At 63.4% G+C, this 115,343-nt stretch carries 96 protein-coding genes, 2 tRNA genes and 1 pseudogene (1 of these 99 running past the window's edge); 65 read left to right on the forward strand and 34 right to left on the reverse strand.

The genetic code is table 11. The features are described 5' to 3' along the window. Positions 1–175 (reverse strand): annotated as a pseudogene (locus tag IB274_RS16890) (urocanate hydratase); the annotation flags it as partial. 457 nt (positions 176–632) lie between these two features. Next, complete coding sequence (locus IB274_RS16895; RefSeq protein WP_192433062.1) at positions 633–1,649, reverse strand: ABC transporter substrate-binding protein; 1,017 nt, start codon at positions 1,647–1,649, stop codon at positions 633–635. Between the two features lie 234 nt (positions 1,650–1,883). On the opposite strand from IB274_RS16895, the gene hutH reads away from it, so the two are divergent. Then, entirely contained in the window at positions 1,884–3,413 is a 1,530-nt protein-coding gene (hutH, locus tag IB274_RS16900) for a histidine ammonia-lyase (protein WP_192433063.1), read from the forward strand. Between the two features lie 237 nt (positions 3,414–3,650). On the opposite strand, the gene IB274_RS16905 is transcribed toward hutH, so the two are convergent. Both IB274_RS16905 and hutC read right to left on the reverse strand, forming a co-directional pair. Continuing rightward, on the reverse strand, positions 3,651–4,241 hold the full coding sequence (locus tag IB274_RS16905; RefSeq protein WP_192433064.1) for a HutD family protein: 591 nt from the start codon (positions 4,239–4,241) through the stop codon (positions 3,651–3,653). Continuing rightward, positions 4,238–4,948, reverse strand: coding sequence for a histidine utilization repressor (gene hutC / locus IB274_RS16910; protein WP_192433448.1), 711 nt, complete (start codon positions 4,946–4,948; stop codon positions 4,238–4,240). Before hutC ends, IB274_RS16905 begins: the two co-directional genes overlap by 4 nt. 235 nt (positions 4,949–5,183) lie before the next feature. On the opposite strand from hutC, the gene IB274_RS16915 reads away from it, so the two are divergent. Further along, complete coding sequence (locus IB274_RS16915; protein WP_192433065.1) at positions 5,184–6,548, forward strand: formimidoylglutamate deiminase; 1,365 nt, start codon at positions 5,184–5,186, stop codon at positions 6,546–6,548. Between the two features lie 133 nt (positions 6,549–6,681). Here IB274_RS16915 and IB274_RS16920 read toward each other — a convergent pair whose 3' ends face one another. The 9 genes from IB274_RS16920 to thiI form a co-directional block, all read right to left on the reverse strand. Next, positions 6,682–7,233: a lipocalin family protein gene (locus IB274_RS16920; RefSeq protein ID WP_192433066.1), complete on the reverse strand. Its 552-nt coding sequence runs from the start codon at positions 7,231–7,233 to the stop codon at positions 6,682–6,684. Positions 7,234–7,270: 37 nt separating this feature from the next. Next, the gene (gene bamE / locus IB274_RS16925; RefSeq protein ID WP_192433067.1) at positions 7,271–7,525 is read right to left on the reverse strand and encodes an outer membrane protein assembly factor BamE; all 255 of its coding nucleotides are present in this window, start codon (positions 7,523–7,525) and stop codon (positions 7,271–7,273) included. 73 nt (positions 7,526–7,598) lie between these two features. Then, positions 7,599–8,204 carry a DUF924 family protein gene (locus tag IB274_RS16930; protein ID WP_192433068.1) on the reverse strand — a complete coding sequence of 202 codons (606 nt, stop codon included), beginning with the start codon at positions 8,202–8,204 and terminating at the stop codon, positions 7,599–7,601. Next, complete coding sequence (locus IB274_RS16935) at positions 8,204–9,217, reverse strand: class 1 fructose-bisphosphatase (RefSeq protein WP_017517185.1); 1,014 nt, start codon at positions 9,215–9,217, stop codon at positions 8,204–8,206. Before IB274_RS16935 ends, IB274_RS16930 begins: the two co-directional genes overlap by 1 nt. 237 nt (positions 9,218–9,454) lie before the next feature. Then, positions 9,455–11,362, reverse strand: coding sequence for an esterase EstP (gene estP / locus IB274_RS16940; RefSeq protein WP_192433069.1), 1,908 nt, complete (start codon positions 11,360–11,362; stop codon positions 9,455–9,457). 101 nt (positions 11,363–11,463) lie between these two features. Then, positions 11,464–12,828, reverse strand: coding sequence for a DUF3999 domain-containing protein (locus tag IB274_RS16945; RefSeq protein ID WP_192433070.1), 1,365 nt, complete (start codon positions 12,826–12,828; stop codon positions 11,464–11,466). Further along, positions 12,825–16,532 (reverse strand): DUF2339 domain-containing protein, encoded by a 3,708-nt coding sequence (locus tag IB274_RS16950; protein WP_192433071.1) that lies wholly within the window; start codon positions 16,530–16,532, stop codon positions 12,825–12,827. Before IB274_RS16950 ends, IB274_RS16945 begins: the two co-directional genes overlap by 4 nt. Positions 16,533–16,853: 321 nt before the next feature. Next, positions 16,854–18,674, reverse strand: a complete 1,821-nt coding sequence (gene typA, locus IB274_RS16955; RefSeq protein ID WP_138523659.1) for a translational GTPase TypA — start codon at positions 18,672–18,674, stop codon at positions 16,854–16,856. 170 nt (positions 18,675–18,844) lie between these two features. Continuing rightward, the gene (gene thiI / locus IB274_RS16960; protein ID WP_081515353.1) at positions 18,845–20,299 is read right to left on the reverse strand and encodes a tRNA uracil 4-sulfurtransferase ThiI; all 1,455 of its coding nucleotides are present in this window, start codon (positions 20,297–20,299) and stop codon (positions 18,845–18,847) included. A gap of 331 nt (positions 20,300–20,630) precedes the next feature. Here thiI and glnA point away from each other — a divergent pair, with 331 nt between their 5' ends. After that, the gene (gene glnA, locus IB274_RS16965) at positions 20,631–22,040 is read left to right on the forward strand and encodes a glutamate--ammonia ligase (RefSeq protein WP_045215805.1); all 1,410 of its coding nucleotides are present in this window, start codon (positions 20,631–20,633) and stop codon (positions 22,038–22,040) included. A 204-nt stretch (positions 22,041–22,244) separates the two neighbouring features. Here glnA and IB274_RS16970 read toward each other — a convergent pair whose 3' ends face one another. Continuing rightward, complete coding sequence (locus tag IB274_RS16970; protein WP_192433072.1) at positions 22,245–24,452, reverse strand: mechanosensitive ion channel family protein; 2,208 nt, start codon at positions 24,450–24,452, stop codon at positions 22,245–22,247. Positions 24,453–24,645: 193 nt separating this feature from the next. Between IB274_RS16970 and IB274_RS16975 the strand changes: the two genes are divergently transcribed. From IB274_RS16975 to ntrC, 4 genes are all read left to right on the forward strand, one after another. Then, positions 24,646–25,194 carry a DUF4124 domain-containing protein gene (locus tag IB274_RS16975; RefSeq protein WP_192433073.1) on the forward strand — a complete coding sequence of 183 codons (549 nt, stop codon included), beginning with the start codon at positions 24,646–24,648 and terminating at the stop codon, positions 25,192–25,194. A gap of 2 nt (positions 25,195–25,196) precedes the next feature. Beyond that, on the forward strand, positions 25,197–25,787 hold the full coding sequence (locus IB274_RS16980; RefSeq protein ID WP_192433074.1) for a DUF4124 domain-containing protein: 591 nt from the start codon (positions 25,197–25,199) through the stop codon (positions 25,785–25,787). Between the two features lie 206 nt (positions 25,788–25,993). Next, positions 25,994–27,070 (forward strand): nitrogen regulation protein NR(II), encoded by a 1,077-nt coding sequence (glnL, locus tag IB274_RS16985; protein ID WP_192433075.1) that lies wholly within the window; start codon positions 25,994–25,996, stop codon positions 27,068–27,070. Between the two features lie 2 nt (positions 27,071–27,072). Beyond that, positions 27,073–28,503 carry a two-component system response regulator NtrC gene (ntrC, locus tag IB274_RS16990; protein WP_192433076.1) on the forward strand — a complete coding sequence of 477 codons (1,431 nt, stop codon included), beginning with the start codon at positions 27,073–27,075 and terminating at the stop codon, positions 28,501–28,503. 324 nt (positions 28,504–28,827) lie between these two features. Here the strand turns inward: ntrC and trmL are convergent, their stop codons facing one another. Next, on the reverse strand, positions 28,828–29,289 hold the full coding sequence (gene trmL, locus IB274_RS16995; protein ID WP_081515348.1) for a tRNA (uridine(34)/cytosine(34)/5-carboxymethylaminomethyluridine(34)-2'-O)-methyltransferase TrmL: 462 nt from the start codon (positions 29,287–29,289) through the stop codon (positions 28,828–28,830). Between trmL and IB274_RS17000 the strand changes: the two genes are divergently transcribed. Then, positions 29,288–29,740, forward strand: a complete 453-nt coding sequence (locus IB274_RS17000; RefSeq protein WP_081515347.1) for a hypothetical protein — start codon at positions 29,288–29,290, stop codon at positions 29,738–29,740. The genes trmL and IB274_RS17000 overlap by 2 nt on opposite strands. A 687-nt stretch (positions 29,741–30,427) precedes the next feature. Here the strand turns inward: IB274_RS17000 and secB are convergent. The 3 genes from secB to IB274_RS17015 are packed head-to-tail and all read right to left on the reverse strand — an operon-like array spanning position 30,428 to position 31,626. Further along, the gene (gene secB, locus IB274_RS17005; RefSeq protein ID WP_024762250.1) at positions 30,428–30,910 is read right to left on the reverse strand and encodes a protein-export chaperone SecB; all 483 of its coding nucleotides are present in this window, start codon (positions 30,908–30,910) and stop codon (positions 30,428–30,430) included. A gap of 37 nt (positions 30,911–30,947) precedes the next feature. Then, complete coding sequence (gene grxC / locus IB274_RS17010) at positions 30,948–31,202, reverse strand: glutaredoxin 3 (protein WP_192433077.1); 255 nt, start codon at positions 31,200–31,202, stop codon at positions 30,948–30,950. A 1-nt stretch (position 31,203) separates the two neighbouring features. Further along, complete coding sequence (locus IB274_RS17015) at positions 31,204–31,626, reverse strand: rhodanese-like domain-containing protein (RefSeq protein WP_045215789.1); 423 nt, start codon at positions 31,624–31,626, stop codon at positions 31,204–31,206. 145 nt (positions 31,627–31,771) lie between these two features. On the opposite strand from IB274_RS17015, the gene gpmI reads away from it, so the two are divergent. The 4 genes from gpmI to IB274_RS17035 all read left to right on the forward strand — a co-directional run bounded on the left by gpmI (position 31,772) and on the right by IB274_RS17035 (position 36,859). Further along, positions 31,772–33,307, forward strand: coding sequence for a 2,3-bisphosphoglycerate-independent phosphoglycerate mutase (gpmI, locus tag IB274_RS17020; RefSeq protein ID WP_192433078.1), 1,536 nt, complete (start codon positions 31,772–31,774; stop codon positions 33,305–33,307). Positions 33,308–33,445: 138 nt separating this feature from the next. Continuing rightward, entirely contained in the window at positions 33,446–34,735 is a 1,290-nt protein-coding gene (locus tag IB274_RS17025) for a murein hydrolase activator EnvC family protein (RefSeq protein WP_192433079.1), read from the forward strand. A 27-nt stretch (positions 34,736–34,762) separates the two neighbouring features. After that, complete coding sequence (locus IB274_RS17030; RefSeq protein ID WP_081515343.1) at positions 34,763–36,073, forward strand: S41 family peptidase; 1,311 nt, start codon at positions 34,763–34,765, stop codon at positions 36,071–36,073. A gap of 3 nt (positions 36,074–36,076) precedes the next feature. Continuing rightward, entirely contained in the window at positions 36,077–36,859 is a 783-nt protein-coding gene (locus IB274_RS17035) for a divergent polysaccharide deacetylase family protein (protein ID WP_192433080.1), read from the forward strand. A gap of 118 nt (positions 36,860–36,977) precedes the next feature. Here IB274_RS17035 and IB274_RS17040 read toward each other — a convergent pair whose 3' ends face one another. The 7 genes from IB274_RS17040 to hisB form a co-directional block, all read right to left on the reverse strand. Further along, positions 36,978–37,733 carry a substrate-binding periplasmic protein gene (locus IB274_RS17040; protein WP_192433081.1) on the reverse strand — a complete coding sequence of 252 codons (756 nt, stop codon included), beginning with the start codon at positions 37,731–37,733 and terminating at the stop codon, positions 36,978–36,980. 152 nt (positions 37,734–37,885) lie between these two features. Beyond that, a complete protein-coding gene (locus IB274_RS17045) occupies positions 37,886–38,641 on the reverse strand; it encodes a substrate-binding periplasmic protein (RefSeq protein WP_401090030.1) in 756 nt (251 codons plus the stop codon). A 298-nt stretch (positions 38,642–38,939) separates the two neighbouring features. Then, positions 38,940–39,710 carry an imidazole glycerol phosphate synthase subunit HisF gene (gene hisF / locus IB274_RS17050; protein ID WP_138213856.1) on the reverse strand — a complete coding sequence of 257 codons (771 nt, stop codon included), beginning with the start codon at positions 39,708–39,710 and terminating at the stop codon, positions 38,940–38,942. A gap of 22 nt (positions 39,711–39,732) precedes the next feature. Then, positions 39,733–40,470 carry a 1-(5-phosphoribosyl)-5-[(5-phosphoribosylamino)methylideneamino]imidazole-4-carboxamide isomerase gene (gene hisA, locus IB274_RS17055; protein ID WP_192433083.1) on the reverse strand — a complete coding sequence of 246 codons (738 nt, stop codon included), beginning with the start codon at positions 40,468–40,470 and terminating at the stop codon, positions 39,733–39,735. 40 nt (positions 40,471–40,510) lie between these two features. Continuing rightward, complete coding sequence (locus IB274_RS17060; RefSeq protein ID WP_045215778.1) at positions 40,511–40,771, reverse strand: DUF2164 domain-containing protein; 261 nt, start codon at positions 40,769–40,771, stop codon at positions 40,511–40,513. 3 nt (positions 40,772–40,774) lie between these two features. Beyond that, positions 40,775–41,413, reverse strand: coding sequence for an imidazole glycerol phosphate synthase subunit HisH (hisH, locus tag IB274_RS17065; protein WP_192433084.1), 639 nt, complete (start codon positions 41,411–41,413; stop codon positions 40,775–40,777). After that, positions 41,413–42,006 carry an imidazoleglycerol-phosphate dehydratase HisB gene (gene hisB / locus IB274_RS17070; protein ID WP_015479330.1) on the reverse strand — a complete coding sequence of 198 codons (594 nt, stop codon included), beginning with the start codon at positions 42,004–42,006 and terminating at the stop codon, positions 41,413–41,415. Before hisB ends, hisH begins: the two co-directional genes overlap by 1 nt. Positions 42,007–42,146: 140 nt before the next feature. On the opposite strand from hisB, the gene IB274_RS17075 reads away from it, so the two are divergent. From IB274_RS17075 to IB274_RS17295, 45 genes are all read left to right on the forward strand, one after another. After that, positions 42,147–42,545: an acetyl-CoA sensor PanZ family protein gene (locus IB274_RS17075; RefSeq protein ID WP_192433085.1), complete on the forward strand. Its 399-nt coding sequence runs from the start codon at positions 42,147–42,149 to the stop codon at positions 42,543–42,545. A 26-nt stretch (positions 42,546–42,571) separates the two neighbouring features. Continuing rightward, positions 42,572–42,805, forward strand: a complete 234-nt coding sequence (locus IB274_RS17080; RefSeq protein WP_192433086.1) for a helix-hairpin-helix domain-containing protein — start codon at positions 42,572–42,574, stop codon at positions 42,803–42,805. Between the two features lie 136 nt (positions 42,806–42,941). Further along, positions 42,942–45,167, forward strand: a complete 2,226-nt coding sequence (locus tag IB274_RS17085) for an AsmA family protein (protein WP_192433087.1) — start codon at positions 42,942–42,944, stop codon at positions 45,165–45,167. Continuing rightward, complete coding sequence (gene mutY, locus IB274_RS17090; RefSeq protein WP_192433088.1) at positions 45,164–46,231, forward strand: A/G-specific adenine glycosylase; 1,068 nt, start codon at positions 45,164–45,166, stop codon at positions 46,229–46,231. Before IB274_RS17085 ends, mutY begins: the two co-directional genes overlap by 4 nt. Continuing rightward, a complete protein-coding gene (locus tag IB274_RS17095; RefSeq protein ID WP_015479334.1) occupies positions 46,228–46,500 on the forward strand; it encodes an oxidative damage protection protein in 273 nt (90 codons plus the stop codon). The genes mutY and IB274_RS17095 overlap by 4 nt, the downstream gene beginning before the upstream one ends. A 78-nt stretch (positions 46,501–46,578) precedes the next feature. After that, positions 46,579–46,654: transfer RNA gene (locus tag IB274_RS17100), tRNA-Phe, on the forward strand. A 231-nt stretch (positions 46,655–46,885) separates the two neighbouring features. After that, complete coding sequence (locus IB274_RS17105; RefSeq protein ID WP_192433089.1) at positions 46,886–49,219, forward strand: LTA synthase family protein; 2,334 nt, start codon at positions 46,886–46,888, stop codon at positions 49,217–49,219. A gap of 281 nt (positions 49,220–49,500) precedes the next feature. Beyond that, positions 49,501–50,274, forward strand: coding sequence for an ABC transporter ATP-binding protein (locus tag IB274_RS17110; RefSeq protein ID WP_192433090.1), 774 nt, complete (start codon positions 49,501–49,503; stop codon positions 50,272–50,274). A gap of 14 nt (positions 50,275–50,288) precedes the next feature. Then, positions 50,289–51,041: an ABC transporter substrate-binding protein gene (locus IB274_RS17115; protein WP_192433091.1), complete on the forward strand. Its 753-nt coding sequence runs from the start codon at positions 50,289–50,291 to the stop codon at positions 51,039–51,041. A gap of 56 nt (positions 51,042–51,097) precedes the next feature. After that, a complete protein-coding gene (locus tag IB274_RS17120; RefSeq protein ID WP_192433092.1) occupies positions 51,098–51,793 on the forward strand; it encodes an ABC transporter permease in 696 nt (231 codons plus the stop codon). Further along, complete coding sequence (locus IB274_RS17125; protein WP_192433093.1) at positions 51,790–52,482, forward strand: ABC transporter permease; 693 nt, start codon at positions 51,790–51,792, stop codon at positions 52,480–52,482. The genes IB274_RS17120 and IB274_RS17125 overlap by 4 nt, the downstream gene beginning before the upstream one ends. A gap of 66 nt (positions 52,483–52,548) precedes the next feature. Then, the gene (locus tag IB274_RS17130) at positions 52,549–53,769 is read left to right on the forward strand and encodes a methyltransferase (protein WP_192433094.1); all 1,221 of its coding nucleotides are present in this window, start codon (positions 52,549–52,551) and stop codon (positions 53,767–53,769) included. A 388-nt stretch (positions 53,770–54,157) separates the two neighbouring features. Further along, positions 54,158–54,631, forward strand: a complete 474-nt coding sequence (locus tag IB274_RS17135) for a MarR family winged helix-turn-helix transcriptional regulator (protein ID WP_192433095.1) — start codon at positions 54,158–54,160, stop codon at positions 54,629–54,631. Next, on the forward strand, positions 54,628–56,115 hold the full coding sequence (locus tag IB274_RS17140; protein ID WP_192433096.1) for an efflux transporter outer membrane subunit: 1,488 nt from the start codon (positions 54,628–54,630) through the stop codon (positions 56,113–56,115). The genes IB274_RS17135 and IB274_RS17140 overlap by 4 nt, the downstream gene beginning before the upstream one ends. Before the next feature lie 14 nt (positions 56,116–56,129). Further along, complete coding sequence (locus IB274_RS17145) at positions 56,130–57,314, forward strand: efflux RND transporter periplasmic adaptor subunit (protein ID WP_192433097.1); 1,185 nt, start codon at positions 56,130–56,132, stop codon at positions 57,312–57,314. A 13-nt stretch (positions 57,315–57,327) separates the two neighbouring features. Beyond that, the gene (locus IB274_RS17150) at positions 57,328–58,866 is read left to right on the forward strand and encodes a DHA2 family efflux MFS transporter permease subunit (RefSeq protein ID WP_192433098.1); all 1,539 of its coding nucleotides are present in this window, start codon (positions 57,328–57,330) and stop codon (positions 58,864–58,866) included. 74 nt (positions 58,867–58,940) lie between these two features. Continuing rightward, positions 58,941–59,016 (forward strand) — tRNA-Thr (locus tag IB274_RS17155). 308 nt (positions 59,017–59,324) lie between these two features. Beyond that, the gene (locus tag IB274_RS17160) at positions 59,325–60,761 is read left to right on the forward strand and encodes a mannose-1-phosphate guanylyltransferase/mannose-6-phosphate isomerase (protein WP_192433099.1); all 1,437 of its coding nucleotides are present in this window, start codon (positions 59,325–59,327) and stop codon (positions 60,759–60,761) included. Further along, positions 60,754–61,692, forward strand: coding sequence for a glycosyltransferase family 2 protein (locus tag IB274_RS17165; RefSeq protein ID WP_192433100.1), 939 nt, complete (start codon positions 60,754–60,756; stop codon positions 61,690–61,692). Before IB274_RS17160 ends, IB274_RS17165 begins: the two co-directional genes overlap by 8 nt. Positions 61,693–61,694: 2 nt before the next feature. After that, on the forward strand, positions 61,695–64,133 hold the full coding sequence (locus IB274_RS29980; RefSeq protein WP_192433101.1) for a glycosyltransferase: 2,439 nt from the start codon (positions 61,695–61,697) through the stop codon (positions 64,131–64,133). After that, entirely contained in the window at positions 64,130–65,023 is an 894-nt protein-coding gene (locus IB274_RS17175) for an NAD-dependent epimerase/dehydratase family protein (RefSeq protein ID WP_192433102.1), read from the forward strand. Before IB274_RS29980 ends, IB274_RS17175 begins: the two co-directional genes overlap by 4 nt. Positions 65,024–65,048: 25 nt before the next feature. Continuing rightward, on the forward strand, positions 65,049–66,194 hold the full coding sequence (locus tag IB274_RS17180) for a glycosyltransferase family 4 protein (protein ID WP_192433103.1): 1,146 nt from the start codon (positions 65,049–65,051) through the stop codon (positions 66,192–66,194). Positions 66,195–66,267: 73 nt separating this feature from the next. Next, entirely contained in the window at positions 66,268–67,020 is a 753-nt protein-coding gene (locus IB274_RS17185) for an ABC transporter permease (RefSeq protein ID WP_225614907.1), read from the forward strand. Then, complete coding sequence (locus IB274_RS17190; RefSeq protein ID WP_192433106.1) at positions 67,010–68,389, forward strand: ABC transporter ATP-binding protein; 1,380 nt, start codon at positions 67,010–67,012, stop codon at positions 68,387–68,389. Before IB274_RS17185 ends, IB274_RS17190 begins: the two co-directional genes overlap by 11 nt. A 6-nt stretch (positions 68,390–68,395) precedes the next feature. Next, positions 68,396–69,316 carry a glycosyltransferase family 2 protein gene (locus IB274_RS17195; protein ID WP_192433108.1) on the forward strand — a complete coding sequence of 307 codons (921 nt, stop codon included), beginning with the start codon at positions 68,396–68,398 and terminating at the stop codon, positions 69,314–69,316. Between the two features lie 9 nt (positions 69,317–69,325). Continuing rightward, positions 69,326–70,411 carry a GDP-mannose 4,6-dehydratase gene (gene gmd, locus IB274_RS17200; RefSeq protein WP_318652893.1) on the forward strand — a complete coding sequence of 362 codons (1,086 nt, stop codon included), beginning with the start codon at positions 69,326–69,328 and terminating at the stop codon, positions 70,409–70,411. A 2-nt stretch (positions 70,412–70,413) separates the two neighbouring features. Beyond that, positions 70,414–71,379 (forward strand): GDP-L-fucose synthase, encoded by a 966-nt coding sequence (gene fcl / locus IB274_RS17205; protein ID WP_318652890.1) that lies wholly within the window; start codon positions 70,414–70,416, stop codon positions 71,377–71,379. Position 71,380: 1 nt separating this feature from the next. Beyond that, positions 71,381–72,142, forward strand: a complete 762-nt coding sequence (locus IB274_RS17210; protein WP_192433112.1) for a glycosyltransferase — start codon at positions 71,381–71,383, stop codon at positions 72,140–72,142. After that, positions 72,139–73,257, forward strand: a complete 1,119-nt coding sequence (locus tag IB274_RS17215) for a glycosyltransferase family 4 protein (protein ID WP_192433114.1) — start codon at positions 72,139–72,141, stop codon at positions 73,255–73,257. The genes IB274_RS17210 and IB274_RS17215 overlap by 4 nt, the downstream gene beginning before the upstream one ends. After that, positions 73,250–74,806, forward strand: a complete 1,557-nt coding sequence (locus IB274_RS17220; RefSeq protein ID WP_192433116.1) for a hypothetical protein — start codon at positions 73,250–73,252, stop codon at positions 74,804–74,806. The genes IB274_RS17215 and IB274_RS17220 overlap by 8 nt, the downstream gene beginning before the upstream one ends. Further along, positions 74,755–76,008 (forward strand): glycosyltransferase, encoded by a 1,254-nt coding sequence (locus tag IB274_RS17225; protein WP_192433118.1) that lies wholly within the window; start codon positions 74,755–74,757, stop codon positions 76,006–76,008. Before IB274_RS17220 ends, IB274_RS17225 begins: the two co-directional genes overlap by 52 nt. 163 nt (positions 76,009–76,171) lie before the next feature. Then, the gene (locus IB274_RS17230) at positions 76,172–77,143 is read left to right on the forward strand and encodes a glycosyltransferase family 2 protein (protein WP_225614908.1); all 972 of its coding nucleotides are present in this window, start codon (positions 76,172–76,174) and stop codon (positions 77,141–77,143) included. A 4-nt stretch (positions 77,144–77,147) separates the two neighbouring features. Continuing rightward, entirely contained in the window at positions 77,148–78,206 is a 1,059-nt protein-coding gene (gene rfbB, locus IB274_RS17235; protein WP_192433120.1) for a dTDP-glucose 4,6-dehydratase, read from the forward strand. Further along, on the forward strand, positions 78,203–79,108 hold the full coding sequence (gene rfbD, locus IB274_RS17240; protein WP_192433122.1) for a dTDP-4-dehydrorhamnose reductase: 906 nt from the start codon (positions 78,203–78,205) through the stop codon (positions 79,106–79,108). The genes rfbB and rfbD overlap by 4 nt, the downstream gene beginning before the upstream one ends. After that, positions 79,105–79,986 carry a glucose-1-phosphate thymidylyltransferase RfbA gene (gene rfbA / locus IB274_RS17245; RefSeq protein WP_192433124.1) on the forward strand — a complete coding sequence of 294 codons (882 nt, stop codon included), beginning with the start codon at positions 79,105–79,107 and terminating at the stop codon, positions 79,984–79,986. Before rfbD ends, rfbA begins: the two co-directional genes overlap by 4 nt. Next, positions 79,986–80,531 (forward strand): dTDP-4-dehydrorhamnose 3,5-epimerase, encoded by a 546-nt coding sequence (gene rfbC, locus IB274_RS17250; protein WP_192433126.1) that lies wholly within the window; start codon positions 79,986–79,988, stop codon positions 80,529–80,531. The genes rfbA and rfbC overlap by 1 nt, the downstream gene beginning before the upstream one ends. A 55-nt stretch (positions 80,532–80,586) precedes the next feature. After that, on the forward strand, positions 80,587–84,564 hold the full coding sequence (locus IB274_RS17255) for a rhamnan synthesis F family protein (RefSeq protein WP_192433128.1): 3,978 nt from the start codon (positions 80,587–80,589) through the stop codon (positions 84,562–84,564). A 28-nt stretch (positions 84,565–84,592) separates the two neighbouring features. After that, positions 84,593–85,195: an adenylyl-sulfate kinase gene (gene cysC, locus IB274_RS17260; RefSeq protein ID WP_192433130.1), complete on the forward strand. Its 603-nt coding sequence runs from the start codon at positions 84,593–84,595 to the stop codon at positions 85,193–85,195. Positions 85,196–85,231: 36 nt separating this feature from the next. Beyond that, a complete protein-coding gene (locus IB274_RS17265) occupies positions 85,232–87,043 on the forward strand; it encodes a sensor histidine kinase (protein ID WP_192433131.1) in 1,812 nt (603 codons plus the stop codon). Continuing rightward, positions 87,040–88,434 (forward strand): two-component system response regulator DctD, encoded by a 1,395-nt coding sequence (gene dctD / locus IB274_RS17270; protein WP_192433134.1) that lies wholly within the window; start codon positions 87,040–87,042, stop codon positions 88,432–88,434. Before IB274_RS17265 ends, dctD begins: the two co-directional genes overlap by 4 nt. A gap of 586 nt (positions 88,435–89,020) precedes the next feature. Further along, on the forward strand, positions 89,021–90,469 hold the full coding sequence (gene arcD, locus IB274_RS17275) for an arginine-ornithine antiporter (RefSeq protein WP_192433136.1): 1,449 nt from the start codon (positions 89,021–89,023) through the stop codon (positions 90,467–90,469). Positions 90,470–90,485: 16 nt separating this feature from the next. After that, entirely contained in the window at positions 90,486–91,742 is a 1,257-nt protein-coding gene (gene arcA / locus IB274_RS17280) for an arginine deiminase (protein WP_088420165.1), read from the forward strand. Between the two features lie 139 nt (positions 91,743–91,881). Further along, positions 91,882–92,892, forward strand: a complete 1,011-nt coding sequence (locus IB274_RS17285; RefSeq protein ID WP_192433138.1) for an ornithine carbamoyltransferase — start codon at positions 91,882–91,884, stop codon at positions 92,890–92,892. A gap of 69 nt (positions 92,893–92,961) precedes the next feature. Beyond that, positions 92,962–93,894 (forward strand): carbamate kinase, encoded by a 933-nt coding sequence (gene arcC / locus IB274_RS17290; RefSeq protein WP_138524292.1) that lies wholly within the window; start codon positions 92,962–92,964, stop codon positions 93,892–93,894. A gap of 255 nt (positions 93,895–94,149) precedes the next feature. Continuing rightward, on the forward strand, positions 94,150–96,048 hold the full coding sequence (locus IB274_RS17295) for a beta-ketoacyl synthase (protein ID WP_192433140.1): 1,899 nt from the start codon (positions 94,150–94,152) through the stop codon (positions 96,046–96,048). 87 nt (positions 96,049–96,135) lie between these two features. Here IB274_RS17295 and IB274_RS17300 read toward each other — a convergent pair whose 3' ends face one another. Further along, complete coding sequence (locus tag IB274_RS17300) at positions 96,136–96,960, reverse strand: HDOD domain-containing protein (RefSeq protein WP_138214273.1); 825 nt, start codon at positions 96,958–96,960, stop codon at positions 96,136–96,138. 264 nt (positions 96,961–97,224) lie between these two features. Between IB274_RS17300 and IB274_RS17305 the strand changes: the two genes are divergently transcribed. Beyond that, positions 97,225–98,421, forward strand: coding sequence for a class I SAM-dependent rRNA methyltransferase (locus IB274_RS17305; RefSeq protein WP_192433142.1), 1,197 nt, complete (start codon positions 97,225–97,227; stop codon positions 98,419–98,421). Positions 98,422–98,575: 154 nt separating this feature from the next. Here the strand turns inward: IB274_RS17305 and IB274_RS17310 are convergent, their stop codons facing one another. Next, the gene (locus tag IB274_RS17310; RefSeq protein WP_192433144.1) at positions 98,576–98,890 is read right to left on the reverse strand and encodes a hypothetical protein; all 315 of its coding nucleotides are present in this window, start codon (positions 98,888–98,890) and stop codon (positions 98,576–98,578) included. 376 nt (positions 98,891–99,266) lie between these two features. Between IB274_RS17310 and ilvD the strand changes: the two genes are divergently transcribed. Further along, positions 99,267–101,105: a dihydroxy-acid dehydratase gene (ilvD, locus tag IB274_RS17315; protein WP_192433146.1), complete on the forward strand. Its 1,839-nt coding sequence runs from the start codon at positions 99,267–99,269 to the stop codon at positions 101,103–101,105. Positions 101,106–101,162: 57 nt separating this feature from the next. Here the strand turns inward: ilvD and IB274_RS17320 are convergent, their stop codons facing one another. Further along, positions 101,163–101,615: a pilin gene (locus tag IB274_RS17320; RefSeq protein WP_192433148.1), complete on the reverse strand. Its 453-nt coding sequence runs from the start codon at positions 101,613–101,615 to the stop codon at positions 101,163–101,165. 270 nt (positions 101,616–101,885) lie between these two features. Between IB274_RS17320 and IB274_RS17325 the strand changes: the two genes are divergently transcribed. Together IB274_RS17325 and IB274_RS17330 are read left to right on the forward strand one after the other, a co-directional pair. Beyond that, complete coding sequence (locus IB274_RS17325) at positions 101,886–103,277, forward strand: uracil-xanthine permease family protein (RefSeq protein WP_192433150.1); 1,392 nt, start codon at positions 101,886–101,888, stop codon at positions 103,275–103,277. 48 nt (positions 103,278–103,325) lie between these two features. Beyond that, on the forward strand, positions 103,326–103,793 hold the full coding sequence (locus tag IB274_RS17330; RefSeq protein WP_192433152.1) for a metallophosphoesterase family protein: 468 nt from the start codon (positions 103,326–103,328) through the stop codon (positions 103,791–103,793). 168 nt (positions 103,794–103,961) lie between these two features. Here IB274_RS17330 and IB274_RS17335 read toward each other — a convergent pair whose 3' ends face one another. Together IB274_RS17335 and IB274_RS17340 are read right to left on the reverse strand one after the other, a co-directional pair. Beyond that, positions 103,962–105,335 carry a GTPase/DUF3482 domain-containing protein gene (locus IB274_RS17335; RefSeq protein ID WP_192433154.1) on the reverse strand — a complete coding sequence of 458 codons (1,374 nt, stop codon included), beginning with the start codon at positions 105,333–105,335 and terminating at the stop codon, positions 103,962–103,964. After that, the gene (locus IB274_RS17340) at positions 105,328–106,713 is read right to left on the reverse strand and encodes a DUF2868 domain-containing protein (protein WP_192433156.1); all 1,386 of its coding nucleotides are present in this window, start codon (positions 106,711–106,713) and stop codon (positions 105,328–105,330) included. The genes IB274_RS17335 and IB274_RS17340 overlap by 8 nt, the downstream gene beginning before the upstream one ends. A gap of 179 nt (positions 106,714–106,892) precedes the next feature. Between IB274_RS17340 and IB274_RS17345 the strand changes: the two genes are divergently transcribed. Genes IB274_RS17345 through IB274_RS17355 form a run of 3 tightly spaced genes read left to right on the forward strand, consistent with a single transcriptional unit; the run spans position 106,893 to position 109,512 of the window. Beyond that, positions 106,893–107,915: a hypothetical protein gene (locus IB274_RS17345; protein WP_192433158.1), complete on the forward strand. Its 1,023-nt coding sequence runs from the start codon at positions 106,893–106,895 to the stop codon at positions 107,913–107,915. After that, positions 107,912–108,979, forward strand: a complete 1,068-nt coding sequence (locus IB274_RS17350) for a hypothetical protein (protein WP_192433160.1) — start codon at positions 107,912–107,914, stop codon at positions 108,977–108,979. The genes IB274_RS17345 and IB274_RS17350 overlap by 4 nt, the downstream gene beginning before the upstream one ends. 20 nt (positions 108,980–108,999) lie before the next feature. After that, positions 109,000–109,512, forward strand: coding sequence for a dihydrofolate reductase (locus IB274_RS17355; RefSeq protein WP_192433454.1), 513 nt, complete (start codon positions 109,000–109,002; stop codon positions 109,510–109,512). A gap of 67 nt (positions 109,513–109,579) precedes the next feature. Here the strand turns inward: IB274_RS17355 and IB274_RS17360 are convergent, their stop codons facing one another. Both IB274_RS17360 and IB274_RS17365 read right to left on the reverse strand, forming a co-directional pair. Beyond that, positions 109,580–111,370: an acyl-CoA dehydrogenase C-terminal domain-containing protein gene (locus tag IB274_RS17360; RefSeq protein WP_192433162.1), complete on the reverse strand. Its 1,791-nt coding sequence runs from the start codon at positions 111,368–111,370 to the stop codon at positions 109,580–109,582. Positions 111,371–111,372: 2 nt separating this feature from the next. After that, positions 111,373–112,608: a 3-hydroxyacyl-CoA dehydrogenase gene (locus IB274_RS17365; RefSeq protein WP_192433164.1), complete on the reverse strand. Its 1,236-nt coding sequence runs from the start codon at positions 112,606–112,608 to the stop codon at positions 111,373–111,375. A 104-nt stretch (positions 112,609–112,712) separates the two neighbouring features. On the opposite strand from IB274_RS17365, the gene IB274_RS17370 reads away from it, so the two are divergent. Continuing rightward, the gene (locus tag IB274_RS17370) at positions 112,713–113,612 is read left to right on the forward strand and encodes a LysR family transcriptional regulator (protein ID WP_192433166.1); all 900 of its coding nucleotides are present in this window, start codon (positions 112,713–112,715) and stop codon (positions 113,610–113,612) included. A 206-nt stretch (positions 113,613–113,818) separates the two neighbouring features. Here the strand turns inward: IB274_RS17370 and IB274_RS17375 are convergent, their stop codons facing one another. Together IB274_RS17375 and IB274_RS17380 are read right to left on the reverse strand one after the other, a co-directional pair. Further along, the gene (locus IB274_RS17375) at positions 113,819–114,421 is read right to left on the reverse strand and encodes a nitroreductase family protein (RefSeq protein ID WP_192433168.1); all 603 of its coding nucleotides are present in this window, start codon (positions 114,419–114,421) and stop codon (positions 113,819–113,821) included. 140 nt (positions 114,422–114,561) lie between these two features. Further along, on the reverse strand, positions 114,562–115,343 hold the 3' portion of the coding sequence (locus tag IB274_RS17380) for a flavin-containing monooxygenase (RefSeq protein WP_192433170.1). Its footprint extends 718 nt past the window's final position; 782 of the gene's 1,500 nt are visible here — the last part of the coding sequence; the start codon falls outside the window, past its right edge — the gene reads right to left on this strand; it ends in the stop codon at positions 114,562–114,564.

Below are 115,343 nucleotides of genomic sequence, written 5' to 3' on the forward strand. Positions count from 1 at the left end.
AGTTGCGCGCGGCGCGACCGATGCCGCCGTACACCACCAGCTCCTTGGGGTTCTCGGCAACTTCCGGGTCGAGGTTGTTCATCAGCATGCGCAGCGGCGCTTCGGTCAGCCAGCTCTTGGCGTTCAGTTGGGTGCCACGCGGGGCACGGATTTCGACGTCGCGGAATTTGGTCACGGAAGGCTCCTTCGCTTGCTCGGATCGTTTAAGCCGGTGAGGGCTTGGCAGTTCGTTCGACAGCTTCGAAGGTTCGAAACCATCATGTCTATGCTTGTATGTACAAGTATAAGCAAAGCAAGGGCCAATCTTGGCTGGGGAGGGCCTCAGTCAGTCTCGAAATAAATTCATCTTATTGATTTAAAAGGAATAAAAATTAGAAGAAGGGATTCTAGAGTAGCTGTCAGCCATGGCCGTGCTTCAGACAATCGCACCAGAAGAAGGCTTCGCTGCACCGTTTCGTTGCGTTCGGTAACACCGCTCGCTACCAAGGGACACAAGTTGTATAGACAAGTTCTTTCCGAGCGGAAATGGAAGACAGCAGCGGCTGATGTTCGCGAGCAAGCTTGCTCCTACAACAAGCGCGCCGATGCACACCTGTAGGAGCGAGCTTGCTCGCGAACCGCATACTGCCGCCCTACTTCAAGGCCGCATCGATCCGCGCCGCCGCCTCTGCCGTCACCCACTTCGACCACAGCTCCCGGTGCTCGCGGAAGAACTTCGCCCGCACGTCCGCCACGTCCCGGTGGTGCTCGGCCATGTCCGCCAGCAGCGCGTTGAACAGCGGCAATGGCAGCTCGACCTTCTCGAACACCTGCACCAGTACCGGCGCCTTGTCGTGAAAATCGCGGGACACGCCGATACTGATCTTCGCCGGCAGCGAGCGCGAGCCCTTGGGGTTGGGATCGTTGGCATCGGTCAGGGTCTTCCACGCAGCCTCGTCGAACGGTGGCTCCTCCAGCTGTACCAGCTTGAAGCGCCCCAGCAGCGGCGTCGGCGCCCAGTAATAGAAGAGCACCGGCTTGCCCTGGGCGATCGCCGAGCTGATCGCCGCATCCAGCGCAGGGCCGGCGCCGGTGCGGAAGTTTACGTAGCTGCTTTGCAGCCCATAGGCCTTGAGCTTCTGCGTGTTGACGATCTCGCAGGTCCAGCCGGTGGGGCAGTTGTAGAAGCGGCCCTTGTCCGGCTCCTCATCATCCTTGAACAGCGCCTTGTACCTGGGCAGGTCACTGACGGATTTCAGGTCCGGCGCGACTGCCTTGATGCCCCGCTTCGCGTCGCCGTGCACCACGTAGTCCGGCACCCACCAGCCTTCGCTGGCGCCCTTCACCGTCTCGCCTACGGAGAATACCTGGCCGGCCTTCTCCGCCTGCTGCCAGACGGTGCTGCGCCCGGCCCACTGCTCGCCGGTGACCTGGATGTCGTTCTGCTTCAGCGCGTTCTCCATGGTCACGGTGTTACCCGGCACGGCGTCGGTCTGACAGCCGTAGCCCTTCTCCAGGATGAAGCGCAGCACCTCGGTAGTGAACATGCCGCTCTCCCAGTTCAGCCCGGCGAACACCACGGGTTTCGGGTAGGGACAGCCAGCGGCAAGGGTCTGCGTGCAGAGACCGAAGGCCAGCAGCAGGGCAAACAGGCAACGGGGGGCGGACATGGGCGTCTCCGGGCGCGTTGGTGTCCCTTTGGGTTTAGCCGCCGATCCACGATTTGCCCACGACCATCGGACTGGAAATGCCACCGGCGGTGACATTCACTGCCAGCAGATTCGCCGTACAGAAGGACAAAACGTACGAAGTCACAGGCTCTGGCGCGCCATGGCATAGCGATTGCTATACCTGTATATACAAGACTCGACACGGTAACACCTCACCGAATCCAGGATGCTGACATGTCCGAAACCCTGCTCCTGACGCCCGGCCAGTTCGACCTCGACCAGCTGCGCGCCATCTACCAGCAACAACCCGAATTGCGCCTTGCGGATGAATGCCGCGAAGCCATCCTGCGCAGCGCGCAGACGGTCAGCCAGATCATCGCCGACCAGCGCACCGTGTACGGCATCAACACCGGCTTCGGCCTGCTGGCGCGCACCTCCATCGCCGAGGACCAGCTAGCCACCCTGCAACGCAACCTGATCCTCTCCCACTGCACCGGCACCGGCCCACTGCTGGACGACGCCTGCGTGGCCCTGATCATGGCGCTGAAGATCGGCTCCCTGGCGCGCGGCTTCTCCGGCGTCGGCCTGCCGGTCATCGAAACGCTGCTCAAGCTGTACAAGGCGCGGGTCTACCCGTGCATCCCGTCGCAGGGTTCGGTGGGCGCCTCCGGCGACCTCGCACCGCTGGCGCACATGTCCGCAACCTTGCTGGGCGTCGGCCAGGTCCGCCATGAAGGGCGCATCCTCGAAGCCACCGAGGGCCTCGCCATTGCCGGCGCCGAAGCACTGGTACTGGGGCCGAAGGAAGGCCTGGCGCTGATCAACGGCACTCAGGTGTCCACCGCGCTGGCCCTGCGCGGGCTGTTCGCGGCGGAGCGGCTGTTCATCTCGGCGGTAGTCGCCGGCAGCCTGACGGTCGAAGCGCTGAAAGGCTCGTTCGTGCCCTTCGACGCACGCATCCAGGAGGTGCGTGGCCAGCCGGGGCAGATTGCGGTCGCCGCGCTGTACCGCGAGCTGCTGCACGACAGCCCGATCAACCACTCGCACATCGACTGCAAGCGCGTGCAGGACCCGTACTCCCTGCGCTGCCAGCCACAGGTGATGGGCGCATGCCTGGATCACCTGCGCTTCGCTGCAGGCGTCTTCCTGCGCGAGGCCAACGCAGTTTCCGACAACCCGCTGGTGTTCAGCGCTGACGGCGACGTTCTGTCAGGCGGTAACTTCCACGCCGAGCCGGTGGCCATGGCCTCCGACGTGCTGGCGCTGGCGATCTCCGAGATCGGTGCGCTGTCCGAGCGGCGAATCGCCCAGCTGGTGGACCCGGCGATGTCCGGGCTGCCGGCCTTCCTGGTCAAGGAAGGCGGGCTGAACTCCGGCTTCATGATCGCTCAGGTCACCTCGGCGGCCCTGGCCTCGGAGAACAAGACCTGGGCCCACCCGGCCTCGGTGGACAGCCTGCCGACCTCGGCGAACCAGGAAGACCACGTCTCCATGGCCACCTTCGCCGCCCGCCGCCTGCAGGACATGGCCGGCAACAGCGCCGGCGTGGTCGCCATCGAGCTGCTCGCCGCAGCGCAGGGCGTCGACTTCCACGCGCCGCTGCAAAGCTCTCCGCAGCTGCAGGAAGTGCGCACGCTGATCCGCAGCCAGGTGCCGCACTACGAGCAGGACCGCTACTTCGCCCCGGACATCGCCGCCGCGCGGGCGTGGGTGGAGGACGGGGTGATGAGCCGGTGGATCGGCTACGCACGGTTGTATTCGTAACTCGGCGTAGGGCGCATAACGCCTCTGGCGTTATCCGCCGCCCGGTCGTGACGGCGGATAAAGCGTTCCGCTTTATGCGCCCCACGGGTGCCTCCGAGCGAACAGGACAGCACGGGGCCCGTAGGATGCGTGGAGCACAGCGATACTCATGCGGATCACCGCACAGTGATTGATGGGTATCACTTCGCTCCACGCCATCCTACAAAAGCAAAGGGCGCCTTCCGGCGCCCTTTCTGCTCAGCGTGCTTCGAGTTCGATCACGCAGATGTCCGCACGGCCCGCCACTTTCAGCCGCCACTCGCGCAGCGCGCCGTCACCTTCGGCGATCAGGGTGTCATGCAGCCCCAGCACACCGCTGGCCGCACCCTTCAGGCTAGCGTGAACCCCCTCGCCCACGCTGAACAGCAGGACGGTCGATGCGCTGCTGAAGAAGTGCGCCGCACCCTCCAGCTTCAGCCACTGCAGCCGCGCCCGGTAGCGGGCGGGCGAATAGATCAGGTTGAAGTCGCGGATCGCGCCGCCCAGCAAGGTGCAATCCACCACGCTGGCGCCATCGAAGGCGAAGGCATCGAGCGCGCGCAAGTCGCGGGAATCGACGCCATCCACCTTCAGTCGCATGCCTTCGCCTTCCAGGACGCTGATGACACGCTGGTAACCGGTGAACGCTGAGAACGGACCGGGTGCCCCGACGTCGGCGATGGACACCCGCCAGCCGAAACCTTCCAGGCCGTCGCCGGCGTCGCGGACAATCTCGCGGGTCGTGCCCGCACCGTTTTTCCAGGGCATCGCCGGGTAGTCGGCGGCGCGCAGCAACTTGATATCGCTCATGAACTGAAACGTCCCTCCAGGCGGTAGCGCGAGCCCGGATACAGCAGGCGCGCGCTGGTGACGGTATTGCGTCCGGACCAGGTGCGCCGGCGGATCAGCAGGCACGGCTCGTGGCGGTCGACGGACAGCAGCTTGCATTCCTCGGGGCTGGGCAGCACCGCCTCGACCACGTGCTCGCCCTCGCTCAAGGGCGCCACCTGCGTGAGATAGGCGAACGGCGTCTGCCCGGTGAAGTCCTGCTTGAGGTAATCCGGGGCCACCGCCGCATTGACGTAGCGGTCCTCGATCTGCACCGGGATGTCGTTCTCGTAGTGCACGATGATCGAGTGGAAGATGCGCTGACCTTCGCGCACGTCCAGCGCCAGGGCGCGTTCGGCGCTGGCCAGCTCTTCCACCAGGCTGATCACCACCAGATGATGCTTGTGCCCGCGGGCGGTGATTTCCTCGGCGATGTTCTGCACCTGGAACAGCGCCGACTGGCCCTTGGGCTCGGCGACGAAGGTGCCCACGCCCTGCATACGCACCAGTAGGCCGTCAGCGGTCAGCTCGCGCAGCGCGCGGTTGATGGTCATGCGGCTGACACTCAACTCTTCGACCAGCTCCGCCTCGGACGGCACGCGGTGGTGCGGCGGCCAGGTGCCGGACTGGATCTGCTGGATGATCAGCTGCTTGACGCGGGCATACAACGGCGCGGGAATTTCCCCCATCTGCGCGGCGAGCGACGAACCCTCGGCGGGCGGGGTAGGCGTGGGCGATGCGGGCACGGGAAACTCCTTGTCTGGGCGACGATGGGCGAAAGCCTGGGTCTGTCTCCGGCATGTACCGGATTCGACCGGTGCATACAAGTCCTATGGCGACCGTCGGGTGCCTGGCAGTTTACGGCCTCGGCAAACGTCTGTATATGTATATACAAATTCCAAGAACCTCGCGAGGCCTCCGCGCATGTCCGTACTGTTCGCCGAATCCGCCCTGCTGCCCACCGGCTGGGCGCGCAATGTCCGCTTCGAGATCGATGCCGACGGCCTATTCACCGCGATCACCCCGGATGGCAGCGCAGAGGGCGCCGAACGGGTTTCCGGGCCAATGCTGGCGGGCATGCCGAACCTGCATTCGCACGCCTTCCAGCGCGCCATGGCGGGCCTGGCGGAAGTCGCCGGCAATCCCAACGACAGCTTCTGGACCTGGCGCGACCTGATGTATCGCCTGGTCGGCCGCCTGTCGCCCGAGCAGGTCGGCGTCATCGCTCGCCAGCTGTACATCGAGATGCTCAAGGCCGGTTACACCGGCGTCGCCGAATTTCACTACGTGCACCACGACGTCGACGGCAAGCCCTACGCCAACCCGGCGGAACTGGCCCTGCGCGTCAGTCAGGCCGCGACGGACGCCGGCATCGGCCTGACCTTGTTGCCGGTGCTCTACTCCCACGCAGGCTTCGGCGGCCAGGCACCCAGTGAAAGCCAGCGCCGCTTCATCAACAGCACCGAAAACTACCTGAAGCTGATCGACGGCCTGCGCGCGCACCTGGCGACCCGGCCGCAGCAGGGCGTGGGACTGTGCTTCCACTCCCTGCGCGCAGTAACCCCGCAGCAGATCACCGAGGTGCTGGGCGCTGACTCCAGCGGTTGCCCGGTGCACATCCACATCGCCGAGCAGCAGAAGGAAGTCGACGACTGCCTGGCCTGGAGCGGCCGTCGCCCGCTGCAGTGGCTGTACGAGAACGTCGAGGTGGACGAGCGCTGGTGCCTGGTCCACGCGACCCATGCCGAACCCGACGAAGTGACGGCCATGGCCCGCAGCGGCGCGGTGGCCGGCCTTTGCCTGACCACCGAGGCGAACCTGGGCGACGGCATCTTCCCGGCGGTGGATTACCTCGCCCAGCACGGCCGCTTCGGCATCGGCTCGGACAGCCATGTATCGCTCAGCGTGGTCGAGGAACTGCGTTGGCTGGAATACGGCCAGCGCCTGCGCGACCAGCGCCGCAACCGCCTCTATGGCCAGGACCAGCCGATGGTCGGCCGTACTCTGTTCGACGCGGCGTTGGCCGGCGGCGCCCAGGCCCTTGGCCAACCCAGCGGCGAATTGACAGTGGGCAAGCGTGCCGACCTACTGGTACTCGATGGCGGCGATCCTTACCTGCAGACCGCCCGTGGCGACGCCATTCTCAACCGCTGGCTGTTCGCCGGCGGTGATCGACAGGTGCGCGACGTGATGGTCGCTGGGCAATGGCGCGTGCGCGATGGCCGGCATGCGCTGGAAGAACAGAGCGCCCGCGACTTCGCCCACGTGCTGCGCGAGCTACTGGACTGACAGAACCTTGTAGGAGCGAGCTTGCTCGCGAACCTGCACGGCACGGAGCTATGCCGTTCGCGAGCAAGCTCGCTCCTACGAAAAGCGGCCCGGACCCCTTCCATGAAAAAACGCCCCTCGGGGCGTTTTTTCGTCAGGGCGCGGTGGAGGGTTCCCCCGCCCGCCAGATCAGGTCGTCAGTCTGGTAGCCGCGCTCGTGGGCCAGTTCCAGCAGCTTCATGCGGGTGGCATCCGGCACCACCGGCTGGCGCGAGAGCAGCCAGAGGTATTCGCGGTTGGGGTTGCCGACCAGCGCGGTCTGGTAGTCGTCGTCGACATAGAGCACCCAGTAGTCGCCCTTGGCGAGGCCGGGGAAGATCCGCGAGAAAGTGTTGTCGAAGCGCACCCAGAGCTTGTCGGTGCGGCCCGGCACCTGCGCCTCGGCGCGGCCGGTGGCCTGGTCCCATTCGCCATCCTTCGTCAGGCAGCGATTGGTCACCGCAATACTGGCATCGTCCTGCAGACGGTAGTGCGCTTCGGACTGCGCGCAGTGGCGCTGGAAGAACATCGGCTTGCGCGCCAACTCGTACCAGGTGCCCTCGTAGCGCTTGAGGTCGACCTGCGCGGTCTGCGGCGGTTGCTGGGTAGAACCGGCGCAACCGCTCAGCGCGACGAGGCAGGCCAGCCAGGTGATGGATCGACGCATTCGCTTCTCCTTGGCTGCCTGCCCTGCCAGGGCAGAATTACTTCAGGCCCTGGGCGGAGAACAGCAGCACTTTGTCGCCGGCGTACTGGATGCTGATGAAGGCTTTCTCATCACCCCAGGTGCAGCTGGAAACACCCAGTGCGCCGGAGCATTCGGTGGGCTTGCCGAGCAGGTCCTCGACTTCGGCCTTGCTCATGCCGGTTTTGATCTTGGAATAGTTCTCCTGGTTCACTTTGCTGCAAGCGGCCAGGACGACACAGAACGCGACGAGCGCGAGGCGGCGGAAGGACATCGACAACTCCATTGTTTGGGGGGCAGGCCAACAAGCTTGGCACAAGGCGACCAGTTCGGCCGCCGGGTTGGAGTCAGAATCGTGAGCCAGGTTCCGTGAGGAAGCGAGCTTCTTCGGCCGTGGACTCGCGGCCGAGGATGGCATTGCGGTGAGGGAAGCGACCGAAGCGCTCGATCACCACCTGATGCTTGCGCGCGTAGGCAAGGTAGCCGGCGAACAGGACCTTCTCGCTGTCGCTGGATTCCGCCTGCAGGGCTTCGAACAGGCGCACCGCCTCGTTCTGGCTGGCCAGGTCTTCGGCGTGCTCAAGGACGATATAGACGAATACTCGCTCGATGCGCGGCAGCTGGCGGTCGAAACCCGCCTCCAGCCCCTGGCGCACCAGTTGCTGGGCGCGGGCGTCGCCGGCATAGGCACGCGGCGTATCGCGCAAGACCATGCGCGGCAACTGGTCCAGCAGCAGGATCAGCGCCAGCCAGCTCTGCGGCTCGCGCTCCCACTCCCGCAGTCCGCCTTCCAGGGCCTGGCGCACCAGGCCGCCGAAACGGTTTTCCGAGTCCACGTCCTGGCAGGCGCTCTTGCCGAACCACAGCGCATTACGCTGGGCGGCGACTTCGTTGGCATCCAGCGCGCTGCCGAACCACCAGTCCAGCAGCGCTTGCCAGGGCGCGGCAGCCATCAGCCTTCCTTGTGGTAGGCGGTGGCGCGCTCGACTTCTTCCTTGGAGCCCAGGAACACCGCAACGCGCTGGTGCAGGTTCTCCGGCTGGATGTCGAGGATGCGCTGGTGGCCGTTGGTGGCTGCACCGCCGGCCTGTTCGATGATGAAGGACATCGGGTTGGCTTCGTACATCAGGCGAAGCTTGCCGGGCTTCTCCGGCTCACGGGAGTCGCGCGGGTACATGAAGACGCCGCCGCGGGTCAGGATGCGGTGCACGTCGGCCACCATGGAGGCAATCCAGCGCATGTTGTAGTTCTTGCCCAGCGGGCCTTCCTTGCCGGCCAGCAGTTCGTTGACGTAACGCTTCACCGGGGCTTCCCAGTGGCGCTCGTTGGACATGTTGATGGCGAATTCGGCGGTGCTGGTAGGAACGGTGATGTTCTCGTGGGTGAGCACGAAGCTGCCCAACTCGCGGTCCAGGGTGAAACCCTTCACGCCGTTGCCCAGAGTCAGGATCAGCATGGTCTGCGGACCGTAGATGGCATAACCGGCGGCGACCTGGGTGGTGCCCGGCTGGAGGAAGGCTTCCTCGCGCAGGCTGTCGTTCTGGCTCAGGTACTCATGCGGGCAGCGCAGCACGGAGAAGATGGTGCCGACCGAGACGTTGACGTCGATGTTGGAGGAGCCGTCCAGCGGATCGAAGACCAGCAGGTAGGCGCCCTTGGGGTACTTGCCCGGAATCTGGTAGGGATGGTCCATTTCCTCGGAAGCCATGCCGGCCAGATTGCCGGCCCATTCGTTGGCTTCCAGGAGGATCTCGTTGGAGATCACGTCCAGCTTCTTCTGCACTTCACCCTGCACGTTCTCGGTGCCCATGCTGCCTAGAACGCCACCCAGGGCGCCCTTGGATACGGCATGGCTGATTTCCTTGCAGGCGCGCGCTACTACCTCGACGAGGAAGCGCAGGTCGGCCGGGGTGTTGTGACTGCGGGTCTGCTCGATCAGATAGCGGCTCAGGGTAACGCGGGACATGGAAGGCTCCGGGGGAGAAGAAGGTGGAAAAAATCAGGGCGCATTCTAGCGTGGAAACGTCCGCGACGCCTCCTGCACGGCGACCTCGCAGAATGCTTGGAGCCCGCCGGGAACGGGCAGTTCCCCGACGCTCATCGGCGCCGCGACCTTCAGCCGCGCAGCGCAATGCGCGCGCGGGAAAGAAAGCGGGGCGACAGTCGGACCCGACCGTCGCCCCACATCACTTGCGTGATCCGGTCAGAAGTCCAGGCTCAAGGCCAGGTTCACCCCCTGCGCCAGGTCGTCGCTGCTGCGGTGCGCGCTGTAGCCGCCACGCAACGACAGCTCCGGGGTCAGCTTCTGGGCGAAGCCGATGGTGGCACGCTGCAGGTGGCTCTGCGGGGTGTAGCCTTGCAGGCTGAAGCCGACGTCCGGCAGGCTGGTGAAGTTCATGCCGACGTTCTGGGTGTCGTCGGCATATTCGCGCTCCACGGCGACCTCGCCGAACAGCTGGGTTTCCTGGGACAGGTCCAGCTTGCCCTGCAGGCCGACGCCGAGTCGGCGGGAGTAGCGGTTCTGCTCATCAAAGGCCAGCGCGGTGGAACGGCCGCTGTCCTCTTCGTAGCTGTCCACCTTCACCCGTGCCCAGTCGGCGCTGACGAAGGGCGACAGGTGCCAGTTCTCGCCACCCTGGGCGATGTCGTAGCCCAGTCGGCCGCTGAAGGCCAGGAGGCTGCCGTCGGTATCGGCCTTCTCCTCTACCTCGTGGTTGATGATGGAGAACTTGCGGTTGGCATCGTCGAAGTCGAGCTTGCCGCCGGTCACGGAGGCATCAGCCCACCAGCGGTTCTGCTGGAACTGCACGAACAGGCTGCCCAGGTAGCTGTTGAGCTTGTAGTCGGAATCGTCCGAGCCCAGCTCCAGCTTCTGCCGGTAGAAGCCCAGTGAGCCGCCGACACGCCAGGCGTCATCGAGGCGGTAGCTGGTGCCCAGGGTCAGGTTGGCGCCGTAGCCGGAGCCGTCGGCTGCGCTGTCCTGGTCGTCGTAGTCCAAGTGTTGCGCGCCGCCGGTGACGAAGCCGCGCCACTGGCCGGTGCCCTGCCAGTTTTCCCAGTCCGCCAGCCACTGGCTGCGCAACTGGTCCTGGTAGGCGTTGTACGTGCCCAGGGCCATTTCCGGCAGCATGGTCGCTTCCCACGGGGCGGAGAGCACCGAGTAGGCGTAATCGGCGATCAGGCTCTGGCCGGCGATGGTCGGGTGCACGCCGTCGTTGAAGATCAGCTTGGTCGGGTCGGGGTTGCTGCCGTGGCGGCCGTAGACCGCGTTCTCGGGGCAGCTGTTGCCGCTGAAGCAGGTACCGACCAGGTTCTGGCCGGTGGCCAGGCCGTAGGCGCCAGGGTTGGCCAGCACTTCCTTGAACATCGCCGGAATGTTCAGCGGGATGACGTTGGCATTCGACGCAGCCAGTTGGCTGACCAGCTCCTGGTTGAAGATACCCGACAGCTGGGTGCCGAAGGATTGCAGCGCAGTGCCGTTGGTAGCGGGTGTCTGGCCAAGGTCAGGCAGCAGCCAGACCATGATGTAGCGCGCACCCGCGTTGTGCAGCGCATCCACGCTGTCCACCAGACGACCGGCCGCCGCGCGGGCCGTGGGGTCGTTGGTGATGCGCAGCTGAAGGAAGTCGTTGCCGCCGCCGGTGAGGTAGTAGAGCGCGTTCGGGTCGGCACGGTTGTTCACCAGGTAGCCGTCGCGGGTACGGCTGTTGGAGCCGGAGGTGACCACCGAGCCACCGGCAGCGGTGATCGAATCGTAGATCTGGTCGGTACGGTAGCCGCCTACGGCCCAGTTGTTGCCGTCCACGGTGTCGGGGACCAGCGAGGTCGAGGGGTTGAGGTCGGTGCCACTGATACCCAGTTTCCCGCCCAGGATCATCGGCGCGGTGGGGCCGAATATCTCGCCGCTGCCGTCCAGGTAGGTTGGGCCGACACGGTTGGTGAAACGGGTGCTGGCGCCGGCAGGGCCGCCGGCGTCGGCGAACTGTCCGGAATCGCTCAGGCTGTCGCCGAAGACGACCAGGGTGGAATACGGCGAAGGGGCTGCAGAGGCCTGTGTGGCAATGGCCAATGCGCACGCAGCCGCCAGCGGGGTGAGCGCCTTTCTGATCATTCTGCTACTCCATGCTTTGTTGTTATTTGGCAATCAGAACAACCAAGACAGTATCAGAATTTCTACAGGCGACACCCCTATCTTGCGGCGATCCGCGTCGATCAGCGCGCCTGACGATTGCTTCGCAACAGGCTCAGCGCCATCAGCGCGAGCAGGCCGACGCCTGCCAGCAGCAACGCCCAAAGGCCGTAGCGTTTCCAGTGGGTATCAACCTTGGCTGTATTCGCCGGCAATTGTGTCGCCGGCGCTTGAAGAGTGCCCTTGAGCCGTGCTTCGCCCATGCTCGCCAGGCGCTTGGGCTCGTAGCCCGGCACCAGGGTGGTCAGCGGCAGGCTGCCATCGCTGATGGAGCTGCCGCCCACCACCAGTTCGTAAGGCGCGCCGCCGCGGGCGAGGAATACCAGCTCGCTGGCACGAACCCCCACGCTCAGATGCGCCGTCGAACCGCCCAGGCCGCCGCCGCGCGAATCCACCTGCAAGCGCAGCTCGCCCAGGGTGGTGCCGGGCAGTTCCAGCTCTTCCTGGGTGATTTCTCCGCCCTGCCCCGGCAGGCGATACAGCACGCCGCGCGTCAGGGGAGTCCACTGCACATTGCCGTCATGGCGGCCGGAGATCACCACCGGCGCCAGGGTGTTGTCCTGCTGCAGGGGAATCCGCACGCGCTCCACTGGCAGCGCCAGCGGCAGGCTCCAGCTGAAGTCGCCGTTGTTGTCGGCCTTGGCCGCCAGCGGCTCGGACCAGAGCATCGGTACCGGGCCGCTACTGCTGCGGCTGCCGCTGAGCGTGGCGCCGACCAGTTGCGCGGCCTGCTCCGGCGACTCCCACCAAAGGCGCAGATAGCGCGCCGCCTGGCCGGGCAGCGCGATGTCGTTCTGTTCGATGCGTTGGCCGTTGAAATCCAGCCGCGCCAGCTGCCCTTCCCCCAGGGAACGCCAGTGCTCCAGGTCGTCGCTGGCCTCGATGCGCAGGCGCTGGAAGCCGTCGCTGTCCGCCGTCCAGTCCAGCTGCAAGCGATCCAGTGGCAAATCGCCGGAACCGGTTTCCAGCAGCCAGCCGCGCAGTTCCTGGGTCTTGCCCTGGGCAGGCGCGTTCGGAGTGATTTCGAGGATGGTGCCGGTGGTGCTGCGGACGATCTTCAGGTTGTCGCCGGCCGCGCTGCCGGAAGCACCGCGCAGCGGGAAGATGCGCGCCTGCACTTCGCTGCGCACCTCCTTCTCGCTGGCCGCACTGGAGCGCAGGCTGTAGGGCAGCGCCTCGCCTTCGGCGTTGAAGATGCGTACGTCGCGCAAGTCGCCATGGCGGGCCGCGAACAGCACCTCGATGGGCAATTGCACGCGGTACCACGGACCGTCGCCGGACACTTCCAGCGGAACGCGGTTGGCGAAGTCCGCCGGCGTGGGCGCGGCACTCGCCTGGTTGCCCAACAGGCAGGCACCTGCGAGCAGAACGAAGGTATTGAGCTTCATGCGGAGGGTTGCTCCTGTTGCGGTTGCTCTTCAGGCACCGGCCGGCGCGGCGGCAGCGGCGCGAAGTAGCCAACGATCAGCATCAGCACGCCGACGCCGATGAAGGAAATGATGCGTTCCAGGCTGCCGCCGCTGGCGCGGTCGACGAGGAACAGCTTGATCACCACCACGACCAGCAGCACCGCACCAACCAGCCAGAAGTCGCGGCGACCACGCAGATGCCCGGCGATCATCAGGCCCAGGGCGATCAGCGCCCAGACGATGGACAACCCGGCCTGCACCAGCATCGACTGGCTCAAGGAGTCGAACTCGAACGACACGCCGCCCCAGTGGTGCGCGGTACGGCACACGGCCATGGTCAGCAGGGCGAACAGCGAAGCGCCGAGCACCGCCTGCACCGGCAGGCGCAGGGTCGACTCGGCCACGCCCAGTTGCGGCAGGCCCAGGCGCGTCCACTGGAAGATCGCCGCCAGCACGATGAGCATGCCCAGCTCCAGCGGGTTCACCAGCGGCAGGTAGGGCAGCGGGTCAGCCGCTCCGTTGCTGAACAGGTTGACCAGCCAGAACCAGCCCAGCAGCGCCAGGGCTACCGGGGCGGCGGCGATGGCGCGGTACTCACGCTCGAAGGCCGCCACCGGCCACGGCAGGCGTGCGACCCCACCCATGAGGATGAGGAACAGGCTCGGCACCAGCGCCCAGCCCAGCCAGCGCCAGGCGTTGTAATGCTCGGCCAGGGCGAAGAACAGGTAGCGCAGTTCCAGCGCCAGCACGCCGAGGATCAGCCAGCAGCCCAGCACATGGGCCGCCTGCGCAGCACGGTGCGGCAGCAGTGCAGCCAGTCGGCGCAGGGTGAAGAAGTGCACCGCGAACACCAGCAGCCAGCCGAGCCAGCCCAGTTCGGCCAGCGGGTGGTACTGCGGGTTCCAGGCGCTGGCCAGCGCCACCAGCGACACCGGCACCAGCGCCAGGCACAGCAGCGCCAGCGCGCGCCATTGCTCGCGACGCGCCAGCAGCGACCAGAGGCCGACGCTGATTGCCGCCACCAGCAGTGCCACGTGCTCTCGCATCTCGCCGGGCACGAAGCGGGCGATCTCCCACAACGCGGTCAGCGCCCACCAACCGGCGCCCCACACCAGCAGCAGCTGCGACAACTGCTCCAGGCCAAGGCCACCCAGCGCCAGGTTGCGCTCGCGTTCGCTGGCCCGGTGCAGGCGCCAGGCGCCAACCAGCGCGGCCAGCGCCAGCACCGTAGGTGTCCAGAAGCCCATGTGCGCCAGCGGTTTCAGACCCTCGCTGGGCAAGTCGCCAAACAGTGCCGAGCCGCCGAGCAGGAAGGCCCCGGCACCGATCACCTGCAGCACCAGGCCGAAGACGAAGGCCGCGCGCTGCTGCAATTGCAGGCTCAGCCAGAGGATCAGCAGGCCGCTGCCGGCCCAGACGGCGGCGGCGGTCTGCCACGACAGCACGAAGAGTACGGCGAGGTTGATAAAGGCCAGGCCCAGCAGCAGAACCACACTCAGGCCGAGCATCAACCGGCGGTCGTCACGCACCAGGGAATCGCGCGCGGCGATCAGCATGGCAGCGATCAGCGCCAGGCCGATCAGCGAGGCAGTCACCAGCCCGCGCCAACCCGAGCCGAGCACACCACTGCCCTCCTGCGCGCCATGCAGATGCAGGAGGAACACCGCACCGCCCAGCAATTGCACCGCAAAGGCGCAGGCCAGGAAGGTGCGCGAGCGCAGGCGCAGCGCGGCGAACAGGGTCGCCAGACCGGCCACGGCCCAGCTCATGGCCGTGCCGTCCGCGCCCATCAGCAGCGGCGCGATCAGGTAGAGGAAGGCGAGGCCGAAGGCCGCCAGCACCGGGCAGGCATTCGGCTCCCAACTGCGCAGGGTTTGCGCATCGGCATTGCGCAGATTCCAGAAGCTGAACAGCAGCGCCACGCCGAGCATCAATGCGCCCAGCGGTGCGCCGTCGAGCAGCGTCAGCGACTGCGGGTCGGCGCGCAGTTCGCCGAGGAAGGCCAGTGCCGCACCGATTTGCAGCAGCAAGGCGAAAATCCGCGCCAGCGGCCGCTGTTGGCGCAAGCCGAGCCAGAAGATGCCGGCGCCTTCCACAGCCCAGGCGGCGGAGGTCCAGCGTGCATCCAGGCCCAGCGGGATCGCCAGCGTGCCGAACACTACGCCCAGCGCCAGACAGGCTTCCACCAGCAGCAGCGCACGGCCGGCGGTGCGCCCGGCCAGGAGGCGAGCGAGCACCATGTAGAACAGGCCCAGCGCCAAGGCGCTGAACGCCGCGCCGAACTCCAGATGCTGGATGATCCCGTATTGCAGACCGAAGCCCACCAGCGGCGTGCCGAACAGCACGGTGCCGTCGACGTAGTCGGTCTGCCGCGCCGACCAGCGCAGCAGCGCCTCGCGGGAATCATCCTCCGGCTCGCCAGTCGCCTCGCGCAGGCGACGGCGGGCGAACAGCAGACCGATGGCGACGTAGGTGAGGAAGAACAGGATCAGGAACGGCTCGGTCGTGCCGAGCAGCTCCGGCTTGTATGACCGCAGTCCCCAGGCCAGACCGATACCGAAGGTGCCGAAGAAACCGATCAGGTTAAGCATTCGCCAGGCCTTGAACCAAGCGATGGCGAAGATGCCGGTATTGAGCAGGGCGAAGTAGCTGAACAACGCGACGTGGCTGCCACCGCCGGTGGACGCCAGGATCGGCGCGGCGAAACCGCCCAGCGCCGCGGCGGCGGCAAGGCCCACGGCGTCCTGCAGGATGGCGAGAATCGCCGAGAACAGGGTGACCGCCACCAGCAGCACGAAGCCGGCCTTCGGATCGATCAGCACTTCGCCATGGTTCATCGCCGGGTACAGCTTGATGCTGGCGAACACCGTCAGGTAGAGCACGGCGACGCCGGTGCCCTGGAGGATCAATGCATAGGCCGGGCGCCGGTGACGCAGCCACCAACCGAGCCCGAGCAGCGCCAACGCGGCGGCGGCGGTGCCGATGTAGGGGCCTTGCGGCGGCATGGTCATGCCTTCGGTGGCGTAGCGCAGCAGGAAGGCCAGGCCGAGGAACAGCAGCACAACGCCGACGCGCAGCACGGTGTTGCCGCCCAGCAGCCAGTCGCGGGCGGCGCCGAAGGCGCGGTCGAACAGGGAAGGCACGGGCGGAGATGGCGGCAGCGGTGGTGCGGAAGGCGCCGGCTGCGGCTGGGCCTCGGACTCCTCGGCGCGAGCCTGGGAGGCAGGCCTTTGCATCGGTTCGAGCACCAGGTCGGACCACTCGATGGGCGCCTCTACCCGCGCGGCAGCCGCCGGAGTCGGCGCCAGCTCGTCGGTGGGCAGTTCGATGTTCCACTCCAGCTCGGCAGCAGCAGGTTCGCTGACAGGTGTCTCGGGCTCGGGCACGTCCTGTGCGGCCGGCATTTGCGGCGCAACGTGCTCGACGCTGGCCGGCGGCGTCTGCCCGCTCGTGCCACGTTCCACCTGCAGCAGGCGCTCATATAGTGCCTTGGTGCCCTGGTCAAAGCGCTCGCCGAAGGCCTTCAGCTCACCGCGAAGGCTCGCGTTCTCCCGCTGCAGGCTATGCAGCGCGAAGGTCTGCCCCAGTGCGAGGCCAACCACCGCGCCCAATACCGCCCCGGTGATCGACTCGCCCGCAGCGGCGCCGATGACCAGGCCGACCAGCATGAAAATCCATTGCATGCTTTCGAATCCTTGAGGTTCTGTGCGAGTCCATCCCGACCCGGACGGCAAGGTCCGGGAGGCTGAGTATATCGGCCCAAGTCCCTGGCCTGCGTTCACTATCTCTCAGCTTCACAGGATCAGACGCCGCGACGCCCCCTTCCAGCCACGTGACGCGCTTCGATTTACTGCCCAGTGCCATCCCGTCCAGCGCCAGCGCTGTCAGGCGATCCGTTCGCGAGCACTAGGGCCGCCGGGTGACTCGCCCTACGAAAAGCGCCCGCGCCTTGCGACAGGCAAAAAAAAGCCGGGCATGAGCCCGGCTTTTTCACTGCTGATCGATCAGACCTTGGCGCGTTCGTAGCGCTTGCGGTCGTTCTCGTTGAGCATTTTCTTGCGCAGACGGATCGACTTCGGCGTCACTTCCACCAGCTCGTCATCAGCGATGAATTCCAGCGCCTGCTCCAGGGTGAAGCGGATCGGCGGAACCAGGGCGATGACTTCGTCCTTGCCCGAAGCGCGCATGTTGTCGAGCTTCTTGCCTTTGGTGGGGTTGATCACCAGGTCGTTGTCACGGCTGTTGATGCCGGCCAGCTGGCCTTCGTAGATCTCGTCGCCTGGGCCGAGGAACAGCTTGCCGCGGCTTTGCAGGGTTTCCAGCGAGTAGGTCAGCGCGGTGCCGGTGGCCATGGAAACCAGTACGCCGTTCTGACGGTTGGTCACTTCGCCTGCCTTGATCGGGCCGTAGTGGCTGAAGGTCGAGGTCAGGATGCCGGTACCCGAGGTCAGGGTCAGGAAGTTGTTACGGAAGCCGATCAGGCCACGCGCCGGGATGGTGTATTCCAGGCGCACGCGGCCCTTGCCGTCGGGGATCATGTTGGTCAGATCGCCCTTGCGCAGGCCCATCTGTTCCATCACCGAGCCCTGGTGCTGCTCTTCGATGTCGATGGTGACGTTCTCGTAAGGCTCCTGCTTCTCGCCTTCGGCGGTCTCGATGATGACCACTTCCGGACGGCCTACGGCCAGTTCGAAGCCTTCACGGCGCATGGTTTCGATCAGAACCGAGAGGTGCAGTTCGCCACGGCCGGAGACCTTGAACTTCTCCGGGGAGTCGCCTTGCTCGACGCGCAGGGCCACGTTGTGCAGCAGTTCCTTGTCCAGACGGTCCTTGATGTTGCGGCTGGTGACGAACTTGCCTTCCTTACCGGCGAACGGCGAGTCGTTGACCTGGAAGGTCATGCTCACGGTCGGCTGGTCAACGGTCAGCGGCGGGCGCGCTTCGACGTTCTGCGGGTCGCACAGGGTGTCGGAGATGTACAGCTCGTCCATGCCCGAGACGCAGACGATGTCACCGGCTTCGGCTTCAGCGACTTCAACGCGCTGCAGGCCCGAGTGACCCATGATCTTCAGGATGCGGCCGTTGCGCTTGGTGCCGTCGTCGCTGATGGCCACGACCGGGGTGTTGGTCTTGACCTTGCCGCGGGCGATACGGCCGATGCCGATCACGCCGAGGAAGCTGTTGTAGTCCAGCTGGGAGATCTGCATCTGGAACGGACCGTCGACGTCGACTTTCGGCGCCGGAACGTGGTCGATGATCGCCTGGAACAGCGCGTCCATGTTGTCGTCCATCTTCTCGTGGTCCATGCCGGCGATGCCGTTCAGGGCACTGGCGTAGACGATCGGGAAGTCCAGCTGCTCGTCGGTGGCACCGAGGTTGTCGAACAGGTCGAAGATCTGGTCGATGACCCAGTCAGGACGCGCGCCCGGACGGTCGATCTTGTTCACCACGACGATCGGGCGCAGGCCGGCCTTGAACGCCTTCTGGGTCACGAAGCGGGTCTGCGGCATGGGGCCGTCCTGGGCGTCGACCACCAGCAGTACAGAGTCGACCATCGACATCACGCGCTCAACCTCACCGCCGAAGTCGGCGTGGCCGGGGGTGTCGACGATGTTGATGCTGTAGTCATTCCATTTCAGGGCGGTGTTCTTCGCCAGAATGGTGATGCCACGCTCTTTTTCCTGGTCGTTGGAGTCCATCACACGCTCGTTCTCCGCTTCTTTGCGGTCGAGGGTGCCGGACAGGCGCAGGAGCTTGTCTACGAGGGTGGTCTTGCCATGGTCGACGTGGGCGATGATGGCGATGTTGCGCAGTTTTTCGATCACAGTGTCAGTCTCGATAGTGAATCTTCGGCTGCCGTTTTCGGCAGCGGGGGCCGGGCCGTGGCGCGGCGGTGCAAAAGGTCAGGGCATGAGCCTACGCACCGAATGTGTCGGGAGGTCGGTGGCGGATACTGCCGCCGAACAGTCCGGGCTGGCGGCGTTGGTCCGCGCCTTTATTGCGGACGGTAAACACGCACATTGGTGTGCCCTTCGTTGACCAGGTGGTGGGCGTGCAGGCGACTCATCACGCCCTTGTCGCAATACAGGAGGTACTGGCGGTTGGGGTCCAGTTCCTTGAACTTGCTGTTGATCGCGTAGAACGGCATGGCCAGGACTTCGATGCCCTCGATGGCCAGCGGTTCATCTTCCTGGGCATCCGGGTGACGGATGTCCACGACGATCTGCCCGGCCAGCACTTCGTCGACCATTTCCACGGCCAGGTCCTTGCCCAGCTCGTCGATCACGCGGTCGACGGTCATCTGGGTGGAACGCTCCAGGGCGCGGTCGAGCACGGCCATGTCGAACTTGGTTTCTTCGTGGTCGACGCGGTACGGCTTGGCCTGGGTGGTCGGGTTTACCGAAATCACGCCGCAGTATTCTGGCATGTGCTTGGCGAACTCGGCGGTGCCGATCTTCGTCGCGGTGTCGATGATGTCCTGCTTGTGGCTGACGATCAGCGGGCGCAGGACCAGGGTGTCGGTCACCCGGTCGATCACCGAGAGGTTCGGCAGGGTCTGGCTGGAGACCTGGGAAATCGCCTCGCCGGTCACCAGTGCGTCGATCTCCAGGCGCTCGGCCACGCGGCTCGCGGCGCGCAGCATCATGCGCTTGAGCGTCACGCCCATGTAGCTGTCGTCGACCTTGGTGAGAATCTCGCCGACCACTTCCTCGAAGGGCACGCTGACGAACAGCACGCGCTGGGAACTGCCGTACTTCTTCCACAGGTAGTGCGCGACTTCCATCACGCCCAGTTCGTGGGCACGGCCGCCGAGGTTGAAGAACACGAAGTGGCTGATCATGCCGCGGCGCATCATCTGGTAGGCCGCCACGGTGGAGTCGAAGCCACCGGACATCAGCACCAGCACCTGTTCCAGCGCGCCCAGCGGGTAGCCGCCGAGGCCATCGTGCTGGGCGTGGATCACATAGAGGCGGTCATGGCGGATTTCCACGCGCACTTGCACTTCCGGGTTCTTCAGCGACACGCCCGCCGCGCCGCAATGCTGGCGCAGGCCGCCGCCGACGTAGCGCTCCACATCGATGGAGGTGAAGGGGTGCTTGCCCGCGCGCTTGCAGCGCATGGAGAAGATCTTGCCCGGCAGCTGGTCGCCGAAGTGCGCCTTGCACTTCTCGAGGATGTCGTCGAAATCGCCCAGCGGGTATTCGTGCACTTCCAGGAAGTGGCCGATGCCCGGCGTGCAGGTCAGGCGCTCGATCATCTCGCGCAGGGCTTTCGGGTCGGTGACCTTGGTCTCGACCTCGAGGTTGTCCCACTCGCCTTCGACCAGCAGCTCGGGATCGAGATCGCGGAGCACCGTGCGAATGTTCTTCGCCAGCTGGCGGATGAAGCGCTTGCGCACCGGCCGGCTCTTGATGGTGATTTCCTGGAAGACCTTGACGATGAGTTTCATGCGGATCGGGCGATTGCCATGGGACTGAAAAAAAGGGGCGGAATTATATCCGAAATTGCTCAAGACTTGAGCAGAAATCGGAGACTTTCTTTTTAGTGCACCAAAATGGACTGACGCACCACGATGAAGCACCAAAGCGGTGCACTATTATCGCGCAATCCTCTATAACACCCGCCACACCCCGTGATTTCAGGGCCTCTGCCCATTTACGGGCACTGGCACGCAACTTGCTCTCTTGTGAGGCAGGTTGCCCTGGCCGACTATGCCGGCCGGCATCACCCGTTACTGGGGCACAGAAAGCTCCCAGCTCTAATCCCTCCTGGAGGACAGCATGTCGTACAAGTCGCAACAACTGATCAAAGATCATGACGTGAAGTGGGTTGACCTGCGCTTCACCGATACCAAAGGCAAGCAGCAGCACGTCACCATGCCCGCCCGCGACGCGCTGGACGACGAGTTCTTCGAAGCCGGCAAGATGTTCGATGGCTCCTCCATCGAAGGCTGGAAGGGCATCGAAGCCTCCGACATGATCCTGCTCCCGGACGACAGCACCGCCGTACTCGACCCGTTCACCGAAGAGCCGACCCTGATCATCGTTTGCGACATCATCGAGCCGAGCACCATGCAAGGCTACGAGCGCGACCCGCGCAACATCGCCAAGCGCGCCGAGGAGTACCTGAAGTCCACCGGTATCGGTGACACCGTATTCGTCGGCCCGGAGCCGGAGTTCTTCATCTTCGACGAAGTGAAGTTCAAGTCCGATATCTCCGGCTCGATGTTCAAGATCTTCTCCGAGCAGGCTTCCTGGAACACCGACGCTGACATCGAGACCGGCAACAAAGGTCACCGTCCGGGCGTCAAGGGCGGCTACTTCCCGGTACCGCCGGTCGACCACGACCACGAAATCCGTACCGCCATGTGTAACGCCATGGAAGAAATGGGCCTGGTCATCGAAGTTCACCACCACGAAGTGGCGACTGCCGGCCAGAACGAAATCGGCGTGAAGTTCAACACCCTGGTTGCCAAGGCTGACGAAGTTCAGACCCTGAAGTACTGCATCCACAACGTAGCCGACGCCTACGGCAAGACCGTGACCTTCATGCCGAAGCCGCTGTACGGCGACAACGGCTCGGGCATGCACGTTCACATGTCCATCTCCAAGGATGGCAAGAACACCTTCGCTGGCGAAGGCTATGCCGGTCTGTCCGATACCGCTCTGTACTTCATCGGCGGCATCATCAAGCACGGTAAGGCCCTGAACGGCTTCACCAACCCGGCCACCAACTCTTACAAGCGTCTGGTTCCGGGCTTCGAAGCCCCGGTTATGCTGGCCTACTCGGCTCGCAACCGTTCCGCCTCGATCCGTATCCCGTACGTATCCAGCCCGAAAGCCCGCCGCATCGAAGCGCGCTTCCCGGACCCGGCTGCCAACCCCTACCTGTGCTTCGCTGCTCTGCTGATGGCCGGCCTGGACGGCATCCAGAACAAGATTCACCCTGGCGATGCCGCCGACAAGAACCTGTACGACCTGCCGCCGGAAGAGGCGAAGGAAATCCCGCAGGTTTGCGGCAGCCTGAAAGAGGCGCTGGAAGAACTCGACAAGGGCCGTGCGTTCCTGACCAAGGGCGGCGTGTTCACCGACGAGTTCATCGATGCCTACATCGAGCTGAAGTCGGAAGAAGAAATCAAGGTGCGCACCTTCGTGCACCCGCTGGAATACGACCTGTACTACAGCGTCTGATCCACGAATACCTATAAATAGCGTCAGCATTAAGGCCTCCTTCGGGAGGCCTTTTTTATGCCCTCGGGAAAGCGCACAGGCGCTTTGACAGGCGAGGGCGGCGTCACCGACCTGTAGGAGCGAGCTTGCTCGCGAACCGCCCGGCACCGGAGCTGCCGAATAACCCGTTCGCGAGCAAGCTCGCCCCTACGAGAAGCAGCTGGATCAGATCCCGCCGTCCGCCGGCGCGCCCTGCTCCTCGTCATCCTCGCGGCGCGATTTGCGCATGCGCGACAGCTGCACGTTCAGGCGTGGCATGGACAGCTCCAGCCCTGCCTTGTCGAGCTTCTGCCGCAGGCGCAGGTTGAAGGCGCGCTGCACTTCCCACTGGCGGATCGGCGCGGTCTTGAAGCGGAAGCGCAGGATCGCCTGGCCGGCGTCGAAGCTCTCGATGCCCTGGATTTCCAGCGGCGACCAGATGGCGCGGTTGATGGTTCGGTCGCCGCGCAGTTCGCCGGAGACTTCCTTGACCAGCGCCAGCGCGTCGTCGATGGGCATACTCGCCGGCACCGGCCAGCGGAACATGGCGTAGCCGAACTGCCGCGAGTAGTTCTTGATGCTCTTGATCTCGCTGAACGGGATGGTGTGCACCACGCCATCCAGGTCACGCAGGCGCACGGTGCGGATGGTCAGGCCTTCCACCGTGCCAAGGTGGCCACCGACGTCGACATAGTCGTCGATGGACAACGAGTCCTCGATGATGATGAACAGGCCGGTGATCAGGTCGGCCACCAGCGATTGCGCACCGAAGCCGATGGCCAGACCGATGACACCAGCACCGGCGAGCAACGGCGTGACGTTCATGCCCATGTTGGCCAGGGCGACGATCAGCGCGATTACCGCGATGGTCACGAACAGCACGTTGCGGATCAGTGGCAGCATGGTCAGCGCGCGGGCGTTCGCGCCCCTCTTGCCGCCCAGGCCGAGGCTGTGCTGCACCGCAGTGTCGGTGAGGATCCAGACCAGCCAGGCGACCAGCAGGGTGGTGCCGAAGCTGAACAGCTTGAGGCTGATCTGCGAGCCGTCGCCTTCAGCGAAACGCACCAGCGACATGCCCCAGACGCGCAGGCCGATCTCAAGGAAGAACAGCAGGCTGCCAATGTGCAGCAGCGTGTAGCCGAAGCTCTGCAGCTGCTCGACGTACGGCGCATGGCGACGCGCACCGCGCCGCGCGGAGCGCTGGTGTGCGCGGCGGATCAGGCCGTTGACGGTCATCGCCACGACGGCCACGGCGGCGCAGACCAGGGCGCGGCGCAGGGCGTAGCTGCTATCGCCAGCGGTAACGATCGTGGCGAACAGCGAGATGCCCACGAGCACCAGCACCGGCAGGAACCAGATCGAGCCGATGAACTCCACGAGATCGCTCAGGCCACGGCGCTTGAGGCGGCGCTCCAGCGGCTGATTGCGGATCAGATGGGCGATGGGCCGGCGGAACTGCAGGACGAACAGCGCGGTGAGCAGCGCCGCGCAGATGTTCGCCACGGAGCCAACGAACAGCGAGATGTTCATCCCCAGGCTCTCGATCACACGCGGGTCATGCATTACTTCGCCCAGCGCCGCGAGGCTGCCGATCAGCCAGAGCGGGCGGAAGGCGCGGCGGCGCAGGATATCCAGCGCACGCATGCGGTGCGGGCCGGTGAGCAGCGACAGGGAGATCACGCACAGCGCGGAGAACAGCGTGCCGCACACCAGGGTGTAGGCGATCACCATTGCTACCAGCTTGCCTAGCGAGCTGGGCAGCACCACGGACAGGTAGACGGTGATCAGGAAGGCCACCAGCCAGGGGCCGAGCTTGCGCAGGGCGAACAGCAGCAGGTCGCGTGTCTTGGGATGTTGCGGCAACTCGTCTTCCAGGCCGAAGCGCTTGCGCATCCGCCCGGCGATCCAACGCAGGCCGAGGGCGACGCAGGCCCAGATGAGGATGACCAGGGCGAAATCGAGGATCATCCCCGGCCACTCCGCCAGCGATGGGGTGCGCACCTCCAGTTCGAAGCCGGCGCCCTGGAACAGTTCGGACCAGCGCACCATCGGGCTGTTGGCACCTTCGAACTGGCGCTCCAGGCTGCCCAGGGTGTCGCCGATCAGACCGAGTACGCCGCCCTGGTCGTCCGAGCTTTTCTTCGTTGCATCGCGCAGTTGCTTGAGCTTCTTCAGCAGGTCGGCGCGCTGCTGGTCGTTCTCCAGGGTCTTGATGACCTGGTTCAGCGACTGCTCCAGTTGAGCGTCACTGACCTTCGCCTCGCCACTGCCCGTCACCCCGGCCAGCGGCCCGGGAAGCGCCGCCAGCGCGGGCCCGGCAACGGACAAGCCGAGGCCCAGGCAGCACAGCAACAGCCACTGACGAAGCAGGTAACGAATCGGAATCACAGGCATACCCCACAAACATGGAAAATCACGCTAGCCGGCATCATACAGAGGCCGGCGCCTGGCTCGGACCCGTCCCACGCAGGAAAGATCCCCCACGAGCAGCAGCGCACAACGTGCGGCGCCCCGCTGAAAGACAATAGGCAACTTGCCAGCTGCCGTCGGCAGTGCAAGGCTTGGCAGGACCATCCGGAGATTCTTCATGCGCCTGATCCTCACCGCCCTGCTGCTCGCCGCCGCATTGCCAGCCAGCGCGCAGATCTACAAGTACACCGACGCCAACGGCAATACGGTGTTCACCAACCAGCCGCCGACCAATGTCGACGCGAAGCCTGTGGAACTGCCGCCGACCAACACCGTAGGCCCGCAGGGTCCGGTCGCCGCCCCCGCCGACAGCGGCACTGAGAGCCAGGCCACGACTCCCTACTCCATTCTTGCGCTGAGCAACCTGCCGGACGACGAATCGCTGCGGCAGAACAACGGCACCTTCATCGTCAATGTCGTGGTGCAGCCCGCCCTGGCTGGCGGCCATCAACTGCAATTGCTGCTCGACGGCCAGCCCTATGGCGCGCCGACCAGCAGCACCAGCATCGGCCTGCAGGAAATCGACCGCGGCGACCATACCCTGGCAGTCCAGGTGTTGCAGGGCAGTCGGGTGATTCAAACCAGCGCTCCAGTGAGTTTCACCCTGCAACGCATCAGCACCAACAGCCCGCAACGACCCAAGGTCCAGCCCAGGACGGGCGGCTGACGATGCGCTATCTGGCGACTCTCTTGTCGGCGGTCCTGTTGTCGTCGCTGTTCTGCCTGTCGGCCAGCGCCGAGGTCTACACCTACATCGACAAGGAAGGTAATCGCGTCTTCACCGATCAGCCGCCGCGCGGCAACGCGCAGAAGCTGCAACTGGCGCCGATCAATTCGCAGCCCGGTTCCCCCAACGGCGTGCGCATGCCACCGCCGCTGTACGCACCGGCCACGCCCGCTCTGCCGCCCGGCCCTCCGGCCTACCAGCTGCTGCGCATCATCGTGCCGGAGCCGGACGCCACCGTGCGAGCCAATGACGGCGCGCTGATCGTCTCCGCCACCAGCGACCCGCCCCTGCTGCCCGGGCATCTCTACCGCCTGCTGCTGGACGGCAAGCCTGTGGGCGAGCCCGGCCGCAGCCCGGTGTTCCCGCTGAACAATATCGACCGGGGCACCCACCAGCTTTCGGTAGAGATCATCGATACCCTCGGTCGCACCATCGAGCAGACGCCCAGCCAGCCCTTCCATATGTTCCGCGTTTCCGTGGCCGAATCGGCCGACCTGGACGCCTCCCGCCCGCTCGCCGCCGCCGACCGCTGACGCGGCGTGTGGACAGAGACAAACGCACCATATCGGTGCATACGCCTGCACCACTTTCTATACTCTCCCCATTTCGGGTCACTTCCACTGACCGGATCGGCCGACTGCGCACCGCAAATCAGCGCGATGCCGCTAAATACGCGTCTTTTCAGGGCCTGGTTTGCTTTTTGCATTTTCCCGCACAGTCTTGGGACATCTCTTACGCCATGCCTACAGAAACCCAGCTCCGCCTGTTGCTCGACAATCTCACCACGGCGGTGATCCTGCTCAATGCCGAGCTGCGCCTGGAGTACATGAACCCCGCGGCGGAAATGCTGCTGGCGGTCAGCGGCCAGCGCAGCCACGGGCAGTTCATCAGCGAGCTGTTCACCGAATCGCCCGAGGCGCTGCAGTCGCTGCGCCAGGCGGTGGAAGAGGCGCATCCCTTCACCAAGCGCGAGGCGAGCCTCACCTCACTGACCGGCCAGAGCATCACCGTGGACTACGCGGTGACGCCGATCCTCGACCGCCGCGACACCCTCCTGCTGCTGGAAGTCCACCCGCGCGACCGGTTGCTGCGGATCACCAAGGAAGAGGCACAGCTGTCCAAGCAGGAAACCACCAAGTTGCTGGTGCGTGGCCTGGCCCATGAGATCAAGAACCCGCTGGGCGGCATTCGCGGCGCGGCGCAGCTGCTTTCCCGCGAGCTGCCAGAGGAATCGCTCAAGGACTACACCAACGTCATCATCGAAGAAGCCGATCGCCTGCGGAACCTGGTGGACCGCATGCTCGGCTCCAACAAGCTTCCGCAACTGGCGGTGACCAACGTCCACGAAGTGCTGGAACGCGTCTGCAGCCTGGTGGAGGCCGAGACCCAGGGCACCATCCCGCTGGTGCGCGACTACGACCCGAGCATCCCCGACCTGCTGATCGACCGCGAGCAGATGATCCAGGCCGTGCTCAACATCGTGCGCAACGCCATGCAGGCGATCACCGCGCAGAACGAACTCAAGCTGGGGCGTATCACCCTGCGCACCCGCACCCTGCGCCAGTTCACCATCGGCCATACGCGCCATCGCCTGGTGTGCAAGGTGGAGATCATGGACAACGGCCCGGGCATTCCGGCCGAACTGCAGGACACCATCTTCTATCCGATGGTCAGTGGCCGTGCCGACGGCACCGGCCTGGGCCTCGCGATTACCCAGAACATCATCAGCCAGCACCAGGGCTTGATCGAATGCGACAGCCATCCGGGCCACACCGTATTCAGTCTGTTCCTGCCCCTGGAACAAGGAGTGCATTGACCATGAGCCGATCAGAGACCGTCTGGATCGTCGACGACGACCGCTCCATCCGCTGGGTACTGGAAAAAGCCCTGCAACAGGAAGGCATGACCACCGTCAGCTTCGACAGCGCCGACAGCGTGATGAGCCGCCTGGGCCGGCAACAGCCGGACGTGATCATCTCCGACATCCGCATGCCCGGCTCCAGCGGCCTGGACCTGCTGGCGCAAATCCGCGAGGTGCACCCACGCCTGCCGGTCATCATCATGACCGCGCACTCGGACCTGGACAGCGCCGTGGCCTCCTACCAGGGCGGTGCCTTCGAGTACCTGCCCAAGCCCTTCGACGTCGACGAGGCGGTCTCCCTGGTCAAGCGCGCCAACCAGCACGCTCAGGAGCAACAGGGCCTGGAAGCGCCGGCCAACCAGACGCGCACGCCGGAGATCATCGGCGAGGCGCCGGCGATGCAGGAGGTGTTCCGCGCCATCGGTCGCCTCTCGCACTCCAACATCACCGTGTTGATCAACGGCGAGTCGGGTACCGGTAAAGAGCTGGTCGCCCATGCCTTGCACCGCCACAGCCCGCGCGCAGCCTCGCCGTTCATCGCGCTGAACATGGCGGCAATTCCCAAGGACCTGATGGAGTCCGAGCTGTTCGGCCACGAGAAAGGCGCCTTCACCGGCGCGGCCAACCAGCGCCGCGGACGCTTCGAGCAGGCCGACGGCGGCTCGCTGTTCCTCGACGAGATCGGCGACATGCCGGCCGACACCCAGACCCGCCTACTGCGCGTGCTGGCGGACGGCGAGTTCTACCGCGTGGGCGGCCATACGCCGGTGAAAGTGGACGTGCGGATCATCGCCGCGACCCACCAGAACCTGGAGAACCTGGTGCGCGAGGGCAAGTTCCGCGAAGACCTGTTCCACCGCCTGAACGTCATCCGCGTACACATCCCGCGGTTGGCCGACCGCCGCGAAGACATCCCGGCGCTGGCCCGGCACTTCCTCTCCCGCGCCGCGCAGGAACTGGCGGTGGAGCCCAAGCTGCTCAAGCCGGAAACCGAGGAATACCTGAAGAACCTCGGCTGGCCGGGCAACGTGCGCCAGCTGGAAAACACCTGCCGCTGGATCACCGTCATGGCTTCCGGCCGCGAGGTACACATCGACGACCTGCCGCCGGAGCTGATGACCCAGCCGCAGGACAGCGTGCCGGCCGCGAACTGGGAACAGGCCCTGCGCCACTGGGCCGACCAGGCACTGGGGCGCGGGCAATCCAGCCTGCTGGATACCGCCGTGCCGGCTTTCGAACGGATCATGATCGAGACCGCGCTCAAGCACACCGCCGGCCGCCGCCGCGATGCCGCCGTGCTGCTGGGCTGGGGCCGCAACACCCTGACCCGCAAGATCAAGGAGCTGGGCATGAAGATCGACGGCCCGGACGACGACGGCGAGGACTGAAATACTTCCACGACGAAGGGGCCAGAAGGCCCCTTTTTCTTGCGCCGCGCTTCCCGCAAACAGCGCGGGCGCAGGGGATGCGCAGGCTCAACGCGGTCATATCCCGGCAACATCCATCCCCAGAACCTGTGGATAACACTGTGCACGGAACGGGGAAGGAACGTGCTACAGCCCAGAGCACGCGCGGCCTGGAGGTTTGCGTGGTTTCTGTGCAGGAATTTCCGGCTTGCCCACATCCACTGTGTGCCCGCCTGTGGATAAGCTTGGGGCAAGCCGCTGCGCTCCCCGCCTGGCGCGGGTTTGCGCGAATTGATCAGAAAACACTCAATCCATCGCGAAGCCGTGCTGACGCCAGGCTTCGTAGACGGTCACAGCCACGGTGTTGGACAGGTTCAGGCTACGGCAGCCAGGACGCATCGGCAGGCGCACGCGCTGTTCCGGTGGCAGGGCGTCGCGCACTTCTTCCGGCAGGCCACGGCTTTCCGGGCCGAACAGGAAGGCGTCGCCACGCTCATAGGCCACTTCGTGGAACGGCTGCGAACCCTTGGTGGTGAACGCGAACAGGCGCGGCTGGCCGAGCTGCTCCAGGCACTCTTCCAGGCTCGCATAACGGCGCACGCTGGCGTACTCGTGGTAATCCAGCCCGGCGCGACGCAGACGCTTGTCGTCCAGCTCGAAGCCCAGCGGCTCGATCAGGTGCAGGCTGCAACCCGCGTTGGCGCACAGCCTGATAATGTTGCCGGTGTTTGGGGGGATTTCCGGTTGAAAAAGGATTACGTGGAACATGCAGCGCTCCGAGCCTGAGAACGGCGGGCATTCTACCCCCGCCAAGGAGCAAATGCGGCCCAGGCCCTGGTTGAAGGTGCTGGTTTCGCTGTGCGTGCTCGGCCTGCTGCTGGGACTGATGCTTGGCCGCCTGGTGAATCCGCCACACGAGGGCCCCCCGCAGATCCTTGCGGTAGAGCCTTCTGCCGATGGATTGGTAGTCACTCTGGACGCGCAGCCCGCCGTTCGCGCCGGCCATCTGGACGGCGCCCTGGCCGTGCAGATCGAGGCCAGCGGCAACGCGCAGCAGGGCCAGTTGCGGATCGGCGATGCGCCGGTGCGCTGGAAGCTGGAACCAAGGGAGCGCGGGGTTCTGCTGACGCTGCTGTCGACCCGGCGCCTGCAGGGCAACTGGGACAGCGCCGAGGTCGGGGGCCGGTGGCGCCTGACCATCAGCGCGCGGCCCGAATAAAAGCGGGGTTTTCCCGGCCTGCCTGGTCCGGGGCCCCGAAGCGGGAAGCGAACCCTCCGAAAGGAGGCTCGCGGGCATAAAAGAGGGGTTTACCCGGCCTGCCTGTACCAGGACCCCTAACGGGTGCGCGGCTCGCCTTAGCGCGCCTGCGGGCATAAAAAGGGGGCTTTCCCGGCCTGCCTGTACCAGGACCCCCGAACCGGCTGCGACGGCCACCGCTTCGGACGGCACGCTCGCAAGTTGTAAAAGAGGGGTTCCCCAGCCTGCCTGTACCGAGGCCCCTGAAATCGCTGTTATCAGGGGTATTGCAGAGGGCGTGCCAAGATTGCTTGCCAAGTATTCCGCCCCAGTCCTAAGCCGCGCCCTGGCTGGCTGAAAGCCCCGTAACCAGGCCCTTCCAGGGATATCCACAAACGCTCGAAGCAGCGCACGCCGGCCTCTAAACCGGGGATTCCAGGGCCTCCCTGCTGCGCCGCCCGCTGCGCCCTGCTAGTGCGCATGCACCAAACTTGAACGCGCGGCCCTTACCCACAGCAACCCTGAGCAAATACTGGAACAGCCTGTGGATAAGCGTGCCTGAGCCAGGAGCCACGCAGCACGCGCAGACCTGATCAAAAATCGACCACCCCAAAATCGCAGGCAAAGAAAAAGGCGCCCGAAGGCGCCTTTCTCGTTCGGCGTCAGTGCTTACTGGGCCGGGATCTCGCCGGATGCCTGCATGCGGGCGATTTCCTGCGCATACAGCGCGTCGAAGTTCACCGGGGACAGCATCAGCGCCGGGAACGAACCACGGACAACCAGGCTGTCGAGGGTTTCGCGGGCGTACGGGAAGAGGATGTTCGGGCAGAAGGCGCCCAGGGTGTGGCTCATGCTGGACGCGTCCAGGCCCTTGATCAGGAAGATGCCGGCCTGCTGCACTTCAACGATGAAAGCGGTTTCCTCGTTGTTCTTCACGGTCACCGAAACGGTCAGGACCACTTCGTAGAAGTCGCCATCGAGCTGCTTCTGACGGGTGTTGAGGTCCATCGAAATGGCCGGCTGCCACTCCTGGCGGAAGATTTCCGGAGCCTTGGGGGCCTCGAAGGAGAGGTCGCGCACGTAGATGCGCTGCAGCGAGAACTGCGGGTTGTTGTCTTGTTCGGCTGCGCCGTTGCTGGCTTGTTCAGTCATTTCGGGACCTTCTTGTGCATCGTTTCAGAATGAGGAATTACGCCGAGAGCAGCGTATCCAGCTTGCCCGCGCGTTCCAGCGCGTAAAGATCGTCGCAGCCGCCGATGTGGGTTCCGTCGATCCAGATCTGCGGCACAGAGGTCCGACCCGCCTTGCTGGCCATCTCGGCGCGAACGCCAGGCTTGCCGTCCACGGAGATTTCCTCGTAGGCGACACCCTTCCTGTCCAGCAGGGCTTTGGCGCGGATGCAATAAGGGCACCACGCGCTGGTGTAGATCAAGATCGACGACATCTCACTTCACCAGGGGCAGGTTGTCGCCACGCCAGCTGCCGATGCCGCCGGAAAGCTTGGCGGCGGTGTAGCCAGCCTTCTGCAGCACGCTGCACCATGTGCCCGAATGCTGGCCCATGCCATCGACCACGATGATGGTCTTGGCCTTGTGTTTGTCCAGCTCGCTCAGGCGGGCGTTCAGTTTGTCCGCCGGAATGTTCAGCGCGCCAACAATGTGGCCGGTGGCGAATTCCTTGGTCGGGCGGATATCCAGCACCACGGCCTGCTCGGCGTTGACCATGGCAGTCAGCTCGCGGGTAGACAGCGCGCGGCCGCCCTTGCGCATTTCGTGCAGGGCCAGCAGCACCAGCAGGATGACCAGGGCACCAACCAGCAGGTAGTGGTGGGTAGCGAATTCGATCAGACGAGGAAGAAACGAAGACATGCGCAGGACATCCAGACGTAAAAATGCCGGCCAGTATACACGCGCGTATCTGACGGCTGAACCCTGCCAATCATGGCGTCTGTCGGCACCAACCGGTAAAATGTCGGTCCTTTTCTGACCCCTATTCTCGGAAAGAGCCGTACCTATGACTGCAACGCGCAAACCGCTGGTCCTGATCATCCTGGACGGCTTCGGCCATAGCGATAGCCCTGAATTCAACGCCATCTACGCCGCGAAGAAGCCCAACTGGGACCGCCTGCTGGCCAGCCAGCCGAACGGCCTGATCTCCGGCTCGGGCATGGACGTCGGCCTGCCCGACGGCCAGATGGGCAATTCCGAGGTAGGCCACATGAACCTGGGCGCCGGCCGTGTCGTCTACCAGGACTTCACCCGCGTCACCAAGGCCATACGCGACGGCGAGTTCTTCCAGAACCCGGTGCTGACCGGCGCCGTCGACAAGGCCGCGGGCGCCGGCAAGGCCGTGCACATCCTCGGCCTGCTCTCCGATGGCGGCGTGCACAGCCACCAGGACCACCTGATCGCCATGGCCGAACTGGCCGCCCAGCGCGGCGCGCAGAAGATCTACCTGCACGCCTTCCTCGACGGCCGCGACACCCCGCCCAAGAGCGCCGAGCCGTCGCTGAAGCTGCTCGACGACGCCTTCGCCCGCATCGGCAAGGGCCGCACCGCGAGCATCATCGGCCGCTACTTCGCCATGGACCGCGACAACCGCTGGGACCGCGTCGAAGCCGCCTACAACCTGATCACCGACGGTACCGCCGAATTCACCGCCGACACCGCCGTGAGCGCGCTGAACGCCGCCTACGAGCGCGGCGAGAGCGACGAGTTCGTCAAGGCCACCCGTATCGGAGAACAAGTACGCGTGGAAGACGGCGACGCCGTGATCTTCATGAACTTCCGCGCCGACCGCGCCCGCGAACTGTCGCGTGCCTTCGTCGAGCCGGGTTTCAAGGAGTTCCCGCGCCAGCGCGAACTGCACCTGGCCGAGTACGTGATGCTCACCCAGTACGCGGCAAGCATCCCGGCGCCCAGCGCGTTCAAGCCCGAGTCTCTGGATAACGTCCTGGGCGAGTACCTGGCCAAGAATGGCAAGACCCAGCTGCGCATCGCCGAGACCGAGAAGTACGCCCACGTGACTTTCTTCTTCTCCGGCGGCCGCGAAGAGCCGTTCGAAGGCGAAGAACGCATCCTCATCCCCTCACCCAAGGTCGCCACCTATGACCTGCAGCCGGAAATGAGCGCGCCAGAAGTCACCGACAAGATCGTCGACGCCATCGAGAACCAGCGTTTCGACGTGATCATCGTCAACTACGCCAACGGCGACATGGTCGGCCACACCGGCGTGTTCGACGCCGCGGTGAAAGCCGTCGAGTGCCTGGATACCTGCGTCGGTCGGATCGTCGAGGCACTGGACAAGGTCGGCGGCGAAGCCCTGATCACCGCCGACCACGGCAACGTTGAGCAGATGGAAGACGCCATGACCGGCCAGGCGCACACCGCGCACACCTGCGAGCCGGTGCCGTTCGTCTATGTCGGCAAGCGCAAGGTCAGCATCCGCGAGGGTGGCGTGCTCGCCGACGTGGCCCCGACCCTGCTGAAACTGATGGGTCTGGAACAGCCGAAAGAGATGACCGGCAAATCGATCGTCACCCTCCTTTAAGGGTCACAATCGCGCGGGAACGTGAGCTATCTCCCGCCGGTCAGAGCAAACGCCCCACGCCATGCGGCCTGGGGCGTTCTTTTTAGCGTCCGCCACGGGCATACTAGCCCGGTCAAGAATCCAGGTGCCCGCCGCCCAATGCCCCGCGCCCTCCTCCCTCTGCTGCTGATCTGCCTCCTGAGCCCGCTCGCGGTCGTTGCCGACGAACGTGCCGACGCCCAACGTCAGCTGGAGCAGACGCAGAAAGACATCAATGAGCTGAAGAAGAACCTGAAGAACATCCAGGACGAGAAGTCCGGGGTGCAGAAGCAGCTCAAATCCACCGAAACCCAGATGGGCGACCTGGAAAAGCAGATCAGGCAGATCCAGGACGAGATGAAGAAGAACGAGGAAGAGCTGCAGCGCCTCGATTCGGAGAAAAAAAAACTCCAGGGCGCACGCCTTGAGCAGCAGCGCCTGATCGCCATCCAGGCCCGCGCCGCCTACCAGAGCGGCCGCCAGGAATACCTCAAGCTGCTGCTGAACCAGGAACACCCCGAGAAGTTCAGCCGCACCCTCACCTACTACGACTACATCAACAAGGCGCGCCTTGAGCAGCTCTCGGCCTTCAACGAGACCCTGCGCCAGCTGAGCAACGTCGAACAGGAAATCACCTCGCAGAAAGACGAGCAGGTCGCCCAGCAGGCCGCCCTGGAAGCCCGCCGCCAGGAACTGGCCGACGCTCGCAAGGCGCGCCAGGAGACCCTGGCCAAGCTCAACAGCGACCTGAAGGACGGCAGCAGCAAGCTCAAGGACCGCGAGCAGAGCCAGGAAGACCTGAATAAAGTCCTCAAGACCATTGAGGAAACCCTCGCCCGCCAGGCTCGCGAAGCCGAGGAAGCGCGTCAGCGCGCACTGGCCGCAGAGCGCGAGCGGCTCAAGCGCGAGCAGGAATTGGCCGCGCGCGGCGAGAAGCCCGCAACGCCCTCCAAGCGCCCCGACTACAGCGGCCCGCTGGTTTCCAGCGGCGCAGGCTTCGGCGGCGCGTTCGCAGCCACCAAGGGCAAGCTGCCCTGGCCCGTGGATGGCCGCGTGCTGGCGCGCTACGGCAGCCCGCGCGGCGACGACCCCCGCGCCACCTGGGATGGCGTGCTGATCGGCGCCTCCGCCGGCAGTACCGTGCGCGCCGTGCATGGCGGCCGCGTGGTGTTCGCCGACTGGCTGCGCGGCTCAGGCCTGCTGGTCATTCTCGACCACGGTGGTGGCTACCTCAGCCTTTATGGGCATAATCAAAGTCTTCTGAAGGACGCCGGCGATACCGTCAAAGCGGGCGATCCCATTGCAACCGTGGGAGCCAGCGGGGGTCAGAGTACCCCGGCGGTGTATTTTGCCATTCGCCATCAGGGCCGCCCGGCGGACCCTTCGACCTGGTGTCGCACGCAGGGATAAGCGGCGATCACGCATTAGGAGCCAAACATGTCGCAAGCTTTCCGTCTCACTACCCTGGCCCTGGCCTTGCTGCTCGGCGTCGGCGCGGTCCAGGCCGCCGACGCGCCGGCCGCATCCCCCGCGGCCAACGGCAAGGAGGCTCCGCTGCCGCTCGACGAGCTGCGCACCTTTGCCGAGGTCCTGGACCGGGTGAAGGCGGCTTACGTCGAACCGGTGGATGACAAGACGCTGCTGGAAAATGCCATCAAGGGCATGCTCAGCAACCTCGACCCGCATTCGGCCTACCTCGGCCCGGAAGAGTTCGCCGAGCTGCAGGAAAGCACCAGCGGTGAATTCGGCGGTCTGGGCATCGAGGTCGGCAGCGAGGATGGCTTCGTCAAGGTGATCTCGCCGATCGACGACACCCCGGCGGCCAATGCCGGCATCCAGCCGGGCGACCTGATCGTCAAGATCGACGGCAAACCGACCAAGGGCCAGTCGATGAACGAGGCGGTGGACAGCATGCGCGGCAAGGCCGGCTCGCCCATCACCCTGACCATTGTGCGCGGCGGCGGCAAACCGTTCGATGTCACCCTCAAGCGCGCCGTCATCAAGGTCAAGAGCGTGAAGAGCCAACTGCTCGAACCGGGCTACGGCTACCTGCGCATCACCCAGTTCCAGGTGAACACCGGTGAAGAGACCGTCAAGGCGCTCTCCAAGCTGCGCAATGACAACAAGGGCAAGCTCAAGGGCATTGTGCTGGACCTGCGCAACAACCCCGGCGGCGTGCTGCAGTCCGCGGTGGAGGTGGCCGATGCCTTCCTGACCAAGGGGCTGATCGTCTACACCAAGGGCCGCATCCCGAACTCCGAGCTGCGCTTCTCCGCCGACCCGGCCGACCCGAGCGATGGCGTCCCGCTGGTGGTGTTGATCAACGGCGGCAGCGCCTCGGCAGCGGAGATCGTCGCCGGTGCCCTGCAGGACCAGAAGCGCGCGATCCTCATGGGTACCGACAGTTTCGGCAAAGGCTCGGTGCAGACCGTTCTGCCGCTGAACAACGACCGCGCCCTGAAGCTCACCACCGCGCTGTACTACACCCCCAACGGCCGCTCCATCCAGGCCCAGGGCATCACCCCGGACATCGAGGTGGAACGCGCCAAGGTGACCCGCGAGAAGAGCGAGTTCGACGGCTTCAAGGAAGCCGACCTGCAAGGCCATCTGGCCAACGGCAACGGCGGCCAGGATCGTCCGACCACTTCCGGCAAACCGCCGGTGGATCGCCCGCAGGATGGCGACTACCAGCTCAGCCAAGCCCTCAGCCTGCTGAAAGGACTCAGCGTCAGCCGCGGCAACAACTGACCGATGCGCCCGGCCCGGCTGCTACTGAGCCTGTGCCTGGGTGCGCTGCTGTGCCTGCCGGTGGCCGCCGCGCCCCGGCCGGACGGCAGCAAGCCGCTGGTCAGCATCGTCATCGACGACCTCGGGCAGAACCTGGCGCGCGACCGCCAGGTGCTCGACATCTCCCCCGCCATTGCCCTGGCGATCATCCCCGACACGCCCCACGCCGCCGAATTGGCCCGCGAGGCGCACCATCGCGGGCGCACCGTGATGCTGCACATGCCGATGGACCCGGCCGGCGGCGACTACGCCTGGCGCCCGGAACTGACCCAGGAAGAACGCGCCCGCCGCCTCGACGCCGCGCTAGCGAAGGTGCCCTACGTGCAGGGTGTGAACAACCATGAAGGCAGCCGCATGACCGCCGACCGCCCGGCCATGGCCTGGCTCGCCGCGGAACTGCAGCGTCGCCACCTGTTCCTCCTCGACAGCCGCACCAGCGCCGCCACCGTGGCCGCCGCCGAGGCGCAGAAGATCGGCCTCGCCAGCCTGTCGCGGGACGTTTTCCTTGATGACGATCCGAGCGAGGCGGCGGTGATGGAGCAGATGCAGCGCGGCCTGAAACTGGCGCGCAAGCAGGGTACGGTGGTGATGATCGGCCACCCGAAGCCGGCGACCCTGGCGGTGCTCAAGCGCGTGCTGCCGACCCTGAAGGCCCAGGGATTCGAGCTGGTGCAGCCGTCGCTGATGATCGCCGAGCGCGGCAACCGCGCCATGGCGGGGCATGGGCGGGACGGGATCTACCGCTAGACGCGGGCTTTTCGTAGGAGCGAGGGGGACGCCTAGTTCTTGCTCGCGAACAGCCCCGGCACCGGAGTTTCCGAGAGCGGTTCGCGAGCAAGCTCGCTCCTACAAATTCCGGCCGGCCTTACAGATAGTTATTGGTCGCCTGCTCGATGAAGCCATCGGCGCGCATTTCATCCAGCGCCTTCTGCAGCTTCGCCACCACCTCGTCCGGGGTGTCCTTGTTGATCGCCAGGTACAGCTGGGCCTCGTTGAAGCGCAACACGGTCTGCAGGCCTGACACCCCTTCCTGCTTGGCCAGATAGCGACCCACCGGATCGGTGGTGGCCCACAGGTCGATCTCGCCGGTGGTCAGTTTCTTCACGTTTTCCTGGTCGCGCAGCGCGTTCACCACCGGGATACCCTGGCTTTCCAGGTTCTGACTGACGGCGTCATTCTTGTAGGCGCCGAGCTTGTACTTGGCGGCGTCCTTGAGGTCCTTGACCTTGATAGTGCTGCCCGGCGGCGCCAGCAGAACCCAGTTGGTCTTGGCAATCGGGCCGACCCATTTGAACAGCGGCACGCGCTCAGGCGTGTAGGTGGTGGAGAACAGCCCGTAGTCGGGCTTGTCCAGCGCCAGCTTGTACAACCGATCCCAGGGGAAGCGCAGGCTCAGGCTGTACTGGATGCCGGCGCGCCTGAACATCTCGCGGACAATATCGGCGCTTATGCCGTCGATGCCGTCATCGCGGGCGAAGTTCTTGTCATCCACCGCCATGTTGAACGGCGGGAAGTTCTCGGTGAGCAGCACCATCTTGTAATCGGCGGGCAACTCGGCACGGGCCGTGGCGGCCCCCACTAACAGACCCAGGGTAAGGGTCTTGATCAGGACTTTCAGCATGGTCATACCGCTCGCTTGGTTATCGTTATTGGGCTTGCGGCATCCCTGCAGGGGGGACGGAATACTTCGCTCGTCTGCCTTCCGTGGCAAAACCGGCGCCGAGGGATGTCGGCGCCAAACACGAAGGCCGGCGAGTGGCCGGCCTTCGGGTGTTACAGGTAACTGTTGAGTACATCGTCGACGAAGCCTTCGGCGCGCATCTTGTCCAGCGCCCCTTGCAGCTTCTGCACCACGGCATCCGGCGTCTCGCGGTTCAGCGCGAGGAACAACTGGTCGCTATTGAAACGCAGCACGGTCTTCAGGCCGGTAACGCCGACCTGCTTGGCCAGGTAGCGGCCCGCCGGGTCGCCACTGGCCCACAGGTCGATCTGACCATCGCGCAGCTTGGCGGCATTCTCCTGGTCACGCAGCGCCAGCACCGGCTCGAAGCCGTGCTCGCCCAGGTACTGGGCCATGGCATCGCCCTTGTAGGCGCCGACGCGGTACTTCTTCGCTTCATCCAGGTTATTGAGGGCGATGGGGCTGTCGGCCTTGGCCAGCAGGACCCAGTCGTCCGGACCGATCGGGCCGACCCACTTGAACTGGCTCTCACGCTCGGGCAGGCGCGCGGTGACGAACACGCCATAGCCGGGCTTCTCCAGCGCCAGCTTGTAGATGCGGTCCCAGGGGAAGCGCAGGGTCAGGCTGTACTGCACGCCGGCACGCTTGAACATCTCTTTGACGATATCCACGGCGATGCCGTCGATGCTGTCTTCCTGGGCGAAGTTCTTGCCGTTGATGGCCATGTTGTAGGGAGGGAAGTTCTCGGTGAGCAGCACCACGCTGTAGTCCGAAGAATCCGTTTCAGCCCTTGCCGCACTGGCCAGAAGCAGGCCGCAGCCTAGCCATGCGAGCAGAATGCGCTTCAGCATCGAGATATTTCCTGCGTATGACATTTCTGAGAAGGCGCAGAGCTTACTCGGAGAATTGACGTCAATAAACCCTATGAATATGGCGATGGGACATAGGTACGCCAGTACATTGGGTTAAGAACGCCAGTACCTTGGATCAAGAACGCCAGCACCTTGACTCGGGCACGCCAGTTCCTTGACCGAAGGCTTCAGCTAGCAAGCTTCGTGCGCAGGAAGGGGGTGCGGCCAGCGGACTCAGGGGAAGGACGGCCCAGGAGAGAGCCATCGGGCCGGGAGAACCCCGGCCCGAAAGGAATCAGCGCACGACGATGCCGCGGCTGGCCAGGTAGGCCTTGGCCTCCGGCACGCTGTACTCGCCGAAGTGGAAGATGCTCGCCGCGAGCACCGCGTCGGCCTTGCCCTCGATGATGCCGGCGGCCAGGTGCTCCAGGTTGCCGACGCCGCCGGAGGCGATCACCGGCACGCCCACGGCCTCGCTGATGGCGCGGGTCACGCCCAGGTCGTAGCCGCTCTTCACGCCGTCCTGGTCCATGCTGGTCAGCAGGATTTCACCGGCGCCCAGGCCTTCCATCTTCTTCGCCCACTCGACCGCGTCCAGCCCGGTGGGCTTGCGGCCGCCGTGGGTGAATATCTCCCAGCGCGGGGTTTCGCCGGGGCCGGACACTTTCTTGGCGTCGATGGCGACCACGATGCACTGCGAGCCGAAGCGCGCGGCGGCTTCGCCGACGAATTCCGGGGTAAACACCGCGGCGGTGTTGATCGAGACCTTGTCCGCACCGGCGTTGAGCAGGTTGCGGATGTCCTGCACCGTCCTGACGCCGCCCCCCACGGTCAGCGGGATGAACACTTGGCTGGCCATACGCTCGACGGTATGCAGGGTGGTGTCGCGGCCATCGACGCTTGCGGTGATGTCGAGGAAGGTGATCTCGTCCGCGCCCTGCTCGTCGTAGCGACGGGCGATCTCCACCGGGTCACCGGCGTCGCGGATGTTCTCGAATTTGACGCCCTTCACCACGCGGCCGTTGTCCACGTCGAGGCAGGGAATGATGCGTTTAGCCAGTGCCATGTCAGGATTCCCGTGGTTCAGCTCAGCCCTTGAAGGCGTCGCACAGTGCCTGGGCCTCGGCGACGTCCAGGGTGCCTTCGTAGATCGCGCGGCCGGTGATGGCGCCGACGATGCCCGGGGTGCGGGCATCCAGCAGCTTCTGGATATCACCCAGGTTGTGGATACCGCCCGAAGCGATCACCGGGATGCGCGTGGCGTTGGCCAGGGCAGCGGTGGCTTCGACGTTGCAGCCCTGCATCATGCCGTCCTTCGCGATGTCGGTGTAGACGATCGCCGAGACGCCATCGGCCTCGAAGCGCCTGGCCAGGTCGATGACCTGCACCGAGCTCACTTCCGCCCAGCCATCGGTGGCGACGAAGCCGTCTTTGGCGTCCAGGCCTACGATGACCTTGCCCGGGAATGCCTTGCAGGCTTCGGCGACGAATTCCGGCTGCTTGACCGCCTTGGTGCCGATGATCACGTAGCTGACGCCAGCGCGGACATAGTGCTCGATGGTTTCCAGCGAGCGGATGCCACCGCCGATCTGGATCGGCAGGCTCGGGTAGCGCTTGGCGATGGCGGTCACCACTTCACCGTTGACCGGCTTGCCTTCGAAAGCGCCGTTCAGGTCCACCAGGTGCAGACGGCGGCAGCCGCCCTCCACCCACTTGGCGGCCATGGACACCGGGTCGTCGGAGAAGACCGTGGCGTCTTCCATCAGGCCCTGGCGCAGGCGCACGCAGGCGCCGTCTTTCAGATCGATTGCGGGGATGATCAGCATGGGTTGAACCTGCTCGAATCCAAAGATGAATGGGGTCGGGTCAGCTCTTCTCGAGCGCCCACAAGTCGCTTTCGATGCTCTCGAACCGGTCTTTCAGGTGAGATTGCACGTCGAAGATCGCCTTGTTGTAGAACAGCGGGCCGAATTCGCGCAGGAAGAAATCCAGCGCCTCTTCGGCCTCGAAGGAACCGACATCCAGCTCGAAGCGATCTTCGAGGAAACGCTGGATCGCCCGCGCCGCGCTCTGGCGCTGGGCGCCGTCGAGTTCGAGGATCGCCGGCTTGTCCTTCTGGCGGGCCATGGCTTACCAGCGCCCGTCCCAGGCGGCGAAGTTCTGCAGCAGCTGCAGGCCATGGGTATGGCTCTTCTCCGGGTGGAACTGCACGGCGAAGCGCGAGCCATCGGCCAGCGCGGCGGCGAAGTCGACGCCGTAATGGCCGCGACCGACCACCTGGCGCGGGTTACCGGCCTGGATGTAGTAGCTGTGCACGAAGTAGAAGCGCGCGCGGTCCGGGATGTCGTGCCAAAGCGGGTGGTCCACGTTCTGCGCGACTTCGTTCCAGCCCATGTGCGGCACCTTCAGGTGCTCGCCGTCCTCATGCAGGTCCTTGCCGAAGAAGCGTACCTGGCCGGGGAACAGGCCGATGCAGTCGACACCGTCGTTCTCCTCGCTGTGCTCCAGCAGCGCCTGCATACCGACGCAGATGCCGAGGAACGGGCGGTCCTGGCTGACTTCGCGCACCAGGCTGTCGAAGCCCAGGCGCTTGATCTCGGCCATGCAGTCACGGATCGCGCCGACGCCGGGGAACACCACGCGGTCCGCCTCGCGGATCACGTTGGCGTCGCTGGTCACCAACACGCGACCGGCGCCCACGCGCTCAAGCGCCTTGGCCACCGAGTGCAAATTGCCCATGCCGTAGTCGATGACGGCTACGGTCTGCATTACAGGCACCCTTTGGTGGACGGCATCTGGCCGGCCATGCGTTCGTCCAGCTCGATGGCCATGCGCAGCGCGCGGCCGAAGGCCTTGAACACCGTCTCGATCTGGTGGTGGGTGTTGTGCCCACGCAGGTTGTCGATGTGCAGGGTGACGTTGGCGTGGTTGACGAAGCCCTGGAAGAACTCCATGAACAGGTCGACATCGAAGCCACCGACGCTGGCGCGGGTGAACGGCACGTGCATCTGCAGGCCGGGGCGGCCGGAGAAGTCGATGACCACGCGCGACAGCGCCTCGTCCAGCGGCACGTAGGCATGACCGTAGCGGCGGATGCCTTTCTTGTCGCCGATAGCCTTGGCAAAAGCCTGGCCGAGGGTGATGCCGATGTCTTCGACGGTATGGTGGTCGTCGATATGCAGGTCGCCCTTGCACTCGATGTCCAGGTCGATCAGGCCGTGGCGGGCGATCTGGTCCATCATGTGCTCGAGGAAGGGAACCCCGGTATCGAAGCGGGCCTTGCCCGTTCCATCCAGGTCGATGGAAACCTTGATCTGGGTTTCCAGGGTGTCGCGCGCGACGGATGCCTTGCGTTCGGCCATCACCAGCTCCACAGCTAACACTGCACGTAATTATAAGAAGGGGCGGCATTATAGGCGCGCCGGGCGCTGCGCGGCTATGGGCGGTGGTCGGCGCTGGCCGATAGTCCTACACTGCGCGGCTCGCCTTCCGAGGATTGCCCATGCCCGTCGTCGTCCAGCACCTGACCCAGCCCAGCGACCAGGACCGCCAGGACCTGCTGAAGATCTACGCCGACGCGCCACAATGGCTGCTGGCGCCCTTCGCCGATGCCGATGCACTGGTCACCCGCGGGCTTGCCGAGGGCCGGCTGCTCACCGGCCGCTTCAACGACCGCCTGCTGGGCGCCGCGTGGATCGAGCGCGATGGCGACATCTGGCGGCTTTCCCGCCTTTGCGTGCGCCAGGTCACCCGCAACCGTGGCGTCGCCCGGCGACTGCTGGAAGAAACGCAGCGTCTGTCCGTCCTGCAGGGGGCCGCGCTGCGCCTGAGCGCTCCGCTAGACCAGCCCGAAGCCGCACGCTTCGCCGAGCACCTGGGCCTGACGCTGGAGCCCGCCTGAACCCCAAGTGCACAAGGAGACGTGCTATGTCTTTCGATTCCCCCGAGCGCGACGCCCTGCTGGCCCTGAAAGGTGTCGGTCCCACCGTGCTGCAGCGCTTGGAGCAGATGGGCCTGGACAGTTTCGCCCGACTGCGCGAAGCCTCCGCCGAGGAAATCCTCCAGCACGGCGCCACGCTGACCGGCAGCAGTTGCTGGAAGAACAGCCCACAGGCCCGTGCCGCCATCGACGCCATTCTGCAGCGCGTCTGGCGCTACTGAGCTTGCCGGGGAACCGCGCGGCAAGTCCCCGTTCAAACCCCGCAATAGCTGATCCCACCTTTCCGGGCTGGGGCGCCGCTGCGTCATTGGTATACTTTCCCGCTACTCCACCCGCTGCCTGAACAAGGACCCGTACATGAAAGCGTTCGGCAAAATCATCGGCATCGTTGCCCTGGTCCTGCTGCTGCTCATCGTCGCCGCCGGCTTCGTGCTGACCCATTTCTTCGACCCGAACGACTACAAGGACGAGATCCGCCAGCTCGCGCGGGACAAGGCCAACCTCGAACTGAACCTCAAGGGCGACATTGGCTGGAGCCTGTTCCCCTGGCTGGGCCTGGAGCTGCATGACACCAGCGTGGCGAGCCTGCAGACGCCGGACAAACCGTTCGCCGATGCGCAACTGCTGGCCATGTCCGTACGGGTACTGCCGCTGCTGCGCAAGGAAGTGCAGATGAGCGATATCCGCGCCGAAGGCCTGACCCTCACCCTGGACAGGGACAAGAACGGCATCGGCAACTGGGAAAGCATCGGCAAGCCCCTGCCGCCGGCCAATGGCACGCCAGCCGCACAACCAGCCCCGGCGCCGAACGAGCAGGTCAAGGCGGACGCGCAGCAAACCCACCAGGCGATGAAGCTGGATATCGACAGCCTGAGCGTGAAGAACGCCCGCATCGATTACGCCGACGCCCAGAGCGGCAAGAACTACAGCGTCGAAGGCATCGAGCTGACCACCGGCGCGATTCGCGAGGGCAGTAACATCCCGGTGAAGCTCAGCGCCTACCTGGGCACCAACCAGCCGGTGATCCGCGCGCGCACCGAGCTGACCGGCAACCTGCGCTTCGACCGCGCGCTCAAGCGCTACCAACTCGAAGACGCCAAGCTGTCCGGCGAAGTTTCCGGCGATCCCTTCCACGGCAAGACCGCCAACTACAGTGCCCAGGGCCAGCTGGTACTCGACCAGGCAGCCCAGGTCGCCGAATGGAACGGCCTGAAGGTCACCATCAACCAGTTGCGCGCCCTGGGCGAACTGAAGGCCCGCGAACTGGATAAAGAGCCCAAGTTCGACGGCGGCCTGTCGCTGGCCCCGTTCGACCTGCGCGAATTCCTCGAAGGCATCGGCCAGACCCTGCCGGAAATGGCCGACGCCACCACTCTGACCAAGCTGGAACTGGCCACCCGCTTCAGCGGCACCCGCAACAGTCTGGCCCTGAATGACATCAAGCTGAAGCTGGACGACAGCGCCTTCAGCGGGAACCTCGGCATCGCCGACTTCGGCAAGCAGGCGATCCGCGCCCAGCTGTCCGGCGACAAGCTGAACCTCGACCGCTACCTGCCAGCCAAGGTCAAGAAAGCCCAGGAAGCCACTAACAGCGCGCGCAAGGCCGAAGTCGACGCCACCGCGCAGAGCGCCATCAAGGGCGATACCCCGCTGCCCAGCCAGCCGACCCAGCAGGCCTGGAGCGACGCACCGCTGTTGCCCATCGCCCGCCTGCGCACGCTGGACCTGGACGCAGGCCTGAGCCTCGGCCAACTGACCCTGGACAAGTTGCCCATCGACAACGCCGTGCTCAAGCTGCGCGGCCAGGGCGGCCTGCTCAACCTCGACGACCTGCGCGGCGAGCTCTACGACGGCAAGTTCAACGCCACCGCCACCCTCGACGTGCGCCAGGACGTCCCGACCCTGAAGGCGAAGAAACACATCGCCGACGTCCCGGTTGAGCGCATGCTCGAATCCCAGGGCCAGAAGCCGCCGGTGAAGGGCCTGCTGGACCTGGACGCCGACATCACCACCCAGGGCAACAGTCAAAAGGCCTGGATCGACAACCTCAACGGTACCGCGCACTTCGTCCTGACCCAGGGCGTGCTGCTCAACGCCAACCTCGAACAGCAGCTGTGCCAGGGCATCGCCACGCTCAACCGCAAGTCGCTGACTGGCGAGCATGGCGGCAAGGACACGCCCTTCCGCGAGTTGCAGGGCAACCTGGTGTTCAGGAATGGCGTGGCCAGCAACCCCGACCTCAAGGCCAGCATCCCCGGTCTGACCGTCAAGGCCGACGGCGACCTCGACCTGCGCGTGCTGGGCATGGACTACCGCGTCGGCGTCACCATCGAAGGCGACAAGAGCGACATGCCCGACCCCGCCTGCGAAGTGAACAAGCGCTATGTCGGCATCGAATGGCCGCTGCGCTGCCGCGGCCCGCTGGAACTGGGCGCCAAGGCCTGCCGCCTGGACAAGGACGGCATCGGCAAGATCGCCGCACGGTTGGCCGGGGACCGGCTGAACCAGAAAATTGAAGAGAAGCTCGGCGACAAGGTCAGTCCCGAACTCAAAGACGCACTCAAAGGGCTGTTCAAGAAGTGACACCGCAACGCTTCAATCAGGCCGTGCTCGACTGGTTCGACACGCACGGCCGCCATGACCTGCCCTGGCAGCAGAACATCACGCCCTACCGGGTGTGGGTCTCGGAAATCATGCTGCAGCAGACCCAGGTCAGCACCGTGATGGGCTACTACGACCGCTTCATGACGGCTCTGCCGACGGTGGCGGACCTGGCCAACGCGCCGGAAGACGAGGTGCTGCATCTGTGGACGGGACTGGGCTACTACACACGCGCCCGCAACTTGCACAAGACCGCCAAGACGGTGATGGAGCAGCATGGAGGGGAATTCCCCCGCGACGTCGAGCGGCTCGCCGAGCTGCCCGGCATCGGCCGCTCCACCGCCGGTGCCATCGCCAGTATTTCCATGGGCCTGCGCGCGCCGATCCTCGACGGCAACGTCAAGCGTGTCCTTGCGCGCTATCTCGCCTGCGACGGCTACCCGGGCGAGCCGAAGGTAGCCAGGCAGCTGTGGGACGCCGCCGAGCGCTTCACACCCCAGAAGCGGGTCAACCACTACACCCAGGCGATGATGGACCTGGGCGCCACCCTCTGCACCCGCAGCAAACCGAGCTGCCTGCTCTGCCCGCTGCGCGAGGGATGCCGCGCGCACTTCCTCGGCCGCGAGACCGACTTCCCGGTGTCCAAGCCGCGCAAGGCGCTGCCGCAGAAACGCACGCTGATGCCGATCCTGGCCAACCGCGAGGGCGACATCCTGCTCTATCGGCGCCCATCGACCGGCCTCTGGGGCGGGCTGTGGAGCTTCCCCGAACTCGACGACCTGGCCGCCCTCGACCCACTGGCCCAGCGCCACGCCCTGCGCCTGGGCGAGCGCCGCGAGCTGCCTGGCCTGACCCATACCTTCAGCCACTTCCAGCTGGCCATCGAGCCCTGGCTGGTGCGCGTCGAGGACGCAGCCCCCGCCGTGGCCGAGGCCGACTGGCTCTGGTATAACCTCGCCACCCCGCCGCGGCTCGGCCTTGCCGCCCCGGTGAAGAAGCTGCTCAAACGAGCCGCCGACGTGTTGAACGCAGGAGAAATGTCATGACCCGACTGGTGATGTGCCGCAAATACAAAGAAGAGCTGCCCGGCCTCGATCGCGCGCCCTATCCCGGAGCCAAGGGCCAGGACATCTACGAGCACGTCTCGAAGAAAGCCTGGGACGAATGGCAGAAGCACCAGACCATGCTGATCAACGAGCGTCGCCTGAACATGATGAATGCCGAGGATCGCAAGTTCCTCACTGCCGAGATGGACAAGTTCCTGTCTGGCGAGGAATACGCGCAGGCCGAGGGCTACGTCCCGCCCAGCGCGTAAGCTTCGGTATTATTTGAAAAATTTTTTCGCGGCACGCTTGACACCCCTTCCGAAAACCCTTTTAATGCGCGCCACGTTGCCCAGGTAGCTCAGTTGGTAGAGCAGGGGATTGAAAATCCCCGTGTCGGCGGTTCGATTCCGTCCCTGGGCACCAAGCCTTCCGAAAAGCCCCTGAAATCGCGAGATTTCAGGGGCTTTTTCATTCCGCTCCGCACAAGTCACTCCCCTGCCCCCGCACGCTCCGACGATTCGTATCGAATGTTTGCCTGACTTCAGTGTCTACTGGCACATAGCACACCGATCTTTCAGAATCATGACCATCCGGACGATTTCCACACGTCAGTGGGATACCCTCCGGGATTCGATGTTTCGTAGCGGAGTCACTGTGCGCAAACTCATAAGCTGGTGGAATTCCCGGGGCAACCTGGTTTCCCTGTCTGCCCTCTTCCTGCTGGTGCCGCTGATCGGCCGCTACAGTCTTGGCTGGGGCTCCCCGTTGGGCTACCTGTCGGACCTGGCACTCGGCACCCTGCTGGTCGTCGCACTGCACAACCGACGCCTGTTCATCGCCATTCCGGTCATGCTGGTCTGGGCGCTGTCGGTGATCGGTACTGCCGAACTGGTCAGCGCCGTGGGTCGCATGCCCGCGCCGGAAGACCTGCACTTCCTCGCCGACCCGGCCTTCGTCGCCAACTCCACCGAAGGCGGCGGCCTCAACCATCTGCACCTGGCCATCCTGATCGGCGCCGGCATCCTGCTCTGTGCGCTGCTCTGGCGCCGCCGCGAAAAGCCGCTGCCGCGTTACGTCTATGCCGTACCGGCCGTGCTGCTGGCCGCTCACGCTGGCGTTCAGTACTTCCAGCCCAGCGATGCAGAGATGTGGAAGCAGTTCAACCTGCCGCACCAACTGGTCTCCCGCGCCGTCACCAGCGGCGAGATGGCCTACCAGGACTGGCGCGACCGCGACCAGCCGGAAGTGCGCCCGGATGTCACCGGCCTGACCCAGCACGACCTGAGCGGCACCTCGCTGCTCGCAGGCCGCGGCCAGGCGAAGAACGTGCTGATCATCGCCATGGAAGGAATCCCCGGCGCCTACGTCGCCACCAACCGTGCCGCCCTGAGCAGCAGCTACGAAGAATCGATGATGCCGCGTCTGAGCACCTGGGCCGAGCGCGCCATGACCACCCCGGACTACGTGGTGCACAGCCACCAGACCATCCGCGGCCTCTACGCCATGCTCTGCGGCGACTACAGCAAGCTGGACAACGGCACACCCAAGGGCGTCGAACTGCTGGGCAACCCGACCCGCGCCGCCGAATGCCTGCCGGCACAGATGCACCAGGCTGGCTTCAGCACCCATTTCCTGCAGGGCGCCGGGCTGCGCTTCATGGCCAAGGACAAGGTCATGCCGGCCATGGGCTTCGACAAGACCCTGGGCCGTGACTGGTTCAAGAAGAAGCCCTACCTGGAATTCGCCTGGGGCATGGACGACAAGGCCTTCTTCGAAGGAGCGCTGGACTACGTCGGCCAATTGCGCCAGAAGAAACAGCCGTGGATGCTCACCCTGCTCACCGTCGGCACCCACCAGCCCTATTCGGCCACGCCGGAATACCTGGCCAAGTATCCGACGCCGCGCCAGGCAGCGGTCGCCTACCTGGACGACGCCGTCGATGCGTTCCTCAAGGGACTGGAAGAGAAAGGCGTGCTCAAGGACACCCTGGTCATCGTCACCTCCGACGAATCCCACGGCATCGACAACGTGCGCCTTGCCTCGGCCTGGGGCCTGAACCTGATCCTTGCACCGGAACAGGCCGCGCTGCCGCCGGTGAAGGCCGGCGTCTACGGCCACGTCGACCTGGAATCTTCAGTGCTCGACTACTTCGCCATCAAGGCGCCGCAGGATATCGCCGGCCGCTCGCTGTTCCGCGAATACACCAGCGGCCGCGAGATGGTGTCCTTCACCAACGGCATGCAGCGGTATCACGACGGCAAGGGCAACTTCACCGAGTGCGACTTCCAGCAGGTCTGCCGGCGCTACCAGAGTGACGGCTTCATCGCCGACAGCGCCAAGTTCGTCGGGCGCTTCAGCGGTCGCGATGCCCGCCTGATGACCGCCCGCGCGGACATTCTCGATCAGTCGGTGACCAGGGCGCAGTCGGCCCGCGAATACCAGTTCGCGACCAAGGAGCGAATTCGCCTGAAGCCGCAGATCGACAACGAATACACCGACAACCTGATCGGCGCGCAGTACCTGGAGTTCCCGGCCAACACCCACACCACAGTGCGCCTGAAGATCCGCGCGATCCAGATGGACGCCAATGGGGCGAAAGTGACGCTCAAGACGCGCTCGTTCGAAAAGCCGGTGCCCATCGAGATGCCGGAATTCCCGTTGGTCAAACGCAACCAGCCGCTGGAAGTGACCTTCGGCTTCGACAACGAGGAAGCGCGCAAGGCGTTCTCCTTCCACTTGCTCGCCGAAGGCAAAGGCGTCATCGAAATCACCGATTTCCACGTGCTGACCCAGCCGCGCAAATCGACGATCAACGCTACTGAAGGCGGCGGTACCGGCCTGGCCGACGCCAATCGGCCGCTGACGATTCCGCGCCTGTCCGGCCACCCGAACCTCATGGCCAGCCAGCCGCCGGAATCCCAGGACGACATCACGCCCGCCGAAGCGCTGGAAGATCCCAACCCGCAACTACGGCAGATGATGCAGTAACCCCACCGGCGGCCCCAGGGCCGCCGGACTTTTACCGGCCGGTCTAAACTGGCACTATCCCGCCCCCGCGCCATCGGCCGACGCCCTCGTCCGGCGCAGCTAGTTCACCCCAGGCGACAACGCCGAGCGGCAATGCGACAACTTGCCACTACAGCCGACGACCGCGGCAGATGGGCGCTTGGCGCACTCCAGAGTGCGTGTTAGGTTGCCCCTCGCCAGGATGGCCCCGATTCTGCAGTGACCTGCTGCAAAGCGTCCGAATAACAATAGAGGAGCCCCCTATGGCCACGGCCATACCCGCACTGGAAATCCGTAACCTGCACAAGCGTTACGGTGACCTGGAAGTGCTAAAAGGCATTTCCCTGACCGCCCGCGACGGCGATGTGATTTCCATTCTCGGCTCCTCCGGTTCCGGTAAATCCACGTTCCTGCGCTGCATCAACCTGCTGGAGAACCCGCACCAGGGCCAGATCCTGGTCGCCGGTGAAGAACTCAAGCTGAAGAAGACCAAGGACGGCTCACTGGTCGCCTCGGACAACAAGCAGATCAACCGTCTGCGCAGCGAACTGGGATTCGTGTTCCAGAACTTCAACCTCTGGCCGCACATGAGCATCCTCGACAACATCATCGAGGCGCCGCGCCGTGTTCTGGGCAAGACCCGCGCCGAAGCCACCGAGATTGCCGAGGCCCTGCTGGCCAAGGTCGGCATCTCCGACAAGCGCCACAGCTTCCCCGCGCAGCTTTCCGGTGGCCAGCAACAACGCGCCGCCATCGCTCGCACCCTGGCGATGCAGCCCAAGGTCATCCTATTCGACGAGCCGACTTCGGCACTGGACCCGGAAATGGTCCAGGAAGTGCTTAATGTTATCCGCGCGCTCGCCGATGAGGGTCGCACCATGCTGCTGGTGACCCATGAAATGAACTTTGCCCGCCAGGTTTCCAGCGAGGTGGTGTTCCTCCACCAAGGCCTGGTAGAAGAACAGGGACCGCCGCAGCAGGTATTTGACAACCCGCAATCGGCACGCTGTAAACAATTCATGTCCAGCCACCGCTAACGGAGCATCACTGCATGAACAACTATAAGAAGATCGTTCTGGCTATCGCGGCCACCTTCGCACTGGGGAGCCAGGCCATCGCCGCAGATAAACTGCGCATCGGTACCGAAGGCGCCTACCCGCCCTTCAACGGCATCGACGCCAGCGGCCAGGTCGTCGGTTTCGACATCGAGATCGGCAGGGCGCTGTGCGCCAAGATGAAGACCGAATGCGACGTCGTCACCTCCGACTGGGACGGCATCATCCCGGCGCTGAACGCCAAGAAGTTCGACTTCATCGTCGCTTCCATGTCGATCACCGACGAGCGCAAGCAGGCCGTTGATTTCACCAACGCCTACTACACCAACAAGCTGCAGTTCGTGGCGCCGAAGTCGACCGACTTCAAGACCGACAAGAGCTACCTCAAGGGCAAGGTGATCGGTGCGCAGCGCGCGACCATCGCCGGCACCTGGCTTGAAGACAACATGGCTGACACCGTCACCATCAAGCTGTACGACACCCAGGAAAACGCCTACCTCGACCTGTCCTCGGGCCGCCTCGACGGCGTGCTGGCCGACAAGTTCGTGCAGTACGACTGGCTCAAGAGCGATGCCGGCAAGGACTTCGAGTTCAAGGGCGAACCGGTGTTCGACAACGACAAGATCGGCATCGCCGTGCGCAAGGGCGACCCGCTGCGTGACAAGCTGAATGCCGCTCTGAAGGAAATCGTCGACGACGGTACCTATAAGAAGATCAACGACAAGTACTTCCCCTTCAGCATCTACTGATGCATGTGCCGCGCCGCCCCTCGCCGGGCGGCGCGCGCCTTCAGGCGTGACTCCCCATGATTTTCGACCTGCACGGCTTTGGCGATCAGTTGATCGCCGGCACCTGGATGACGCTCAAGCTTTCGCTCGCCGCAGTCTGCGTGGGACTGGTCCTCGGCCTGCTCGGCGCCATCGCCAAGACCTCGAAGAACACTTTCCTGCGCATGCTCGGCGGCTTCTACACCACCGTAGTGCGCGGCGTACCCGAGACGCTCTGGGTACTGATGATCTATTTCGGCACCGTGGCCGGCCTGAACGCCATCGGTGACCTCTTCGGCCACCCTGAGTTCGCGCTCTCCCCATTCGCCGCAGGTACCTGCGCGCTGGGACTGTGCTTCGGCGCCTACGCCACCGAAGTCTTCCGCGGCGCGCTGCTGGCGATTCCCAAAGGCCACCGCGAAGCCGGCCAGGCGCTGGGCCTCTCGGCTCCGCGCATCTTCTGGCGCATCGTGCTGCCGCAGGTATGGCGCGTGGCGCTGCCGGGCCTGGGCAACCTCTATCTGATTCTTCTGAAGGACACCGCCCTGGTCTCGCTGATCACCCTCGACGAGATCATGCGCAAGGCCCAGGTCGCCTCCAACGCGACCAAGGAACCCTTCACCTTCTACATGACCGCGGCCTTCATCTACCTGGGCCTGACCGTCTTCATCATGGCCGCCCTGCACTTCCTCGAGCGTCGCGCCGGCCGTGGCTTCGTGAGGAACGAGCTATGACCGATCTCGAGCTGATCCTCAAATGGCTGCCGAAGATGTTCCAGGGCGCCACCCTGACGCTGGAGCTGCTGGCCATCGCCGTGGTCGCCGGCCTGTGCCTGGCCGTACCGCTGGGCATCGCCCGCGCCTCGCGACACTGGTACGTGCGCGCGGTGCCCTACACCTACATCTTCTTCTTCCGCGGCACGCCACTGCTGCTGCAGCTGTTCATCGTCTACTACGGCTTCGCCCAGTTCGAGAGCGTGCGCAAGGGGCCGCTCTGGCCATACCTGCGCGACCCGTACTGGTGCGCCCTGCTGACCATGACGCTGCACACCGCGGCCTACATCGCCGAGATCCTGCGCGGCGCCATCCACGCCATCCCGGTGGGTGAAGTGGAAGCCGCTCGCGCGCTGGGCATGTCCCGTCGCCAGGCGCTGTTCCATATCATCCTGCCGCGCGCCGCGCGCATCGCCATGCCGGCCTACAGCAACGAGGTAATCCTCATGCTCAAGGCCAGCGCCGTGGTGTACACCGTGACCCTGTTCGACATCATGGGTATGACCCGCACCATCATCGCGCGCACCTACGAGGCCATGCTGTTCTTCTGCCTCGCCGGCCTGTTCTACCTGGTCATCACGCTGCTGCTGACGCGCATCTTCCGCCTGCTGGAACACTGGCTGAAGGTGGACTCCATGCAGGGCCGCTGACCGGCGCACCGTTCGCCCACGGGGTCGCTATAATGCGCGCCCCGTGGTTTGCCCCCGCTTCGCACCGTGCTCCTGAACGATACTCCCCTCACCGGCTCCGACCTGCTCCAGCGCTTCCAGGCACTGGATCGCTTCCTGCTGGACCATCAGGTGCTGTGGCGGCCGAAACCTTTTACGGTGCTGGAACTGCCCTGGGAGCACGACCATCCCGAACTGGCCGCCTGGCTGCGTAGTCGCAGCCTCGATGACGCCGAATCGGTGCACAACTCGCCCGAGCAGCTCGACGCTCCCGCCCCCTTCCCTGCATTGGCCGCTACCGCCGCGCAGCTGTCCGTCGTCGGCGAACTCCCGGCCACGCCGCTGGGCAAGTTGCCGAACCAGCTGACCGTCGACGTTCCCGGCCGCAAGTGGCAACAGATCGAAGCCTTCGCCAGCCGCCTGGATTTCGCCGAAACACCGCAGCAATGGCTCGACTGGTGCGCCGGCAAAGGCCATCTGGGGCGTCTACTGGCACGCAACGGAAAACCGCTGCTGAGCCTGGAATACGACCCTGCCCTGGTGGAAGACGGTCAGCGCCTGAGCGACCGGCTTCAGCTTCACGCCCGGCATCACCAGCAGGACGTACTCGCACCGGACGTCCGCGAGCACCTGCAGGCCGAGCACACTGCCGTCGCCCTGCACGCCTGCGGCAACCTGCACGTACGCCTGCTGCAACTTGCCAGCGCCCAAGCCTGCCGCCAGCTCGCCGTGGCGCCCTGCTGCTATAACCGTATCGACAGCGAGCATTACGAACCGCTCTCGCACGCCGCGCAAAGCTCCACCCTGCAACTCTCGCGGGACGACCTGCGCCTGCCGCTCGCGGAAACCGTCACCGCCGGCGCCCGCGTACGCCGCCAGCGCGACGGCTCGATGGCGCGGCGGCTGGCTTTCGATTTGCTGCAACGGGAAGTCCGCGGCAGCAATGACTACCTGTCCACTCCCTCCGTGCCGCCAACTTGGCTGGACAAGCCCTTCGCCGACTATTGCCGAGACCTGGCCGCGCTCAGGGGACTCGACCTGCCCACTGGCACCAACTGGCAGGAGCTGGAGGCCAAAGGCTGGCAACGCCTGGCCCAGGTTCGCAACCTGGAACTGGTGCGCGGACTGTTCCGCCGCCCCATGGAGGTGTGGCTGGTGCTCGACCGGGCCTTATTCCTCCAGGAGCGGGGCTATCGCGCCACCCTAGGCGCCTTCTGCGCCACCCGGATGTCCCCGCGCAACCTGCTATTGCTGGCCGAGCGCATCTGAGACGGGCGTTCCAGAGCTTCACCCACAGACCCTGTGGATAACTCTGTTCGTAACCTTGGAAAAACCTCCCCTTCCTTACCGCCCAGACCGCCTCGCTGCGATCTGGTCATTTTCTGTACAAACAAATTAAATCTATTAAAAACAGTCGGTTACGAGACTTCGTGATTGCTTTCACATCTCATATGCAATTTGTGCCCTAAAGCCCTCCTCCTTGTGCATAAAGGCCGCCTGCGGTGTAGGAAATCAGCTATTTCTGTTGCCAATCCCGTCCCAATGACGCTTCGTCGAACTGATTGTTGCGCAATCGCGACAATCGAATCTTGTCAATTGCTGCCTAGGCAGTATCATTTTGAAACATTTCACTGCCTAAGCAGCTTTCTGTTTTGACATGAATCACTACGACGTCGCGGATTTTCCATTCAAAGGCTCCATTGGCCAGTTGCTGGGTGCCACCGCCATCCTCAAGGATCGCCTGCTGGACAAGCATCTGGGACACCTGGACATCACCGCCGCGCAATTCAAGGTGTTGTTCTTCATCGGCCATGACCGAGCCAACACTCCGGCCGAGCTGTGCCGCGAACTTTCCATCGACAGCGGATCCATGACCCGCATGCTCGACCGCCTCGCGCGCAAGGACCTGCTGCTCCGCGAGCCCTGCCAGAACGACCGCCGCAGTGTGCGCCTGAGCCTGAGCCCCGCCGGACAGGCCGTGAATGACGAAGCCCCGAGCATCGCCGCCGCCGCCATGAACGAGCTGGTCGGCGGCCTCTCTCGCGATGAACTGCAGACCCTCACCGGCCTGCTCGACAAGATCCTGCGCGCCCACGGCGCCGCGGCCCATTGCGCGGCGCAGGAGAAATGAACATGAACCACCTCCGCATCGCCCTGCTGCCGGCCGCCGTACTCGCCGCCGTGCTGGGCTTGTCCGGCTGCGTCAGCTACAAGGGCCTGGACACCAGCGGCAAGGCCGTCGCCCCCACCAGCCTGAAGACTGGCGTCAGCCTCGATGGCACTCCGCTGTCCCCCGCGGCCTGGCCCAGCGAACACTGGTGGACCAGCCTGGGCGACCCGCAGCTGGACAGCCTGATCGGCGAGGCTCTGCGCGGTACGCCCGACCTGGATATCGCCAGTGCCCGTGCCCGCCAGGCCATTGCCGCCGCGCAAGCGCAGGACGCCGCGCGCATGCCCAGCGTGAAAGGCACCGCCAGCTACGCCGGCATCCGCGCACCGGAAAGCGTGATTCCTGCGCCCATGGGCGGTCGCTACTCGGCGGTGAAATACCTGTCGCTCAGCTTCAGCTACGACCTCGATCTCTGGGGCGGCCAGCGCGACGCCTGGGAGGCCGCCCTCGGCCAGGCCAACGCCGCCGAAGTCGACCGCCAGGCCGCCTCGATCACGCTCTCCGCCAATGTCGCCCGCGCCTACAGCGACCTGGCCCACGCCTTCGTCGCCCGCGACCTGGCCAAAGACGAACTGGACCGCTCGCAGCACCTCTTCCAACTCAGCCAGAAGCGCATGGACGCAGGCCTGGACAGCAAGGTCCAGCTGCAGCAGACGCAGTCCCAGGTCGCCAGTGCCAAGCAGCAGCTGGCCGCCGCAGAACAGGAGATTGCCAGCGACCGCATCGCCCTCGCCGTCCTGCTCGGCCAGGGCCCTGACCGTGGCCAGGACCTGCAGCGCCCGCAGGTGCTCAAGCCCGGTGCGCTTAGCCTGCCATCGAACCTGCCGGCCGAGCTGCTGGGTCGTCGCCCGGACATCGTCGCCGCACGCTGGCGGGTCGAAGCCGCCTCGAAAAGCATCGACTCGGCGAAGACCGAGTTCTATCCCAACGTGAACCTGGGTGCGATGGCCGGCCTGGCCGCTCTGCACACCAGCGACGTGCTTAAAGCGCCCAGCCGGTTCTTCCAGATCGCCCCGGCGATCTCCCTGCCGATCTTCGACGGTGGCCGCCTGCGCGCCAACCTGGCCGGGAAGGACGCCGACTACGACCTGGCCGTCGCCCAGTACAACAAGACCCTGGTCAACGCCCTCGGCGAAGTCACCGACGACCTCGGCAAGCTGCGCTCGCTGGAGCAGCAGATCGACGACCAGCGCGAAGCCCGCGACATCGCCAAATCCAACTTCAACCTGGCCATGCGCCGCTACGGCGAAGGCGTCGGCAACTACCTCGACGCCCTCAGCGTGCAGCAACAGTTGCTCCTCTCCGAGCGCCAACTGGCCAGTCTGGACGCCCAGCGCATCGATCTCTCGGTGCAACTGGTCCAGGCCCTGGGCGGTGGCTACCAGCCCGATACCACTTCCGCTCCCGCCCCGTTCGCCCAGGCGAACGCGGCCGCCGCGCACTGAACGAGGCACCCGACATGAGCACCGCCACTCAAGAAACCCCGAACGGCAACCCCAAGCGCAAGCGCTGGCTGCTGATCCTGCTCGCCGTCGTCATCCTCGCCGGCCTCGCCAGCGTCGTCTGGGAACTCCTCTACGGCCGCTGGCACGAGGACACCGACGACGCCTACGTGAACGGCAACGTCGTGCAGATAACCCCGCAGATCACCGGCACCGTGGTCAGCATCGGCGCCGATGACGGCGATCTGGTGCGCAAGGGCCAGGTGCTGGTGAAGTTCGACCCCAGTGATGCCGACATCGCCCTGCAGCAGGCCGAAGCCAACCTCGCGCGCACCGTGCGCCAGGTGCGCGGGCTGTTCAGCAATGTCGACGGCTACAGGGCCGACGTGGCCGCGAAGAAAGTCGCCCTGGCCAAGGCCGAGGCCGACTTCAAGCGCCGGCAGAACCTCGCCAACGACGGCGCCATCTCCCAGGAAGAGCTGGCCCACGCCCGCGACGCACTGGACACCGCGCGCAGCTCGCTGACCAGCTCCGAGCAGCAACTGGACACCAACCGCGCGCTGGTGGACGACACCGTGATCGCCTCGCACCCGGACGTCAAAGCCGCTGCCGCCAAGCTGCGCCAGGCCTACCTGGACGACGCCCGCGCGGTGATCATCGCGCCGGTCACCGGCTACGTCGCCAAGCGCACCGTGCAAGTCGGCCAGCGCGTGCAGCCGGGCGCTGCGCTGATGGCAGTGATCCCCCTGGACCAGGTGTGGATCGACGCCAACTTCAAGGAAACCCAGCTCAAGCACATGCGCATCGGCCAGCCGGTGGAGATCCGCTCCGATCTCTATGGCAGCGAAGTGAAGTACTCCGGCACCGTCGACAGCCTCGGCGTCGGCACCGGCAGCGCCTTCTCCCTGCTGCCGGCACAGAACGCGACCGGCAACTGGATCAAGATCGTCCAGCGCGTGCCGGTGCGCATCCGCATCAACCCCGAGGAACTGGCGAAGAATCCGCTGCGCATCGGCCTGTCCATGGACGTCAACGTCAGCCTGCACGACCAGAGCGGCCCCGCCCTCGCCCAGCAATCGCCGCACGAGGCGGTGTTCTCCACCGACGTGTACCAGGAGCAACTGGCCTCAGCCGACCAGCTGATCGAGAAGCTGATCCAGGCCAACCTGGCCGACGCCAACCACAGCACCGCGCAGCGCTGATCCGACTACCGTCATGAGCCAGCCCAACAGCAGCAGTTTCAGCCCCCCCAGCCTGGTCATGGCCACCATCGGCCTGTCGCTGGCGACCTTCATGCAGGTGCTCGACACCACCATCGCCAACGTCGCTCTGCCGACCATCTCCGGCAACCTCGGGGTGAGCTCCGAGCAGGGCACCTGGGTCATCACGTCCTTCGCGGTGAGCAACGCCATTGCCCTGCCGCTCACCGGCTGGCTGGGCCGTAAGGTCGGTGAGGTGCGGCTGTTCATTGCTGCCACCCTGCTCTTCGTGGTCGCCTCGTTCCTCTGCGGCGTCGCCCAGCAGATGGGCATGCTGGTGGGCTTCCGCGCCATCCAGGGCTTCGTCGCCGGGCCGCTCTACCCGATCACCCAGACCCTGCTGATCTCCATCTATCCCCCGGCGAAAAGGGGGATGGCACTGGCACTGCTAGCGATGGTGACGGTGGTCGCGCCCATCGCCGGGCCCATCCTCGGCGGCTGGATCACCGACAGCTACAGCTGGCCGTGGATCTTCTTCATCAACGTACCCATCGGCCTGTTCGCCGCCATGGTCGTCTACCAGCAACTGCGCGCCCGCCCAGTTGTGATCAAGCATGCGCCCATGGACTACATGGGCCTGGCGATGCTGGTGATCGGCGTCGGCGCCCTGCAGATCGTGCTCGACAAGGGCAACGACCTGGACTGGTTCGAGTCCGGCTTCATCATCGGCGGCACGGTCATCGCGGTGATCGCCCTGGCGGTCTTCATCATCTGGGAACTGACCGACAAGCACCCGATCGTCAACCTGCGACTGTTCGTGCATCGCAACTTCACGGTGGGAACCCTGGCATTGGTCGGCGGCTACGCCGGCTTCTTCGGCATGAACCTGCTGCTGCCGCAGTGGCTGCAGACCCAGATGGGCTACACCGCGACCTGGGCGGGCCTGGCAGCCGCACCGATTGGCATCCTGCCCGTATTCCTCTCGCCGCTGGTCGGCCGCTACGCAAACAACTTCGACCTGCGTCTGCTGGCGGGGCTGGCGTTCCTGGCAATGGCGGCGACCTGCTTCATGCGCGCCGAATTCACCACCGAAGTCGACTATATGCACATTGCCCTGGTGCAGATGTTCATGGGACTCGGCGTGGCGTTCTTCTTCATGCCGATCCTGAGCATCCTGCTCTCCGATCTGCCGCCCGACCAGATCGCCGACGGCTCCGGCCTGGCGACCTTCCTGCGGACCCTGGCCGGCAGCTTCGCCGCCTCCCTGACCACCTGGATCTGGAACCGCCGCGCGACCATGCACCACGCCTACCTGACCGAGAACCTCAGCCAGTACGACCCGGCCACCCGCGCTACCGTCGAACAACTCGGCGGCTCCGGCCAGCACAGCGCGGCGCTGCTGGAACGCATGGTGGAGAGCCAGGCCTACATGATCAGCACCATCGACTATTTCACCCTACTCGGCTGGCTGTTCCTCGCCATGCTGGTGGTCATTTGCCTGGCCAAGCCGCCCTTCGGCGCCAAGCCCGGCGCTGCAGCCGCCGGAGGACACTGACCAAAACTGCGGATCATTCTGACAAATCAGTGGTTTACACCAAGGGCGGCATAGCTATAATGGCCGCCCTCCTTGCCGGTATAGCTCAGCTGGTAGAGCAACTGACTTGTAATCAGTAGGTCCCGGGTTCGACTCCTGGTGCCGGCACCATCAAATACAAACACTTAGGCCCGCCTCACAACGGGCCTTTTTCGTTTCCGCCTCAGACCCTGAGCAATATTAATTCGCCATACCTTACATGGAGCGGGAATTTCCCCTACGCTTCAAGGGAACGCATGGCTTTGCCGAATGTCGAAGCGAGCTCACGCGGCACCCCAATTGATTCCTAGTCGACACTATGAGTCTCACGCCTCATTGTGTATCTTTCGCAGCGCCTGAGATTCGGGGAATGCGATCCGTCGAGCAGCTGAATCTTGCAAGCACGCTGCTTAGGACGAAATTTTCAAAGGACACGATCGATGCTGATCCCTGTGATCATATGCGGCGGCGCTGGCAGCCGGCTTTGGCCAGTTTCCCGGGAGGCTCATCCAAAGCCTTTCATGGCACTGCCCGATGGGCAAAACCTGCTGCAGAAGACCCTGCTTCGAGCGGCGGGCCTGGATGGCGTGACTGAGGTCATGACCGTCACCAACCGCGAATTGTTCTTCAAGACCGAAGACGAGTATCGAAAACTCGACACCAAGGCCAATTGCCTCAGTTATGTGCTGGAGCCTTTTGGCCGGAACACGGCGGCGGCGGTCATTTCTGCGGCCCTGCAACTGGAGCAGACTCACGGCCCTGATGTCGTGATGCTCGTGCTTCCCGCCGACCACCTGATCCAACGCACGGATGCCTTCGCCGACGCTGTGGTACGAGCCTCAAAGCTTGCGTCTCAAGGCTGGCTGGTTACTTTCGGAATCCAGCCGCAGTATCCGGAGACCGGCTTCGGCTACATCGAATGCGACAGCGCTGCACTCGACGGCGGCCTGCAAGTCAAGCGCTTCGTGGAGAAACCTACCCAGGAGAGGGCCGAAGAATATCTCGCGGCTGGAAACTACTTCTGGAACTCTGGGATGTTCTGCTTCCGGGTCGGCACCGTAATTGCCGAAATGAAGGCGCATGCCCCCGAAATTCACGACTCCGTCGCTCGGACCATTGCAGATTCGCGCCTCTCGGCGGGCGAGGACCACCGCTGCCTGACCCTGGATTCGCAGGCGTTCGGGAAGGTTCCAGATATATCGATCGACTATGCATTGATGGAGCGTTCGCTCAAGGTCGCCACGGTACCCTGTGATCTTGGCTGGAGCGACATTGGCTCGTGGAACGCGCTCAGCGAGCTGACCCCCGAGAATGAAGATGGCAACCGTCTCGAGGGCGAGGTACTGGTACATTGTGCGAACGACAACTATGTGCACAGCCCCGAGCGCCTTGCTGCCCTAGTTGGCGTCCAGAACCTGATCGTGGTCGACACGCCCGATGCCCTACTCATCGCCCACAAGGATCACACCCAGGACGTAAAGCAGATCGTCGCCCAGCTAAAGAAGAACGGGCACAGCACCCGCCTGCTGCACCGCACCGTTCATCGCCCTTGGGGTACTTACACCACTCTCGAGGAAGGCCACCGCTTCAAGATCAAGCGTATCGTGGTGAAGCCGGGGGCATCGCTTTCCCTGCAGCTGCACCACCATCGAAGCGAGCACTGGATTGTCGTCACCGGCATGGCAAAAGTCGTCAATGGTGAAAGGACCATGCTTTTGAATAGCAACGAGTCGACGTTCATCCCGGCAGGCCATCAGCATCGCCTGGAGAACCCGGGAGTCATCGATCTGGTTCTCATCGAAGTCCAAAGCGGCGACTATCTGGGCGAGGACGATATTGTCCGTCTCAGCGACAAGTACGGGCGCATCGATGTCTGAAGCTTCCAGCAACTCGACGCGATTCAGCATTGTCATACCCACGTACAATTCGGCACCGACACTGGCTCGAACGCTGGAGTCTGTACGCGAGCAAGGCTGGCCTGATGTCGAGGTGCTGATCATCGACGGCGCCTCCAAGGATCAAACCCTGGAGGTGGCCCGATCCTTTTCGGGTCTCGCACTCAAGCTAGTCAGCGAGCCCGACAAGGGTATTTACGACGCGATCAACAAGGGGGTCGCGCTGGCTACCGGTGACCTGATCTGCGTCATCGGTTCAGATGACCGACTGGCCGAAGGCGCCCTGAAAGCCGTCCATGAAGCCTGGGCCCACGCGGGTACTGACATCGTCGCCGGCAAGGCACTGCTGGAAGCGCCGGACGGGAGCGCCAGCCTTCGCGTCGACGAAGCATATGGCCCGGGCGCCCTGGTAAGCGGTATTCCGTTCTGCCACAACAGCATGTACGTGACGCCCGAAGCCTACCGGAAAGTTGGACAGTACAATCTGGGCCACAAGATCTGCGCGGACGCCGAATGGGTACACCGCTCCATTCGAGCCGGCTGCACCTGCGCGCGAGTCGAGCTACCGCTGGTCCACTTCAGCCTGAGCGGCACCTCATCGACCAACGAGGAACTCATCATGGCCGAGACCTATGCCGTGGTGGCGGGCAACTTCCCCGGGACCAGCACTCAGGATGCCGAAATCCTCTTCAAGGCTGTTCGTCGGTGGACTGACGACAGTCAGGTATCTGAGGTCCTTAGCCGGTATCCTGCGGACACCTTGCTGGCCGAAGCCGTTGCGGCTGGCCTTCACCCAACCTCGAGCGCTGCAGCCACCCCGCCTGTCAATGCACAGCGCCTGAGCAACTCATTCGCAGCAAGGGCGCTACGCAAGATTCAACGCCTTTTCCGCTCCCGACTCGCCAACGATTAAACATGTCGATTTCATTCATTATTCCTGCGTACAACGCCCAGGCGAGCCTAAGAAAGTGCCTGGACTCGATCCTGCGCCAGCCGTATGACGAATACGAGATCATTGTCGTCAACGACGGATCCAGCGACGACACTCAGCAGATCATAGAGGAGTATCAGCGCCTGGATAGCCGTATCAAGGCGCTCCACCAGAAGAACTCCGGACAAGGCGCAGCACGAGCCAACGGCCTGGAGCTGGCCACTGGCGACTACATCTGGTTCGTCGACAGCGACGACTGGCTGCTGCCAACCGTTCTGCCTCGGCTGAGCCGGATTCTGTCGCAGGAAGACCCGGATGTTCTGGTTGCGAACTTCGAATTCACGTTCGACGATCAGCCCGCAGCCCCTTCGAGCCTGGTGCCTCCACATCTGGCCGGGCAGACGCTTTGCCCGCTGGAAAGTGCCGGGACCTTTGCCGCGATATCCTGTTGGAACACGCCCCCCTGGCGGCTTATCTCCCGGCGCAGCCACCTTGTTGAGCACGGCATCACCTTTGCGAAAGGAGTGTTCTATGAGGATCACCCGTTCGCTATTCACCTGATGCTGACGGCCCAGCGCGTCTATATCGATGGAAGTATCAGTTACGGCTACTACCAGCGTGCTACCTCGACGACCAAGACGAATGATCAGAAAGCTCTCGACTTCCTGACAGTCCGCAAGCTGTGCCTCGAGCTTTTCAAGAGTTTCGACAAGTACGAAGCCCTCGCTCCCATAGTTGCCGGCTACATCCTGCCCGCCAACTTCTTCTCCGCGCACGTATCGGCGCCCTACCAGCAAGAATTCATCGAGCGTCTGGGGGCAGACACGACGCCGGAGGATCTCGCCTTCGGCGAGCAGCATGGTGACTGGGCGGCCCAGCTATTTGCCAAGGCAGTGCGTAGCAAGGACCCGTCAATCATCAACCGCACGCTGAATGCCCAGCGCATTCGTGCGAAGTACAGTCGAGCCGGTGCAAGACGCTTCATCAGCAGAATCAAGAACGCCATTACGCGCCGGATCGTGGCCCGCCTACTACGACTGAAGCAGTTCATGCTCAACCCCACGCGCCATGTGGGGATCGATGCCAGCGGGCATCGATTCCTCCAGGCCGGCATGGGAACTCGGATTGAACCGATCTACATCGATGTAAGGGTGAAGATCGAAAACAGACCGTATGTCCACGTGGGCGAATACAGCCATGTTGGTGGCACCTATGTGTTCGAGCGGGGAATCGGCTCCGTCACCATTGGCAACAAGAGCTCGATCGGGAGCGGGTGCAAGTTCATCTGCGCGCAGGAAGACGGGATCCACATCGGCAACAATGTGATGTTGTCCTGGGACTGCACCCTCATGGACTCCAACGCGCACTCCCTGGACCCGGACATTCGCGCCAACGATGCCTACGATTGGAAGGCAGGTGTCGACGCAGGCCGCATGGGTGCGTACAAGGACTGGTCACAGGTTGCCTCCGGACCAATCCATATCGAAGACAACGTCTGGATTGGATTCGAATGCGCCATTCTCAAGGGTGTACGCATCGGCAAGGGGGCTGTCATCGGCGCCCGCTCGATGGTTACCCGTGACGTGGCCCCCTATTGCGTCTTTGCCGGCACCCCCGCGCGATTCGTCAGCTTCGTCCCCAGGGAGCGCTGGACCTGGGAAGAAATCATTCATGCATCCCAGGGAAATCCCGCTCTTGATTCGGTGCTCCGAGATTCTTATCTGCACCGCGATCTGATGGGTTCCCTGCATCGTTTCATGGCGACCGAAGAGTTCCAGCAAACTCTGGGAGAGTTCAGAAGCGCGAATCCCCGTGCCCGCTCGATCCTTGATATCGGTGGCGCTGGCGGAGTCATGGCTGTGGCGTTTGCGCTGTCCGGCTATGAGGTGACGCTGGCAGAGCCCTCGCAGGATGACATCGTGGGTACTGAGGCTGCGAGAAAACTACTTGCACTGGCCGCAGAGAAACTGGATGCCTCTGTCGAGAGTCGACTGAAGATAGTGCAGGAGCCCGTCGAGTTGCTGTCCATGACCGATCAGTTCGATATCGTCTATTGCCGGCAGGTCGTACACCACTTCCGAGATCCGGTGATTGCACTGAAAAAGATCCGCAGCCTCATGAAGGATGACGGCTCTGCCTTCTTCGTTCGCGAGCATGTGATCTTCGATGAAGCAGACATGGAGTTCTTCCTAGAGAACCACCCCTTCCACCGGTATACGCACGGGGAGAACGCCTATCGGAGCGAAGAGTACTGTGACTTCATCAAAGAAGCCGACATGACTCTGATCCGGGAGTACAAATTCGCGGAGAGCCCGATTAACTACTTCCCCCACTCCGAACAGACCATTGCCAGCGTCAACGAGCGGCAGATTGCCGGACGTCCGTATACCTATGTAGCCCAGAAGAAGAAGGTCGCGGCATGAAAGTTCTAGTTCTTGGCGTTCACGGCTTCATTGGACGCCACATCGCCACGTTGCTGGGGCAACAAGGCCACGAGATTGTCGGCGCCGACATACCCCTGGCCGGGACCACCGACTGCTTGAGCATCCATCCGGAAAAACCGGATTTCGAGGCGCTGTTCCAGCAAGAGCAACCCGACGCCTGCATAAACTGCACAGGGGCAGCCAGCGTCCCGGATTCGTTCACCAATCCGCTGAACGACTACACCCTGAATACTGTGCGGATTGCCCAGACGCTTGAGGCGATTCGCAAGGTCTCGGCCCACACCAGATTCATCCACTTCTCAAGTGCTGCCGTTTACGGAAATCCGTCCACTTCCCTGCCGATTCGGGAAAGCGATGGACTCAGCCCCGTGTCACCTTACGGATGGCACAAGCGCAGCGCAGAAGAAGTGTGCCAGGAATACGCCCAGCTATTCGGTACGCAATCCATTTCCTTGCGTGTCTTTTCAGCTTACGGACCGCACCTCAGGAAGCAACTGTTCTGGGACATCTACCAGAAATCATTGCACCAACCCTGCATTGAGCTCTTCGGCACCGGCCGCGAGACCCGCGACTTCATCTATGTCGCCGATATCGCCCATGCACTGAACGTGCTTCTGCATAGGGGAGACTTCGACGGACGCGCGGTCAACGTGGCCAGCGGTACGGCCTCCACGATCAGGACAGCAGCCACCACGCTGCTCGACGCACTTGGGGTAGAAAAGGAAGTCGTGTTCACTGGCAACGAGCGGACCGGCGATCCGAGTTACTGGCAGGCAGATGTTTCATATCTTCGTAGCCTTGGTTTCACCCCCCAGTTCGAACTGCAGAGCGGTCTTGGCCATGTGGCCGACTGGCTGAAAACCCTCTGATCCGAGAACCGCTGGAGATTACCTGTTGAAACGCCCCGTCATTGGAATCCCTTTCAACTATGACGAAAGCTGGATTGGTGGAACCTATTACATCAAGAACCTGGTCAGCTCCCTGAATCTGATTGCTCCGGCCAAGCAACCGGACGTCTGGATCATCAGTCATTCGGAAACTTCATTCGAGTTCATTCAGAAGGGTACGGGATATCCGCGCCTCAACTGGATCAAGCCTGGGCAGATCGATGGCATAGACGGCGGCATTTCCCGCAAGGCGAAATTGCTGTCCCTGCTGACACCGCGTTTCTGGAAGCGCCAGCTCAACTTCGACCTGATCTTCCCCTACCCGATAGATACCCGACTGCAACAGACCGCATGCTGGATCCCTGACTTCCAGGACAAACGTCTCCCGGAATTTTTCAGCGCGGACGAATTGCAGGCGCGCGAAGCGCAGCACAGATCCTATTTCAATGACTTTCGGCACGTCGTATTCAGCAGCAATGCCGCTCGCATGGACTTCGAAGAGTTCTATCCTGAGGCGGATGTCCAGAAGTACGTCGTTCACTTCGCCACGTTCGAGCCCATGCAGCCAGAGCTTGCGCCGGCAGACGTGCTGAGCCGATACCAACTGCCGGAACGTTTCTACTACTGCCCGAACCAGTTCTGGATCCACAAGAACCACGACACCGTCATTGACGCAGTGAAGATCCTGAAGGCGCGCGGTGTCGAGGTCGTGGTGGCATTTTCAGGCAAAGAGCACGATCACCGAGCACCGGATCATTGCGACAAGCTCCGTAACAAGGTCGCGCAAGCGGGTCTTGGAGAGAATGTCCGCTTCCTTGGTTTCATCCCGCGAGAAGATCAGATGGTTATCTTCCGCCATGCGACCTGCATCGTGCAGCCCTCCCTGTTCGAGGGCTGGTCAACTGTGATCGAAGACGCCAAGTCGGTGTCACAGTACGTGATCGCCTCGAGTCTGCCCGCGAATGTGGAACAGGCGGACGAGAACATCGAGTTCTTCGACGCCACCGACTCCACCGCGCTTGCTGCGTTGCTGGAGAAGTACGCCAAGACGCCGCCTGCTCGCAAGGCGCTCGACTATGGAAAATACCAGCAGGAGTTCGCCGACTCGTTCATGGGCGTCGTTCACTCCGTTATGAATACTCCCAAACCCTAAGGGCCAGATCGTGGGTACAGGACTCGTCAGCGGCATTCGGTCAATCGTGGTAAACCGGGGACTCATCGTTCAGATGACTCGTCGCGATATATCCATGCGCTACAAGAACTCTCTTCTTGGCAGCCTGTGGATGGTCGGCCAACCGCTGCTGCAGCTACTGCTCTACGGATTTGTGTTTCAGGTCGTGCTGCGCTCTCGATGGGGCATCCAGACACCCGACGGGCGCGACGTGCCCTTCGGCCTGCTGCTGTTCTGCGGGATTCTGCTGCATAGCCTGATCGCTGACACCCTGGTCCGCGCACCGTCGCTGATCGTCAGCAACACATCCTATGTAAAGCGGGTCATCTTCCCACTGGAGATCCTGCCCCTCGTGAGCGCTGCCGGGACCGCAGTAGGTGTGACCTTCGGCATTGGCATCCTGCTGGCAGGAACACTGTATTACTCGGGGACCTTGCCGTTGCATGCGGTCTGGCTGCCTGTTCCGCTGGTCCTGCTCTTTGTACTCACTGTAGGCCTGGGCTGGCTGTTGTCCGCCGTAGGCGTCTTTTTCCGGGACTTGCCTCAACTGACAACCAGCCTGGCGACCATCATGCTGTTCACCGCCCCCATCTGCTATCCGGCTGAAATGGTCCCCCAGCAATTCCGCTGGCTGCTCAACATCAATCCGCTCACGATCCCGGTGGAGACAGTTCGCACACTGATCTTCTCCCACAATGAAACGGACTGGTCCGCGCTGGGCGTCTACGCGCTCGTAGCGGCTGCCATCGCGGCCTTTGGCTACTTTGTCTTCCACAGAATGCGCCCAGGATTCGCCGATGTGCTCTGATTACACCATCAGCGTCGATAACGTTTCGAAGCAGTACGACCTGTACAAGAGTCCGCTGCAGCGAGTACGAGGCCTTCTGCTCGGTCGACGACAGCAACAGGAAACCTTTACAGCCCTGAAACCCCTATCGCTGAAGATCAGAAGAGGCAGTTTCTTTGGCATCATCGGCCAGAATGGCAGTGGCAAGTCCACCCTTTTGCAGATAATCAGCGGCATTCTCCAGCCGTCCAGCGGACATGTCACCGTTTATGGCCGCATCGCCGCCCTGCTCGAGCTGGGAGCGGGATTCAACCCCGAGTTCACCGGCCGCGAAAACGCCCGACTGAATGCCCAGATCCTGGGCGTGTCGGGCAAGGACTTCGATCGCATCCTTCCGGAGATCGAAGCTTTCGCGGACATTGGCGAGTTCATCGACTCACCGGTAAAAACATACTCCAGCGGCATGTTCGTGAGATTGGCATTCGCCGTTCAAGCTTGTATCGACCCAGACGTTCTGATCGTCGATGAAGCCCTGGCTGTAGGCGATATCTTCTTCCGACTCAAATGCTACGAGCGCTTGGAGCGGCTTCGCCAACGCGGCTGTACCGTCATCCTGGTGACCCATAGCATGGATGACGTGATGCACTACTGCGATGAAGTGCTTCTACTGCATCACGGTAACGTGGTCTATCAAGGCGATGCCACTGAGGCAATCAACCGTTATTACGCCCTGGGCCACATCAACGCCAAGAAGATGCTCAGTGACGACGCGCGCCGCCTGAACGAAAGCGCTGCACACCTGGACGACGCCCAGCAGGAACTCGGCGATACACAGTTCCGCTGGCCTGAAAACGCCGGCATGGACATGAGCAGCCGGGAACAGACGGGCGATGGCCTGGTGCGATGCATTCGCATGGCGATCACCGACGAATTCGACGACACCCGCCAGGTCTTCAGGCAATTCGAGAAACTGCGCATATACGCCGAGTTCATGGTCCATGAAGCTCTCGAGACTCCCGTTATCGGCTTTGTCCTCAGGACCGATCGTGGAGTAGTGATTCATGGCAAGAACTCAGGGCAGTGTGGGACGCCTGTCCCGTCCCGACTGGAGAAAGGCAGCACTGTAAGGGCGTCCTTCGATATTCCCTTGGCGTTCGCAACTGGCGAATACGTACTGGATGTCGGATTCGCGACCTGGCCCAGGGCGCTACATCGCAACCTCGAGAACTCCTCGATGGCAGAGATCGAGTCCACCTCGTCGCGCCATTGCGTCATCACAAACGCATCCAGCTTCTCAATCGTTCCACAAGGCCATATGGGCTTCCAGGCGCAGCCCTTCTACGGCGTGGCCGGGGTAGATTCCAGTGCCAGAATCTGCACGGAAAGCTGAGAGCCGATGCCCCAGTCCCTATCTCTCGGCACGCGCCTGCGCATCCTGCTCGGCATCAAACTCGGCGTGCTCGAGCAGGGCAGGCAGCGATTCCAGCTGACCGAAACACTGGAACTCCCACCCGGTGCCGGACAGGCTCTGCCTCGAATTTCGATAGTGACCCCGTCGTTCAATCAGGGGCGCTTCATCGGAAGCACTATCAGAAGTGTTCTATCTCAAGGTTATTCCAATCTTGAATACATAGTTCAGGACAATCAGTCGACCGACGGCACACTTGAGGTACTCAGGACCGAGAAATCCTCCGACTTCCAATATGTTGTCGAAAAGGATCTCGGGCAGGCCGATGCCATAAACCGAGGCTTCGCCCGATGCAACGGCGAGATAATGGCCTTCTTGAACTCCGACGACATCCTGCTACCGGGAACGCTGGCGTATGTGGCCAGCCTGTTCCAGCAGAACCCGGAAATCGATGTCATCTACGGAAACCGCGTTCTGATAGACACCGAGGATAACATTGTCGGTCGATGGGTATTGCCTGGGCATGATGGCGAATTGATGCGCCACATCGACTATATCCCGCAGGAAACCTTGTTCTGGCGAAGAGACCTGTGGGAGCGCTCCGGCGCCCGGCTGGATGATAAACTGGCGTTTGCCCTCGACTGGGATCTCCTGCTGAGATTCCTCGACTGCGGCGCACGTTTTTCCCATATCCCCCATTTCCTGGGTGGATTCCGTATCCACCAGGATCAGAAAACCAGCAGCGAGTACGGAAGCAATGGTGTTCGCGAAATGAAGCGGATTCGGAGCCTACACGCCCCGAAGCTTCTTTCGAAAGCTCAGATGCCATTCAGGCATTTCACCTTCCTGCTCAAGCACATTCGAGAAGACAAAAGGCTTTCATCCTTTCTGAAGGCCGCAGGCAAGTAAATGGAGAACATCATGAAAGTAGCCCTGATCACGGGAGTCACCGGCCAAGACGGCGCCTATCTCGCTGAATTGCTGCTTAGCAAGGGATATGAGGTCCACGGCATCAAGCGTCGTACGTCGCTGTTCAATACCGACCGTATTGACCACCTTTATCAGGACCCGCACGTCAAGAATCGGAACTTCATTCTCCATCACGGTGATCTGACCGACTCGACCAGTCTGATCCGCATCATCCAGCAGGTGAAGCCGGACGAAATATACAACCTCGCCGCCCAGTCTCACGTAGCCGTAAGCTTCGAAGAGCCGGAATACACCGCGAACTCCGACGCCCTCGGTGCTCTGCGTATTCTGGAAGCCATCCGTATCCTCGGCCTGGAGAAGAAGACCCGCTTCTATCAAGCCTCCACCTCGGAGCTCTACGGCCTGGTCCAGGAGATTCCGCAGCGCGAAACCACTCCGTTCTACCCGCGCAGCCCCTACGCGGTGGCCAAGCTCTACGCTTACTGGATCACCGTGAACTATCGCGAGTCCTACGGCATGTACGCCTGCAACGGCATCCTGTTCAACCACGAGTCGCCGATTCGCGGCGAGACATTCGTGACTCGCAAGATCACCCGCGCCCTCGCCCGCATCAAGCTCGGCCTGCAGGATTGCCTGTACCTGGGCAACATGGACGCCAAGCGCGACTGGGGCCATGCCCGCGACTACGTCGAAATGCAATGGCTGATGCTGCAGCAGGAGAAGCCTGAAGATTTCGTGATCGCAACCGGAATCCAGTACAGCGTTCGCGACTTCGTCAATGCAGCGGCCAAGGAGCTTGAGCTCAATATCACCTGGAAAGGTGAAGGCGTCGACGAGAAAGGCTACGACGAGAAAGGCAACTGCATCGTTGCCGTAGACCCGCGCTATTTCCGCCCCGCCGAGGTAGAAACGCTTCTGGGCGATGCATCCAACGCCAAGAACAAGCTCGGCTGGACTCCGAAGACCACCTTCCAGGAACTGGTCACCGAAATGGTCCGCGAAGACCTCAAATCGGCCGAGCGCGATGAATTGGTCAAGCGTCACGGCTACAGCGCGTTCAACTACCACGAGTAACGATGAGCATGCCACACACTGCAAAAGTCTATGTGGCGGGGCATCGCGGGATGGTGGGATCCGCCATCCTGCGCGAGCTCCGGAGTCGCGGTTACGAGAACATCGTGACCCGAAACCGGCAGGAACTCGACCTTTGCGATCAGCACCAGGTCGAGCAATTCTTTGCCGACAAGAAGCCCCAGCAGGTCTATCTCGCCGCAGCGAAGGTGGGTGGCATTCATGCCAACAACACCTATCCAGCAAGCTTCATTTATGAAAATCTCATGATTGAAGCCAATATCATTCACTCGGCCTGGAAGCACGGCGTCCAACGCCTGCTGTTCCTTGGCTCCAGCTGCATCTATCCGCGGCTGGCACCTCAGCCCATGGGTGAAGACGCGCTGCTCACCGGCACTCTTGAGTCCACCAATGAGCCCTATGCGATTGCCAAGATAGCGGGAATCAAGTTGTGCGAATCGTACAATCGCCAGTATGGCTGCGACTTCCGCAGCGTCATGCCGACCAACCTCTATGGTCCGGGTGACAACTACCACGGCGAGAACAGCCACGTTATTCCCGCCCTGATCCGGCGCTTCCACGAAGCCAGGTTGGCCAACTCTCCCACTGTCAGCATCTGGGGAAGCGGTACTCCGCGCCGGGAGTTTCTCTACGTGGACGACATGGCCAAGGCATCCGTACATGTCATGGAACTGGGGCTGGAAGCCTATCAGCAGGTCACGCAGCCGACCCTTTCTCACATCAATGTTGGCTATGGCTCGGACCTCAGCATCCTGGAACTGGCCCAATTGGTGGCTCGAACCGTCGGTTATACCGGCTCGATTCAGGTCGATCCGAGCAAGCCTGATGGAACTCCGCAAAAGCTAATGAATATCGAGCGCCTGAAAGCCATGGGCTGGGCTCCTGAAACGACTCTGGCAGATGGTCTTCAGCAGGCCTACATCGACTTCCAGCAAAGCACGAGAGTCTAGTTTGAGCGCCCCTCTGGTCACTGTCGCGGTTCCCTCATTCAATCAAGGGAAATACCTCGAAGCAGCATTTTCCTCGATCTTTGGAAACATGACCAAGATGGAGGTATTTGTAGCGGACGCTGCATCTACCGACAATTCGGTGGAGATCATCAAAGCCTGGGAGCATAAGCTCGCGGGCTGGCGCAGCCATCCCGACGCGGGACAGGCGGCGGCGATCAATGAGTCCATCGCCAAAGGGAGCGCTCCCTATGTTTGCTGGTTGAACAGCGATGACCTGTTCGAGCCTCGCGGGCTGGACAAGCTTGTGCATGCCCTTGAAGCGTCTCCGACTGCACCTTTCGCCTATGCCAAGGCATGGAATCTAAAAGAGTCGGAAGGCAGCAGATCCCCCGTATGGACCCAGCCGTTCACCGAGCGCCGCCTGGCGCTTCGCTGCATCATTTCACAACCTGCGACACTGATTCGCCGCAGCGCATGGGAAGCCATAGGGGGCCTTGATGCGTCCCTGCACATGGCGATGGACTACGATCTCTGGTGGCGTCTTTACAAACATGGCGGCCAGCCGGTTTTCCTGGAAGATTTCGCGGCCACCAACCGAGAGCACCCCGAGACCAAGACGAGCACTCAACGAAGTGCTCACTACAGGGAGGCCATGGCCGTCGTCGCCAAATACCACGGAAAAGTGCCCCTCAAGTGGTGGGTTTATCAGCCGTATGCTGTTTGGTTCAAGACACTCAGGAATCGTCTTGAGAAAAGACAATGAAGGTACTGCACTTTTACAAGACTTATTACCCCGAAACCTTTGGGGGAGTGGAGCAAGTAATCTTTCAGATCTGTGAGGGCGTGTACGCACAGGGTATTGAAAGTACAGTGCTGTCCACGACGAATGGGGAAGGAAGCTCTCAAAAGGTTGGCCAGCACAACGCAATTGCCGTGAAAAAGAACTTCGAGTTGCTTTCAACACCATTCTCCACATCTGCTATTTCCATGCTGAAGAGCCTTTCGAAGAAAGTTGACATTATTCACTATCACTACCCATGGCCATTCATGGACATGGCACACGTCATTGCTAGAATAGACAAACCCAGCGTTGTAACCTATCACTCTGATGTTGTCAGACAGAAAACGGCAATGAAGATCTATGCTCCTCTGATGCATCGCTTTCTTAGCTCAGTCAACAAAATAGTTGCGACTTCGCCAAATTACATTCAGAGCAGCCCCATACTTCGTCAATACGCAGAAAAGACCGAAGTAATCCCTATTGGCCTGGACGAGAACACGTATCCAAGGCCGGAACAATCAATACTTCAAGCATGGAAATCCAAGCTTCCTGAGCCCTTCTTCTTATTTGTTGGTGTTCTCCGCTACTACAAAGGTCTCGACTCTCTGCTGAAAGCGTGTGAAAAGCTCCCTTACCCCGTGGTTATAGTAGGCTCGGGCCCGGAGGAAGCGAGGCTTCGACAGACTGCACTAAGTTTCGGCATCAGCAACATTCATTTTCTCGGGGCATTGCCAGACGAAGACAAGGTTGCACTCCTTCATTTGTGCCATGCAGCTGTATTCCCCTCAAATCTGCGTTCAGAGGCGTTCGGTATATCTCTGCTGGAAGCTGCCATGTATGGGAAACCGCTTATTTCGTGCGAAATAGGAACTGGCACGACCTATATCAATGTACACGGAGAAACTGGATTGGTGATCCCGCCGGACTCACCAACCGACTTGAACCACGCCATGAGGTGGCTCATGGAAAACCCGGAAGCGGCCATCGAAATGGGCAGGAATGCCCGAGAGCGCTATCAAAAACTTTTCCGTGCAGCCGATATGTCAGAAAAATACCGCCTGCTCTACAACAATATTATGGCAAAAAGAAATGCTTGACTATCATCGAAAACTCGAGCTAGGCGGAAAAGTAACTCTTGCTCTTTTTATAACATTTCTCGCATTATCACTATGCAGCAGAATTGATATATCTTTATTTGACGAGAGCATATACCTTTCACAAGGTCTCGGACAATTCCCGGATTTTAGCCAATATGAAAGATCCCCACTCTACTCCCTCTATTATTATCTGGTAAATCTGAAAGTATCAGACCCATTGAGCCTCTACATAATTGGCTCTACGCTAAACATCACTTTATGTATCAGCCTACTGCTTCTTGCTGCATACAAACTGACACATTCACTGGCGTACTGCACTCTAGCCTTCATACTTCTAGCCAGCAGCAATCTGATCGAAGTATGGCCCTACATCAGCTTTCTAGCTATATCTCTAATATCCCTGGGAGCGATGCTCACCTATACCAGAGCATCGACCCTTGACTCTTGCAGTATTTCCGCCGTAATTTTCTTTCTTCTTTGCTTTATCAGGCCGGAATTTGTAATAAGTTTTTATACATCCCTAGCCCTAGCCATACTCCTGACTGCAAATCAGCTCAGGATCGCACTCCGAGGCGACTTCCTCAGCCAACTTTCTCTCCTACGAACAAGCGCATTTTCCCTGGCGGCACTGATCATTCTTTCGGTGACATGGAGCTTCCCGGTACTGAGCTCGGGCGGCCGCTCATTTCTCGCATTCGGCCAGCATTATGCTTTGCGAAAGTTCGAAACGGGCCAGACCAGCGTTGACCCCTGGCTAAACTGGCTCAGCATCCTTCACAAAGATGCACCAGATACAAACAGTATATCCGATATACTCAGGCACTATCCAAAAGTCCTGACAAATCATATTCTGGCTAATATAAATGACTTCCTTACCAGCATATCAAAGGTTTTTTCCTCGCCATTCACCCAAGGCTTGACCATAGCTTTGATGGTAGCGCTCGCCCTACTCCTGCTAGTAAAAAGCATTCTAATCCCCCGCAATCCGGAGAAGCCTCGCAGAGAAGCGAGGAGCAGAAGGGGAGCCATAATATTTCTTATACTAGCCAGCGCACCGCCGCTAATCTCAACATTTTCAATATACCCAAGGACTCACTACACCCTTATCATATTCTGCTGCGGAACGCTGCTGCTAGCAGCACTACTGGCCAACCGACGCATATCCCACACTCCAGTCGCCACTGGCGCACTTTTAATCGCGCTTGGTCTCCTGATTCCTCCCCCCATCGCCCATGATCGCGTAAATTTTTCTTCGATCATGGAAATTCGCAGCAGCACAACCATACACAAAATGCTGGAAGTAGACGGCGGCTGGTGTATATATCTTTCCTGCCAATTCATATTCGCCACTGAAATTCCGGCAGGCGTAAATGCCACTCAATATATCGAGCAAAACGGGATTGATGCAGTCATGGTATCTCCTAGGATGAAGGAATACGCTCAAAGCATCAGCGATAGAAGCCTGCAGAATTTCCTGGACACGGCAACCCAAGGCGGATGGATATCCATGCCCCTCAGGAACGGCTCAACTCTGCTAAAAAAGATATAATTTACGGCCCGAAGATCAATCCGGGCTTAGATACTCCCAACCGAATTCGATCAAAAATAGTGCGTAAAACAGATATTCTTCTCGTAAACAAATACTACTCCCCTTCCACAGGGGGTATAGAAACGGCGGTAAAGCAGTATGCACACTGGTATACCGAGCTTGGCTATCGCGTCTTAGTATTGTGTTGTGCCGCTGAAAGGACGACTCATTCAAGCATGGAGCAGATAGATGGAATCAAGGTGTTACGCGCCGCATCTTTTGGAAATCTGCTGTCGGTCCCACTAAGCCCCGCTTTCTTCTGGCATTTCACTATTCTCGCTGCAAAATCGAGGATTATCCATCTCAATCTCCAGTTCCCCTTGGCCAGCATGGCCTTGTGGATAAGCAGAAAGCTGATCAAGGGGAAAATTGTCGTCAGTTATCACTGTGACGTCTATCGGCAGCGATATCTTAAGAAGCTCACTTATCTATTTGATCGCTATACCGCACGCCAAGCCGATTTTTTGCTATGTGGAAGCCCAGCACTCAAAGAAAGATCCGAAGTTATTGGTAACATTGGCCGTAAAGTGGAAGTACTACCATATACTGCGAACCTCTCGCATGTAGATCGTTGCTTGAACCAACCTCCAAACACGCTGTTGCCCGAAAACTTTATCCGCGATGGATACTGCGTTTTCTTTGGCCGATTGGTCAGCTACAAGGGTACGGCGTCGCTTGACGCAGCATTCAGACTACTCATGGCTCGCGGTGCAACAGTGAACCTGGTGGTATTTGGCAGAGGCCCGGAGGAACAGCGATTCCGGAAGCTCGCCGAGGAATTTCCGGAGCGGGTGCACTTCATCAATGCATTTGTAAGCGATGTCGACAAATACCACCTGATACGCAACGCCCGGATATTCCTGTTCCCCTCGGTGTACTACTCCGAAGCCTTCGGCATTGCCCAGCTGGATGCGATGGCTTGCGCCAGGCCAATCATCAACTGCTGGCTGCAGACCGGTGTGAACTGGGTCGCTCCCGATGGCGAGGCAGCAGTCACAATAGAAGCAGGTAATCCCGACAAGCTGGCAGGGGCGATCATCACCCTGCAGAACGACCCAGAGCAGCTCGCAGCACTAGGAAATGGCGGGCTGCAGCGCTGCAGATCGATCTTCTCCGAGGACAAGGTGCGAGCACGCTTCATCGAGCTCATAAGCCAGCTCTGATGCGGGCGCCGGGATCGTCGGAGGATGGCTGAGGTCCAGCGAATCGGCCATGGGGAAACTGACTGACCGGTCATTCCCCGGCAGGGTTGCCCAGGCGCATCCTAGACACTTATCCTGCGCCATATAAGCGCTAAATAATTAATAAAAAGCAGGGGATGCCGCTTTGGAAAGACAGCATTCAGCTCTTGCCGTGTCTTGTACAAGCCCCAACCGTTCAGCCAAAGTCGCCATTCTGCTGTCGACCTACAATGGCGCCGCTTACCTCCGCGAGCAGTTGGAATCCCTGATTGCCCAGACCTGCCAAGACTGGGTTATCCATGCCTCGGACGACGGTTCCAGCGATGCCACGCTGGACATTCTGCATGACTACCAACGCCACCTGGGCAATGATCGGCTGCAGATCCACGCGGGCCCGCGCCAGGGTTTCGCCGCCAACTTCCTATCCCTGATCGGTCGCGCCAGCGAGCAGGCCGACTACTTCGCGTTCTGCGACCAGGATGATCTCTGGCAACCCGACAAGCTCGACCGCGGTCTGGCCTGGGCGCAGTCACACCCGTCCAGCCTGCCGTTACTCTATTGTTCACGCACCCGGCTGATCGACGCCACTGGTCAAGCCATCGGCTTTTCGCCACTGTTTCGCCGCGCCCCCAGCTTCGCCAATGCGCTGGTGCAGAGCATCGCCGGTGGCAATACGATGCTGTTCAACGCCGCTACCGCGCAGTTGCTAAGCCTTACGCCCGCGCATGTGCCGATCATTTCCCATGACTGGTGGGCCTACATTCTCGTGACCGGATGCGGCGGGCGCGTGAACTACGATGAATATCCCACGATCAACTACCGCCAGCATGGCAACAACCTGATAGGCTCGAACTCGAGCATCAGGGACCGATTCGTTCGTCTGCAACGCATGCTCAAAGGGACGTTCCGACACTGGAACGATGTAAATCTGGAGGCTGTTTCCCACTTCAGGGAAGACCTGACCCACGAGAACCAGCAGATTCTCGAGTTGTTCGGCAGTGCGCGCCGCGCACCGCTGTATCGCAAACTGTCGCTGATCAGTCAGTCAGGCGTTTATCGGCAAACGCTTCCCGGCAACCTTGGATTGGTTGCCGCATCGCTTATTCAGAGGCTGTGATCCAATGACGATCCTCGTAACTGGTAGTGCCGGCTTCATCGGCTCGAATTTCGTACTAGACTGGCTGGCGGTGCAAGACGAAACCGTCGTCAGCCTGGACAAGCTGACCTACGCCGGCAACCGCGAAAACTTGGCAAGCCTCGACGGCGACAGCCGCCACCACTTCGTCCAGGGTGACATCGGCGATACTCTCCTGGTTTCCCAGCTGCTGAACCAGTACCAGCCCCGCGCAGTGTTGAACTTTGCGGCCGAGTCCCACGTGGACCGCTCGATCCTTGGCCCGGAAGATTTCATCCAGACCAACGTGGTCGGCACTTTCCATCTGCTCGAAGCCGTGCGCGCCTACTGGAATGCGCTGGATGAACAGCATAAGACCGAATTCCGCTTCCTCCACGTATCCACCGACGAGGTCTACGGCACCCTGGAAGCCCAGGCACCGGCTTTCACCGAGCAGCATCCGTACCAGCCCAACAGCCCTTACTCTGCCTCCAAGGCCGCCTCTGACCACCTGGTACGCGCCTACCACCATACCTATGGGCTACCGGTGCTGACCACCAACTGTTCGAACAACTACGGGCCATACCACTTCCCCGAGAAGCTCATCCCTCTGGTAATCCGCAACGCGCTCGCAGGCGAAACGCTGCCCATCTACGGCGACGGCCAGCAGATCCGCGACTGGCTCTACGTCAAGGACCACTGCAGCGCCATCCGCCGCGTGCTGGAAGCCGGCCAAGTGGGCGAGACATACAACGTCGGCGGCTGGAACGAGAAGGCCAACCTGGAAGTGGTGCACCACATCTGTGACACCCTCGATCAGGCGGCACCGCGCAGCGATGGCCGTAGCTACCGCGAGCAGGTCAGCTTCGTGAAGGATCGTCCCGGCCACGACCGTCGCTATGCCATTGATGCCACCCGGCTGGAGCGCGAGCTGGGCTGGAAACCCGCGGAGACCTTCGAAACCGGCATCGCCAAGACCGTGCACTGGTACCTGAACAACCAGGCGTGGGTGGAGAACGTTGCCAGCGGCGCCTACCGGGAGTGGCTCAGCCAGCAGTACGCATGAACGATATCCTGATCCTTGGCGGCAACGGCCAGGTCGGCTGGGAACTGCAACGCGCCCTGGCGCCACTCGGCAACCTGACGATCTGCGACCGCCAGTGCGGCAACCTAGAAGACCTCGACGGCCTGCGCGCACTGGTCCTGGCCCAACGGCCGAACATCATTGTCAACGCCGCCGCCTACACGGCAGTGGACAAGGCAGAAACAGAAATCGAGCGTGCCCGACGGGTGAACTCCGAGGCCGTCGGCCATCTGGCCAGCCTGGCCCGCGAACTCGATGCCTGGCTGCTCCACTACTCGACCGATTACGTCTTTGACGGCCGGGGCGAGCGGCCATTTCGCGAAGAGGACAAGCCAGCCCCGCTCAACACCTATGGGCACACCAAACTGGCCGGGGAGCAGGCCGTCCGCGAAAGCGGCTGCCGTCACCTGATCTTCCGCACCAGCTGGGTCTATGCCGCACGGGGCGCCAACTTCGCCAAGACGATGCTGCGCCTGGCAGCGGACCGAGAAGAACTGCGCATCGTCTCCGATCAGATCGGCGCCCCCACTAGCGCCGAGCTGATTGCCGACGTCACCGCGCAGGTGCTGGGGCAACTACGCACTCATCCGCGGCCAAACAGTCTTGGCGGTATCTACCATCTCGCAGCCAGCGGCGAAACCAGCTGGCACGGCTACGCTCGCTTCGTAATCGAAGAAGCAGCGCGCTTGGGCTTGCCGCTGCGCACCACGGCAGAACGCGTCCTGCAGATCATGACCCACGAATACCCGCTTCCCGCACCGCGACCGGCCAACTCCAGGCTCGACACGACCCATCTCTGCTCTACCTTCGGCCTCACCCTACCGGACTGGCAGTTCCACGTCCGACGCATGCTGGTTGAACTGATTGGAAACAAGGCTCCATGAAACGTAAAGGCATCATTCTCGCCGGCGGCTCCGGCACCCGGCTGCACCCGGCCACGCTGTCGGTGTCCAAGCAACTGTTGCCGGTCTACGACAAGCCGATGATCTACTACCCGCTGAGCACGCTGATGCTGGCCGGCATCCGGGAAATCCTGATCATCTCCACCCCCCAGGACACTCCGCGCTTCCAGCAACTACTGGGCGATGGCCGGCGCTGGGGGCTAGAGCTGCAGTACGCGGTGCAGAACTCACCCGAGGGCCTTGCCCAGGCCTTCCTGATCGGCGAAGAATTCCTCGGAGACAGCCTCAGCGCCCTGGTGCTGGGAGACAACATCTACCACGGCCATGACTTCCAGGAATTGCTGGTCAGCGCCATGCAGCGCGACACCGGCGCCAGCGTCTTCGCCTACCACGTGCACGATCCGGAGCGATACGGGGTGGTGGAGTTCAACGGCCAAGGCAAGGCCATCAGCCTGGAAGAAAAACCCAGCTCACCCAAGTCAAACTATGCCGTGACCGGTCTGTACTTCTATGACCAGCACGTGGTCGAGATCGCCAAGAGCATTCGCCCGTCGGCGCGCGGCGAACTGGAAATCACCGACGTCAACCGTGCCTATCTGGAGCGAGGCGACCTGTCAGTGGAAATCATGGGGCGTGGCTACGCCTGGCTCGACACAGGTACCCACGAATCCCTGCTGGAAGCCAGCCAATTCATCGCCACCCTGGAAAACCGCCAGGGGCTCAAGGTCGCCTGCCCCGAGGAAATCGCCTTCCGCCAGGGCTGGATCAGCGCCGAAGAGTTGCACGGCCTTGCAGCCCCCCTCGCCAAGAGCGGCTATGGCCTCTACCTCCAACGCCTACTGACGCAAACGGTCTACTGATGAAAGTCACTCCGCTGGCAATTCCCGATGTACTGCTGCTGGAGCCACAGGTCTTTGGCGACAGCCGCGGCTTCTTCTTCGAAAGCTTCAATCAACGCAAATTCGAGCAGGCCGTGGGCTATTCGGTCGAGTTCGTCCAGGACAACCATTCCCGCTCGGCCCACCATGTCCTGCGTGGCCTGCATTATCAGATTCGTCAGGCCCAGGGGAAGCTCGTCCGTGTGGTCCAGGGGGAAGTGTTCGACGTAGCAGTCGACTTGCGCCGGGGTTCTCCTACCTTCGGCCGCTGGGTCGGCCAACTGCTGAGCGCCGAGAACAAACTGCAAATGTGGATCCCCGAGGGATTTGCACATGGCTTCGTGGTCACCAGCGAAAGCGCCGAATTTCTCTACAAGACCACAGATTTCTGGGCTCCCGAGCATGAGCGCTGCATCGCGTGGAACGACCCCGAACTGGCGATCGAGTGGCCATTGCAAAGCGATCCAGAACTGTCCGGCAAGGACCGGGAAGGCCAGCGTCTGGCAGACGCCGAACTCTTCGACTGAGCCCCAGTACATCAGCACCATAACGACAAGAAACTACGTAGTACGGAGAGTTCCAGTGCAACACCGGCGAAAAGTGGTGATCGTCCTTGGCATGCACCGCAGCGGGACCAGTGCGATCACGCGCGGCCTGCTGGCCCTGAATGTCGATCTGGGGGAAAACCTCACCCCGGCCGTAACGGGCAACAACGACAAGGGGTTCTGGGAAGACCGGGAAGTCGTGGCGATCAATGACCAGCTTCTCGAGCAGCTCGATGCCAGCTGGGACTCCCTGGCATTGATCGATCCATCTCTGGCCCCCGACCTGCAAGACCGTGCTGTCCAGTACCTCGAAGAACACTTCAGGCGTTCGCCACTGCTTGGGCTCAAGGATCCACGTATATCGCGCCTGCTGCCGTTCTGGCAGATCGTGCTGCAGCGTGTCGAGGCAGAGGTCGCCTATGTCATCTGTGTTCGCCACCCGCTCAGCGTTGCCCAGTCACTCGCCGCCCGTGACGACTTCAGCCTCGCCAAGAGCCTGGGACTTTGGCACCAGCACAGCCTTGATAGCCTGCTGCAGACTGGAAATGCCACCCGCACGGTACTCAGTTTCGAAAACCTGATGAGCGACCCTGAGGGCCAGCTCATGCGTCTGGCCCGCCATCTCGATCTTCAGCCCGCGGGGCGTGAGCAGCTGGATGAGTATCTCCATGATTTTCTGAGTGATCACCTCCAGCACAGCCACCACTTGCCGAACGACCCGGAACTGGCGCGCCGGGCGCCCCGTGACCTTATCGAGCTCTATAAACTGCTGGTTGAGCTGGCAGCAGACCGGCGGACACTTGAGGACGGCGATACTCGGCAGCGCATCGAGGCCCTGCAGGCCAACCTCGGTGCCCAGCGCGACAGCCTGGCGCTGCTGGAAAGCCATGACCGATATGCCAAATCGCGGATAGACGATCTTAGCGGTAAGCTGACAGAGCAGGTGGAGAGCCTGCGCTACCTCGTCAACGAGCTGGGAACCGCTCAACGGCGCATCAAGAGCCTCGAAGCCGAGTTGGAGGAGCGTCAGCGGGAGCTGGAGGAAAGCCAGCAGGAGCTCAGGGATAAACATGCCACCATTCAGGAGATCCAGTCCTCGACCTCCTGGATGCTCACCAAGCCCGTACGTTTCACGAGTCGCCTGTTCAGCGGCAAACACCGCGAAGCGCTGATCAGCCTGCGCAACTATGGCGTCCAGCTCGGTCGCCGCGCCTATTGGCGTCTGCCACAGGGCTACCGTGCCCCCATGCTGCGCCTGGTGTATCGGCACATGGGTTTCGCTTTCCGCGGCGTGCCGCACTATGAACAATGGCGCAATCTGGGCCGACAATCGCTGGACGCGGGCCTGAGTGCACCGGAACTGGTGGAGCTGCGCAATGTACCGCCCTGCGATACCCCCGATGGCCGCATCGCCGTTCACCTGCATCTTTTCTACAGCGATCTGGCAGAGGAGTTCGCCGGGCATCTGAGCAATATTCCTTTCGCCTATGACCTGTTCGTATCAGTCTGCGATGTCCAGGCAGGTACCGTGGCGCAGCGGGTATTCGCACAGCTGCCACGGTGCGGAGCGCTGTATGTCGAGCAGGTGGAAAATCGCGGACGCGACATTGCACCGTTCTTTTGCACCTTCGGCAGCAAGCTGCGGGAATACACCTACCTGCTGCACGTACACAGCAAGAAGTCGCTGTACAACAATGGTGCAACCCAGGGTTGGCGCGAATACATCTGTAGCGCGCTGCTCGGCGGGCAGGAACAGGTTCGTTCGATCTTCACTCTGCTAGGCAGCCAAGGCTGCGGCGTCGTCTATCCACAGAACTTTGACGGCCTCCCCTACATGGCCAATACCTGGCTGGCCAACTCCAGCCGTGGCCGCACCTGGGCGCAGCGCCTCGGATTGACCGAGCAGATGATTCCCAGCGGCTATTTTCACTACCCGGCTGGCAGCATGTTCTGGGCCCGCAGCGAGGCGCTCGCACCTTTGTTCGATGCCAATCTGCAACTCGACGACTTCGAGGTCGAAGCAGGCCAGCGCGACGGTACGCTCGCCCATTGCCTGGAGCGCCTGCTGACCCTGAGCAGCCAGGCGCAAGAGCTGCCGATCGCCATCCTGCGTGATCCGCAGGAGCATGCCTGGTCTCCCTGGGGCTTCCACCACTACCTGGCGCGCAATCATGAGAGCCTGCGTTGCAGCATTGCCGCTCCCGAGATCAAGGCGGTCGCCTTCGATATCTTCGACACTTTGCTGGTCCGCCCGCTGGTCAGCGCCGAGACCACCAAGCGACTCATTGCCCAACAGGCTGGAGCCACCCTCGGCAGCATCTATCTGGACTACCGCGCCACCGCCGAAGGCCGTGCCCGGGAGCGTACGGGACGGGACGTCGGCCTGGATGATATCTACGCCGAATTGCAGCGCCTGACTGGGCTAAACAATGACGAAGTCAGCTACCTGCGCGAACTGGAAGAAAGAATCGAGCTGGCGAGCGTCAGCGTCCGGCCCGAAGGGCAGGCACTGCTCCAGCAGTCACTGGCACTCGGCAAGCCAGTGCTGCTTATCAGCGATATGTTCCTGCCACGCACATGCATCGAGCGGATGCTGCACGATAACGGGATCCATCGCTGGACCGACTTCTACCTGTCCAACGAAGTGGGCGTGCGCAAGGACCAGGGCGAGCTCTACGAGCACGTACTGCGGGATCGGCAACTGCAACCCAACGAGCTGCTGATGATTGGCGATAACGAGCGCTCGGACTTCCAGATTCCCGACAACCTGGGCATCCGCACCCTGCATCTGCTACGAGCCACGGAACTGGCGAGGGGCCTGCCCAAGTTCCGCACGCTGCTTGAGGACGTACAGCGGCATGACACGCTTGACCATGAGCTGGCAGTAGGCCTGCTGCTACGTCGAAACTTTGCACCAATCACCTACGCCGAAGTGAACGTTCGCGCCCTCACCCAGGACTCGCCCGCACTGCTCGGCTACAACGTACTTGGCCCCATTCTGGCCGGTTTCGTCGACTGGTTGCGCCATTCCGCTGAAAGGGATGGAATCACCCAGCTCCATTTCCTCTCGCGCGAAGGCAAACTCCTGAAGGCCGCCTACGACCTCTGGTGCGAAGGCCTGGAGCATTCCCCGGCTGCGCATTATCTGGTCCTCTCGCGCCGCGCCGTCACCATGGCTCGCCTTGCCTCCCTGGAAGACATCCAGCGCCTCGCCCGCCCGACCTATTTCAGCAACTCCCTGGAGAACTTCCTCGAGTCTCGCTTCGGCTACGTCCTCACAGCGCAGCGGCGACAGCAGCTCGTCGACGTCGGCCTCTGGCGTTCAGACCAACTCGCGGAAGTCATCGACGGCGATATCCGCGCGCTGCGCCCGGTTCTGGAAGCCCTGCAGGCAGAGTTGCTGGAGCAGGCTGCCGGTGAGCGCCCGGCAATGATGGCCTACCTGCAGCAGCAGGGACTGCACGATGCAGCTGAAGACAGTGTGGCGGTTGTCGATGTTGGCTATTCCGGCACCATTCAGGCGCAGCTCACCGGCCTAGTCGAGCGCCCTATCCACGGCTACTACCTGATCACCGACCAGGACATCGGTCAGGTCCTGGAGCCGCTAGGTGCACAGGCCCATGGCTGCTTCCTTGATCGAGGCTCCCGCTTGCAACCTGGTGCTGAACTGTATCGCCAGAGCTTCCAACTGGAGAAGCTGCTCAGCGCCGACGAGACCCAACTGGTCCGCTATATGCTGGACGAAAACGGGCAAGCCGTTGGCCGCTTCCTGCCGCAAACGGAAGCTGAAGCCTCCGCTTGTTCGACCCGCCAGGCCATCCAGCAGGGCGCGCTGGATTATGTCCGCGATGCCCGAAACATCCGCGAGCATCTCCACCCCGGACTGCGGCCACCTCGAGAACTTGCCCAGCGGATATGGGCGCTGTTCATCGACCAGCCCAGCCCCGTGGAAGACGAATTGCTGCAACGCCTGACGCTGGACGATCATTACTGCGGACGCGGCTACGTCAGCTGATCCGCTTGCTGAACACAGGAATCACGTGATGACAACAGATCACAATATTCGCTGGCACACTGGCCGCCTGAGCGCCGACGAGCGCGCGACTCGCATGCGCCAGCAGCCAGCGACCCTATGGCTCACCGGGCTCAGCGGCTCTGGCAAGTCGACCCTGGCCTTCGCCCTGGAATACGCCCTTCATGAACTGGGCTACTCCGCCGTGGTGCTCGACGGCGACAACGTCCGCCACGGCCTGTGCAAGGACTTGGGCTTCAGCCACGAGGACCGCACCGAGAATATCCGCCGCGTAGCCGAAGTGGCCAATTTGATGAACGATGCCGGACTGATAGTCATCACCTCGTTCATCTCACCCTTCCGCCAGGACCGCGAGCAGGCGCGCCAGATCATCGGCGAGGAGCGCTTCCGCGAGATCCACCTGAGCACCGACCTGAGTGTCTGCGAAGAGCGCGACCCCAAGGGCCTGTACAAGAAGGCACGCGCCGGCAAACTGCCAGACTTCACCGGTATCGGATCCCCTTACGAGGAGCCGCTGCAACCTTTCGAGAGCATCGACACCGACCGCCTCAGCCTCGAGGAAAGCGTGGCGCGCCTGATGAAACTGCTGCAACTGCAGCCCATCGAGCGCTGATCGGTGTAGCATCGGCGGCGGAAACAACCGCATGCGATGTCCGCCGCCTTGAACCAACACCTGACCCGCTGGCAATCGCTGGCCCTGCTGGCGCTCCTGCTCGCTCCTCTGCTCTGGCCGCTGCACTTCTTCGCCGAGCGCTACTACAGCGAGCAACTGGCCGAGCAGAATCAGCAGACTCTCGACCTCTACGTCGCCAATCTGCTGGGCACTCTGCGCCGTTACGAGGACCTGCCGCCGATCCTCGGTGAGCTGCCGACCCTGCGCGCCGCGTTGCAAGCGCCGGAAAGCCTGACGGCACAGAACGCCGCCAACCTGGAGCTGCAGCGCATTCGCGGGCGCACCGGGGCGGACGTCATCTACCTGATCCAGGCGGACGGCATGACGCACGCCGCCTCCAACTGGGATCAGCCAGACAGCTTCGTCGGCCGCAACTTCGCCTTCCGCCCCTACTACAAAGAAGCGACACAAGGAAGACAAGGGCGCTTCTTCGGCCTGGGCACGACCTCCAAACGCCGCGGCTACTATTTCGCTAGCGACGTACGTGACGGCGGCAAATTGCTTGGCGTGCTGGTAGTGAAGGTCGACCTCGAACACATGGAGCAGCTATGGGGCAATACGCCAGAGCAATTGCTGGTCATGGACTCCAACGGCGTCGTCATCCTCTCTTCCAGCAACGCCTGGCGCTTCCACACCGGCAAGGAACTCTCACCTGCCAAGCAACGCGAGATCGCCGAGAATATTCCCTACCCGGTGCTGCACCCGGCGCCGCTGAAGATCGACCAACGCCGCTGGATCAGCCAGAGCCGTCACCTGCCGGAGACTGGCTGGACTGTCAGCATCTACACCCCCCGCACTCAGGTCGACGCGCCGGTACGCAGCGTCGTTCTGATCGGCGCGGCCACCCTGATCGCACTCCTTCTGCTGCTGTCGCTGCTGACCATCAGTCGCCGCCATTACCTTGAGCGCATCGCCCTGGAGGCCCAAGCCAAGCACGAACTGGAACTGCGTGTGCAGGAGCGGACACAGGAGCTGGAGGACGCCAACACGCGGTTGCAGGAGGAAGTCAGCAATCGCGAGCAGGCGCAGCGCGAGTTGATGCATGCCCAGGACGAGGTGGTGCAGGCCGGCAAGCTGACAGCCCTGGGCACCATGTCCGCCAGCATCAGCCATGAGCTCAACCAGCCACTGGCGGCGATCCGCAGCTACGCCGACAACGCCCGCGTACTGCTCGACCACGAGCGCTACAGCGACGCCCGCAGCAACCTCGAGCAGATCGGCGAACTGACCGGGCGTATGGCTTCGATCATCGGCCACCTCAAGGCCTACGCCCGCGGCGCCCGCCGGGCGCCGGAGAACGTGGCGTTGCAGCCGGCGATCAATGACGTTCTGGCCCTGGTCGCCCAGCGCCGCCAGGCGATGAACGTGGAGCTGCTGCGCGACCTGCCGGATGCGGCGATCTGGGTGCAGGCCGGCGAGACGCGACTGCGGCAGATTCTCTCCAACCTGATCTCCAACGCCCTCGACGCCCTGACCGAGAAGGGCCTGCCAAGGCGCATCTGGCTGACCACCGAGCAGGCGCCCGAGCGCATCATCCTGTCGCTGCGCGACAACGGTCCCGGCTTCTCCGAAGAGGCCCTGGCCCATGCTCGCGAGCCCTTCTTCACCACCAAGACCAGCGCGAAAGGCCTGGGTCTGGGGCTGGCCATCTGCGACACCCTGCTGCGCACGCTCGGCGGACATCTTGAATTGGGCAATCACCCCGAGGGCGGCGCTCTCGTACAATTGCACCTGTTGCCGGGTATTCCCGGCGTGACCCTGACGCCGCAAGAGGAAACCCGCGCATGAGTTCGGTCGAGCCATTCGACGCCACTACCCAGGTCGTGCTGGTCGATGACGACCCGCACCTGCGCCAGGCGCTCTGCCAGACCCTCGATCTTGCCGGCTTCAAGGTGGTCGCCCTGGGCGATGCGCGTCAGATCGACCCGCAGCAGGCGCGCGACTGGCCGGGAGTAATCGTCAGCGACATTCGTATGCCGGGCATCGATGGCCTGCAGCTGCTGGAACAACTGCACACGCAGGACTCCGAGTTGCCGGTGATCCTGGTGACCGGCCACGGCGACGTCCCATTGGCGGTCAAAGCCATGCGCTCGGGCGCCTACGACTTCCTCGAAAAGCCCTTCCCCAGCGATGCCCTGCTGGACAGTGTGCGCCGAGCGCTCGACGTGCGCCGGCTGGTGCTGGAAAACCGCAGTCTGCGCCTGGCCCTGACCGAACAGAAGGAAGTGCGTGGCCGGCTGGTCGGCCAGTCCGCACCGATGCAGCGCCTGCAACAGCAGGTCGCGTCGCTCGCGGCGATCCAGGCGGACGTGCTGGTCCTCGGCGAAACCGGCTCGGGCAAGGAAGTCGTCGCCCGCGCCCTGCATGACCTGTCGAGCCGCCGCAACGGTCCCTTCGTCGCCATCAACGCCGGCGCGCTGGCTGAGTCAGTGGTGGAAAGCGAGCTGTTCGGCCACGAGCAGGGCGCCTTCACCGGCGCGCAGAAGCGCCGCATCGGCAAGTTCGAGTTCGCCAACGGCGGTACGCTGTTCCTCGACGAGATCGAGAGCATGAGCCTGGACGTCCAGGTGAAGCTGCTGCGCCTGCTGCAGGAGCGCACCGTCGAGCGTCTGGGCTCCAACCAGCTCATTCCGCTGGATATCCGCATCATCGCGGCGACCAAGGAAGACCTGCGCCTGGCCTCCGATGAAGGCCGCTTCCGTGCCGACCTCTACTACCGCCTGAATGTCGCCAGCCTGCGCATTCCACCCTTGCGCGAGCGGGGTGACGACATCCTGCTGCTGTTCCAGCACTTTGCCGAACGCGGCGCGCAGCGCCATGGCCTGAACGTCCGGCCGCTGGACTCGGGGCAGCGGGCACAACTACTGGCACACGGCTGGCCGGGTAATGTCCGCGAACTGCAGAACGCCGCGGAGCGCTATGCCCTCGGCCTGGATCTGGGGCTGGACGACAGCCACGGGAAGGCCACGGCGGCCACTCCCGGCGCCGGTCTGAACGAACAGGTGGAATCCTTCGAGCGCTCACTGATTGCCGCCGAGATGAGCCGGCCGCACAACTCCCTACGCAGCCTCGCCGAGGCGCTGGGCGTACCGCGTAAAACGCTGCACGACAAATTGCGCAAACACGGCCTTCTGTTCTCCGGCAGTGGCGGAAATTCCGCCGACGATGTCGACATCTGAGCAGAAATCCGCCGATGGATTCGACTGCGACCAAGGGCGAACAGCGCCACAGAGCGCTCTGACGTAACCTCCAGCCCTGGCACACACCTTGCTCTGCGACACAGGTGCGATTGCCTCGTGCATCCCACTTCGCGACGTGCCCGCCACGTCGCGCCCGCCGGGCCACGAACCCGACGGTGTCCTTCGGGCTTCTTGCCATCTCGCGTCTTCGATTCGACAGGCGCATCGCCGGGTGCAGTGATCCTGCCCCGGCCAATTTCCCCCTCTCGCATCTTCGCTCAGGACTTTCCTACACAGCGGTCCTGCGCCTCTCTGCACCTGCGAATCAAGCGCAACAGCGCGCCCCGCGTGGGCCTGCGAAATCGACTGCCATTCCGTGGTCATGAAATCGCGCTCAAATCTTCACGAAATCCCCTCTAAATCGGGCGCTAATGCAAAACCTCTCCTATGGTTTATGCGGGGTGGGCAGAGCAGGAAGTACTGCCCAATACATTGGATAGCAAGCTATTGACCTGAATCAGGAGTGCCCCGCCTAGACGGGCGCTAAATAGCCTCACTCTCCAACTTCCTATAGGGAGATTCTTAAATGTCGCAAGAAAGCAGCCAAAAACTGAAGCTAGGCGCTTTGACGGCTCTTGTTGTCGGCTCGATGATCGGCGGGGGCATCTTCTCCCTGCCGCAAAACATGGCCGCCAGCGCTGACGTCGGCGCTATCCTCATCGGCTGGGCCATTACCGCGGTCGGCATGCTGACCCTGGCATTCGTCTTCCAGACCCTGGCCAACCGCAAACCCCAACTCGACGGCGGTGTGTACGCCTACGCCAAGGCCGGTTTCGGTGACTACATGGGCTTCTCTTCAGCCTGGGGTTACTGGATCAGCGCCTGGCTCGGCAACGTCGGTTACTTCCTTCTTCTGTTCAGCACCCTGGGCTACTTCTTCCCGATCTTCGGCAAGGGCGACACCGTCGCGGCAATCATCTGCGCGTCCGTGCTGCTGTGGGCCCTGCACTTCCTGGTGCTGCGCGGGATCAAGGAAGCGGCTTTCATCAACACCGTCACAACGGTGGCGAAGATCGTTCCGCTGTTCCTGTTCATCCTGATCTGCCTGTTCGCCTTCAAGCTGGACATCTTCACCGCGGACATCTGGGGCAAGAGCAACCCTGACCTGGGCAGCGTGATGAACCAGGTGCGCAACATGATGCTGGTCACCGTGTGGGTGTTCATCGGCATCGAAGGCGCTAGCATCTTCTCCTCCCGTGCGGAAAAACGTTCGGACGTCGGTAAGGCCACCGTGATCGGCTTCATCACCGTCCTGTTGCTGCTGGTGCTGGTGAACGTGCTGTCCATGGGCGTGATGACCCAGCCGGAACTGGCCAAGCTGCAGAACCCGTCGATGGCGCTGGTGCTGGAGCATGTGGTCGGTCACTGGGGCGCTGTCCTGATCAGCGTCGGCCTGCTGATCTCCCTGCTGGGTGCCCTGCTCTCCTGGGTACTGCTGTGCGCCGAGATCATGTTTGCCGCCGCCAAGGACCACACCATGCCGGAGTTCCTCCGCAAGGAGAACGCCAACCAGGTGCCGGCCAATGCTCTCTGGCTGACCAACATCTGCGTACAGGTCTTCCTGGTGATCACCTTCTTCACCTCGGGTGACCCGAACGGCATGGACCCGTACACCAAGATGCTGCTGCTGGCGACCTCGATGATCCTGGTCCCGTACTTCTGGTCTGCCGCCTACGGCCTGCTGCTGGCAGTCAAGGGCGAGACCTACGAGAACGATCCGGGCGAGCGCAGCAAAGACCTGATCATTGCCGGCATCTCGGTTCTCTACGCAGTGTGGCTGATCTACGCAGGCGGCCTGAAGTACCTGCTGCTGTCGGCGCTGCTGTACGCGCCCGGCGTCATCCTCTTCGCCAAAGCGAAACATGAAGTGGGTCAACCCATCTTCACCAATGTCGAGAAGCTCATCTTCGCGGTTGTCGTGATCGGTGCACTGATCGCGGCCTATGGCCTCTACGACGGCTTCCTCACTCTGTAACTCCTGGAGACATCTCATGAGCACGGAAAAAACCAAACTTGGCGTTCATTCTGAAGCTGGCAAACTACGCAAAGTGATGGTCTGCTCGCCCGGACTCGCCCATCAACGCCTGACCCCGAGCAACTGCGACGAGTTGCTGTTCGACGACGTTATCTGGGTGAACCAGGCGAAGCGCGACCACTTCGACTTCGTCACCAAGATGCGCGAACGCGGCATCGATGTTCTGGAAATGCACAACCTGCTGACCGACATCGTGGCGAACCCCGAAGCCCTGAAGTGGATCCTTGATCGCAAGATCACCGCTGACAGCGTCGGCCTCGGGCTGACCCAGGAACTGCGTGGCTGGCTGGAAAGCCTGGAACCGCGCAAGCTGGCCGAATTCCTCATCGGTGGCGTGGCCGCCGACGATATCCCGGAAAGCGAAGGCGCCAAGGCGCTAAAGATGTACCGCGACTACCTGGGCCACTCCAGCTTCCTGCTGCCACCTCTGCCCAACACCCAGTTCACCCGTGACACCACCTGCTGGATCTACGGCGGCGTGACCCTGAACCCCATGTACTGGCCGGCGCGACGTCAAGAAACCCTGCTGACCACCGCCATCTACAAGTTCCACCCGGAATTCACCAACGCCGAATTCGAAGTCTGGTACGGCGATCCGGACAAAGACCACGGCATGTCCACCCTCGAGGGTGGTGACGTGATGCCCATCGGCAATGGCGTCGTCCTGATCGGCATGGGCGAACGCTCCTCCCGCCAGGCCATCGGCCAGGTAGCCCAGGCGCTGTTCGCCAAGGGCGCTGCCGAGAAAGTCATCGTCGCCGGTCTGCCGAAATCCCGCGCCGCGATGCACCTGGACACCGTCTTCACCTTCTGCGACCGCGACTTGGTCACCGTCTTCCCGGAAGTGGTGAAAGAGATCGTTCCGTTCATCCTGCGCCCGGACGAGAAGAGCCCCTACGGCATCAACGTCCAGCGCGAAGACAAGGACTTCATGACTGTCGTCGCCGAGTCCCTGGGCCTGAAGAAACTGCGCGTCGTCGAAACCGGCGGCAACAGCTTCGCCGCCGAACGCGAACAGTGGGACGACGGTAACAACGTGGTCTGCCTGGAACCGGGCGTGGTGGTTGGTTACGACCGCAACACCTACACCAACACCCTGCTGCGCAAGGCTGGCGTGGAAGTCATCACCATCAGCGCCGGCGAATTGGGCCGGGGCCGTGGCGGCGGTCACTGCATGACCTGCCCAATCATCCGCGACCCGATCGACTATTGATCGATCGGCACCCGATAAACGCGACTACCTCAACCAGAGCGCATTGACCTCACGAGGCGGCCCTTGCCAGGGCCGCCTGCCCCGCCAGCCACGAGCTGTACTGACGCGGGCGAGATCGGATCCCACAAGGAGAAACACCATGGCTTTCAATATGCACAACCGCAACCTGCTCAGCCTGATGCACCACAGCACCCGCGAGTTGCGCTATCTGCTCGACCTGTCCCGCGACCTGAAACGCGCCAAGTACACCGGTACCGAGCAGCAACACCTGAAAGGCAACAACATTGCGCTGATCTTCGAAAAGACCTCGACCCGCACCCGCTGCGCCTTCGAAGTCGCCGCCTATGACCAGGGCGCCAACGTTACCTACATCGACCCGAACTCCTCGCAGATCGGCCACAAGGAGTCAATGAAGGACACCGCCCGCGTACTGGGCCGTATGTACGACGCCATCGAGTACCGTGGCTTCAAGCAGGAAATTGTCGAAGAACTGGCCAAGTTCGCCGGCGTTCCGGTGTTCAACGGCCTGACCGACGAATACCACCCGACCCAGATGCTGGCCGACGTGCTGACCATGCGCGAGCACAGCGACAAGCCGCTGCATGATATCGCCTACGCCTACCTGGGCGACGCCCGCAACAACATGGGTAACTCCCTGCTGCTGATCGGCGCCAAACTGGGCATGGACGTACGCATTGCCGCACCGAAGGAACTCTGGCCGACCGACGAGCACGTTGCCGCCTGCAAGAAGTTCGCTGAAGAAAGCGGTGCCCGCATCACCATCACCGAAGACCCGAAAGAAGCCGTCAAAGGCGTGGACTTCATCCACACCGACGTGTGGGTATCGATGGGTGAACCGGTCGAAGCCTGGGGCGAACGCATCAGCGAACTGCTTCCCTACCAGGTCAACCTGGACATGATGAAGGCCGCCGGCAACCCGCGCGTGAAGTTCATGCACTGCCTGCCCGCCTTCCACAACAGCGAGACCAAGGTCGGCAAGGAAATCGCCGCCAAGTACCCGAACCTGAAGAACGGCATCGAAGTGACCGAAGACGTCTTCGAATCCCCCTACAACATTGCCTTCGAGCAGGCGGAAAACCGCATGCACACCATCAAGGCAATCCTCGTTTCGACCCTCGCCGACATGTAATGCCGGACAGCCCCGGACCGCGACGAGGTCGCCGGTCCGGGCGCTCCCACTCTTTCGGAGGAAATGAATATGCGTATCGTCGTCGCATTGGGCGGTAATGCCCTGCTGCGTCGTGGCGAGCCCATGACTGCCGACAACCAGCGCACCAACGTACGGATCGCTGCCGAACAGATCGCCAAGGTTGCCCCGGGCAACGAACTGGTGATCGCCCACGGCAACGGCCCGCAGGTCGGCCTGCTGGCCCTGCAGGGCGCAGCCTACGAAAAGGTCAGCCCCTACCCGCTGGACGTTCTCGGCGCCGAGACCGAAGGCATGATCGGCTACATGATCGAACAGGAAATGGGCAACCTGCTGCCGTTCGAAGTGCCGTTCGCCACCCTGCTCACCCAGGTCGAGGTCGATTCCAAGGACCCGGCCTTCCAGAACCCGACCAAGCCCATCGGCCCGGTCTACTCCAAGGAAGAGGCCGAAGCCCTCGCCAAGGAGAAAGGCTGGAGCATCGCCCCGGACGGCGACAAGTTCCGCCGCGTCGTGGCCAGCCCGCGTCCGAAGCGCATCTTCGAGATCCGCCCGGTCAAGTGGCTGCTGGAGAAAGGCACCATCGTCATCTGCGCAGGCGGCGGCGGCATCCCGACCATGTACGACGAATCCGGCAAGAAACTCTCCGGCGTCGAAGCGGTGATCGACAAGGACCTCTGCTCCTCGCTGCTGGCCCAGGAACTGTCGGCTGACATCCTGATCATCGCCACCGACGTGGACGCGGCCTACATCGACTGGGGCAAGCCAACCCAGAAAGCCATCGCCCAGGCGCACCCGGACGAACTGGAACGCCTAGGCTTCGCCGCTGGCTCCATGGGCCCGAAAGTCCAGGCTGCCATGGAGTTCGCCCGCAACACCGGCAAGGACGCGGTGATCGGCTCGCTGGAAAACATCGTCGCCATCACCAAGGGCGAATCCGGCACCCGGGTCAGCACCAAGAAAGCCGGCATCGAATACCGCTGAGTTTTGCCGCGGTAAAAAACGGGAGCCCGTCGCGGCTCCCGTTTTCATTCATGACTCCTGCAAGATTCGCACGGGAACTCGTCGCCTTCTTCCGACAAATCCTGGCGCGAGCGTGACTCGGCGGTCATCATCCTCGTCAGCTAAAGCATTCCGAATCACTAGAAGCCACGCCTGGCTTTGTGCCACCGGGCTGCCCCTCCATGGGCCACCGTCGTCCGGCGCGCAAGATGCACTTGCTGAAGGAGTTTCCGAGAGATGTCTCGACTACCGGTCATCGTTGGTTTTGGTGGATATAACGCGGCAGGCCGCAGTTCCTTCCACCATGGGTTCCGCCGTACCGTCCTTGAATCCATGGAGCCCGCCGCCCGCCAGGAAACCCTCGCCGGTCTCGCGGTTATGATGAAACTGGTCAAGGTCGTCGATGGCCAGTACCAGGACGCCGACGGCAACAGCCTCGATCTTGCCGCCATCGAGCAGCGCTTCGAGCAACAGATTCGCCAGTCCACCCTGATCCGCCGCATCGAGCTGCAATACCTCGACGTCGACGCCGCGCACTGCCACAAGAGCCTCACCGTCAACGCCGCCGGCAGCCCGGTGACTTTCACCACCTTGCGCAAGCAACTGCCCGAGCCGCTGCCGGCCAACTGGTCGGTGGAGGAACTCGAAGGCGGCGAAGTCCGCGTCACCCTGCACGACAGCTGCGAATTCAAGGTCGACAGCTACCGCGCGCTGCCGGTGAAGTCCGCCGGCCAGCTGCCCACCGGCTTCGAGCCGAGCGAGCTGTACAACTCGCGCTTCCACCCGCGCGGCCTGCAGATGTCCGTGGTCGCCGCCACCGACGCGGTGCGCTCCACCGGCCTCGACTGGCAGACCATCTGCAACGCCGTACAGCCTGACGAAATCGCCGTATTCTCCAGCAGCATCATGAGCCAGCTCGACGAGAACGGCTTCGGCGGCCTGCTGCAGTCGCGCCTGCGTGGCCACCGCGTGTCAGCCAAGCAGCTGCCGCTGGGCTTCAACAGCATGCCCACCGACTTCATCAACGCCTACGTGCTGGGCAGCGTCGGCATGACCGGCAGCGTCACCGGCGCCTGCGCGACCTTCCTGTACAACCTGCAGAAAGGCATCGACGTCATCACCACCGGCCAGGCCCGCGTGGCCATCGTCGGCAACGCCGAAGCGCCGATCACTTCCGAGATCATCGAGGGCTACGCCGCCATGGGCGCGCTGGCCACCGAAGAAGGCCTGCGTCTAATCGAAGGCCGCGACGACGTCGACTTCCGCCGCGCCAGCCGTCCGTTCGGCGACAACTGCGGCTTCTCCCTGGCCGAGTCCGCGCAGTACATAGTGCTGATGGACGACGCCCTGGCCCTGGAGCTGGGCGCCGACATCCACGGCTCGGTGCCGGACGTGTTCATCAACGCCGACGGCTTCAAGAAGTCCATCTCCGCCCCCGGTCCGGGCAACTACCTGACCATGGCCAAGGCGGTGGCCGCCGCTGCGCAGATCGTTGGCGAGAAGAGCGTGCGCCAGCACAGCTTCGTCCACGCCCACGGCTCCAGCACCCCGGCCAACCGCGTCACCGAATCGGAAATCCTCGACCGCGTCGCCACCGCCTTCGGCATCGACGGCTGGCCTGTCACCGCGGTGAAAGCCTTCGTCGGACACTCCCTGGCCACCGCCAGCGCCGACCAGCTGATCTCCGCCCTGGGCACCTTCCGCTACGGCATCATTCCCGGCATCAAGACCGTCGAGAAGTTCGCCGACGATGTTTTCAAGGACCATATCGCCCTGTCCAACAGCGACGTGCGCCGCGACGACCTGGAAGTCTGCTTCATCAACTCCAAGGGCTTCGGCGGCAACAACGCCACCGGCGTGCTGCTGTCCCCGACCATCACCGAGAAGATGCTGCGCAAGCGCCACGGCGATGCCGCCTTCACCGACTACCAGGCGCGCCGCGAAGCCACCCGCGCAGCCGCCCGGCAGTACGACGAAGCCGCCACCCAGGGCCGCTTCGACATCATCTACAACTTCGGCAACGACATGATCGACGAGCAGGCCATCGAGATCAGCGACCAGGGCATCCAGGTCCCCGGCTTCAGCCAGACCATTGCCTACAAGAAGGACGAACGCTTCAGCGACATGCTCGACTGATCGCCGACGTTGAACGAAAAAGCCGGGCAGATGCCCGGCTTTTCTCATTCTTGAAGACAGCTCGCTCCTACAAGTACACATCCGAGGTCAGTACGTCCCCTGCCCCACACCAAGCTCGAGAATGCTCGCCTTGAGATTCTCGAAGTCGTACTCGCTGAGCCCGACGTAATCCAGCACCAGCGCACGCACGCTCTCCCACTCGTGGTCCTCGTCCTGATTGCCAAGTACACGGTACGAGCCGCAGATGTGCTCGGCCATTTTGAGGATGGCCAGCAGGTTCTTCAGCTGGGTATCGCGGCAGTTGTCCTCGCTGAAGATCGACAGCGCATTGTGGTGGTTGGCGATGGCCTCGCACACGTGCTCAGGCAAGCGCCAGGAGCGCGCGGTGAAGTAGCCGACCACCGCATGGTTGGTGTTCAGCACGCGATTCTCGGTGTCCACCACGCGGCGCTCGTCGCTGGCGCTGGCGTAGGCCTCCTCCAGCACCGCCATGTAGTGCGGGAAGCGCTTGAGCATCAGCGGGATGCCGCAGTTGTGGAACAGCCCCAGCGCATACGCCTCGTCCACCGACTCGTAGCCGATGCGCTTGGCCAGGGTCAGGCAGCTCATGGCCACGTCCTGAGCGGTATCCCAGAAGCGGTTGAGGGTGACGATGGTGGCGTCGGTCATCTCTCCCTTGATCGACTGCGCGTTGATCAGGTTGATCACCGAGCGGCTGCCCAGCAGGTTCACTGCGCGCTGGATCGAGGTGATGCGGTTGGCCAGGCCGAAGAACGGCGAGTTCACCAGCTTCAGCAGCGCGCCGGACAGCCCTGGATCCTGGCTGATCAGCTTGGCGATCGCCTTCAGGTCCGGATTGGGCATGAACTGCTCCATCTGCAGGTCAACCATGATCTGCGGCTGCGGCGGCACACTGATGCCCTGCAGGGCCTGACGGATCTGTTCGGCGGAGAGTTCTTGGGACATGGGGCGCGCTGGCGAAGTGGAGGGGAGGCACAGTTTACCCAGAGCGGAGGCGTCTGGAACTGCCCTTTCGATGGTTCATGCATCGGCCGCGCCTGCCGAAGCTTTATGGCGCCCATGTCCGCAACGAATCGACCAAACGCGCACGCGCCGCGCTCCGGCGGCGCACGCTGCTGCGCTATAATCCCGCTCTTTTTGCCGGAGCCCTTCCCCATGACCCTGCCCAGCCTGCGTCTGAAAGCCAACGCCGAGCGCCGCCTGCGCGCCGGCCACCTGTGGGTCTACAGCAACGAGGTGGACGTCGCCGCCACCCCGCTGAACGGATTCGGCGCCGGCGAACAGGCCATCCTCGAAATGGCCAACGGCAAGCCGCTGGGCATCGTCGCGATGAGCCCGAACAACCTCATCTGCGCCCGCCTGATTTCCCGTGATACCAAGCACGTTCTCGACAAATCCCTGTTGGTTCACCGCCTGAACGTCGCTCTGAGCCTGCGCGACCGCCTGTTCGACAAGCCTTTCTACCGTCTGGTCTACGGCGACTCGGACCTGCTGCCGGGCCTGGTGGTGGACCGTTTCGGCGACGTACTGGTCGTCCAGCTCGCCTCGGCAACCATGGAGAAGCACCGCGACGACGTGCTCGCCGCGCTGCTGCAGGTGCTCAAGCCCAGCGCCGTGCTGTGGAAGAACGACTCCAGCGCCCGTGACGCCGAGGGCCTGGAGCGCTATGTCGCCAACGCCTACGGCGAAGTCCCGGAATGGGTCGCCCTGGAAGAGAACGGCGTGAAGTTCGAAGCTCCGGTGCTGGCCGGCCAGAAGACCGGCTGGTTCTACGATCACCGCATGAACCGCGCCCGCCTGCAGCCCTACGTACAGGGCAAGCGCGTGCTCGATCTGTTCAGCTACATCGGCGGCTGGGGCATCCAGGCCGCAGCCTTCGGCGCCAGCGAAGTGATGTGCGTCGATGCCTCCGGCTTCGCCCTCGACGGTGTCGAGCGCAACGCCACGCTGAACGGCCTCGCCGAGAAAGTGGCCTGCGTGGAAGGTGACGTGTTCGACGCCCTGCGCGAACTGAAGGCCGCCGACGAGCGCTTCGACGTGATCGTTGCCGACCCGCCCGCGTTCATCAAACGCAAGAAGGACCTGAAGAACGGCGAGGCTGCGTACCGCCGTCTCAACGAACAGGCCATGCGCCTGCTGTCCAAGGACGGCGTGCTGGTCAGCGCTTCCTGCTCCATGCACCTGCCCGAGGACGACCTGCAGAACATCCTGCTGGGCAGCGCCCGCCACCTGGACCGCAACATCCAGCTGCTCGAACGCGGCGGCCAGGGCCCGGACCACCCGGTACACCCGGCGATCCCCGAAACCCGCTACATCAAGAGCCTGACCGTACGCCTGCTGCCCAACGGCTAAGGCTTTACGGTACGACAGGAACGGGGCGTTTCCGCGAGGGAGCGCCCCGTTTTTCATTGCAGCGATGGATGGCAGATAACGCCTGGGGCATGATGCGCCTTACGGGTCCGTAGCCGCGTAGAGCGCATAAAGCGGAACGCTTTATGCGCCGCCCTCACTTCATCGGCATCAACGAATCCGCCTCGCTGATCACTGCCTTGCCGGTCTTGCGCTCGAACAGGCACAGCTCGCGGCCCGGTTTGCCCTTCATGTGTTTCTGCGCATAGGTCCCGCCAATCATCAGCGCCGTGTAGCCCACGCTGTCATCGAACAGCACCGGCGAGCCCAGCACCTTCTTGTTCTGCAGATGGCTCAGCGCCAGGCAGGCTTCGCGCTGCTGCTTGTCCTGCGCCTGCCAGGCCTCGTCGGACGAAGCCTGCACACTGCCGGCAAACAGCACGGCGAGCAGGGCGATGCGGGTGACTTTCATGGGGTTGCTCCTTCAACGAACGGGACGGGAAAAGCGCCAGTGGCCATTCAGACCGCACCGGATCGGCGAAAGTCTATGCCTTGTGCCGACCACCAGCCTTTCCCTGGCGGCAAGGCCCGGCGTAGAATCGGGACATTCCTGCCATTTATCCCCCGGCGGGCCTGTGAGCCCCGGCCGAGCAGGCGGTGACCCCGCCACGCCCCGCGCCGACCTCGCCCATGCAAGGCCATCTGCTGTTTGCATCCGGTGCGTACCGCGCTCACGATACGACTTAGAGTCTGCTCAAGGTCTCGCCGGCCAGCCCTACCCGCTGTACGCCGCCGCACTTCAAGACCCGGATCGACTCCCACCGTGACCTGATGCGCAGGAACCTGTCATGCCCGATTACCGCTCGAAAACCTCCACCCACGGCCGCAACATGGCCGGCGCCCGTGCTCTCTGGCGCGCCACCGGGATGAAGGACGAAGACTTCAAGAAGCCGATCATCGCCATCGCCAACTCCTTCACCCAGTTCGTGCCCGGCCACGTGCATCTGAAGGACCTGGGCCAGTTGGTAGCCCGCGAGATCGAAAAACACGGCGGCGTGGCCAAGGAATTCAACACCATTGCCGTAGACGACGGCATCGCCATGGGCCATGACGGCATGCTCTATTCCCTGCCGTCGCGCGAGATCATCGCCGACTCCGTGGAATACATGGTCAACGCCCACTGCGCCGACGCCATCGTCTGCATCTCAAACTGCGACAAGATCACCCCCGGCATGCTGATGGCCGCCCTGCGCCTGAACATCCCGGTGGTATTCGTCTCCGGCGGTCCGATGGAAGCCGGCAAGACCAAGCTGGCTAATCACGGCCTCGACCTGGTGGACGCCATGGTCGTCGCCGCCGACGACTCCTGCTCCGACGAAAAGGTCGCCGAGTACGAGCGCAGCGCCTGCCCGACCTGCGGCTCCTGCTCCGGCATGTTCACCGCCAACTCGATGAACTGCCTGACCGAAGCCCTGGGCCTGTCGCTGCCGGGCAATGGTTCTACCCTTGCTACCCACTCCGACCGCGAGCAGCTGTTCCTGCGCGCCGGCCGCCTGGCCGTCGAGCTCTGCCAGCGCTACTACGGCGAAGGCGATGAATCCGTGCTGCCGCGCAATGTCGCCAGCTTCAAGGCGTTCGAGAACGCCATGACCCTGGACATCGCCATGGGCGGTTCGACCAACACCATCCTGCACCTGCTGGCCGCCGCCCAGGAGGCGGAGATCGCCTTCGACCTGCGCGACATCGATCGCCTGTCGCGCAAGGTGCCGCAGCTGTGCAAGGTCGCGCCGAACATCCAGAAGTACCACATGGAAGACGTGCACCGTGCCGGTGGCATCTTCTCCATCCTCGGCGAGCTGGCCCGTGGCGGCCTGCTGCACACCGATGTGCCGACCGTGCACAGCCCGAGCATGGCCGACGCCATCGCCGAGTGGGACATCACCCAGACCCAGGACGAGAAGGTCCACACCTTCTTCAAGGCCGGCCCCGCCGGCATCCCGACCCAGGTCGCCTTCAGCCAGAGCACCCGCTGGGACACCCTCGACGCCGACCGCGCCGAAGGCTGCATCCGCAGCGTCGAGCACGCCTACTCCCAGGAAGGCGGCCTGGCCGTGCTGTACGGCAACATCGCCCTCGACGGCTGCGTGGTGAAGACCGCCGGCGTGGACGAATCCATCCACGTGTTCGAAGGTCGCGCGAAGATCTTCGAAAGCCAGGACGGCGCCGTGAAGGGCATCCTCGCCGACGAAGTGAAGCCGGGCGACATCGTGATCATCCGCTACGAAGGCCCGAAGGGCGGCCCGGGCATGCAGGAAATGCTGTACCCGACCAGCTACCTGAAATCCAAAGGACTGGGCAAGGAGTGCGCGCTGCTCACCGACGGCCGTTTCTCCGGCGGCACCTCGGGCCTGTCCATTGGCCACGCCTCGCCGGAAGCTGCCGCTGGCGGCGCCATCGGCCTGGTGCAGGACGGCGACAAGGTGCTGATCGACATCCCCAACCGCAGCATCAACCTGCTGGTGAGTGATGAAGAACTGGCCGCCCGCCGCGCCGAGCAGGACAAGAAAGGCTGGAAGCCGGCTCAACCCCGCGCACGCAAGGTGAGCACCGCGCTGAAGGCCTACGCCCTGCTGGCCACCAGCGCCGACAAGGGCGCAGTGCGCGACAAGGCGCTGCTGGACGGTTGAGTCTGGCGGTGTCATGAAAAAAGCCCGGCGAATGCCGGGCTTTTTTCATCTTGAGTATCAGGGCTTGGTCGCCACCACACAGCCACCAGTGCCAGGCCTGATGCCACGGTCGGCGTCACAGATGGTGCCCGATAGCTTCCAAATTACCATGCTGGAACCGCTATCTTTCGTGGATTCCAACGCAAGCATCAGCGGCGTACCACTAGAGTCGGTAGCACTGGTTGTAGCTTCAATTTTTCCCGCTTTCACCGAGTAACCAGATGGCACATTCGAAGTTTCAAACGTATCCGGAATTCCATAGGCGCCATTTTTGCACTCCGAGATTGCCCCCGCCTCGACCATGCACATGCCAACCGCAGTCTTGATACCGGCCATTTCGGCGATCGCAGCACTGGCTTTGCTGCGGGAGGAATAATCGGAGTAGATCGGGATCGATACCGAAGCCAGAATCCCGATGATCGCCACCACGATCATCAGCTCGATCAGGGTGAAGCCCTGTTGTTTGCGCATCTGCGTATCCCTCTGGGTTGAGCCGGAAACCCGAATGGCCCCGGATGCCTCCCAGTGAAGCCGCGCCAGCCGGCGCAAACACTCAGACGCGTCCGCGCACCTTGTTGAAAATTCGGCAGTTATCCTCCAGACCGAAAGTCTCCGGGGTGCCGCCGTACAGAGACGCCGTAGGAACTCAGGCTTCCCTATTCATCCCGACTTGCCTCATACCACTGTGCGATCCCGCCCTGGCCCAGTAAAATCGCGCTCTTTTTTCCCGGACCGCCGCCCATGAGCTCCCTCGAGAATCCGTCCGCCGCCAAGGACCAGCCCGACCTGGTCTACGGCCTGGAAGACCGCCCCGCCCTGCCCATCGCGTGGCTTGCCGCGCTGCAGCACCTGCTGGCGATCATCGTGCCCATCGTCACCCCCGGCCTGCTGATCTGCCAGGCGCTGGGCGTGTCGCCGCGCGACACCAACCTGATCGTGTCGATGTCGCTGGTGATCTCCGGCATCGCCACCTTCGTCCAGTGCAAGCGCTTCGGGCCGTTCGGCGCGGGCCTGCTGATCGTCCAGGGCACCAGCTTCAACTTCGTCGGCCCGCTGATCGCCGGCGGTGCGCTGATGGTGAAGAACGGCACCCCGGTGGAAGCGGTGATGGCGGCCATCTTCGGCGTGGTCATGGCCGGCTCCTTCGTGGAGATGGGCGTGTCGCGCATCCTGCCCTTCGTGAAGCGCCTGATCACCCCGCTGGTCACCGGCATCGTGGTGCTGATGATCGGCCTGACCCTGATCAAGGTCGGCCTGATCAGCATGGGTGGCGGCTTCTCCGCCATGGGCAACGGCACCTTCGCCAACGGCGAGAACCTGATGCTGTCGGGCCTGGTGCTGGCGATCATCGTCATCCTCAATCGCATCCCGGTGGTGTGGATGCGCAGCGGCGCCATCGTCATCGCCCTCGCCGTGGGCTACGCGCTGGCCGGCTATCTGGGCCGCCTGGACTTCACCGGCATGCATGAGGCGCCGGCCTTCCAGGTCCCGGTGCCGCTGCACTTCGGCCTGGGCTTCTCCTGGAGCCTGTTCATCCCGATGCTGGTGATCTACCTGGTGACCTCGCTGGAAGCCATCGGTGACGTCACCGCCACCAGCAAGATCTCCAGGCAGCCCGTCGAGGGCCCGCTGTGGATGCAGCGCATCAAGGGCGGCGTGCTGGTGAACGGTGCCAACTCTCTGCTGGCCGGCCTGTTCAACACCTTCCCCAGCTCGGTGTTCGCGCAGAACAACGGCGTGATCCAGTTGACCGGCGTCGCCAGCCGCCACGTCGGCCTGTGGATCGCCGCGATGCTGATCGTGCTGGGCCTGTTCCCCAGCGTCGCCGGGGTGATCCAGGCCGTTCCCGAGCCGGTGCTTGGCGGCGCGGTGATGGTGATGTTCGGCGCGGTCGCCGCTTCCGGCATCAACATCCTCGCCGGCACCCACCTGGACCGCCGCGCGCTGCTGATCATCGCCGTCAGCCTGGCGCTGGGCCTGGGCATCTCGCAAGTGCCGGAGTTCCTCGCGCACATGCCCCACGCGATCCGCAACGTGCTGGAATCCGGCGTCGCCACCGGCGGCATCTGTGCCCTGCTGCTCAACTGGTTCCTGCCCGAGTCCGACGCTGCGAAGGCCTCGCACAACGGCTGAATCGGCACGACGCCACCTTCGGGTGGCGTCGTCGTTTATGCTCCCCGAATGACCACTACCCTGCGCATCGGCGTCATCGCCGACACCCACGGTCTGCTGCGCCCCGAAGCGCTGGCGGCGCTGCAAGGCTGCGAGCGCATCCTGCACCTGGGCGATATCGGCCCCGCCACACTGCTGGATCAGCTGCGCGAACTGGCGCCGCTGGACGTGGTGCGCGGCAACAACGACACCGACGACTGGGCCGCCGCGCTGCCGGAAACGCTGCTGCTGGAACTGGGCGGATTGCGGCTCTACCTGATCCATGACCTCAAGCAGTTGGCCATCGATCCCGCGGTCGAAGGCATCGACGTGGTGCTGGCGGGGCATTCCCACAAACCGCTGAATGAGGTGCGCAATGGGGTGCTGTACCTGAATCCGGGCAGCGCTGGACCGCGCCGGTTCAAGCTGCCGATTGCGTTGGCGATTCTGGAAATACGCGACGGGCAGCCGCTGGTGGAGATGGTCACGCTCGCCTAAGAGCGTTCGCGAGCGAGCCCTTTTGAATCCGTAGGGCGCATAACCTGGAACAGGTTATCCGCCGGCCAGCATCCGGCGGATAACGCTGACGCGTTATTCGCCCTACGAAATTGCTCCGGACGCACCTTGTAGGAGCAAGCTTGCTCGCGAACCGCTCCTGCACCGTAGTTAGGGTTCCAGCAGATGAGTGGCCAACTGCGCCACCGCCTCCTGCCGCTCGCTCTTCTCGCCGCGCCGGCGGCCATTGAGGGCGGACCACTCCGGATGTGCCCGCGCCTTGCGCAACGCCTCGGGCAACTTCCCCTCGCGCCACTGCTTGTCTTCGGGCGATTGCACCTGGATCGCTTCTACCGCCGCATGCCCGCGCGTCTGCAGGGCCGCCAGCAGTTGCCGCTGACGCAGCGCCAGCAGGCGCAGCACGCTGTCGTCCACCGACAGCTCGCGACTGCCCTTGAGCTTGCCCAGCAGGCGTTGGCCGTAGTGGCCGACTGTCTGCCAGGCGCCGCCGGCGATGGCGCCCAGGGCGGTGGCTGCGCCAAGGGTCAGGCCGCCGACCAGTAGATCGATCCCCGCCCCCGCTGCCGCGCCAGCCGCAACGCCGCCACCGAGGCGAATGCCCAGTTGGCGGAGAGTTTCCGGGTTGAACAGGTCATCGCCCCAGCGCCCGTCCAGCAACGGCAGGTCGGCGGCGCGGGCGTCGTCCTTGCGGAAGGCGTAGAGGCTGAGCAGCGCCTTCACGCAGGTATCTTCGCGCTTGCGCACCTGATTGCGCAGCGTCTCGGTGGCTGCTCGAACAGCACTGTCGCCAGCGGGCACCAGTTGGCGGCAAGCGGCGACATCCACCAGCAGCTCGGCGATCAGCCGCGCCCCGGCCTCGCGGCGGGCGACGGCCTGGGCCTCGTGATCTGCGACCAGTCGATCCAGCTGCGGGCGCGCACGCTCCAGCAGCAGCGCCAGGCTTTCGTACAGGCGGCGCTCACCATCCAGCGGCGGCGCCACGCTATCGAAACGCACCAGCGCATGCAGACCGAGACGGGACAGCGCCTCGCGCCACTGCTCCTCGCGGTGCTGTGGGCTGGCGACAAAGTTGAGTACCGGCAGCAACGGTCGTGCGCAGGCGGCGAGCACTGCCAGCTCGTCGCGGTACTTGGCCAGCACCGGTTCGCGGGCGTCGATCACGTAGAGGCCGGCGTCGGAAGCGAGCAACTGGCGCAGCACCTTGGCCTCCTGCTCGAAGCGGCCACGGGCTTCACTGCCCTCGAGGAAGCGACGCAGCTTCTCCGGGCCGTCCAGGCGCTCGCCGGGGCGCTCCAGGCCATCGAGGAAGTCGCGCAGGGCGATGGCGTCCTCCAGGCCCGGCGTGTCGTACAGCTCCAGCAGCGGTTCGCCGTCCACCGACAACCGCGCGCCCTCCACATGCCGCGTGGTACTAGGCCGGTGGGAGACCTCGCCGAAGCCCACGTCGCGGGTCAGGGTACGCAGCAGGGAGGTCTTGCCGACGTTGGTGTGGCCGACCACGGCCAGTTTCAGCGCATCAGTCATGCCCGGTCTCCAGCCAGCCCAGGGGCGATGCCGAGGTGTGCGGCAGTTGCAGGCGCTCGATGCCGGCGTGCCAGTCGCCCAGGCGCTCGGCGTCCAGCGCTTCGCCGACCGGCGCCTGCAGCAGCCAGACGCGGGTGGCGGCGGCGCAGCGCGAGAGTTCGGCGATCAGCGCCAGGGTGCCGCGATCCGGCGAGCGGCGCGGGTCGCAGGCGATCACCAGGCGCGCCGGCGGGTAGCGGGTAAGTTGCTCCAGCAGGCGGCGGCGCTGGGCGCCGTCGTCGAGGTCGCCGGCGTTGGCGATGCCTTCCGCCAGCTTCGGCGGCCAGTTGGGCCGGTCCAGCAGTTCGATGGACAACAGCACGGCGCCATCGGCGGTGGTCGACGGGGCCTGCGCCTGCGGCTCAATCAGTTCGTCCGGCGCGGCATCGCTGACGCCGAGGCGCTCGCTGGCCGGCATCAAACGCTCGCGCAGCAGGGCGTAGCCGGGCAGCGAGACATCCAGCGCCAACTGCGCACGTCCGCGCTTCCAGCGCCACAGGCAGAGCAGCCAGAGCGCGCCGCGCAGCAGCACGCCGTACACCAGCAGGATGCCCACCAGCCAGCCGGCCCAGGCATGGCGCGCGTTCTCGCTGGCCACCAGGGCATCGCCGCTGGCGCGCACCAGTTCGGCGTCCGGCTGCGGGAAGCCGAGCAGCGACGGCAGCGCGCCGAGGCCGTGGGTCAGGGCGATGAAGGTATCGCCGCCGAGGATGGTGGTCTCCCAGACGAAGCCGTAGCGCCGCGTCGCCAGCAGCGCCAGCATCACGCCCAGCGCGCTGGCCAGGGCGACGAGCCAGAGACCGTGGACCAGCAGGCCGAGCGCCCAGCGAGTGAGCTTCTGCCGGTCCAGCAGCACCAGCAGCGCGGGCGCCAATTGCGCAGCATGGGCGTCGCGGGCGAACTTGCCGCTCAGCCACAACCACAGGCGGCCGAGCGCACCGCCAGCCTCGCCGCCAGCGAAGAAGGCCAGGGTCCAGCCGATCAGGGTAATCAGGTGCAGGCCGAGCAAACTGGCCAGGGCCCAGAACACGTTGACCGGGCGCAGGCCGTCGCCGAGGGCGGCGAAGGCCAGGCCGCCGCCGGTGAACAGCGCCAGCGCCAGCAAGAGATAAAGCGCCAGGCGTGAGCCCTGCACCCAGGTGCGCAGGGCGGCGCGCTGGCCGTCACGCTCGGCGAGCAGCAGCGCACGGTGTTGCAGGCGGCGGGCGAGGTCGCCGCCACTGACGATGGCGCGACGGTTGGCTTCGCTGTCTTCCAGCGGGCCGACCTGCTCTTCGCGCAGGCGCACGGCCTCGCACAGCCACAGGGATTCGAGGGCGGAAGCGGGGGTTTCGCTCACGGGGTCTCCGACAGTCGGTACTCGGCACCAAGGATAACCGCTGCTCGCCGCCGCGTCCCGGCACCGCCGGTAACACCCAGTGGCGTCAACCAAACCAAGGAGGGGCTCTCGCCATGCCCGGCCAGCCTCAGACTCATCACACAAAGCTGCTCCTATAAAAACAAGAATGAGGCCTCGCCATGCTGCGCTCGATGCTCAGTGCCTTGCCCCTGCTGCTGGCCGCCGCCACCGCGGCCGCCGTGGAAACACCGCCGGTGCGCCCCTCCAATTGGGGCCCGGACACCCCGCTGATGCAGGCCGTGCCGCCGCGCGTGCTGGACGCGCACGTCAGCGCCCGGCAGTCCGACAGCAACACCTCGCAACTGTGGATCAGCCACACCGACTTCCGCCTGCACGACGACATCGGCTTCTTCATCCGCAAGATGCTGATCCAGATGAGCCCGGTGGCCGGAGGCGCCACGCCGCTGATGCTGGATGATCCGAAGTCCATGGTCGCGCGCATCCAGGCCGGGGACATCTTCGTCGCCGACGCCACCCTCGCCAGCCTGCTCAACGAAGAGCTGCGCAACGCCAACGCGCCAGTGCGCAACCTCAAACTCAGCACCCGCGCCGATGGCCAGGAAGTCCACGGCGAGCTGCTGCGCAAGGGCCGCTGGCGGCCGCTACGGATGGTCACCGGGATCGAGCAGGCCGGGCCGCTGAAGGTGGCGCTGGTACCACAGCGAATCTTCGTCGACGGGGTGGACGTCACACCGTCGCTGACCGCCGCCTCCATCGAGATGTCCGAGGTGCTGCAACTGCACACCGCGCACATGCAGCTGATCGGCAACCGTATCCTGGTCGACCTCGACGGCCTGTTCCCGCCACCGCGCCTGGACTTCACCGTGAGCAGCCTGAAGCTCGCCGATGGCGGCATGGATCTGCTGCTGGGCAGCGACCTCGCCGAGCTGAAGTGGCCGCAGCTCAAGGCGCCGCAGAGCTACATGTTCATCGAAGGCGGCGACATCAAGATGGCTCGGACCATCCTGGTGAAGGCCTACGCGCTGTTCACCAGCCTCAGCCCGGACGCGCCGCTGCTGTTCAACCTCTACGACTACCGCCGCCAGCTGCAGTACGGCGAAATCCGCCTGCGCGAAGACGGCATGGTGCACATCGCGGTGTCGCCGGTGAAGGCGCCGGCCCCGGAGGAGAAAGCCCTATGAGACCCCTCCTTGCCTCCCTACTTTGCCTCACGCTGGCCGGTCAGGCCGTCGCCGAGAGTGCCATCGACAAGCAACAGCGCGAACTGGGCGTGCTGCGCCAGGGCTGGTTCCAGCAGACGCCGCCAGCGCCGGACTTCAAGGCCAGCCGGCCGGGCGGCCTGCGCGATTCCGGCCAGGACGGCGTGGGCATCCTGCTCAATAACGTGGACATGTACTTCCAGGGCAACATCGGCTTCCACAGCCCGCAGCTCAAGGGCTGGCTGGTGCCGCTCAAGGCCGGTGAGCCGATCGACTTCGACCGCCCGCAGGACATGCGCATCAACGTTTCCGAAGGTGAGGTGATCCTCAGCCCCGAACAGCTCGGCAACCTGTTCAACCAGCACATCCTCGCCTACCCGGAAACCATGCTGCGCGACTTCAAGCTGAGCATCGAAGGCGACCGCCTGCTGGTCTCCGGCGAAGTGCAGCCGCTGGGCGTCGGCCCTTGGCTGCCGCTGCGACTATCCGGCACGGTGAAGCTCGATGGCGACAACCTCGACTACCAGCCCGACAGCGTGAAGGTGCTCGGCGTGCCCAGCTACGGCGCCATGAGTCTGGTGGGCCTGCGCCTGGATTCGCTGGTGACCCTGGAGCGCCCCGGCGCGGTGCTGCAGGACAACGTGATGCACCTGAACTACCACCAGGTCTTCCCGCTGGTGGGCATCGACGGCCGCGTCGAATCCACCTGGCTGGACGCCCAGGGCCTGCACCTGAAGTTCGCGCCGAAGCACGGCGCCGCCTCGCTGGCCTTCGAGCCGCCGCGCCAGGCCGGGCAGTCCTATATCTGGCTGCAGTCGGGCGACCTGAAGATCTTCGAGATCCTCATCACTTACTCGCAGGTGCTGCTCAAGGCCGAGCGCCCGGACCAGACGCTGGCCTTCAACCTCAAGGACTATCGCAAGGTGCTGGCCACCGGCATCACCCAGGTCAACGAGGACGGCACCTTCTTCATGCGCGTTCCGCCACCCGCCGGCCCCGCCGACGGCGAGCGGCTGGTATCCTCTGGCAACGGGAGTTCCCGCTGATGTTCACCACTGGAGTCGAGATGACCCAAGCACTGCCCCTGGCGATGATCGCCGCCCTTGCCGAGAACCGCGTGATCGGCGTCGACAACCGCCTGCCCTGGCACCTACCGCAGGACCTCAAGCACTTCAAGGCCATGACCCTGGGCAAACCGGTGATCATGGGCCGCAAGACCTGGGACTCCCTCGGCCGCCCGCTGCCGGGCCGGCTGAACATCGTGGTCACCCGCCAGGCGGGCCTGAAGCTCGAAGGCGCGGAAGTCTTCACCAGCCTCGACGCTGCCCTGGAGCGCGCCGAGCAGTGGGCCAAGGAGGAGGAAGCCGACGAGCTGATGCTGATCGGCGGCGCGCAACTCTACGGTGAAGCCCTGAGCCGTGCCGAGCGCCTCTACCTGACCCGCGTCGGCCTGAGCCCGGCCGGCGACGCACATTTCCCCGAAGTGAACGAAAGCCAGTGGCACCTGGCGTCGAGCATCGAGCACGACGCGGAAGGCGAGACGCCGGCCTATGCGTTCGAGGTGTGGGAGCGGGCCTGAGCCCCGAACCGCACAACGAAAAACGCCGCCCCGGTTCCCCGGCGCGGCGTTTTTCTTTACTCCCGTATCAGAACGCGAAGTGCTGCGCGTCCAGCGCCATCAGGCAGTCCGCGCCGCCCAGCAGGGCCTCGCGGTGCATGCTGGCACGCGGCAGGATGCGTTTGACGTAGAACTCGGCGCTGGCGAGCTTGGCGCGATAGAAGTCCGCGTCACCCTCGCCGGCAGCCAGCTTCGCCTGCGCCACGCCGGCCGCCTGTAGCCAGAGGCCGCCGAGCAGCACATAGGAGCAGTACTGCAGGAAGTCCACCGAGGTGGCGCCGATTTCCTGCGGGTCGCGCTGGCAGGCGGCGATCACTTCGCTGGTGAGGCTGCGCCATTCCAGCAGGCGTTGCCGGACGGTTTCCGCGAGACCTGCCAGTTCAGTGCGCGCGCCAACGGTTTCGCAGACCGCCGCCAGTTCGCCGATCAGCGCGTTCAGTTCCGCGCCGCCATCGCCCAGCAGCTTGCGGCGGATCAGGTCGAGCGCCTGGATGCCATTGGTGCCTTCGTAGATCTGGGTGATGCGGCTGTCGCGCATCAGCTGTTCCATGCCCCATTCGCGGATGTAGCCGTGGCCGCCGTAGACCTGCACGCCGAGGCTGGAAACCTCCTGGCCAACGTCGGTGAAGAACGACTTCACGATGGGAATCAGCAGCGCCGCGCGCTTGCTCGCCGCCTTGCGGCCGTCCGCCTCAGGGTGGCCGTGCTCCAGGTCCAGTTCGCGGGCGCAGAGCGCGGAAATCATCCGGCAGCCCTCGGTGAGGGACTTCTGGGTCAGCAGCATGCGGCGCACGTCCGGGTGGACGATGATCGGGTCGGCGGCCTTGGACGGCTCGGCCGCACCGGTCAGCGCGCGCGATTGCAGGCGCTCGCGAGCATAGGCCAGCGCACCCTGGCAGGAACGCTCGGCGATGCCCAGGCCCTGCAGGCCGACCTGGAAGCGCGCGTCGTTCATCATGGTGAACATGCACGCCAGGCCCTGGTTGGCCTGGCCGATCAGCCAGCCGGTGGCCCCGTCGAAGTTCATCACGCAGGTGGACGCGCCCTTGATGCCCATCTTGTGCTCGATGGCGCCGCAACTCAGGGAGTTGCGCGCGCCCGGTGTTCCGTCGGCGCTGGCGATGAACTTGGGCACCAGGAACAGACTGATGCCCTTCACCCCGGCCGGCGCATCCGGCAGGCGCGCCAGCACCAGGTGGACGATGTTCTCGGAAAGGTCCTGCTCGCCGCCGCTGATGAATATCTTGCTGCCGCTGACGCTGTAGCTACCGTCCGCCTGCGGTTCGGCGCGGGTGCGCAGCAGGGCCAGGTCGGTGCCGGCCTGGGGCTCGGTGAGGCACATGGTGCCGCTCCACACGCCGCTGACCATCTTCGCCAGGTAGTCTCGCTGCAGCTCCGGCGCACCGTGTTTGTACAGCGCCAGCACCGCACCCTCGGTGAGGCCGGAATAGACGCGGAAGGAAAGCGAGGCGGCCATCAGCATCTCGTGGAAGCTGGCTGCGACCATCTGCGGGAAGCCCTGGCCGCCGAAGTCGGTCGGCCCGGTCATGCTTGCCCAGCCGTTGTCGCAGTACTGCCGGTAGGCCTCGCGGAAGCCGTCCGGGGTGGTGACTTCGCCATTAAGCAGGGTCGCGCCCTGCTCGTCGCTGTTGCGGTTCAGCGGGGCGACCACTTCGCCGGTGTAGCGCGCGCCTTCTTCCAGCACGCCGTCGATCAGCTCGCGGTCGAGGCCGTTGCCGAGCAGCTCGCAGTGGGCGCTGACATCGAACAGCTCGTGGAGGACGAAGCGCATGTCGCGCAGGGGTGCCTGGTAACTCATGTTCAGTGCTCCTGTTTCACGTCGGCGAAGCGGCCATTGGCGGCGGCCAGGCGCTCGATCAGCGCGGCAGGCTGCCATTGCGCGCCGTGTTCGCCGGCCAGGTCACGCAGGCGCGCCAGCACGCTCTGCGGGCCCTGGGCATCGGCCCAGGCCATTGGGCCGGACTTGTCCCTGGGGAAGCCATAACCATTGAGGTAAACGGTGTCGATGTCGGCGCTGGTGGAGGCGATGCCTTCGTCGAGGATCTTCGCGCCTTCGTTGACCAGCGCCAGCAGGCAGCGCTCGAGGATTTCCTCGGCGCCAACGTCGCGGCGGGCGTAGCCCAGGCGCTCGGACTCACGCACTACCAGCGCGTCCACTTCCGGATCGTGCTCGGCCTGGCGGCTGCCCGGCTCGTAGTGGTAGAAGCCGTTGCCGGACTTCTGGCCGAAGCGGCCCATCTCGCACAGGCGGTTGTCCACCTGCACGGTCGGTGCGTCCTGGCCCTTGCCCGCCAGCTCGCGGGCGCGCCATTCGAGGTCGATGCCGACCACGTCGAACATGCGGAACGGCCCCATGGCGAAGCCGAAACCCTGGATCGCCGCGTCGACCTGATGCGGTAGCGAGCCTTCGAGGATCAGCCGGCGCGACTCCTGGACATACTTCTCCAGCATGCGGTTGCCGATGAAGCCATGGCAGTTGCCGGCGACCACGCTGACCTTGCCCATGCGCTCGCCCAGCTCCAGGGCCGCTTCGAGCACGGCGGGAGCGGTCTTGGCACCACGCACGATCTCCAGCAGCTTCATGATGTGCGCCGGGCTGAAGAAGTGCAGGCCGAGCACTTGGGACGGCCGCGAAGTCACCGCGGCGATGGCGTCGACGTCCAGGTAGGAAGTGTTGGAAGCCAGGATGGCCGAGGGCTTCAGCGCCGCATCCAGTTCGCGGAAGATCGACTGCTTGAGCTCCAGGTTCTCGTACACCGCCTCGATCACCAGGTCCACCTCGCGGATCGCCGCGTAGTTCGCCGCCTGGGAGATGCGCGCGCGGCGACGGGCGGCTTCGGCCTCGTCGATGCGGCCCTGGCGCACGTTGTGGGCGTAGGTGTCGGCCACGGCGCCGAGGGCCTGGGTGAGCATCTGCGGGTTGTTGTCCAGCCACAGGACCTGCACGCCGGCGTTCGCCAGGCACATGGCAATGCCCCGGCCCATGGTGCCGGCACCGATAACGGCGGCGCTGGCGATGCGGATGTTCTGGCTCATGTTGTTCCTCTTGTCAGCCTGAAACGCTCGTTTGAAGACCACTCACCTTAGGGAAGGCGGTACTATTTTTGAAATTTTGAGTTGTGATAAGTGGAATTCAGCCAGTGAATATGACCACCTTCGACCTCAACCTGCTGCGGGTGCTGGATGCGCTGCTGCGCGAGCGCAACGTCTCACGGGCGGCGGAACGCCTGTCGCTGAGCCAGCCGGCGGTGAGCAACGCGCTGAACCGCCTGCGCGAACTGCTCGATGATCCGCTGCTGGTGCGCGTCGGCCGGGCGATGCAGCCGACGCCTCGGGCGCTGGAGCTGGAAGCGCCGATCCGCGATGCCCTGCAGCGCATCGGCCAGAGCCTGGCCGGCGGCGACACTTTCGACCCGGCGCGCAGTCGCCAGCGCTTCACCTTGGCGCTGACCGACTATGTGGAAGCGCTGTGCATGCCGCACCTGCTCGAAAGTCTGGGCAGTGCGGCGCCAGGCATGGGCCTGAGCATCCAGCACCTGACGCCGACGCTGCCCGCCGAGGCGCTGGACAAGGGCAACCTGGACCTGGTGCTGGGGCGCTTCGAGGAGCTGCCGGCGCGCTTCCAGCGCCGCCCGTGGGCGAGTGAAACGCTGCGCCTGCTGGCCCGGCGCGGGCATCCGCAGGTCGATGGCGGGATCGATCTGCCGACCTTCCTCGGCCAGCGGCACCTGTGGGTGTCCGGCGGGCAGACCAAAGGCATGGTCGATCAGTGGCTGGCCAGCCAGGGGCTGAAACGGCAGGTCGCCTACACTACGCCCAACTACCTGCAGGCGGCGCATCTGGTGGCGACCACGGACCTGCTGACGGTGCTGCCAACGCGGCTGGCGGCATACTTCGCGGGGTTGCTGCCGCTACAGGTGCTGGAGCTGCCGTTCGACGTGGGGCAGTTTCACTTGGAGCTGGTCTATCTCGCCCAGCGAGAGCGGGATACGGCGTTGCAGTGGTTGGTGGAGCGGATTGTGGAGTCTGCGCCGGAGTGATTTTCGCCGGATAACGTGTAGGAGCGCGCAATGCACGCGATCGCGGGCATGGCCCGCTCCACAAGGGAATACCATCGATGGGCCAAACCTGTAGGAGCGAGCTTGCTCGCGAACCCACCCAACGTCGGTGTATCGGGTGACGTCTGTTCGCGAGCAAGCTCGCTCCTACAAAGCAGAAACGCGCCCGAAGGCGCGTTTCATCGGGATCAGAATCGATCGCGAACGATCGTCTCTTCCAGCGGCAGGCGACCGATGCGCGGCTTGGCTTCCACCGCCTGCTTGCCCACGGCGATCATCAGGCCGATGGCATGGTTGGCCGGCAGGTTGATCAGCTTGGCCACCGCGTCGAAGTCGAAACCGACCATCGGCACGCTGTCCAGGCCACGGCCACGGGCGGCGAGCATCAGCGTCTGGGCCACCAGGCCGCTGCTGCGCATGGCTTCGTCGCGCTGGGTCTGCGGCTTGTCGCGGTAGTAGCCGTCGATGGCGCCGACCATGTAGTTCTTCACTTCGGCCGGGGCGCCGTCCCACACGCGCTCGGCGTTCTTCTCCCAGCTGTCGACCTGCGCGCAGACGATCACCAGCATCGAGGCGTCGGTCATCTGTACCTGGTTCCAGCCGGCTTCACGAATCTGCGCGCGCAGCTGCGGGTCGCTGACTTCCACCAAGCGCACGTGCTGCAGGTTGAACGAGGTGGGGGCGAGCAGCGCCTGTTGCAGCAGGTCGTCCTTCTCCTCGCGGCTCATCACATAGGAAGTGTCGAAACCACGAATGGAACGGCGGCTGCGGATGGCGTCTTCGATCAGCATGGGAAATCCTCTGGCTGGCATGGGCGGGAATGGCGCGCATGGTAAGCCCAGAGGCCGCTCCGTTGCAGAGCGACGTATCGATAATGTCTATCCAGAGCGTCGATGGAACGGCGCCCACAACCTCGGCGCCGTCGTGGCGATCAGCTCTCCAGCGCTTCCACCGGTACCGCCGCGGCCTGGCGCTGCTTGGGCGAGGTGAAGCTCAGATAACCGTCCTCGACCTTGCCGAAGCGCAGCAGGGCCAGGTCCAGCGCGTAGTTCTGGTAGAGCTTCCACGGCGTGCGGTCGCCCTGCTTGGGCATGCGGTCGGCGGCGCGCTGGATGTAGCCGGAGTTGAGGTTGAGGAACGGTTCTTCCTTCACCGATCCATCGGTCTGGCGCGGCGTGCACTGGCGCATGCCGATGGCATCGAGGTGGTTGATCAGGCGACAGAAGTACTCGCTGGAAAGGTCGGCCTTGAGCGTCCAGCTGGCGTTGGTGTAGCCGACGATAGCGGCGAGGTTGGGCAGATCGCGCAGCATGATGCCGCGGTAGCCCATGCTCTGGGTGACGTCGAACGGCTTGCCGTCGATGGCCAGCTCCGCGCCACCGAACATCACCAGGTCCAGCCCGGTGGCGGTGACGATCACATCCGCCTCCAACACCTGCCCGGACTTGAGCAGGATGCCCTTCTCGGTGAAACGCTCGATATGGTCGGTGACTACGGAAGCGCGGCCCTGGCGCAGCGCCTTGAACAGGTCGCCGTCCGGCACGCAGCACACGCGCTCGTCCCACGGCTTGTAGCGCGGGCTGAAGTGGCGCATGTCGAAATCCTTGCCCAACTGCAGGTTGGCCAGCTTGAGCATGAGCTTGCGCACCGCGCCGGGGAACGCCTTGGAAGCCATGAAGAAGATCATCTGCATGGTCACGTTGCGCGCCCGCG

This window comes from Pseudomonas sp. PDM18, assembly GCF_014852585.1.
Classification (GTDB): Bacteria; Pseudomonadota; Gammaproteobacteria; order Pseudomonadales; family Pseudomonadaceae; genus Pseudomonas.

What these genes read in the sequence shown, in the direction of transcription:
- IB274_RS16895 (WP_192433062.1), bottom strand. Translation starts at nt 1,649, where the DNA reads ATGTCCGCCCCCCGTTGCCTGTTTGCCCTGCTGCTGGCCTTCGGTCTC.
- hutH (WP_192433063.1), top strand. Translation starts at nt 1,884, where the DNA reads ATGTCCGAAACCCTGCTCCTGACGCCCGGCCAGTTCGACCTCGACCAG.
- IB274_RS16905 (WP_192433064.1), bottom strand. Translation starts at nt 4,241, where the DNA reads ATGAGCGATATCAAGTTGCTGCGCGCCGCCGACTACCCGGCGATGCCC.
- hutC (WP_192433448.1), bottom strand. Translation starts at nt 4,948, where the DNA reads ATGGGGGAAATTCCCGCGCCGTTGTATGCCCGCGTCAAGCAGCTGATC.
- IB274_RS16915 (WP_192433065.1), top strand. Translation starts at nt 5,184, where the DNA reads ATGTCCGTACTGTTCGCCGAATCCGCCCTGCTGCCCACCGGCTGGGCG.
- IB274_RS16920 (WP_192433066.1), bottom strand. Translation starts at nt 7,233, where the DNA reads ATGCGTCGATCCATCACCTGGCTGGCCTGCCTCGTCGCGCTGAGCGGT.
- bamE (WP_192433067.1), bottom strand. Translation starts at nt 7,525, where the DNA reads ATGTCCTTCCGCCGCCTCGCGCTCGTCGCGTTCTGTGTCGTCCTGGCC.
- IB274_RS16930 (WP_192433068.1), bottom strand. Translation starts at nt 8,204, where the DNA reads ATGGCTGCCGCGCCCTGGCAAGCGCTGCTGGACTGGTGGTTCGGCAGC.
- IB274_RS16935 (WP_017517185.1), bottom strand. Translation starts at nt 9,217, where the DNA reads ATGTCCCGCGTTACCCTGAGCCGCTATCTGATCGAGCAGACCCGCAGT.
- estP (WP_192433069.1), bottom strand. Translation starts at nt 11,362, where the DNA reads ATGATCAGAAAGGCGCTCACCCCGCTGGCGGCTGCGTGCGCATTGGCC.
- IB274_RS16945 (WP_192433070.1), bottom strand. Translation starts at nt 12,828, where the DNA reads ATGAAGCTCAATACCTTCGTTCTGCTCGCAGGTGCCTGCCTGTTGGGC.
- IB274_RS16950 (WP_192433071.1), bottom strand. Translation starts at nt 16,532, where the DNA reads ATGCAATGGATTTTCATGCTGGTCGGCCTGGTCATCGGCGCCGCTGCG.
- thiI (WP_081515353.1), bottom strand. Translation starts at nt 20,299, where the DNA reads ATGAAACTCATCGTCAAGGTCTTCCAGGAAATCACCATCAAGAGCCGG.
- glnA (WP_045215805.1), top strand. Translation starts at nt 20,631, where the DNA reads ATGTCGTACAAGTCGCAACAACTGATCAAAGATCATGACGTGAAGTGG.
- IB274_RS16970 (WP_192433072.1), bottom strand. Translation starts at nt 24,452, where the DNA reads ATGCCTGTGATTCCGATTCGTTACCTGCTTCGTCAGTGGCTGTTGCTG.
- IB274_RS16975 (WP_192433073.1), top strand. Translation starts at nt 24,646, where the DNA reads ATGCGCCTGATCCTCACCGCCCTGCTGCTCGCCGCCGCATTGCCAGCC.
- IB274_RS16980 (WP_192433074.1), top strand. Translation starts at nt 25,197, where the DNA reads ATGCGCTATCTGGCGACTCTCTTGTCGGCGGTCCTGTTGTCGTCGCTG.
- glnL (WP_192433075.1), top strand. Translation starts at nt 25,994, where the DNA reads ATGCCTACAGAAACCCAGCTCCGCCTGTTGCTCGACAATCTCACCACG.
- ntrC (WP_192433076.1), top strand. Translation starts at nt 27,073, where the DNA reads ATGAGCCGATCAGAGACCGTCTGGATCGTCGACGACGACCGCTCCATC.
- IB274_RS17000 (WP_081515347.1), top strand. Translation starts at nt 29,288, where the DNA reads ATGCAGCGCTCCGAGCCTGAGAACGGCGGGCATTCTACCCCCGCCAAG.
- trmL (WP_081515348.1), bottom strand. Translation starts at nt 29,289, where the DNA reads ATGTTCCACGTAATCCTTTTTCAACCGGAAATCCCCCCAAACACCGGC.
- secB (WP_024762250.1), bottom strand. Translation starts at nt 30,910, where the DNA reads ATGACTGAACAAGCCAGCAACGGCGCAGCCGAACAAGACAACAACCCG.
- grxC (WP_192433077.1), bottom strand. Translation starts at nt 31,202, where the DNA reads ATGTCGTCGATCTTGATCTACACCAGCGCGTGGTGCCCTTATTGCATC.
- IB274_RS17015 (WP_045215789.1), bottom strand. Translation starts at nt 31,626, where the DNA reads ATGTCTTCGTTTCTTCCTCGTCTGATCGAATTCGCTACCCACCACTAC.
- gpmI (WP_192433078.1), top strand. Translation starts at nt 31,772, where the DNA reads ATGACTGCAACGCGCAAACCGCTGGTCCTGATCATCCTGGACGGCTTC.
- IB274_RS17025 (WP_192433079.1), top strand. Translation starts at nt 33,446, where the DNA reads ATGCCCCGCGCCCTCCTCCCTCTGCTGCTGATCTGCCTCCTGAGCCCG.
- IB274_RS17030 (WP_081515343.1), top strand. Translation starts at nt 34,763, where the DNA reads ATGTCGCAAGCTTTCCGTCTCACTACCCTGGCCCTGGCCTTGCTGCTC.
- IB274_RS17035 (WP_192433080.1), top strand. Translation starts at nt 36,077, where the DNA reads ATGCGCCCGGCCCGGCTGCTACTGAGCCTGTGCCTGGGTGCGCTGCTG.
- IB274_RS17040 (WP_192433081.1), bottom strand. Translation starts at nt 37,733, where the DNA reads ATGCTGAAAGTCCTGATCAAGACCCTTACCCTGGGTCTGTTAGTGGGG.
- hisF (WP_138213856.1), bottom strand. Translation starts at nt 39,710, where the DNA reads ATGGCACTGGCTAAACGCATCATTCCCTGCCTCGACGTGGACAACGGC.
- hisA (WP_192433083.1), bottom strand. Translation starts at nt 40,470, where the DNA reads ATGCTGATCATCCCCGCAATCGATCTGAAAGACGGCGCCTGCGTGCGC.
- IB274_RS17060 (WP_045215778.1), bottom strand. Translation starts at nt 40,771, where the DNA reads ATGGCCCGCCAGAAGGACAAGCCGGCGATCCTCGAACTCGACGGCGCC.
- hisH (WP_192433084.1), bottom strand. Translation starts at nt 41,413, where the DNA reads ATGCAGACCGTAGCCGTCATCGACTACGGCATGGGCAATTTGCACTCG.
- hisB (WP_015479330.1), bottom strand. Translation starts at nt 42,006, where the DNA reads ATGGCCGAACGCAAGGCATCCGTCGCGCGCGACACCCTGGAAACCCAG.
- IB274_RS17075 (WP_192433085.1), top strand. Translation starts at nt 42,147, where the DNA reads ATGCCCGTCGTCGTCCAGCACCTGACCCAGCCCAGCGACCAGGACCGC.
- IB274_RS17080 (WP_192433086.1), top strand. Translation starts at nt 42,572, where the DNA reads ATGTCTTTCGATTCCCCCGAGCGCGACGCCCTGCTGGCCCTGAAAGGT.
- IB274_RS17085 (WP_192433087.1), top strand. Translation starts at nt 42,942, where the DNA reads ATGAAAGCGTTCGGCAAAATCATCGGCATCGTTGCCCTGGTCCTGCTG.
- IB274_RS17095 (WP_015479334.1), top strand. Translation starts at nt 46,228, where the DNA reads ATGACCCGACTGGTGATGTGCCGCAAATACAAAGAAGAGCTGCCCGGC.
- IB274_RS17110 (WP_192433090.1), top strand. Translation starts at nt 49,501, where the DNA reads ATGGCCACGGCCATACCCGCACTGGAAATCCGTAACCTGCACAAGCGT.
- IB274_RS17115 (WP_192433091.1), top strand. Translation starts at nt 50,289, where the DNA reads ATGAACAACTATAAGAAGATCGTTCTGGCTATCGCGGCCACCTTCGCA.
- IB274_RS17120 (WP_192433092.1), top strand. Translation starts at nt 51,098, where the DNA reads ATGATTTTCGACCTGCACGGCTTTGGCGATCAGTTGATCGCCGGCACC.
- IB274_RS17125 (WP_192433093.1), top strand. Translation starts at nt 51,790, where the DNA reads ATGACCGATCTCGAGCTGATCCTCAAATGGCTGCCGAAGATGTTCCAG.
- IB274_RS17135 (WP_192433095.1), top strand. Translation starts at nt 54,158, where the DNA reads ATGAATCACTACGACGTCGCGGATTTTCCATTCAAAGGCTCCATTGGC.
- IB274_RS17140 (WP_192433096.1), top strand. Translation starts at nt 54,628, where the DNA reads ATGAACATGAACCACCTCCGCATCGCCCTGCTGCCGGCCGCCGTACTC.
- IB274_RS17145 (WP_192433097.1), top strand. Translation starts at nt 56,130, where the DNA reads ATGAGCACCGCCACTCAAGAAACCCCGAACGGCAACCCCAAGCGCAAG.
- IB274_RS17150 (WP_192433098.1), top strand. Translation starts at nt 57,328, where the DNA reads ATGAGCCAGCCCAACAGCAGCAGTTTCAGCCCCCCCAGCCTGGTCATG.
- IB274_RS17160 (WP_192433099.1), top strand. Translation starts at nt 59,325, where the DNA reads ATGCTGATCCCTGTGATCATATGCGGCGGCGCTGGCAGCCGGCTTTGG.
- IB274_RS17165 (WP_192433100.1), top strand. Translation starts at nt 60,754, where the DNA reads ATGTCTGAAGCTTCCAGCAACTCGACGCGATTCAGCATTGTCATACCC.
- IB274_RS29980 (WP_192433101.1), top strand. Translation starts at nt 61,695, where the DNA reads ATGTCGATTTCATTCATTATTCCTGCGTACAACGCCCAGGCGAGCCTA.
- IB274_RS17175 (WP_192433102.1), top strand. Translation starts at nt 64,130, where the DNA reads ATGAAAGTTCTAGTTCTTGGCGTTCACGGCTTCATTGGACGCCACATC.
- IB274_RS17185 (WP_225614907.1), top strand. Translation starts at nt 66,268, where the DNA reads ATGACTCGTCGCGATATATCCATGCGCTACAAGAACTCTCTTCTTGGC.
- IB274_RS17190 (WP_192433106.1), top strand. Translation starts at nt 67,010, where the DNA reads ATGTGCTCTGATTACACCATCAGCGTCGATAACGTTTCGAAGCAGTAC.
- IB274_RS17195 (WP_192433108.1), top strand. Translation starts at nt 68,396, where the DNA reads ATGCCCCAGTCCCTATCTCTCGGCACGCGCCTGCGCATCCTGCTCGGC.
- fcl (WP_318652890.1), top strand. Translation starts at nt 70,414, where the DNA reads ATGAGCATGCCACACACTGCAAAAGTCTATGTGGCGGGGCATCGCGGG.
- IB274_RS17215 (WP_192433114.1), top strand. Translation starts at nt 72,139, where the DNA reads ATGAAGGTACTGCACTTTTACAAGACTTATTACCCCGAAACCTTTGGG.
- IB274_RS17220 (WP_192433116.1), top strand. Translation starts at nt 73,250, where the DNA reads ATGCTTGACTATCATCGAAAACTCGAGCTAGGCGGAAAAGTAACTCTT.
- IB274_RS17225 (WP_192433118.1), top strand. Translation starts at nt 74,755, where the DNA reads ATGGATATCCATGCCCCTCAGGAACGGCTCAACTCTGCTAAAAAAGAT.
- rfbB (WP_192433120.1), top strand. Translation starts at nt 77,148, where the DNA reads ATGACGATCCTCGTAACTGGTAGTGCCGGCTTCATCGGCTCGAATTTC.
- rfbD (WP_192433122.1), top strand. Translation starts at nt 78,203, where the DNA reads ATGAACGATATCCTGATCCTTGGCGGCAACGGCCAGGTCGGCTGGGAA.
- rfbA (WP_192433124.1), top strand. Translation starts at nt 79,105, where the DNA reads ATGAAACGTAAAGGCATCATTCTCGCCGGCGGCTCCGGCACCCGGCTG.
- rfbC (WP_192433126.1), top strand. Translation starts at nt 79,986, where the DNA reads ATGAAAGTCACTCCGCTGGCAATTCCCGATGTACTGCTGCTGGAGCCA.
- cysC (WP_192433130.1), top strand. Translation starts at nt 84,593, where the DNA reads ATGACAACAGATCACAATATTCGCTGGCACACTGGCCGCCTGAGCGCC.
- IB274_RS17265 (WP_192433131.1), top strand. Translation starts at nt 85,232, where the DNA reads ATGTCCGCCGCCTTGAACCAACACCTGACCCGCTGGCAATCGCTGGCC.
- dctD (WP_192433134.1), top strand. Translation starts at nt 87,040, where the DNA reads ATGAGTTCGGTCGAGCCATTCGACGCCACTACCCAGGTCGTGCTGGTC.
- arcD (WP_192433136.1), top strand. Translation starts at nt 89,021, where the DNA reads ATGTCGCAAGAAAGCAGCCAAAAACTGAAGCTAGGCGCTTTGACGGCT.
- arcA (WP_088420165.1), top strand. Translation starts at nt 90,486, where the DNA reads ATGAGCACGGAAAAAACCAAACTTGGCGTTCATTCTGAAGCTGGCAAA.
- IB274_RS17285 (WP_192433138.1), top strand. Translation starts at nt 91,882, where the DNA reads ATGGCTTTCAATATGCACAACCGCAACCTGCTCAGCCTGATGCACCAC.
- arcC (WP_138524292.1), top strand. Translation starts at nt 92,962, where the DNA reads ATGCGTATCGTCGTCGCATTGGGCGGTAATGCCCTGCTGCGTCGTGGC.
- IB274_RS17295 (WP_192433140.1), top strand. Translation starts at nt 94,150, where the DNA reads ATGTCTCGACTACCGGTCATCGTTGGTTTTGGTGGATATAACGCGGCA.
- IB274_RS17305 (WP_192433142.1), top strand. Translation starts at nt 97,225, where the DNA reads ATGACCCTGCCCAGCCTGCGTCTGAAAGCCAACGCCGAGCGCCGCCTG.
- IB274_RS17310 (WP_192433144.1), bottom strand. Translation starts at nt 98,890, where the DNA reads ATGAAAGTCACCCGCATCGCCCTGCTCGCCGTGCTGTTTGCCGGCAGT.
- ilvD (WP_192433146.1), top strand. Translation starts at nt 99,267, where the DNA reads ATGCCCGATTACCGCTCGAAAACCTCCACCCACGGCCGCAACATGGCC.
- IB274_RS17320 (WP_192433148.1), bottom strand. Translation starts at nt 101,615, where the DNA reads ATGCGCAAACAACAGGGCTTCACCCTGATCGAGCTGATGATCGTGGTG.
- IB274_RS17325 (WP_192433150.1), top strand. Translation starts at nt 101,886, where the DNA reads ATGAGCTCCCTCGAGAATCCGTCCGCCGCCAAGGACCAGCCCGACCTG.
- IB274_RS17330 (WP_192433152.1), top strand. Translation starts at nt 103,326, where the DNA reads ATGACCACTACCCTGCGCATCGGCGTCATCGCCGACACCCACGGTCTG.
- IB274_RS17335 (WP_192433154.1), bottom strand. Translation starts at nt 105,335, where the DNA reads ATGACTGATGCGCTGAAACTGGCCGTGGTCGGCCACACCAACGTCGGC.
- IB274_RS17345 (WP_192433158.1), top strand. Translation starts at nt 106,893, where the DNA reads ATGCTGCGCTCGATGCTCAGTGCCTTGCCCCTGCTGCTGGCCGCCGCC.
- IB274_RS17350 (WP_192433160.1), top strand. Translation starts at nt 107,912, where the DNA reads ATGAGACCCCTCCTTGCCTCCCTACTTTGCCTCACGCTGGCCGGTCAG.
- IB274_RS17355 (WP_192433454.1), top strand. Translation starts at nt 109,000, where the DNA reads ATGACCCAAGCACTGCCCCTGGCGATGATCGCCGCCCTTGCCGAGAAC.
- IB274_RS17360 (WP_192433162.1), bottom strand. Translation starts at nt 111,370, where the DNA reads ATGAGTTACCAGGCACCCCTGCGCGACATGCGCTTCGTCCTCCACGAG.
- IB274_RS17365 (WP_192433164.1), bottom strand. Translation starts at nt 112,608, where the DNA reads ATGAGCCAGAACATCCGCATCGCCAGCGCCGCCGTTATCGGTGCCGGC.
- IB274_RS17375 (WP_192433168.1), bottom strand. Translation starts at nt 114,421, where the DNA reads ATGCTGATCGAAGACGCCATCCGCAGCCGCCGTTCCATTCGTGGTTTC.